Here is a 113,535-nt window from a genome sequence, read left to right as displayed (position 1 = left end):
TCGTGAAGGTATGCCCACCGCCACCATGGGTGTGGATGTCGACGAAACCCGGCACGATCCACTGCTCGGTGTCCGGCGACGTGACGGACGTGCTCGGCGAGATGGCGGCGATGCGGCCGTCCTCGACGCTGATCGAACCGGTGACTACACCGGACGGGGTGACGATCTTGCCGCTCAACCGGCTCACAGCTCGGCCTCCAGAGGGGTCAGTACGGCGGGGTCGGTGGGATGGTCCAGTTCGGCGACGGTCAACGCGAGCAGGGCCGCGCCGAGGCAGCCCGCCTCGTCGCCGAGCCGGGCGCGGACGATCTCGGGTTCGGTGAAGAACGCGATCCGGTTCCGCAACGCCTGGCGAAGCGGGCCGAGCAGCTGCTCGCCGGCCTCGGCCAGGCCACCGCCGACGATCACCAGGTGCGGGTCGTACAGGGCTTGCGCCGTCAGCAGCGCGTCGGCGAGCGCGTCGACCGTCTCGGCCCAGACTTCGGCCGCGATCGGGTCACCGGCTGCTGCCTGTGACGCGACCTCCCGAGCCGAGGCGGTCACTCCGACGCGTTCGGAGTACCGCCGTCCGACCGCCGAGGCGGAGGCGATGGCTTCGAGGCAGCCCCGCTGACCGCAGCCGCAGAGCGGTCCGCCCGGCCGGACGATGATGTGCCCGATCTCGCCCGCGCCCCAGTGCCCGCCCGCCAGCACCTTGCCGCCGATGATGTGGGCGGCGGCGATCCCGGTGCCGATCGGGATGAACAAGACCTGGTCATAGCCCGCACCGGCGCCCAGCGTCGCCTCGGCCAGCCCACCGGTACGCACATCGTGGCCGACGCGCACGGGTAGTCCGACGCGCGCGGTCGCAAGGTCGCGCAGGGGCACGTCGCGCATGCCCCCGGTGTTGGAGGCGTACCGGACGACGCCGTCGGCCTCGTCGATGATGCCCGGGATGCAGATGCCGACGGCCACGGGAACGAGATCGTCGGCGACCGCCTTGGCGGCCAGGCCCTCGACCACGCTCAGGATCGTCTCCACGACGGCGTCCGCACCGCGTTCGGCCCCGGTCGCGTGCCGTTCCGTGTGCACGACCTCATGGTCCGGGGTGACCAGGGCGCACTTGATGCCGGTTCCGCCGACGTCGACCGCTACGACAACCTCGCTCATGGCTCAAGGATTACCGATCGGGTGAGGTTACGGGGACTGTCGGGGTCCAGGCCCTTGTGCCGGGCGAGCGCCACGGCGAATCGCTGGGCCAGGATCAGGTCGGCCATCGGGTCGTTCGGCGAATGGACGAAGGTCGCGCCGGTCTTGGCCACGTCGGCGTCGAGTCCGGGCGGGACCTCGCCGAACGCCCAGACCGCCCGGCCGGGCGCGGAGATCGAGATCGGTCCGTGCCGGAAGTCCATCGCCGGGTACGCCTCGGTCCAGAACGCGGCGGCCTCCCGGCACTTCAGAGCGGCTTCCTGAGCGAGGCCGACGGTCCAGCCGCGGCCGACGAAGGTCACCTGCTCGATGGCGGCCGGGTCTAGCGGCAGCTCGTCGGCCACCGTCCGGCGGGCGTCGGAGATGGCGGCGGTGAGGTCGAACCCGAGGTGAGCGCGGAACAGCGCGAGAGCGCTGGTCGCGAACCGGGTCTGCACCACCGACTTCTCGTCTGCCCAGGGGAGCAGGACCGTCTCGTCGGCGGCCGTCACCGCGGGCGACTCGGGGTCGCCGACGATCGCGGTCACCGGCACCGAGGTCCGGTCGATGAGCTCGAGGATCTCGGTCGTGGTGCCCGAGCGGGTGATCGCCACGATCCGGTCGTACGCCCGGGTCAGCGGGAACTCCGACCCGGCGAAGGCGTCGGTCTCGCCCTGTCCGGCGGCTTCCCGGAGCCCGGCGTACGCCATCGCCATGAACCAGGAGGTCCCGCACCCGACGACGGCGACTCGTTCGCCCGGACGGGGCAGCGAGCCGGCCGCCGTTGCAGCCAGTTCGACCGCCCGCTGCCAGGATTCCGGCTGGCTGGCGATCTCCTCGTCGACGTACGCCATGGACCCACCTTTGCTCAAATTGGCTCGATACCGCGATGTTTCGAGCGACATTGTGCGCGAGTCGGCGAAGCAGCCGCAAGCTGCCCGAGACTTCGCGCAGGTCCACGCTTTGCATCCCGGAGTATCGAGCATTACTGTGCACGAAAATACTCACCAAACGCGCAGGAGGCGACCGGTGGACCGCTACGCGCGATGGAACTCGCTGCTGGAGCTGCTGACCGAGTCCGGCCGGGTCACGGTGGAGGCCGCCGCCGAGCGGCTCGACGTCTCCCAGGCCACCATCCGCCGTGACTTCGATCAGCTCGCGCAACAGCAGATGATCACGCGTACGCGGGGCGGAGCGGTCGCCAACGGCGTCTCCTACGATCTGCCGCTGCGCTACAAGACGGCCAAGCACTCCGAGGAGAAGCAGCGCATCGGGGCGGCCGCCGCCGCGCTGGTCAGCCCGGGGATGGTCGTCGGCCTCAACGGCGGCACCACGACGACCGAGGTGGCCCGCGCGCTCGCCGTACGCCCCGACCTCTCGTCGGCGGCCGACGACGCGCAGCTGACCGTCGTCACCAACGCGCTCAACATCGCCAATGAGTTGCTCGTCCGCTCCCGGATGAAGATCGTGGTCACGGGCGGGGTCGTACGCCCCCAGTCGTTCGAGCTGGTCGGCCCGCTCGGCGGCGGCATCCTCCGCGAAGTGACCCTCGACGTGGCTCTGCTCGGGGTGGACGCGCTCGACGTCACCCTCGGCGCGGCCGCCCACCACGAGGGCGAAGCCGCGATGAACTCCCTGATGGTGGCGCGCGCCAAGCGAGTGGTCATCATCGCCGACGCCTCGAAGCTGGGCGGGCACGCGTTCGCCCGGATCTGCTCGGTCGACCGGATCGAGACGCTGGTCACCGACTCCAGCGCCAACCCGGAGCTGATCGAAGGCTTCCGCAACGCCGGCCTGAACGTCATCGTCGCCTGACAGTGCACGGGGCCACTCCGCGCGCCCGCTTCGCGCTGGATCACGGATCTGGGTCGTATTCGCGCCAAGATTCGACCGAGAACCCTGATCCAGCGCTCAAGGCCAACTGATCCAGCGCGAATAGCTGACCCGGAAACGCGCGGGCGGGGCGGGACAGCGGTACCTCGGAATGCGCTGTACTGTCCCCGCATGGCTCCCGTACTCGAGATCCACGGGCTTCACAAGACTTACCGCGGCTTGTTCGGCGGCTCGCGTACCGCCTTGGACGGCTTCGACATGGTCGTGGAGGCCGGTGAGGTGCACGGCTTCCTCGGTCCCAACGGCTCGGGGAAGACGACGACGCTGCGTACGCTCCTCGGCCTGATCAAGGCCAACGGCGGCGAGATGCGCATTCTCGGCCAGTCGGTGCCCCATCACCTGCCGGGCGTGATCGGCGAGGTCGGAGCCATCGTCGAGAGCCCGCAGTTCTTCGGGAACTTCTCCGCGCGCGACACGCTCAGCCTGCTCGCCGACGCCGGGGACGTGCCGCAGACCCGGGTGGACGAGGTCTTGGAGCTGGTCGGGCTGCGTGACCGGGCCAAGGACAAGGTCAAGGCGTACTCGCTCGGTATGAAGCAGCGGCTCGCCGTCGCGTCCGCGCTGCTCAAGCAGCCGCGCCTGCTCATTCTGGACGAGCCGGCCAACGGCCTCGACCCGGGCGGCATCCGCGAGATGCGCGATCTCATGCGCGGGCTCGCCGCGGGCGGCATGACCGTGGTCCTGTCCAGCCACATCCTCAACGAGGTCGAACAGATCTGCGACGCCGTCACGATCATCTCCCGTGGCCGCCGCGTCACCGCCGGGTCCGTGGCGGAGGTGCTCGCCGCGCATTCCACTGGTCAAGTGTTGGTACGCCTAGAGTCGCCGGCCGAGCTGGCGATGGCTGACGCGGCGTTGACCGAGATGGGCGGGCGCGTCACGGCGTACCCCGATCATTTGCTGGTCGCCGGGATCGCTCAGCCCGCCGACATCACGCGGAAGCTCGCCGCCCGGGACCTGTTCGTCAGCGAGCTCTCCCCGGTGGTGGCCGACCTGGAGAGCGTCTTCCTGCAGCTCACCGGCACCGCACCGGTCGAGGGCCAGCATCGGCAAGTCGACCAGTCCGTCGTCGCCACTCCGTCCGAAGAGGTGCCCGCATGAGTCTCGTCCGCGCCGAGCGCCGCCGCTTGCACAAGCGCCGGGTCACCGTGGTGATGCTGGCGATCGGGGTGATCCTGCTGGGTCTGATCGCGGGCGGTACCTGGTTCAGCAACCACAAGGTGAGCGATGCGACCCGGGCTGCCGCTGTGGCCCAGGCGGAGCAGGAGTACCAGCGCGCCCTCGATGACTGGAACAGCAACGGTAAGAAGCGCTGCGAGGACGACGTCAAGGCCGGCCAGATTCCGGCCGAGGCTTGCCAGGGGCCGAAGCCGGACTACTTTCTGGCCGATTACTACATGCCCAGCACGTTCGTCTTCAAGGCCGGGTTCCGCGACATGCTCACGGTCTGGGCGATGATCATGGCGTTCGTCGCGCTGGTCATCGGAGCGTCGTCCATCGGGGCGGAGTGGAGCAGCGGTTCGATGATGAACCTGCTGACCTGGCAACCCCGGCGGGTACGCGTACTGGGGACGAAGCTCGGCGTGCTGCTGGCGGTGACGGCCTTCTGGTCCCTCGTCGTCGGTGCACTGTGGACGGCGGCGATGTGGGCCACCGCGGTCTTCCGGGGAACCACCGCCGGAATGACCTCGGGGACGTGGCAGTCCTTCGCCCTCACCGGACTGCGCGGACTCGGCGTCGTCGCGGCGGCGGCGGTCTTCGGCTTCGTGCTGGCGTCGCTCGGACGGCGTACGGCGGTCGCGATGGGCGTGCTGATCGCCTTGATCGTCGTCACCCAGTTCGGGCTGACGATCCTGCTGTTCATGGCGAAGGTCCGCTACCCGGAGATGTTCTTCGTGGGCAACCACCTCCAGGCCTGGATGAACGGCTCGGTCACCATGTACGACCAGACCAGCTGCGATTTCAGCGCTGGAATGTGTCAGCCGCAGCAGCTCGTCCTGACCTGGCAGCGGGCCGGCACCATCTTCGGCGCGGGGCTGCTGGCTCTGGTGGGCTTGTCGATGTGGCAGATCCGCGCTCGCGACGTCGCTTGATTTCCTCGTTAGACTGGCCGGGATGGATGTCCAGCAGCAGACCGCGATCCCGGCCCAACGGGAAGAGTCTTCCCGGGTCGAGGAGTCGGACGACTTTCTCGATTCGGACCTGCCCGCGCGTCCGATCCCGACGCAGCGGGTCACGTTGTCCGACCAGGATCAGGCGATTCTGACCTTCGAACGGCAGTGGTGGAAGCATGCCGGTGCGAAGGAACAGGCCATCCGCGAGACGTTCGAGGTCAGCGCGACGCGGTACTACCAGCTGCTCAACAAGCTGCTGGACGACCCGCAGGCGCTCGCCTTCGACGCGGTGCTGGTCAATCGGCTGCGGCGGCTGCGGCTGAGCCGAGCCCGCAGCCGCGCCTGACGAGAGACAGGCCCTATCCGGCCGCCCGGCGATAGCGGTCGGCGACCAGACGCAGCTCGGCGACCAGCTCGGGCGAGTTCTCAACGGTGAAGTCGTGGCCGATCGCCCCGAGCCAGACGGCCATCATCTCGACGTTGTCCGCGCCCAGTGTGACCGCGCTGTGATCGTCCCCGACCGCCTCGACCGCGCCGAGCATGGCGGGCAGCCGTTCGGCGACGACGTCGGCCGGGGCGTGGATGACCACGCGAGCGGTGTATCGCCACGCCGCCGTGCTGACCCCCTTCGACACGTATGCCGCCAGATCCTCCGCAGGCAGCGGACGGGGTGTGAACCGAGGACCGGTCGGGATCTTCGGTTCCATCCGGTCCACCCGGAAGGTTCGCCAGTCGTGCCGTTCGACATCCCAGGCCACCAGGTACCACCGGCGTCCCCAGGTCACGAGGCGGTAGGGCTCGACGTCGCGGCGGCTGACCGAGGTGTCGTGCGACCGGTAGTCGAACCGCAGGCGTTCGTGGTCGCGGGCGGCGTTCGCGATGGCGGTCAGCACCGCCGCGTCCACCCGCGGGCCGCGCTGCTCGGGTGGGATGGCGACGGTGTAGCTCTGCAAGGTGTTGACCCGGCGGCGCAACCGGCTCGGCAGCACCTGTTCCAGCTTGGCCAGCGCCCGTAACGCGGTCTCCTCGATTCCCGCGACCGAACCGGTCGCCGCCGTACGCAGCCCGACCGCCACCGCGACGGCTTCCTCGTCGTCGAGCAGCAGCGGCGGCAGGTTGGCACCTGCGCCGAGCCGATAGCCGCCGATCGCACCCCGGGTGGCGTTTACGGGATAGCCGAGCGAGCGCAGCCGGTCGACGTCGTTGCGTACGGTGCGGGTGCTCACCTCCAGGCGGTCGGCGAGTTCGGTCCCGGTCCATTCCCGGGGGGTCTGCAGCAGCGACAGCAGACGAAGCAGACGAGCGGAGGTCTCCAACATGTTCTTCATTCTGCCGGAGCATTAGGAACGAGATGTTCCTAATCCGTTGGCAGAGTCATCGGCATGAGAAATCACAAGTGGCTCGGTCTCTTCGCCGTCCTCGCCGCCACGATCATGAACCTGCTCGACTCCACGGTCGTCACGGTCGCCGCCCCGGCGATCCGGGCCGACCTCGGCGGGTCGTACGCCAGCCTGCAGTGGATCGCCGCGTCCTACACCCTGGCGCTGGCCGTCGGGTTGCTGACCGGCGGTCGGCTCGGCGACATGTTCGGCCGCAAGCGAATGCTCATGATCGGCGTCGTCGGCTTCGTCGTCGCCTCCCTGGCCTGCGCCGCCGCCTGGTCGCCCGAGACGCTGATCGGGGCGCGCGTCCTCCAGGGCCTGTTCGGCGCGGTGATGATCCCGCAGGGCTTCGGCCTCATCCGCGACCTGTTCCCGCCGCACGAGATCGGCAAGGCGTTCGGCGCGTTCGGCCCGATCATCGGGCTCTCCACGATCTTCGGGCCGGTCGTGGCCGGTGCGCTCGTCGACGCGGACCTGTTCGGCACCGGATGGCGGGCGGTCTTCGCGATCAACCTCCCGATCGGGCTCTTCGCCCTGGTGGCGGGGGTGAAAGCACTTCCCGGCGGCGACCGCCCCGCTGTGCGTACCCTCAGATTGGACTTGGGCGGCGCGGTGCTGGCCGCGACCGGAATGCTGATGCTGGTCTTCCCGCTTGTGCAGGGCCGCGAGCTGGACTGGCCCGCGTGGATCTTCGCCCTGCTGGCCGCGTCGGTGGGTGTGCTCGGAATGTTCGTCTGGAGCCAGGCGCGCCGCAAGCGGACTGGTCGAACCCCGCTCGTCGAGCTCAGCGTGTTCGCCAAGCGGTCCTATTCGACCGGCGTGCTGTTCGTGATCGTGTTCTTCGGCGCGATCGTCGGGCTGTCCCTCGCCGTGGCGATGTTCCTGCAGCTCGGGCTGGGTTACAGCCCGGTCAAGGCCAGCCTCACCATGGCCACGTGGGCGATCGGCGCGTTCCTCGGCACCGGCTTCGCCGCCGCGACCATGGCCAAGCTCGGCCGCCGCGTGCTGCACGTCGGCCTCTCGCTCATCGCGATCGGTTTGACCTGGTTGTACGCCGTCTTCGCGGACCAGGGCGTGCGCGTCGACGGGGGTGACCTGGCCTGGCCGCTGCTCGTCTACGGGGTCGGCATGGGAATGATCTTCGTGCCGCTGTTCGACATCATCATGGGCGAGATCGCCGACCACGAGGTGGGTTCGGCCGCCGGGATGCTGGAGTCGATTCAGCAGCTCGGCGCCTCGCTCGGCGTCGCCGTGCTCGGCACGGTCTTCTTCGGCACGATCGGTACGCGGTTCGACCCGGCGACCTTCGTGACCGCCTCGAAGACCGTCACGCTGCTGACGTTGGGGCTGATCGGGGTGGCCTTCGTGCTCGGCTTCTTCCTGCCTCGGCGGGCTCGGGCGCACACCCCCGCCCCGGCGCCCTCACCCGACCTCGTCGCGGCCTGATTTCGGCTGCGCTCTTTCGCGCTGGCCGCTTTGCGCGCTGGCCGCTTTGCGCGCTGGATCAGGGTTCCGGGTCGAATCTTGCCCCAAGATTCGACCCGGAACCCTGATCCAGCGCCGTACGTCGGAACGGGGCGACGCGCGGATCGGGGGGAACCCCGATGCCGGTGCGCCTACCCACCCTTACGGTTGGCCTCATGCGCAGCATCTCCCGGCGCCTTGCCGGCGTCGTAGCCGCGGTCGGCCTCGCCGTCGCGGCGGTGGCCATGGCGGCCCAGCCTGCTCAGGCGGCGTACCAGACGGTGGACGCGATGGTTCCCGGCGCGCAGGGCGACGATCCCGCGATGCTCGACACGACGCTGTACCTCCCGGACGACGGCGAGAGCAAACACCCGGCAGTACTGCTGGCTCACGGCTTCGGAGGGACGAAGCAGTCCGTCGCGAAGGACGCGAAGGATCTCGCCGACCGCGGGTACGCCGTTCTCACGTACTCCGCGCGGGGGTTCGGGCGCAGCACCGGGCACATCCACCTCGACGCTCCGCAGTACGAGATCAAGGACGCTCAGCTGCTGCTGGACTGGCTGGCCGCGCGTACGGACATCGAACTGGACGCCGCCGGTGATCCCAAGGTCGGCGTGGTCGGCGGTTCCTACGGCGGCGGCCTCGCGCTCCTGCTCGCGGCGTACGACCAGCGGGTGGATGCGATCGTCCCGATGATCACCTGGAACGATCTGAACACCGCGCTCGTCCCGAACGGCGTGTTCAAGCAGGCCTGGGCCGGCGTCTTCTTCCAGGGCGGCTCCGGTGGTCCCGACGCCGCTTGTGGACGGTGGGCCGCCGACGTGTGCGCGGCGTACTTGAAGATCGCGACGACCGGCGTCCTCGACGAGCAGACCAAGGCACTTCTCGAAGAGCGCAGCCCGGCCGGCGTACTGGGCCGGATCAAGGCCCCGACGCTGCTCATCCAGGGCGAGGCGGACACGCTGTTCCCGCTGTCGGAGGCGGATGCCAATGCGCGCGGCATCACTGGAGCCCCCGTACGCGTCGCCTGGTACACCGGCGGTCACGACGGCGGCGAGGGTCCCCAGTCCGATCAGGACCGGACGAAGTTCCTGACGCTGCAATGGCTCGACCACTATCTACGCGGTTCCGCAGAGACTCCCTCGTCCAGCTTCACCTACTCCCGGGTCACCGGCCTCGACGCCGTCGAGCGGGGACGCCTCGCGACCGGGTACTCCGTGGACGCGTACCCGGGGATGGGGGGTGACGCGACGACGACGGTCGAGCTGACCGGGCGGGCGCAGGAGATCGCCAGTCCGCCGAACGGTTCGCCCGCCGCCGTCTCCTCGCTGCCGGGTGCGGGTGCGGCTGCTTCGTTGCTCAGCAGCTTCGCCACCGATCTGCCCGGGCAGCACGCCCGGTTCGAGACCCAGCCGATCAATGGCGGGTTGACGATCGTCGGCTCGCCGAAGGTCCGGATCAAGGTGGCCTCGCCGACCGGCGAGGCGACGATCTTCGTCAAGCTCTACGACGTCGCTCCGGACGGAACGGCCACTCTGGACAACGGGCTTCTCACGCCGTTGAAGCTCACCGGTCTGCCGAAGACGCTCGCGGAGGCCCAACCGGTCGAGGTCACGCTGCCGGGCGTCGTGCATCGGGTGGAGGACGGCAACCGGCTGCGGCTCGTCGTCGCCACCGCCGACCAGGCTTACCTCGGGCCGGTCGACCCGGTCACCTACTCGGTGGATCTGGCGGCACCGCAGCTCACCCTGCCGACCGTCGACGGCACACCCATCCAGACCTCCGAAGCCCTGTGGGTCTGGGTGCTGGTCGGCCTGGTCGCCGCGCTGATCCTCGGGGTGGTCGCGGCCGTCGTCATCGCCCGCGTCCGCGGTCGTCGCAAAGAACAGGCGATCACCAGCGAGTACGCCGAAACGCCGCTGTCGGTCAAGGGATTGCGGAAGACCTACGGCAAGTTCGTGGCGGTCGACGAGATCAGCTTCACCGTCGAACGGGGTCAGGTCGTCGGTCTCCTCGGCCCGAACGGCGCGGGCAAGACCACCAGCCTGCGGGTGCTGATGGGGTTGACCCAGGCGACCGCCGGCGACGTGCTGATCTTCGGGCACAAGCTGGCCCCCGGCGCGCCGGTGCTCTCCCGGATCGGGGCGCTCGTCGAAGGGCCCGGCTTCCTGCCGCACCTCACCGGTGAGCAGAACCTGCGGGCGTACTGGCGGGCGACCGGACGTCCCTGGGAGGACGCGCAGTTCACCGAGGCGCTGGCGATCGCCGGGCTCGGTGACGCCATCCATCGCCGGGTCAAGACGTACTCGCACGGGATGAAGCAACGGCTGGCCGTCGCCCAGGCCATGCTCGGCCTGCCCGAACTGCTTGTCCTCGACGAGCCGACGGACGGGCTCGACCCGCCGCAGATCGCGGAGATGCGCCGCGTCCTCCAGCGGTACGCCGTGGACGGCCGGGCCGTGCTGGTCTCCAGCCACCTGCTGGCCGAGGTCGAGCAGACCTGCACCCACGCCGTCGTCGTCCACAAGGGACGCGTCGTGGCGTCGGGCCGAGTGGACGAGATCGTCGGCGACACCCCGACTACCCAGTTCGAGGTGACCGACCTCGACCTGGCCCAGAAGGTGCTGGACCGAGTGGACGGCGTCGCCGGGTACGCCGTCGACGGCGACCGCACCCTGATCGCCGATCTGGGTGAGGTGCCCCGCACCGAGGCGGTCGCCGCCCTGGTCCGAGCCGGGGTCGGCGTCGACCGGGTGACCCCGCGACGGCGGCTCGAAGACGCGTTCCTCGCCCTCGTCGGCGACTCGACGGCCGGAAGTGGAGACCGATGAGCACGCTCACCCTGCAAGGCGCGGCCGAAGGCTACAAAGCGCATCGCACCCTGACCGTCGGCTCGGAATGGCGGCGGCAGTGGCGGCGTCGGCGTACGCAGCTGGCGCTCGGCTTCATGGTCCTGCTCCCGCTGATCCTGCTGGTCGCGTTCGAGTTCGGCTCCGACTCCTCCGACGATGGCGGGGGCGGCCGGGGGCAGTTCTCGGCGCTGGTCGACGTCGCCACCGCCGGTGGGCTGAACTTCGCCCTCTTCACGCTGTTCGTCAGCTCGGGCTTCCTGCTGGTCGTCGTGATCGCCCTGTTCTGCGGCGACACCATCGCCAGCGAGGCGAGCTGGGGGAGCCTGCGCTATCTGCTGGCCATCCCGGTCCCCCGCGCCCGGCTGCTCGGCGTCAAACTGACCGTCGCCCTCGGCTACTGCGCGCTCGCCATGGTGACCCTCCTGGCCACGGCGCTCGCCGTCGGCACGCTCCGCTACGGCTGGCATCCGCTGCGCTCCGGACTCGCCGCCGACATCCCAGCTGGCGAGGGACTGGTCCGGCTGCTCGCCGTCACCGGCTACCTGGGGCTCTCGCTGCTGGTCGTGGCCGGGCTGGCCTTCCTGCTCTCCACGCTCACCGACGCCCCGCTGGGCGCGGTCGGCGGCGCGGTCCTGCTCTACATCGTGTCGAGCATCCTCAACCAGATCACCGCGCTCGGCGGCCTCCGGAACTTCCTGCCGACCCACTACAGCCAGGCGTACCTGGGCCTGCTGACGACGCCGGTGCAGGTGGACGACGCCGTCAAGGGAGCGATCTCGGCCTTGGCGTACGCCGCGATCTTCTGGATCGCCGCCTGGGTCCGCTTCCTCCGGAAGGACGTCACCTCCTGATCACCACGCCATGAGGTGAGACTCACATCTCAGGGCGTGGAACCTGGTCGCCGCCGGGATCATGGTTCTGCTTAACTGGCTGCACAACCGAATACCTCATCCAGAGGAGCAGAGGGACACGGCCCGATGAAGCTCCGGCAACCCTGACCGAGCCTTGAGCTGCGGCGGCAGGTGCCAACTCCGTCCGGAATCGCCCGGGAAGATGAGAGGAAAGATCTCATGACTGTGCTTGGCACGGCTTCACCCGCCCGCAACCTCGTCTGTCGCGCTTGCGGGGCAACCTTCCCTCTCGCGGCTCAGCACGCCTGCTTCGAGTGCTTCGGCCCGCTGGAAGTCGCGTACGACATCGAAGCCTTGAAGTCGGTGACCCGCGAGCAGATCGAGGCGGGCCCGCAGAACATCTGGCGGTACGCCGGCCTGCTGCCCGCAGGCCAGGACGAGGCGTCACGGGTGACCTTGAACCCCGGAATGACCCCCCTGGTACGCGCGGACCTGCTGGCCGCGGAGCTGGGCCTCACCGGCGGCCTGTGGATCAAGGACGACTCGGCCAACCCGACGCACTCGTTCAAGGACCGGGTCGTGTCGGTGGCGCTCAGCGCGGCCAAGGCGCTCGGCTTCCAGCGGTACGCCTGCGCGTCGACGGGCAACCTCGCGAACTCGGTCGCCGCGCACGCCGCTCGCGCCGGTGCGCCGTCGATCGTGTTCGTGCCGCACGACCTGGAGCCCGGCAAGATCGTCACGACCGCCGTCTACGGTGGTGACCTGGTCGCCATCGAGGGCTCCTACGACGACGTCAACCGGCTCTGCTCGGAGCTCGTCGAGACCGACGAGTTCGAGGACACCGCGTTCGTCAACGTCAACGTCCGCCCGTTCTACGCCGAGGGCTCGAAGACGCTCGGGTACGAGGTCGCCGAGCAGCTCGGCTGGCGTATTCCGGCACAGGTGGTCATCCCGATGGCGTCGGGGGAGCTGTTGACCAAGATCGACAAGGCGTTCGAGGAGCTGGTCGAGATCGGCCTCGTGGAGGCGCCCGCCGAGGGCTGGACGGTCTTCGGTGCGCAGTCGGCCGGCTGCAACCCCATCGCGCTGGCATTGCACAACGACACCGACGAGATCCAGCCCCAGAAGCCGACCGGCATCGCCAAGTCCCTGAACATCGGCGACCCCGCCGCCGGCCCGTACGCCCTCGAATCCGTACGCCGCACGGGCGGCTGGATGGAGTACGCCGACGACGACGAGATCCGCGACGGCATCCGGCTGCTCGCCCGGACGACGGGGGTCTTCGCCGAGACGGCCGGTGGAGTGACCGCGGCCTGCCTCGTCAAACTCGTCAAGAGCGGCCGCCTCGACCCCACCAAGGAGACGGTCGTGTTCAACACCGGCGAGGGGCTTAAGACGATCGATGCCGTCGCCGAGCAGGTGGGCCCGACGTACCGGGTCAAGCCGTCGCTCAAGGCGGCCAAGGAGGCCGGGCTCCTCTGAGCGGGACGGCGCGCGGCTCGCGCCCGGGATGATGCGAAAACCGGGTGCGGGCGCGTCCCCACTGAGCCACGCTGGGGGGATGAGTCTGCAGATCACCCCCGTCACCCCAAGCGATCCCACTTCCTTCGATCAATACCTCGCCGCCGCGGCGGTCCTCCATAAACACGAAACGCCTGCGTTCCCGCCCACGACGCGTAAGCAGCTGTCGAGCATGTTCGAGCATCCGTGGCCGGGCAACGTCCAGGAGCGTTACGTCGCGTCGGCCGAGGGCGAGGTCGTCGGCTATGTGAGCGTCGAGCACTACACCGAGGACAACCCCGACATGGCGAACCTCGACCTTGGCGTACTGCCGGAGCATCGGCGGCGCGGCCATGGCCGGGAACTGCTCGCCTTCGCCGAGGAGCGGGCACGCGACCTCGGTAAGAAGACGGTCAACACCCACTCCATGTGGACCCTTCCGGAGCTCGACCTGGTCGCGCCGGACGAGGATGGGCCCGCGTTCGCCCGCGCGATGGGCTACCGCGACGCGCTGCCCGAGGTCAACCGGGTCCTCGACCTCTCGACCGTCGACGAGTCCGTCCTGGACGGCATGCTCGAACACGCCCGGGCGAAGGCCGACGGCTATCGCCTGATCCGGTGGAACGACCCCACTCCCGACGACATCGTCCACGACATCGCGTACTTGGACGGGCGGTTGCTCGCCGACGCCCCGATGGGCGACACCGGCTGGGAGCCGATGAACGTCGACGCGGAACGCGTACGCAAGACCGAGGCGGCCATCATCGCCCGCGGCCGGACCAGCTACCACACCGGCATGGTGCACTCCGACACCGGCCGGGTCGTCGCGTGGACGACCATCACCGCCGACGACGAGTTCGATTGGCACGCCTGGCAGCAGATTACGATCGTCGATCCCGACCACCGGGGTCACCGGCTCGGGGCGCTCGTGAAGGTCGAGAATCTTCGCTGGTTCCGTGAGCAGAACCCCAAGGTCACCGCGATCGACACGTTCAACGCGGCGGAGAACGGCTACATGATCGCCATCAACGAGCAGATGGGCTTCCGGCCGCAGTACGCCTTCCAGAACTGGCGCAAGGACTTCTGAGCCGCCGCGTGTCGGGTACGCCCTGAGCTGGGCGTACCCGGCATCATGGGCCCATGATCAAGCGGGGGATCATGCTGGTCGTGGCGTTCGTCGTCGCGCTGCCGGGGGCGGCGTGGGCGGACGATCCGTTCGAGGCACGGGTCTACGCCACCCGCGAAGGGCTCATCGGCGAGGTGACGGCCAACGGCCACCGCATCGCCGGTGAAGATCTCTTCGCCGCACTGCCGTCCCGGCTCGGCCTCGCCGGGCGGGACCAGGGCAATCGCACCGTCCGGGTCTGCACCGCCGAGCGCTGCGTCTTCGTCCCGGTCTGGGACGTCGGCCCGTGGAACACCAAGGACGACTACTGGAACGCCGACCGTCAGATGTGGCGGGATCTGCCCCGGGGCAAGCCGGCGGCGGAGGCGGCGTACGTCGACGGATACAACCGTGGGCGCGACGAGTTCGGGCGTATCGTCAGCAATCCCGCGGGCATCGATCTCGCGGACCGTGCCTTCCGCGACGGCCTTGCGCTGCGGGACAACGCCTGGGTCCGCGTGGCCTTCCTCTGGACGGCCCCGGGTCCGCGCGGTTCGGTCGCCACCGACGGCTCGCCGCTGCTGGTCCGGGACAAGCCCGCGCGGACCGGCGCGGTCGTGGGGTTCGCCGCCGGGCACGCGCAGCTTCCCATCGCCTGTCAGATACGCGGAGAGCAGATCACCGGTGACGCGGGCGCGACGGATCTGTGGGATCAGGTGGCGCCCGGGAAGTATGTGTCCCACGCCTTCGTGGCGACCGCGGCGGGCTTCACCGCGCCGTCGTGCACGCCAGCGCCCTAGCGGAGCATGCGGAGCAGGGCCAGGCCCTGGACGGTCACCGGGCGGAAGACCTTGAGCCGGGACAGGCCGACGAGGTGTTCCAGGTAGGGGACGCCGCGCTGGATGATCTTGTGGGTCTTGGTCTGCTCGGGCGACTCGTCGTGTACCCAGTAGACGACCACGCCGAGCTGGAGCAGCCAGAGCAGTTCGGGCAGCTCGGCGCGCAGGGCCGGATCCATCTTGGTGGTCGTCCCGTCGACGAGCCGCTGGAAGATGTCGAGCGAGATCTTCCGGGACTCCTCCGACTCCGGACTGAACGGGCTGACCGGGGAGCCCGGCACGGCCGCGAGCCCGATGAACTTGCCGGCGAACTGGTGGTGTGGCCCCCAGACCTGCATCCCCGACTCCAGTACGCCCAGCAGCTGCCGGCCGAACGCGCCGCCGGTGGCCAGGATCGGCTCGACGGCCGCGGAGTGTTCCCGTTGGAGTTCGAGGTAGAACTCCTGGACGAGAGCCTCCTTGCTGCTGAAGTAGTAGTACGCGTTGCCGACCGAGAGTCCCGCGGCCGAGGCGATCGCCCGCATCGTCGTCTTCTCGTACCCGTTCTCGGCGAACAACCGGATGGCGGTCGCCACGATCAGCCGGCGGGTCTGCTCGCCCTTGCCTGGTGTCGGGCCGGGACTGGGTTCGGTCACGTCTTTCACCGTATAACCAGTCGGAGCGTGGCTCGCACCACGCTCCGACCGCCCCCGTTCTGAGTGAGTCACAGTGGCGGCTGCAGCTGAACTTGCGGCTGAACCGGCGGGCGCGGGGCCTGCGGCGGCATCGGCGGCTGGTACGCAGCGGTCGCAGCCGGGTGCTGGGGGCGTCCCGGGGGCAGGTGCGGCGGCACGAGCTGGGCCAGGTTCTGCTTCTGAATCCGCTTGCGGAACCGGGTGAGCACGAAGATGTTGAAGAAGTGGATTCCGCCGAGGGCCAGCATCACGATGCCGAGCTTGGTGGCCAGGTTCTCGACGGCTCCGGTGGCGTCGATGACGGTGTCGGTCGTCTTCATCGCGAGCGCGACGTAGCCGAGGTTGAGCAGGTAGAAGCCGACGACCAGCAGCTTGTTGACGCTGGCGGCGAGTTCTGCGTCGGCGAGCGCGTCCTTGAGGAACACCTGTCCGTTGCGAAACAGCGTCCGGGCGACCCAGACGGTCAGCGCGACGGTGACTACCAGATAGGCCAGGTAGAGGCCGAGCTTGGGATCCATTGCCCCAACTCCAGTCGGTAGCGACGAGGTCGAACGCATTTTTTGAACGCGTTCAACTTGACGACCTGACGGTAACACTGCGACTTGAACGCGTTCAAGTGTGACCGTGACCACGGTGTCGGGCATGATGAGGGCATGTCTTTCTTCGCCACCCATGAAGAGCTGCTCGACCGGGCACAGCGGGCGATCGCCGAGCGTGTGTACTGGTCGGCGTACCCGGAGTCGCCGAGCCCGAAGGTCTGGGGCGAGACCGCCGCACCCGACGGGAAGGCGGCGTTCGAAGCGCTCCTCGGTCACGACTTCCCGCTCTCCGGCTCGGGCGAGCGCGTCGCGCCGGAGAAGTCCCCGTTCGGCATCGACCTCGGCGTCCGGTACGCGACCACGCCCGCCGCGGAACTGATCGCGAACGCGTCGGCCGCCTTGCCGGCCTGGCGCGAGGCGGGGGTGCAGACGCGTACGGGGGTCGGGCTGGAGATCCTCGACCGGCTCAAGGGCCGGGTGTTCGAGCTGGCCAACGCGGTGCACGCGACGACCGGGCAGCCCTTCGTGATGGCGTTCCAAGCCGGTGGGCCGCACGCGCTCGACCGCGCGCTGGAGGCGATTGCCTATGCCTACGTCGAGATGACCCGTCATCCGCGGACCGCCACCTGGGAGAAACTGAGCCGCAGTTCGTCTCGCCAAGGCGAGACGACAAGGGAAGCGTTCACGAAGAGCTTCCACGTAGTCCCGCGCGGCATCGCCCTCGTCATCGGCTGCAACACCTTCCCGACCTGGAACTCGTGGCCCGGCTTGTTCGCCTCGCTGGTCACGGGCAACCCCGTGATCGTCAAGCCGCACCCGGGCGCAGTGCTGCCGCTGGCGATCACCGTCCAGATCGCGCGCGAGGTCCTCGCCGAGGCCGGTCTACCCGAAGACGTCGTGCAGCTTGCGGTCGACACCCGGGAAGCCCCGATCGCCTCCGAGCTGGCGCTCGACCCGGCCGTGAAGATCATCGACTTCACCGGGTCGACGGCGTACGGGGAATGGCTGGAGGCCAACGCTCGGCAGGCGCAGGTCTACACCGAGAAGGCCGGTGTCAACACGGTCATCGTGGACTCCACCGACGACTTCGCGGGCATGTGCCGGAACCTGGCCTTCTCGCTCACTCTGTACAGCGGCCAGATGTGCACGACTCCGCAGAACCTGCTGATCCCGGCGGGCGGCATTCCGACCGAGGCCGGGCCGAAGTCGTTCGACGAGGTCGTGGCGGGCGTCAAGAGCGCGGTCGAGGCGATCACCGCCGACCCGGCCAAGGCCGTCGAGCTGACGGGAGCCGTGGTCAACGACGCCGTGCTGGAGCGGATCGACGCCGCCCGTTCGCTCGGCGAGGTCGTCCTCGACAGCCGGGCGCTCGACCATCCCGCGTACGCCGGGGCGACGGTGCGTACGCCGATGATCGTGTCGGTGAAGGACGGTTATCAGACCGAGTGCTTCGGGCCGGTCGCCTTCGCCATCGCGACCGATTCGACCGAGGACTCCCTGACGATCTTCCGTAAGACGGTCGGGGAGAAGGGCGCCATCACGGCCGCCGTCTACTCCACCTCCGAAGCCGTCCTCGACGAAGTCGAGCGAGCGGCGCAGGAGGTCGGCGTACACCTCTCGGAGAACCTGACCGGCGGGGTCTTCGTGAACCAGTCCGCCGCGTTCTCCGACTTCCACGCCAGCGGTGCGAACCCGGCCGCGAACGCCTCGCTCACCGACGGGGCGTACGTGGCGAGCCGGTTCCGGATCGTGCAGTCCCGCCGCCCGGTCCCGGCCGCGCCGGCCGCCTAACCGAGTGCTTGCGCTGCCAGGAGGTCCGACCCGACCTCCTGGCAGACCTGCTTTCCGTGGCCCAGTCCCAACCGCTCCGGGTAGCGCAGCAGGACGCTGACGATCCAGGTCGGGCCGATCGCCAGGCAGGCGACGTGCCACAGATCGTCCTCGGGGCGCATGAACCAGCCGTTCTTGATCGCGACGGACGTCCGCTCCGCCTTCGGCACCGCCAGGCGTACGCCGAAATCACCCTCTCCGCGTACCTGTCTCATCTGGGTGAGCAGCCATTCGGTCCACCGAGGACCGGCGGCCGTCCCCTCGGCGATGCACTCCCCGAGGCGTACGGTGTCGCGGGCCGACACGATCGTCGGGCTCCACCGGTTCTCCTTGTAATTAGGGGCGCTGTCGGCGAGCCCGCACACGGAGACCATCCGCTCGATCGTGACGATGCCGCCGTTGAGCCCGAAGACCTTCGTCGCCGCCGCGTTGTCGCTGTCGACGATCATCCGCCGCAACATCGCCTGCGCCTTCGCATCCGGGTCGGGATCGGTATGCGTCAGGTAGTCGGCGGCCAGCCACACCTTCACCATCGACATCGTGTCGCTGGGCTCGGCCAGGTTCGGCGAGCCGACCACTTCCCGCGTACGCCGATTGAGGAGCGCCCAACTGAAGAAGCCCGGCGTCTTCACGCGTACAAGTGGAGGAGCGGGCGGAGACGCGGACGGCGACGGCGCGACGGAGGCCGCGGCGACAGTGGAATGTGCGGGTTTCGGGGGCTCGTGAAACGAGACCACCGCGACGGCCACGAGGAGGCCGACCGCACTCAAAAGAACCGAGACCTGAACGTGATCCGGGCGTCGACGGGTCGTCACGCCCGGTCAACCCGCAACACCGCGCGATGGTGACGCAGGGCGGCTGACCAGGGCTGTCACCTGTCCGAATTCGGGTAGTGCGCTTGCGCACACTCTCAAGTATCGTGCGGTTCTGGCTGATGACATCGCTCGAACCGCATGGATCTTCGATGTCACCGCTCCGGCGGGCGAACGTCCGGCGGGGGTCTACGACAGACCCAGCACCATCGAAGTGAGGAAGTGTCACAGTGGCACAGGGCACCGTCAAGTGGTTCAACAGCGAGAAGGGCTACGGCTTCATCGCCGTCGACGGGGGTCAGGACGTCTTCGTCCACTTCTCGGCGATCGAGATGGACGGCTACAAGGCGCTCGACGACGGCCAGCGCGTCGAGTTCGAGATCGCGCAGGGCCAGAAAGGTCCGCAGGCCGAAAAGGTCCGGATCATCGCCTGACCAGGAACTTCACACCCCGGCGGCGCCGGCTGGCGAGGCAATCCCCCCTCGCGAGTCCGGCGCCTTCGCACGCCCCCTCAGGACTGACAGATGACTGAAGCGCCACCGCCGTCAGGCTATGTTCCGCCGCCCACTGCCTACCAGGTGCCCGGGCAGTACTACCTCAACCCGCACGATCCTTTGGTGAATCCGCCGTTCGCCGGGATCGGGGGCTGGTTCAGCCGGATGTCGTCGGTGTTCCAGCGTTCTTGGAAGACCATCGCGGCCGTCTTCGCCATCACCCATCTCCTGCCCGCCATCGGCACCGCCGTGGCCGGGGCGATCGGTTCGGCGCTGGTCCTGTTGCCGTGGCAGCAGGAGATGCTCGACGCCGCCGAGTCGGGAGAGCCGCCTCGGTTCGACGCGCACTTCGGTTCGATTCTGGGGTTCATCGGCGTCCTCGTCGTCGCGTTGCTGGTCTTCTCGGTGCTGCAGGCGGCCGGCTATGCCGCCGGTACCTATGTGGTCACTCGGGATGCGGCTGGTACGCCCACCGCTCTCGGCGACGCGCTGCGCTACGGGTTCCGGCGGTGCCTCGGGCTCTTCGGCTGGAACCTCGTCGTCGGACTGCTCGTTGCCGCCGGGGTGCTCGCCTGCGTCCTGCCCGCCTTCTACGTGGTCGCCGCGACCGCGCTGGTCGGCCCGATCTACCTGTTCGAGCGGCGTACGCCCATCGGTCGATCCTTCACGATCTTCAACAACAACCTCGGGCGGGTTCTGGGACGGCTTGCGATGGTCCTCGTCCTCGTCATCGGCGGGTCGATCGTGGCCTCCGGAGTGGAAGGCCTGCTGAATCTCGCCTTCGGCGGCTTCAACTCGTTCGGCACGGTCGACTCGAACGGGGCGGTACAACTCGCCGGGCAAACCGGAGCGTCCCTCGTCGGCTCATGCGTCGTCGCGAGCGTCGGAGCCGTCCTGCAGCTGCCCTTCACCATGGTCCAGTTCGTCGGTGTACTGCTGACCTACGCCGAACAGCGGGGGCATGAGGGGTCGGTCTCGGCCGGGTCGCTCGCTGCGGAGCTCTAGCCCCTACCGGGGTTCCATGCAGATCAGGGTTATGGGTGTGATCTTGGGACAAGATCACACCCATAACCCTGATCTGCTGCTGTCTTGGGGGACTCGCTTGCACTCGGCATGCCAGAGTGCTAAACAAGGTGTTGGCACTCAGCTTCACCGAGTGCCAACAACCTACGAAAGACCAAGAGTCGGAGCGGTGGGGTCGCTCGGCCGTCCTCCTTCAGAGGATGGCGGAGGCGACCGGTCGTCGCGGGCTATCCGCCCGGCGAAGGTGTGTCAGACAGGCGGCGTTTCGTGCCCACCAAGGTGCGAAATGCCGGGATTGTCCAGGAGGACATCGCCGTTATGGCCAAGATGATCGCGTTCGACGAAGAGGCGCGCCGCGGCCTTGAGCGGGGCATGAACACCCTCGCCGACGCCGTTAAGGTGACGCTCGGCCCGAAGGGCCGCAACGTCGTGCTGGAGAAGAAGTGGGGTGCTCCGACCATCACCAACGATGGTGTGAGCATCGCCAAGGAGATCGAGCTCGACGACCCGTACGAGAAGATCGGCGCTGAGCTGGTCAAGGAGGTCGCGAAGAAGACCGACGACGTCGCCGGTGACGGCACGACGACGGCGACCGTCCTGGCCCAGGCGCTGGTCCGCGAGGGCCTGCGCAACGTCGCGGCCGGCGCGAACCCGATGGCCCTCAAGCGGGGCATCGAGGCCGCCGTCGCCTCCGTCGCCGAGGAGCTCGCCAAGCTCGCCAAGGACGTCGAGACCAAGGAGCAGATCGCCTCGACCGCGTCGATCTCCGCCGCGGACACGACCGTCGGCGAGATCATCGCCGAGGCGATGGACAAGGTCGGCAAGGAAGGCGTCATCACCGTCGAGGAGAGCAACACCTTCGGCCTGGAGCTTGAGCTCACCGAGGGTATGCGCTTCGACAAGGGCTTCAACTCGGCGTACTTCGCGACCGACGCGGAGCGCATGGAGGCCGTCCTCGAGGACGCCTACATCCTGATCGCGAACAGCAAGATCAGCAACGTCAAGGACATGCTGCCCATCCTCGAGAAGGTCATGCAGTCCGGCAAGCCGCTGACGATCATCGCCGAGGACGTCGAGGGCGAGGCCCTGGCCACGCTGATCGTCAACAAGATCCGCGGCACCTTCAAGTCCGTCGCCGTCAAGGCCCCGGGCTTCGGCGACCGCCGCAAGGCCATGCTGCAGGACATCGCGATCCTGACCGGCGGCCAGGTCATCTCCGAGGAGGTCGGCCTCAAGCTGGACTCCGTCGGTCTCGACATGCTGGGCCGGGCCCGCAAGGTCGTCGTGACCAAGGACGAGACCACGATCGTCGAGGGCGCCGGTGACACCGAGCAGATCAACGGCCGGGTGAACCAGATCCGCGCCGAGATCGAGAAGTCGGACTCCGACTACGACCGCGAGAAGCTCCAGGAGCGTCTGGCGAAGCTGGCCGGCGGCGTGGCCGTCATCAAGGTCGGCGCGGCCACCGAGGTCGAGCTCAAGGAGCGCAAGCACCGCATCGAGGACGCCGTTCGCAACGCGAAGGCGGCCGTCGAGGAGGGCATCGTCGCCGGTGGTGGCGTCGCCCTGGTGCAGGCCGGGAAGAGCGCCTTCGACAAGCTCGACCTGTCGGGCGACGAGGCGACCGGTGCCAACATCGTCAAGGTGGCGCTCGACGCGCCGCTGCGGCAGATCGCCGTCAACGCCGGCCTCGAGGGCGGCGTGGTGTCGGAGAAGGTTCGCAACCTGGAGACGGGTCACGGCCTCAACGCCGCCACCGGCGAGTACGTCGACATGCTGAAGGCCGGCATCATCGACCCGGCGAAGGTGACCCGGTCCGCGCTGCAGAACGCGGCGTCGATCGCGGCCCTCTTCCTCACCACCGAGGCCGTCGTGGCCGACAAGCCGGAGAAGGCCGCTGCGCCGGCCGCTCCGGGCGGCGGTGACATGGACTTCTGACAGTCCGCATTTTCGAACGGCCGGGACCTTCGGGTCTCGGCCGTTCGGCCTATCCGGGAGTCGTCATCCGTGTCGCGTGACGATCTTGTCGCGCGCCGAACGACTAACTGCGCCGTTCTCCTTAGCCCGGCTAACGTGCGGGGATTCGTGCCGCATCGGCACTGCTCAGCTCATGACTCGTTCCGCAGATGACGGATTGCTCCGCATGTGACGGAGTCGGAGTCCAGCCGCCAAGGAGAACCCATGGTTCGGCCAACCAAGATTGTTTTCAGCGCGGTGACCGCGCTGGCGACCATCGCCTTCCTCACCGCCGGTTCGGCGGAGGCGGGCGTGACGCCGGCGAAGGTGGTCACCAACGTCACCGACGGCGGGACGGCGTACGCCGACGTCGCCGACGGCGAAGCGCTCGTCCAGCTCGTCGGCGACCCGCTGACCACCGCCGCCAAGACGAAGCCGGTCAAGGGCAAGAAGATCGACTTCAGCAACGCCACCGTGAAGTCCGAGCGGGCCCGCCTCTCGGCGCTGCGCAACGACTTCAAGGCGTGGCTGCGCGCCAACGCGCCGAAGGCCAAAGTGACCAGCGAGTACGACATCTCGCTCAACGCCGTCGCGGTGCAGCTCAACGGGGAGTCGCTCGGCAAGATCGCCGCCGCCCCCCTGGTCAAGTCGGCGCAGCCGCAGTACCTCTACCACCAGACCGCCGCCGACCCCGACCTCGGCGTGATCAGCGCGGTCCAGGCGTGGCAGCAGGTCGGCGGCTCGGCGCACGCGGGCGAGGGCGTCAAGGTCGCCGTCGTCGACAGCGGCATCGACGTGAAGCACCCGTGCTTCAGCGACGCCGGTTACCCGGCGCAGACCCAGCTCGGCGACAAGCGGTACACCAACAACAAGGTCATCGTCGCGAAGGTCTTCGCGAACAAGGCCGCGGTCAACGGCTTCACGGCGTACCCGGGACCGGCTCAGGAGCACGGCACGCACGTCTCCGGCACGATCGCGTGCAACTTCGAGACGGCCGCCAACATCGCCGGTGTCGCGCTGCCCTACAAGATGTCTGGCGTCGCTCCCCGGGCGCTGCTCGGCAACTACAACGTCTTCCCCGGCGACATCGACAACGCCCGGAGCGAGGACATCCTCAACGCGCTCGACGCGGCGTACGCGGACGGGTTCGACGTGGCCAACATGAGCCTCGGCGGCAACGCCCACGGCGTACAGGACCTGCTCACCATCGCGGTGGACAACCTGGACGAGGCCAACATGGTGGTGGCGGTCTCGGCCGGCAACGACGGCCCGGGGCACTACACCGTCGGTTCGCCCGGCAGCGCGGAGCGTGCGCTCACCGCGGGCGCCAGCACCGTTCCGCACTTCATGGGCGCGCCGGTGACCGTGGGCGGTTCCTCCTACGGCGCGGCGCTCGGCGACTTCGGCGCGCTGACCGAGGACGTCTCCGGCGACCTCGCCGCCGTCAGCGGCACGGGCGCGGCCGGTCTCAGCACCGCCTGTACGCCGATCTCCGCCGACCTGACCGGCAAGATCGCCCTCATCGCCCGGGGTACCTGCAGCTTCTCGGAGAAGATCCGGTCGGCGCAGAACGCGGGTGCGAAGGCCGTCCTCGTCGTCAACAACGTCGGTGGCGACCCGATCGCGATGGGCAAGGGCGGCATCCCGACCGAGCCCACCGTGCCCGCCCTCCAGCTGAGCCTGGCCGACGGCACCGCCGCCGCTGCGCACAGTGGACAGTCGGTCTCGATCGGCTCGACGCTGCAGTACTTCACGACGCAGAACGTCGACATCATGGCCGGGTTCTCCAGCCAGGGCCCGACCGACGTGGACTTCCGGGTCAAGCCGGACGTCGTGGCGCCGGGCGTCAACGTGCTCAGCTCGATCCCCAACTTCCTGTGCTCGACGCCGCCCTGCTTCGCCTTCCTGCAGGGCACCTCGATGGCGTCGCCGCACCTCGCGGGGACCGCGGCCGTCGTACGCCAGCTCCACCCGGACTGGTCCGCCGAGCAGGTCCGGTCGGCCATCGTCAACACGGCCGACCAGGGCGTTCTGCGCAACGCCAACGCGACCGCGCTGGAGAAGGACCTGCTGATCACCGGCACCGGCCGGGAGAACGTTGTCTCGGCGCTCAACGCCGTGGCGGCGATCGGCCCGGTCAGCACCTCGTTCGGCGCGATCCCGGCGGGCTCCGGCCAGAGTGGCTCGAAGACCGTCACGATCACCAACCTGAGCGGCTCGGCGAAGACGTTCACCCTCGCGGTGACGCCCGTCGCCGGCACCGGGGTGGCGTTCTCGGTCGGCACCTCGTCGGTGACCCTCGCCGCCGGGGCCAGCACCACCGTGCAGGTCGCTTTCGACGCCGACAAGGGCGCCGGAGCGGCTGACCACACCGCTCTGCTGACCATCAGCAGCGGTGGCACCGCTGTGGCGCACTCGGTGCTCTACGCCTTCATCAAGTAGGCCCACTCCGCACCACAGGGGCGGCCGGGATTTCCCGGCCGCCCCTTCTTCGCGTTGATCATGAACCCAAGGTCCGTTTCGACGGCGTGTCGCAGCCCCGAACTTCATGATCAATGTTGGTGATCATGGTCTCGCGAGATGCTTGGGGCGACGCAGTCCGGACGCGCGCAGTCGGGCAGCGATCTCCCGGGACTCGACGAGGTTCGCGCCGAGCCAGATCGCCCACGGCACTCGCGCGGCTGGGATGTCGTAGTGATCCCGGTCGAATCCACGCGGCGGCGCTCCGATCATCTCGGCGAAGGCGTGGAGTTCGGCGTATGAGACGTCGCTGACCAGATGAGCCCAAAGTCGCCCGTGGGCGGGCCACCGCGGCTGGTCGACGTAGATCACGTGATCCATCCTCTCAAACCCGCTGACCGGCGTTGATCATGAAGATGGGGGGTGCGACACGCCGTCGAAGCGGACCATAGGTTCATGATCAACGGGAGAGGGTGGTCAGTTCGCGGGTGAGGTTGGCGCGCGCCTTCTCCTCCCACAAGGCGGCGAGCGCCGGAGTGCGGAAGAGCGCCGGCAATTCGAGCAGTTGCCGCAGCACAGCTGACCGTCCAATGCGGAACGCCTCGTCGGGGACGTGGGCGTACTCGGCTCGCACGGCGGCGGCGTACTCCAGATAGGACGGCCAGTCCCGGGCGAGCACGGCCAGATCGGCGTCCGCCAGCAGGGCGCCGTTGCGATCGCCGGGTTCCACCGCGTGACCGGCCGTCAGGCGTACCAGTCGGGTCACCTCGAGGATCGCCGGATCCGGCAGCTCGCAGCGGCGCAGGAGGCTCGCGGTCAGGATCGCGCTGGCCTCCTCGTTGTCCGCGGACCGCGGGTCGTAGACGGCGTCGTGGCCCCAGGCCGCCAGCTGAACCAGCGCGGGATCGTCCGCGGACTCGGCCTGGGCGTCGATCACATCGAGCATGAACCGCAGGTGGGCGACGGTGTGGTAGCGGCGGTGCGGTTCCGACCAGCGGGCGAGGAGGTCGGCGGCGACGGCGTCGTCCGGCTGGCCGCCAGCCGCGATCACGCTTGCGCGGAAGTGTCCGATCAGTTCCACATCGCGAGCATAGTTCCAACCCCGTTCACCATCCCGTGCGAGCGGTTTGCCATGATCCTGGCGTGACACCCCTGCTCGAGGTCATCGCGCTCGGCCCCGCCGACGCCGAGGCCGCGCAGGCGGGCGGAGCCGATCGGCTCGAGCTCGTCGCGCAGATGTCGGCTGACGGCCTCAGCCCCACGCCCTCGGTCGCGGCCGCGGTGGTCGCGGCTACAGATCTGCCGGTACGCGCGATGCTGCGCACGACGGCGGATTTCGCGGCCGGGCCGGATTTGGCTGGTTTGGCCGACGAATTGCTGGCCACCGGAGTGGCCGGGCTCGTCTTCGGCTTCCTCGACGACGGGGAGATCGACGTGGCGACCTGCGAGCGGATCGCCGCTCGGATGCAGGGACGGCCGTGGACTTTCCATCGGGCCATCGACCACGCGCGCGACGCCGACCGAGCTTGGGCGGAGGTGCTGGACCTGCCCGGTGTGGACGCCGTGCTCACCGCGGGATCGCCGCTGGGCGTACGCGACGGCTGGGTGAACCTGATCAAGCGCGATCCCAGCCGGGTGCTCGCGGGCGGCGGGCTCACCGCGGAGGTGGTTCCTGCGCTGCTGGACGCGGGGATCAAGGCCTTCCACGTCGGCAGTACGGCGCGGGAGGGCGGCTCGTGGACCTCGCCGGTGTGCGCTTCCGCCGTGGCTAGCTGGCGAGCCCTGTTGGCTGGCTGAACCGCGGCGCGCGACGGACGCTGGGCGCGCGTTAGGCGCCGGAACAGGGATCTGGGTCGAATCTTGCGGAAAATACGACCCAGATCCGTGATCCAGCGCCCACGCAGCGCCCACGCAGCGCCGTCGCAGCGCTACATGGACTCCAGCGCCCGTCCCTTCGTTTCCCGGACGGCCTTGAGGACGAAGAAGAACGCCAACGTAGCGAAGATCGTGTAGACCAGGTACGCGAAGCCGAGCCCGATGTCGGACAGCGCCGGGAAGGTCGAGGAGACCAGCCAGTTGGCGATCCACTGGGCGGCGGCGGCGACCGCGAGCGCGGTGACACGGATCTTGTTGCTGAACATCTCGCCCAGGAGCACCCAGACGACCGGTCCCCAGCTCATGCCGAAGGACACGACGTAAAGGTTGGCCGCGACGAGGGCGATCTTGCCCACGGTCGGGCTCAGGGTGAGGCTGTCGCCGCTGCCGGTGGCCGTGCTGAAGGCCCAGGCCATCGTGCCGAGCGTGATCATCATGCCGGCCGCACCGATGAGCAGCAGCGGTTTCCGGCCGATCTTGTCGACGAGGGCGATCGCGATCAGCGTCGTGACGACGTTGGTGACGCTGGTGATCACGGAGATGACGAAGGAGTCGCTCTCGTTGAAGCCGACGGCCTGCCACAGCGTCGTCGAGTAATAGAAGATCACGTTGATGCCGACGAACTGCTGGAAGACCGACAGCAGGATGCCGACCCAGACGATCGGAAGCAGCCCGAACCGAGGTCCCTTGAGGTCGCGCAGCTGCACCTTGTCCTGGATGCCGCGCAGGCTGGCCTGAATCTCGCGGATCTGCTGAGCGGTGTTGCCGCCGACGATCCGGTCGAGGACCCCCTTGGCCTCGTCGATGCGGCCCCGCCGGACGAGATACCGCGGCGACTCCGGGATCTGGAGCGCGAAGATCAGGTACGCGATCGCGGGGATGGCCTCGGCGGCGAACATCCAGCGCCAGGCGTCACCGCCCCAGCCGATCGGGTTGCTAGCTCCGCCCGCGCTCTTGGCGATGGCGAAGTTCACGAGCTGTGAGGCGAAGATGCCCGTCACGATGGCCAGCTGTTGCAGTGAGCCGAGCCGCCCTCGGATGTCGGCCGGGCTGATCTCGGCGATGTACGCCGGCGCGATGACGCTCGCCGCACCGACCGCGAGGCCGCCCAGGATGCGCCAAGCCGTCAGGTCGATCGGGCCGACGGCCAGCGCCGAGCCGATCGAGCCGATGAAGAAGACGATCGCCGCGATCACCATGACCTTGAGCCGGCCGTAGCGGTCGGCGAGTGGACCGGCGTACCACGCGCCCACCGCCGAGCCCAGCAGAGCCGAGGAGACCACGAAGCCCAACACCGCGGAGTTGAGGCCGAAGTCTTCCTTGATGGCGTCGACGGCACCGTTGATCACGGCGGTGTCGTAGCCGAACAAGAACCCGCCGAGCGCCGCCGCGGAGGCGACGAGCAGAACCGCGCCGGTGTGGTTCGTGTGCGTTTCCGTGGCAGGCTGCATGAAGACATCCTGCCCGAGCTAAAAGCGTCAGATGTCCGTTTTGGCCAAAAAGGGGTCAGAGGTCCTTGCTGTACAGGAAGAAGACCCGCTCGATGTATGCGTCCGCCGCCTGCGCGTAGAACGGAACCGGCCCGACCCAGCCGATCTGGGCCCGGGTCACGCCCGCCTTCGCCTGGTCGGCCAGGCAGCGCCGGAGCAGCACCGACCCGATGCCGAGCCCCTTCGCCGCCGGCCGGGTGCCCATCGGCCCGAACCAGCCCGGCCGCGTACAGCCCCAAGCCGCGAACGCGATCGGCTCGCCGTCCTTCTCGGCGATGTGCACCGCTTGGGCCGAAGTGATCTCAGCCGCCCAGTGTCCGCCCCACTCCGCCGCGATGATCGGGCGCAGCCGCGCGATGTCGTTGGCTTCCGCGACGCGTACCTCGACGCCCTGGTCGGCCAGCCGAGCCTCGGCCGCCGACGTGTCGGCCAGCGCCTTCGACCCCGGTCGCAGCTCGGCCGTCATGTTCCAGGCCGTGCGCTCGTGGGCATACCCCGCCTTGGTGAGCGCGCAGATCGCCGGGGTGTAGCGCACGTCCACGCCCGGGAACGCGTAGTCCGGCGGGTTGCCGGCCACTCGGACGACCTCGCAGCCCAGCTCCCGAAGTCCCTGCTCGGCCTGCGCGATCAGCTCGGTGCCCAGGCCGCGCCGGCGATGCCCGGGATCGACCGCGAGCAGGTCCAGGTGACCGACCTTCGGGTCCGCGTGGCTCACCGCGGCGAAGGCCACGCCGATCACGCGCGCGCCGTCCATCGCCGCGAATCCAGTGGTACGCCGTTCGTCGCGCGGCCGGAGCAGTTCCACGATCTCGCGCGCTTCGGCGGCGTCCTCCGGGAGGAAGCTGCGAGTCAGGAGGTCGACGGTGCCCGGCAGGTGGTCGATGTGGAAGCGCTCCATGATCGCCGAGGGTACTCGGTCAATCTGAATGCCCTGGCGGGAGCTGCGTTTTCACCAGGTGTGTGAATGGGGTCCGGCGGTCTACATTCCGGGGGTGGGCGTTGTAGATCAGCTGCGGGCGTTGCTGCCCGCCGACCGGGTGATCACCGATCGGGACCTGGTGGAGATGTACCGGCGGGACGAGGCCGACCTCGTGGTGGACGGACTCCCGATGGTGGTGGTCCGGCCGCGTAGCACCGACGAGGTGGTGGCCGTCGTCAAGGTCGCGGCGGAGCACGGCGTACCGGTCGTGCCGCAGGGCGCTCGGACCGGCCTCGCCGGTGGGGCGAACGCCGTGGACGGCTGCATCGTGGTCAGCCTGACGCTGATGGACCAGATCCTGGAGATCGACCCGGTCAACCGGATCGCCGTCGTCCAGCCGGGCGTGGTCAACGCCGTCCTCGGCCGGGCGGTACGCGAAAAGGGGCTGCACTACCCGCCCGACCCGGGTTCGTTCGAGTCCTCGACGATCGGGGGCAACGTCGCCACCAACGCGGGTGGCATGTGTTGCGTGAAGTACGGCGTCACCACCGGCTACGTCATCGGGCTGGAAGTCGTGCTCGCCGACGGCGAAGTGCTCCGCACCGGTCGGCGTACGCCCAAAGGCGTGGCTGGCTATGACCTGACCAGCCTCTTCGTCGGTTCGGAGGGCACGCTCGGCATCGTGACGGAGGTGACTGTGGCCCTGCGTCCCGCGCCGGAGCCGTCGCTGAGCCTGGTCGCGGTGTTCCCCACGACTGCCACCGCCGGGGCCGCCGTCAACGAGATCATGGCGAGTGGGGCTGCGCCGAGTCTGCTGGAACTGCTGGACAACGTGCATCTGCGGGCCATCGAGGCGTACCGGCCGATGGGGCTGGACACGACTGCGGCGGCGATCCTGCTGGCGGCGGCCGACACGGGGGCCCGGGCGGGTGCCGACCTCGACCGGATCGCCGAACTGGCGTTGGCGGCAGGTGCGACCGAGGTCTACCGCGCGACCGACGACGAGGAAGCCGCCGCCCTGTTGCAGGCGCGGCGGGCGGCACACCCGGCGATGGAGCACCTCGCGGCGAGCCTGCACGACCGGGGTGGGCTGATCCTCGACGACATCGCAGTGCCGCGGTCACGGCTGGCCGAGCTGCTCGACGGCATCGCCGAGATCGCCGCCCGCCACGAGATCACGGTGGGGGTGGTCGGCCATGCGGGAGACGGCAACCTCCACCCGAACATCGTGGTGGACCGGGCGGACCCGGCCAGCGTCGATAAGGGGCACCTCGTCTTCGACGAGATCATGGAGCTCGGTCTGGGCCTCGGCGGCACGTGCACCGGCGAGCACGGCGTGGGGCTGCTCAAGCGCGGCTGGCTGGCGACCGAGGTCGGCCCGGTCAGCATGCGCGTTCAGCAGGCGATCAAGGACGCGCTGGACCCGCGTGGCCTCCTCAACCCGGGCAAGATCCTCTAACCGCTGCAGATCACGGTTACGCAGGCCAAAATCGCATGCGGAGGCCTGCGTAACCGTGATCTGCAGCTAACGGGAGGAGCGGCGGGGCTAACGGGACGAGCGGGTGCGGGCGGCGTCCGCCGAGACGTCGTCGGGCATCATCTGCGAGCGCCGCTCGGCGTCCACCCGTCGCTCGTACGCCTCGATCTCGGCGCGCGTGGTCGCCTCGTCCCAGCCCAGCACTCCGGCCATGATCCGGGCCGCGTGCGGTGCCGTCTCGACCCCGCGATGGTCGGTCTCGATGCTGATCCGCGTACGCCGAGTCAGCACGTCGTCGAGGTGGAGCGCGCCTTCGGCGGCCGCCGCGTACGCGACTTCGACCGCGAGGTATTCGGGAGCGCCCGCCAACGGAGCCCCAAGCGACGGGTCGGCGTCGACGAGGTGCATCAGGTCGACGGTCAACGTTCCGTAGCGCTCCAGCAGGTGTTCGACCGCGCCGACGGTGAGCCTGGACTTCGCCCGCCGGGCCAGTTCGGACCGCCGTCGCCACAGGGCCTGATACCCGTCGGCTCCGAGTAACGGAAGATCGTCCGTCGCCGAGCGCACCCTCGAACCGAGGCGGCGGGCGACGCGGTCCACCACATCCGAGGCCATGACCCGGTACGTCGTGAGCTTGCCCCCGGCGACGAGGAACAGCCCGAGCATCGGCTCGACGACGGCGTGCTCCCGGCTCAGCGCCGAGGTGGAGTCCTCCTCGCCGGACAGGAGCGGGCGGAGTCCGGCGTACACGCCCTCGATGTCGGCTCGGTTCAGCGGGCGGTCGAGGACCTTGTTCACCTCGCCGAGCAGGTATTCGATGTCGCGGGCGCTCGCGGCCGGGTGTTCGCGGTCGAGCATCCAATCGGTGTCGGTGGTGCCGATGAGCCAGTGGCCGCCCCACGGGATCACGAAGAGCACGCTCGACGCCGTACGCAGAATCAGCCCGACGTCACCGGTGATGGCCGACCGTGGAACGACGAGGTGGATGCCCTTCGAGGCGCGTACGCGCAGACCTGGGCGAGCATCCGGCAGCAGCGCGGTGATGTCGTCACTCCACACCCCGGTCGCCGCTACCACGGTGCGCGCCCGGATCGTGAATTCCCGGCCCGTCTCGTCCGTTGCGCGTACCCCGGTGATTTCACGGGCTTGACGCATGAGCCCGGTGGCCCGGACCCGGGTGACCACCGCGGCACCGAGACTCGCGGCCGTACGCGCGAGCGAGACCACGAGCCGCGCGTCGTCTACCTGGCCGTCGTAGTAGCGGATGGCGCCGACCGCGGCCTCGGGCCGCAGGGAGGGGAAAAGCTGATGCGCGCCGCGTTGGGTGAGGTGGCGGTGCAACGGCATGCCACGGCCGGTCGTGCCCTGGAGCCCGGCGGCGAACGCGTCGTAGAGCGCGACCCCGGCACCGTAGTAGACGCGGTTCCAGGCGCGCTTCCAGGCCGCGTCGCCCGGGAGCGGAACGAGGAACGGAACCGGCCGGACCAGATGCGGCGCGAGTCGAGTCGCGAGCAGGCCGCGTTCCCGCAGCGCCTCGTGGACGAGGTGGAACTCGAGTTGCTCCAGATAGCGCAGTCCACCGTGCACAAGCTTGCTCGACCGCGACGACGTGCCGCTGGCCAGGTCGTTCGCCTCGATCAGGGCGACCGACAACCCGCGGGAGGCGGCATCGAGCGCCGCACCGGCGCCGGTCACGCCACCGCCGACGACCAGCACGTCGAACTCGTCCTCGGCGAGCCGGCGCAGATCGGCGGCGCGGCGTGCGGGCGACAGGGTGCCGGCGGTGTTCCGGGAGACCTGACGGTCGCGCACACCTGCACGATACTGTGCGATCATGGCCGACCAGCCGCCTTCCGGGCAGTGGGATGCACCACGCCCCACATCAAGCGTGGGCGCGATCGTCGCGGCGTCGTTCCTGGGCGTGGCCCTCGTGGGACTCGCGCTGTTCTGGCAGGCCGCCGGGTGGCTCGCCGATCAGATCTTCCTCCAGCTCGACGTGCCGCAGCCATGGTGGATCTGGGTAGTCGTCGCGCTCATTCTCGGCGTACTCGCCGGTGTGCCGTCGCTGCTGCTCACGGTGATCCCCCGGTCGCCCGCCGTCCGGGAAACCGGCCGCGCCTGGCTCTGCGCCACCGGCGTCGCGGTCCTCGGCGGGCTCCTGCGCATCGTGCCCGACCCGCAGAACGAGGCGTACCTGCTGGTCCTGGCGATCTGCTTGGCGGCCGCCGCGTTCTGGCTCCGGCGTCGGCCCGTTGTGGCGTCGCGGACTCCCGGCCCGGTCGGGCTCGCGATCGTGGCCGGGCTCATCGTGGTCTCGCCCTGGCTGGTGTTGGGGTCGCTCGGTGGCGCGCTCGAAACCGTGCTCGCTGTGCTCGCTGCCGCTGCCGCCGGGTGGCTGGCGTCGTCCATCTTGGATGGCACATTCTGGGCCACTTTCGCGCCCTCTTTGGCGGCCTCGTCTGGCGCTGGCTCTTCTGGCGCTGGATCAGGGTTCTCGGTCGAATCTTGGGGCGAGATTCGACCCGGAACCGTGATCCAGCGGAACAGGGTCGTCGTCCCCGGTCTCGTCGCGGGCGTCGCGTTCGCGCTGATCGCGGCCGGTCTCGGCGCGTCGGGCAGCCAGCTCGCGGCGATGTTCGTGCTGCCGCCGCTCGGCTTCGCCGCCGCCGCGCTCGGGTCGTCGCGTCCGACCGGTTGGCTGGTCGGCCTGGCCGCGCTCGGTCCACTCGCCTTCGTCGATCCCGACGAGATCACGCTCTTCCTGCTCGGCCGCGACATTCCCTTCTGGACACTGGTCGCGACCGCGGTGTCGCTCGCGATCGGGCTCGTGCTGGCCCTGGTCCTCGGCTTGCTGCCCGTGCGGCGTACTCCCCGGGCCGTGGGCTGGTCACTCGCCGCGCTGGTCGTTCTCGCGTCGATCAGCTTGTACGCCGTGGGCGGCCGGCCGGGCTGGCATGGTGAGCGGCTGTTCGTGGTGATGAAGGAGCAGGCGTCGCTGGCCGGGCTGCCGACGACGACCGGTCCCGGCAGCGGGCGGGACGCCCGGGTGGCCGCCGTCTACCAGCGGTTGGTGCAGCAGGCTGAGCGTACGCAGGCCGACCTGCGCAAACAGCTCGACCGTTGGGGGCTCTCGTACACCCCGTACTACCTGGTCAACGGCATTCGGGTGGACGGCGGCCCGCTCGTACGCCAGTGGCTTTCCGCGCGCGCTGACGTGGATCGCGTACTGCTCGATCCGGTGCTGCGACCGGTGCCGGGGAGTCTGGAGACCCACCACGGGCCGTTGACCTCGCCCGGCGCGGACCACTGGAACATCGACATGGTCGGCGCGCCCGCAGCGTGGGCCCGGGGTGTCACCGGCTCCGGCATCGTGATCGGCTCCTCGGACTCCGGAGCCGACGGTACGCATCCCGCCCTGGCCGAGAACTTCCGAGGCGGCCCGGATTCCTGGTACGACCCGTGGAACGGGACGACTCAGCCGACCGACCACGACGGCCACGGTACGCACACCATGGCGACCGCGGTCGGTCATGAGGGCGTCGGCGTCGCGCCGGGCGCGCAGTGGATCGGCTGCGTCAACCTCGCCCGGAACATGGGCAGCCCGTCGCACTACCTGGACTGCCTGCAATTCATGCTCGCGCCGTTCCCGACCGGCGGAAATCCATTCGCCGACGGCCACCCCGAACGAGCCCCGAACATCCTCACGAACTCGTGGGGCTGCCCCGAGATCGAAGGCTGCGACCCGGCCTCGCTCCGGCCCGCGATCGACGCCCTGGCCGCGGCCGGGATCGCCGTCGTCGTCGCGGCCGGCAACAGCGGCCCGCGCTGTGGCAGCATCAGCGACCCGCCCTCGACGTACGCCTCGGCGATCACGGTCGCCGCCGTGGACGTCAACGGCCGGGTCGCCGACTTCTCCAGTCGCGGTGACTCCAGTGGCGGCGCGGCCGGTAAGCCGGACATCGCCGCGCCCGGTCAGGACGTGCTCTCGGCGATGCCGGGCGGCACCTACGAGAAGGCGGACGGCACGTCGATGGCGACCCCGCACGTCGCGGGCGTGATCGCCTTGCTGTGGTCGCAAGATCCGTCGCTCATCGGGGACCTGGCCGCGACTCGGCGACGTCTCGCCTCCGCTGCCCGCCCCGCCACCACCAGCTCTCCCAACTCCACCTCCGACTCGGGCTCCGACTCGGCCGGCGACAGTTGTGGCCTCGCCAACGACGTCGGTGCCGGCATCGCCCAAGTCCCCCTCCCTCCCCGTTGATCATGAACCTAAGGTCCCGCCTGACGGTGTGTCGCCGCCCCTGCGGTCCTGATCAACGGGGCTGTCATGTCAACTGGGTGAAGTGCTTCGGGGCAGGCGGGGGTGGCTTCGAACTCGCCTTGCCGACCGCTCGGCGTACGGTGCGTTCGGCGTCCCGCGAATCCATCCCGCCCGCCCGGAGCAGGTCGGTCGCCATCGACCGCACTTGGGCCACGATGACGCTGCCGGAGAACCCCAACCCCGTCAGGTACGCGTCTGACGCATTGCGTACCGCGCGAATCGCCGCCTCCTGGCTGGCGTCGGAGGGCAGTTCTTCGGCGTACTCGCGGTGCACCCAGCGAACGGCGTCGGCGAGAGACCGCAGTGACGCCACCAAAGCAGGTGGCACGGGTTCCTCGTCCCGGATTACCGACACGGTCCGGCGGATCAGGACACGCGAGTTACGCAGACAGCGCGCGATGTGGTCCTGGCCGTCGACGTACTGAGCGAGCGCGCCGCGTTTGCCCCAGCGAATCGGGGAGAGCGTGGCGATCTCGCTGGCGGCGGTCAGCGCCTCCTGAAACGCGGCGAGGTGGGTCTCCGCGTCGCTGAGGTCGGTCAGCGCCTCCTCGGCCTTGCCCCGGTCGCGATGCTCAAGGCCTTCGGCCGTCAGGCGTACGCCGTCGGCGAGGTCGTCGAGCAGCGGACCGGCCTCGCGGGAGACCACGGTCAGCGGATTCTGGGGGAGGACCAGCGCCATGACGGCAAGGCCGACGCCGCCGCCGACGATGGCGTCGACGAACCGGCTGAACAGGTAATCGTCATGGGTCGGGATGACCGCGACGACCAGGACCGCACCGGCGGCGGACTGCATCACCAGCGACGGACCGCCGCCGAGGAAGATCGCGACCAGGATCGCCAGCACGACGACCAGCGATATCTGCCAGGCGCCGCGGCCGATCACCAGGATCAGGGCCTCACCGAGGAGGATGCCGAAGGCGTTGCCCAGGACGATCTCGACCGCCCGGCGCATCCGCTGACCGATCGAGACCGCGAGCGTCGCGACGGCGGAGATCGGCGCGAAGTACGGCTGTGGATGATGCATCAGGTTGTGCGCGATGAACCACGCGATGCCGGCCGCGACGGCAGCCTGCACAGCGATGCCGAGGCTGCCCCGCGCGCGCTGGAACCGCCGCTGGACGGTGGCCTTGAACGCGACCTCCACGTCCGAACGCTACCTTTTCGTCCGCCCGCACCGACCCCGAACTCCCGCGTTGATCATGAACCTAGGGTCCGCCTCGACGGCGTGTCGAGCCCCCGGGCGCCCTGATCGACTACGCGGCGACGCCGCGTTGATCAGGGCCGAAGGGGCGGCGACACGCCGACAGGTGGGACCCTAGGTTCATGATCAACGCTAAGGGGTGCAGGCGGAGGTAGTGGGGGTGGTGCTGGGGGCGGCGGCGACGACCGCGGTGAGCGCGGTGAGGAAGGCGTCGACGTCGGAGCCGGTGGTGCCGAGGCCGATCGACGCACGCAGCGCGGTCGCCGGAGTCTGCGTCCAGCCGGCGCGCTGCGAGGCCTCGCCGAGCAGACGGCGAGCGAGCGGATGCGCGCAGAACAGCCCGTCGCGTACGCCGATGCCCCGGCGAGCCAGCCCGGCGGCGATCTCGGCGGACTCCCGGCCGGCGACGGCGAACGAGACGATGCCGACTCGGGGTGCGTCTTCGGCGAAGATCCGCAGCTCGGCGACTCCGTCGAGGGCGGCAAGCCCGGTACGCAGCCGATGCAGCAGCGCCTGTTCGCGAGCGGCGAGCGCTGCCCGATCGCTGCCTTCGAGAGCCGAGCACACGGCGGCGAGCGCGACCGCGCCGAGCAGGTTCGGAGTGCCCGCCTCGTGCCGGGCCGGGCCGGTCGCCCAGCGTACGTCGTGGGTGGCGTCACCGACCTTGGCGCTCGCGCCCCCGCCCGCGAGGTAGGGCGTCGCCGCGTCCAGCCAGTCCGACCGGCCGACCAGTACGCCCGCTCCGAAGGGTGCGTACAACTTGTGCCCCGACAACGCCAGGTAGTCCGCGCCGAGATCGGCGAGGTCGACCGGGTGGTGCGGGGCGAGCTGGGCGGCGTCGACCGCCACCCGGGCACCATGCCGCCGCGCCACCAGCGAAAGTTCGCGGATCGGCCACAGTTCGCCGGTCACGTTCGTCGCCCCGGTGACGCTCACGAGCAGCGGCCGTTCGTCCGCACCCTGCCGCAACACCCGCAGGGCGCTGTCCAGCGACCGCACCGCCGCGCCCGGCGATCCGGGCACCGGCAGGCGCAGGCAGTCCCGCCAGGGCAGCAGGTTGGCGTGGTGTTCGCCGGCGAACGTCACGACCAGCGTGTCCGCCGGGATCACGTGGGCCAGCAGGTTCAGCGCGTCCGTCGTGTTCCGGGTGAAGATCACGTAGTCGTCCTCGCGCGCGCCGACGAAGTCGCCGACCGTCTGCCGCGCCCGCTCATAGGCCAGCGTGCAGCGCTGCGACAACGCGCCCGCGCCGCGGTGCACGCTCGCGTACCAGGGCAAGATCTCGTTGACCGCGTCGCTCGCCGCCCGCGCACAGGGCGCGGTCGCCGCATAGTCCAAATTGATCTGCCCTGGTACGCCGAGAACTGCGGGCTCCGTCACGGAGGTGAGGTCGGCGACCTGACAGGGAGCGTCGAGTACAGCGGTCATGGCAATGCCCTCCCGGGTCCAGGGACCCCGGGTGCTCGACCAGGGAACGGGGTCCGCGCTTGCCTCGCGCGTTCGTCGAGCGAGGCCGGGTCATCACCCGGGGCACCCCACCGCAGATAGGAGGGTTGCCGGACGGCTAGCCGGGGCTTGATGCCGTCACTCGTGACCTGATCCACACGATAGCGTGGGTAAGCTGCGTTGCATGTCCGAGTTCCCGCCGAGTGGGATACCCCACAGCGAACCGACACCCGCCCCGGCTCAGCCCGTGGGATGGCCGGCCTCGGGTGGTCTGCCGCCCGCACAGCTGCGCCCGAGTGGGTGGCAACGCTGGAAGCGGCCGGTGACGCTCGGCGGCGTGATCCTGTTCTTCGCGATCTTCGCCATCGGCATGCTGATCTTCCTGGGCTACAACTACGGGATCGAAGCGCTGCTGGTCGGCCTGGCGGCGGCGATCCTGCCGGTGCCAGTCCTGGTCGCCTGCTTTCTGTGGCTCGATCGCTACGAACCCGAGCCCACCTGGGCGCTGGTGGTCTGCTTCGCCTGGGGCGCGGTCGTGGCGACTGCGATCGCGCTGGCCGTCAACACGTTCAGCTCCCTGCTCTTCGAGCGCAACGGGATCTCCGACGGCGTCGTGGCGGTCGTCGTCGCGCCGTTCATCGAGGAGCTGAGCAAGGCGGCCGCTCCACTGTTGCTGCTCTGGCTGCGGCGGCGGGAGATCTCGGGGATCACCGACGGCATCGTCTACTGCGGACTGTCCGCCACCGGGTTCGCCATGACGGAGAACATCCTCTACCTCGGCGGTCACGCGTACGCCGCAGGCAGTGAGGAATACGGCGTCAACACCGGGCTGCAGATGCTCTTCGCGACGTTCCTGGTTCGCGTGCTGTTCTCGGCGTTCGCCCATCCGCTGTTCACCTCGATGACCGGCGTCGGCATCGGCGTCGCCGCGCGTACGGCGAGTCCGCTGGTGCGCTGGCTCGCCCCGATCGCCGGACTCCTCGTCGCGATGATGCTGCACGGCACGTGGAACCTGATCCCCACGATCGCCGCCGCGACCGGGCAGACGATCCTGGTCCTCTACGGCTACTTCGCCCTGGAGATGCCGATCTTCCTGGCCATGGTCGCGTTCGCCCTCTGGCTGCGATCCCACGAGGGGCGGATCACCGTCCGGGCGCTCCCGGCGTACGTGCAGGCCGGGTGGCTCAGCCCGCCCGAGGTCGCGGCGTTGGCCTCGCTCGGCCGCCGGCACGCCGCCCGCACCTGGGCCAAGCGAGTCGCGGGCGACCCCGGGCGCAAGGCGATGAGCGTCTTCCAGTTCGCCGCCACCCGGCTCGCCCTGGTCCGCGACGGGATCGAGCGCGGCCTCGACCGTACGCCCGAACAGCAGTACAAGGCGCGGGAAGAGGAGCGGGCCCTCCTCGATCAGATCAGCACGGCGCGCCAGGTGTACGTCGGGCGCGACCCGCAGACGCCACCGGCCCGGTGGACTGGTACGGCGTACGAGTTGACCTTCCCGGATGGACAGACGCGGACGGTGCCGGCCCCACCGGAGCCGGTGGTGCCGATTCCCGTGCTCATGCCCCCGCCGCCGCCGGCCTGGGGCCCTTGGCGACGGTGAGTCACGCGGGCGCCGCGCCCTCCGCCTCCTGTTGAGCCGACTCCTCGCGGAGATTGGCCTCGATCTGCTTGCGCCGGCCGATCAGCGCGCGAATGCCGGTGTTGAACATCGCGACCAGCGGCACCGCGATCAGCGCGCCGATGATCCCGGCGAGCGCGAGGCCACCGGCGATCGCCGCGATGACGGCGAGCGGGTGGATGGCGACCGCCTTGCCCATGATCAGCGGTTGCAGCACGTGCCCTTCGAGCTGCTGTACGCCGATGACGATGGCGAGCACGATGAGTGCGGTGATCCAGCCGTTGTTGACCCCGGCGATGAGCACGGCCACCGCGCCGGACACGGTCGCCCCGATGATCGGGATGAAGGCGAACAGGAAGACCAGGGCGGCCAGCGGGAACGCCAGCGGCACCTTGAGAATCCAGAGGCCGATGCCGATGCCGATGGCGTCGATGAAGGCGACCAGGACGGTGGCCCGGACGTAGGAGACCAGCGTGTGCCAAGCGGCCCGGCCGGAGTAGTCAACCGCCTCGCGGGTGGCCGGGGGCATGATCCCCACGAAGAAGCGCCAGATGACGTCGCCGTCGCGGAGGAAGAAGAACAGCGAGAAAAGCACCAGGAACAGGCCGGTCAAAGCCTCCACGGTGGTCGACGCGGTGGCGACGGCGCTGCTGGTGAGCTTGTCCTTGTTGTCGTTCAGGAAGGTCTGCAGCTGCTTGGCGAACGAGGTGAGCTGCTCGTTGGTGAGCCCGAGCGGGCCTTCCTTCAGCCAGTCGCGGATGTCGTTGACACCCTTGGTCGTGTTGTCGGCGACCTGTGGGATGTTGTCGACGAACTGAGTGATCACGATCGTCAGTACGCCGGCCACCGCGCCGATGCCGAGCAACACGACGATCGCAGTCGCCAGGGAACGGGGCAGGAAGCGGGACAGCACCCCGACGAACGAGCCCAGCAGCGCGCTGAGCAGCAATGCGATGACCAGCGGGATGATCAGGTGGGACAGCGTGTCGATCAGCTTCAACGCGAAGTACACGATGATGCCGAGGATCACGATGCGCCAGCCCCAGGCGGACGCGACGCGCAGACCGACCGGCACCTCTTGATCGTCGCGACTGGACGTGCTGCTGTGCACGACCTCGGGCGTGGTCGGATCGGGGTCGGCCACGGCTACCTCCTCGGTCTGGTCAGGATGCTGGGTGCGGCGGGCGCGCACACTGGCCCGCCCGGCCTCGTAGGCCCTCTTGATGTTGGCCCGGGCCTGCTCGAACCGCCCCAAAGCGCACCTCCTGCCGCCCGTTTGAGCACGTTGGCCGGTCTTACCGTAACCGGCCGCCGCTCGCCCGGCATCCGGGAATACACCCATCTCCCCGGCCCACCCGTACTTCGGGGCTTCCCCCCCCGTTCTTTCTGCGCGATCATGAACTATCGGGCGTGATCACCCGGCGTGTCGTGGCCCGAGCGCCCTGATCGACTCCCCAGGGCCCTGATCGACGCAAGGCTGGCGGTGGCCGACAGCCGCCGTAGGCGGTCCGGTAGCGTGCCTGACCGTGAGCGCAGCAAGTCAGACCGACTCCGGCCTCCCCATCCGTCTCCTGCTGGACCGCGTACTGGTCCGCATGGAATCCGGCGACGGCGAACGTCTCTCCGCGGCCGGCATCGTGATCCCCGCGACCGCCTCGGTCGCACACCGGCTCGCGTGGGCGACCGCCGTCGCGGTCGGCCCCAACGTCCGCTCGATCGTGACCGGCGATCGCGTCCTGTTCGACCCGGACGACCGCTCCGAGGTCGAACTGCACGGCCGCGACTACATCCTGCTTCGGGAACGCGACGTCCACGCCGTCGCGGCGACCCGGATCGAGGAGAACGGCACCGGCCTCTACCTCTAGCCGAGCCGACTGAGTCGTGGACGGGGCGACGACGTTCGGGCTGTCGCTAGGAGCCCTACGCGTCGCGCTAGTCGGCCGGTCGCGCTAGTCGGCCGCGAGACGCTTGAGCGCGCCGAGGGCGACTTCCCGTTTGGTCGTGTACCAGAACGGCGGCAGGCTCTTGCGGAGGAAGCCGCCGTAGCTCCGGGCGGTCTCCAGCCGGGAGTCCAGCACCGCCACGACGCCCTTGTCCGAGGTGGACCGGATCAATCGGCCGACGCCCTGCGCCAGGCGTACCGCGGCGATCGGCACGCTGACGGAGGCGAAGCCGGAGCCGCCGACGTCGTCCACCGCGGCGCTCCGGGCCGCCGCGAGCGGCTCGTCGGGCCGCGGGAACGGCAGCCGGTCGATCACGACGAGCTGGCAGGCGTCGCCGGGCACGTCCACGCCCTGCCACAGCGACATGACACCGAAGAGGCAGCTCGCCTTGTCCGCGCGGAATTTGCGTACGAGCAGGGGGAGGGCTTCATCGCCCTGGAGGAGCACGGTGAAGTCGGTCTTCATGCGTACCAGCTCGGCGGCCTGCTGGGCGGCTCGCCGGGAGCTGAACAGCCCGAGCGTACGCCCGCCGAGCGCGTCGATCAGGGCGAGCAACTCCTCCGCGGCCGCGTCGGGCAGCCCGGACGCGGCCGGGCGGGGCAGGTGCGCGGCGACGTAGAGGATGCCCTGCTTGCCGTAGTCGAACGGGGATCCGACGTCCAACGAGGTCCACGGCAGTTCATTGTGTTCGGCCGGCGGCTTCTCCGCCTTGGCGGGCAGCGTGCCGAGCGGAGCCTTCGCGGCGGCGTCGGGCGCGGCCGGCGTCTTGGCGATCAGTCCCAGCGAGCGGGCGACCGGTTCGAAGGTGCCGCCCAGCGTCAGGGTGGCCGAGGTCGCCACGACCGTCCGCTCCTCGTAGAGCTTCTCGGCCAGCAGGCCCGCCACCGACAACGGCGCGACCACCAGGGCCCGGCGCGGCTCGTGCTCGACCCAGGCCACGTCGTAGTCGGCGGCCGCGAGGAGCCGTTGCGCCGTGGTGTTGAGTTCGGTCAGGGTGGCCTTCGCCTGCTGCTTGCGGACCGGGTCCGAGTCGTCGGCCTTGACCTCACCGATCTGCCGGAGGGCCCGGCTCGTGGCGCCGTCGATCAGCGTGCAGGCCTCGTGCAGCACGTTCGGCAAGCCGCTCTGCAACCGACCGGGCGGCGTCTCGACCAGCCCCAGCGTCAGTGCGTCAGCCGCCTCTTGCAGCGAGGCGTGGTCCTCCGGCTCGATGAAGGAGCGCGAGGCTCGGGCGGTCCGATCGACCGCCTCAGCGGTCAGCTCCGCCTGTGTCGCACTGGACACCCGGTCGGCGAGTTCGTGCGCCTCGTCGATGATCAGAAGCTTGTGCGGCGGCACGATCTGACGCCCGGCCATCATGTCGACGGCGAGCAGCGAATGGTTGGTGACGACCAGGTCGGCCTCGCGAGCGCGGGCCCGGGACGCCTCGGCGAAACACTCCTGGCCGTAGGGGCAGCGGCTCGCCCCGACGCACTCCCGAGCCGGCATGCTGACTTGCCGCCAGATGACGTCGTCGACGCCGGGGTCGAGTTCGTCGCGGTCGCCGGTGTCGGTCTTCGCCGCCCAGTCCCGCAGGCGCTCGAACTGCTTGCCGAGCCGCCCGGCCTCACCGATCCAGACCGTCTTCGTCTTCGCCGGACCGGTGTCGGCAGCGGTGACCGTGCCATCCGAGGTCGCCGCAGCCCGTCCTCCCGGCTCGAGTCCTCGCCGGTTCGAGCGATCCGCGACGACATCGAAAAGTCCGCCCTGTGGCTCGTCTTCGGCGTCCCCGGCGTGTTCAAGCTTGGCGACGCACAGATAGTGATGGCGGCCCTTGAGCACGGCGAAGGTCGGCTCCCGGCCCAGCAAGGGCCGGACCGCCTCGGCGAGCCGGGGCAGATCATGATCGACCAACTGGGACTGCAACGCGAGGGTGGCCGTCGAGATCACGACCGGGCCGTCCACAGTCAACGCCGGCGACAGGTACGCCAGGGACTTGCCGGTGCCGGTCCCGGCCTGGACCAGCAGATGCTCCCCAGTCCGCAGGGAATCGGCGATCGCCGAGGTCATCGCCTCCTGACCGGGGCGGGCCGAGCCGCCGGGGACCGCGCCGACCGCGGCGGCCAGGATCTCTTCTGCGGTGGCTGCCTTCCGTCGGGTCACGTGACGACCCTAGCGGTCCGGGCCGACAAGTCCGCCTCCGCACACGGCCCGTAAGCGGACGGCCCCCAAGCGCGCGGCCCTTATGCGCCGTTGCACCATGCGCGAGCGGGTCCGGGGCGGACGGCCGAGCGGAGCGCAAGGCGTGTCGGCGTATGACAGGATGGGCAAGCGATGGACGAGCAGCTCGACATGCCGCCGCTGGACGATCGCCACCTGCCCGTGGCGGTCGCGCATACCGGTGACCGGGTCCGGGTGGAGATCTCCAAGTACGACGGTTCACCCCATCGGGGTTATCCCGCCGTCCTGCTGGGTTCCGACGACTACGGCCGGTGGCTGGGCGTACTGCCGGGGACGGTGGCCGACTCCGGACGCGTACTCGAACGTCCCTGGGTCCTGCTCGTCCCCGAGAACGCCTGGTGGACGGCCATGTTCAATCCGCCACCTCAGGGCAGCGAGGTCTACTGCGACATCACCACTCCGGCGGAGTGGATCGCCGACCGGGTAGTGCTCGCCGATCTCGACCTCGACGTCAAACGCCGCCGTGAGTCCGGTGCCGTCCTGCTCGTCGACACCGAGGAGTTCGAGGAGCATCGGGAGCAGTTCGCGTACCCGGCGGTCCTCGTCGAGCAGGCCTGGGCGGCGGCCCGACATCTCGAAACCGCGCTGGCCGACGGCACCGAGCCGTTCGCGTCGGCGTACCGCCAATGGCTCGACAAGGTCGTCAGCTGGACGCCCATGGACCCGCACGACTAGGGCCTGTCTCTCGGATCGTTCGCGGCCGTTGGCGGGCCCAGACGACGATCGGCTGACCGCACTCCCGGCGGCTCGCGCAAGCGCTCCCCGGCAGCTTGAGTCTTCGCCGAAATACCACGAGTATTCCGACGAAGATCAAGCTAGCCGAGTCGCCGCCTGGACCTCGCCACCGACTCGCGAGATCCGAGAGACAGACCCTAGTAGTGCTTTGTCACGTTCAGGTGATGGGTCGTCATCATGGCGAAGGCGGCCCGTCGTCTCGGTATGGACGATGTCGAGGTCTGTGGGCTGGCTGAGGATCTGGCCGAGTTCACGGCGGAGGTGTTCGCGTGGCTGACTCGGTCGGGTTGGCAGGAGCGGGCCGGGCAGTACCTTCGTGGGCTGATGTTGGACGGACGACGCAAGTCGATCCAGCCGATGGCTGGGCGGATGCACGCGGTCAACGATCAGGCGCTCAACCACTTCGTCACCAACAGTCCGTGGGACGTGACGGCGGTGCGTCGGCAGTTGGCCCGGCGTCTCGATCCGGCGATCGGCCCGCACGCGTGGGCTGTCGATGACACCGGCTGGCTTAAGTGTGGTGCCGCGTCGCCTTGTGTGACCCGCCAGTACACCGGCACCGCGGGAAAGGTCACCAACTGCCAGGTCGGGGTCAGCCTGAACCTGGTCACCGACACTGCATCGTGTCCGGTCGACTGGCGGCTGTTCTTGCCCGAGACGTGGGATCCGGCCAGCCGCAAGGCGGCTGGCGACGTCACCGAGCGCCGCAGCCGGGCCCGTATCCCGCGGCAGGTCACACATCGGGAGAAGTGGCGCCTGGCCCTCGACATGATCGATGAGGTGATCGGGTGGGGTCTCACGCCGCCGCTGGTCGTCGCCGACGCCGGCTACGGCGATGCCGCCGAGTTCCGTCAGGGCCTCGACGACCGTGGCCTGACCTATGTGGTCGGCGTCGCCGCCACCCACACCGCGTTCACCCAAGACACTCAACGCAGCGCGCCGCCCTACAAGGGCGCGGGGCGCCGTCCGCCGCTGATCTACCGCGAACCGGCCCCGAGCCTGCTGAAGCACCTGCTGGCCGCCGGGCGGCATACAGCCTGCACAGTCACCTGGCGCGATGGCTCGCGCCGTCGTGGTGCCAAGCCGTCCAAGCTGCGCTCCCGGTTCGTGTTCCTGCGCGTGCGCCCAGCCAGCAACGTCCACCGGCGGGCGGTCGATTTCGGCGATCTGCCGGTGCGCTGGCTGATCGCCGAATGGCCACCCGGCGAACCCGAACCCACCCGCTACTGGCTGTCCAACCTGCCCGCCGATACCCCGCACCGCACCCTGGTCCGGCTGGCCAAGCTGCGCTGGCGTATCGAGCACGACTACCGCGAGGTCAAGACCGGCCTGGGCCTGGACCACTACGAAGGCCGCACCTGGATGGGCTGGCACCATCACACGACCCTCGTCTCCGCCGCACACGGATTCCTGACCCTGCAGCGGCTGGACCCAAAAACCCCAGCGCCGGCCTGACCCTCTACGGCGTACTCCGACGCATCCAGAAGACCCTGGTCACGATCATCGGACGGTGCCCCACCTGCCGAACCCTCTTCCCCGCCCGACAACCCCGAGCGGGCTGAACGTGACAAAGCACTACTAGGCATTACTTCGCAAAACCCGGCACGTGGGGGTCGAATGCGTGATGATCTGGACATGGCACGCCGGTTGACCGATCTGCTGCGAGTCCCGCCCAGCGGGGTGGACCTCGGCGCGATCGACCCGCGCAGCACGCCCGGCTTGCCGAAAGCGGCGGGCAAGGACCCCAAGTCGTGGGCCCGGGCGCAGCTGCCCGTGCTCGGCGAGGAGCTGTTCGGCTGGCAGGAGAAGCTGTTCGCGGCGGCCAAGAGCGGGGCTTCCCGGCAGCGGCTGCTGCTGGTCCTGCAGGCGATGGACTGCGGCGGCAAGGACGGCACGATCAAGAAGGTCGTCGGTCAGTTCAACCCGCAGGGCGTACACATCGTGTCGTTCGGCAAGCCGACCGAGGAGGAGCTCGCCCACGACTTCCTCTGGCGGATCGAGCGCGGCCTGCCCGGCCCGGGCGTCGTCGGCGTGTTCAACCGGTCCCATTACGAGGACGTCCTGGTGGTCCGGGTGCACAACCTCGTGCCGGCGCGCACTTGGCGCGCCCGGTACGCCAAGATCAACCGCTTCGAGCAGCAGGTGGTGGCCGACGGCTGTGCTGTGGTGAAGGTCATGCTGCACATCTCGCGGGACGAGCAGAAACAGCGCTTACTGGACCGGCTCGACGATCCCACGAAGTACTGGAAGTACAACCCAGGAGACGTCGACGAGCGTGCGCTGTGGCCGGCGTACCAGGAGGCCTATGCGGAGGCGCTCGGGCGTTGCGACCGTGACGAAGCACCCTGGTACGTCGTCCCGGCCGACCGGAAGTGGTACCGCGACTGGGCTGTGGCGAATCTCCTGCTCGAGAAACTGCGTGAGATCAATCCCGGGTACCCGCCAGCCGATTTCGACCCAGATGTCGAACGTGGCCGGTTGGTCACGCAGCCGGAGGTGAACAGTGGGTGAACAGCACATGAATCCAAGGTGGCATCGGGTGACCTGCCGTTGACGAGGACGTGAAGCACCCTAGTATTCGGCCCGAAACCCGATCATCGCGGTGCCCGTTTCCGCCGCCGGATAGTCCATCTACGACAGATGAGGTTGTGCCGTGAAGTTCTCCCTTCGCCCGCAGGACGCGGCCTTCTACGACTTCTTCAGCCGAGCCGCGCAGAACCTGATGCACGGGACCGAGCTGCTCATGGAGCTGGCCCTGCCGGGCGCCGACGTGCAGTCGGTCAGTGAGCGCCTCGGCGACCTGGAGCACGACAGCGACCAGATCACCCACGAGCTCTACAACAAGATCAACTCGACGTTCATCACCCCGTTCGACCGGTCCGACATCTACAACCTCGGCTCGGGCCTCGACGACGTCATGGACCACCTCGAGGCGGCCGGCAACCTGGTCTACCTCTACGGCCTGACCAAGCTCCCGGCGCTGCCCCGCGAGATGCACGAGCTGGTGGACGTGCTCGACCAGCAGGCCAAGATCACGGCCAACGCGATGCCGCAGCTCAAGGGGATGAAGAACCTCCAGGAGTACTGGGTCGAGATCAACCGGCTCGAGAACGAAGGCGACCGGGCGTACCGGATGCTCCTGGTCCGGCTCTTCTCCGGCGAGTACGACGCGCTGACCGTGCTCAAGATGAAGGAGGTCGCCGACGAGCTGGAGAAGGCCTGTGACGCCTTCGAGCACGTCGCGAACACCATCGAGACCATCGCGGTCAAGGAGTCCTAAGCCTTGGACGCCATGTTCTGGGCCGTCTTCGCGGTCATCGCGGCGGCGATGATCTTCGATTACACCAACGGCTTCCACGACGCCGCGAACGCCATTGCGACCAGCGTCTCGACCCGGGCGTTGACGCCTCGTGTCGCGTTGCTGATCGCCGCGCTCGGCAACTTCATCGGTACGCACTTCGGCGCGAAGGTGGCGGCAACCGTCGGCAAGGGCCTGGTGACCCTACCGGCCGGTGAGGCCAGCCTCGGCATCGTGCTCGCCGGGGTGATCGGTGCCATCGGATGGAACCTGCTGACCTGGTATTTCGGCATTCCTTCGTCCTCGACGCACGCGTTGTTCGGCGGCCTCGTCGGCGCGACTCTGGCCGGAATCTGGTTCGGCATCGATGCCAAGGTGCTCTGGAGTGGTCTGCTGGAGAAGGTCGTCTACCCGATGGTGCTGTCGCCGGTAGTCGGCTTCATCCTCGGCGCGATCGTGATGGTCGCCGTGATGTGGATCTTCCGAAAGGGACATCCCGGCAAGCTCAACCGTGGATTCCGGATCGCGCAGACGATCTCCGCCGCCGCGATGTCGATCGGGCACGGCATGCAGGACGCCGCCAAGACGATGGGCATCATCGTGCTGGCCCTCTACGTCGGCGGCTACCAGGACGATCCCAGCCACATCCCGGGCTGGGTGTACTACACCTCGGCCACGGTGCTGGCGCTCGGCACGTACGCCGGTGGCTGGCGGGTCATCCGCACGCTGGGTCGCAAGATCATCGACCTCGGTCCGGCCGAGGGGTTCGCGGCCGAGACGGTCGCCAGCAGCGTGCTGTACTACAACGCGCTGGTGCTCGGCGCACCGATCTCGACCACCCACACGATCACCTCGGCGATCATGGGCGTCGGCGCGACGAAGAAACTCTCCGCCGTGCGCTGGGGTGTCGCCGGGAACATCGTCACCGCTTGGGTGCTGACCTTCCCGGGCGCCGCCCTCATCTCGATCCTCGCGTACCTGGTGATCCGGCCGATCTTCTAATCGAGCGGGCGGCAGTGTCAGCCGCCGACGCGGACCAGCCTCGCGCTCAAGTGGTCCTGCATCGGCTGGCCCACTGCCGCCATCTCGTACGCGTACAGCAGTTCGCCGTTCACGATGCCGAACAGGCGGTGCCCCGCCCGCACCTCCTTGGCGGTCGGCGTACGCACGACGGCGTCGGTCTGCACGTCGAGCCGGGGCGGGTTGGCCTCCGCCTTGCCGAAGTAGAGCTCCATGATCCCGGTCGGGTTGGTCAGCAGCATCTCGACCTCGTCGCCGTTGGTCGCCGGTCGCCACCAGCCGACCTCTCGGAAGGCGGGCCGGATCGGCGTGCCGTCCTCCTCGATCAGCCAGGCGCGCGAGTCGTAGTTCAGGAACGGCCGGCCGTCGTGGCTGATCCGGATCTCCTGGGCGTAGTCGAAGTCCTCGATGGTCGGGTAGCCGCCCTTGCCGCGACCGCGCCACACGCCGACGAACGGCAGCAGGCCCAACAGATCGTGGTGCAGATCCGGGCCCTCGCGCAGATCGTGCGTGTCCGCATAGGGGTACGGCTCCACCGGCGGCGCGTTGAGCCACGGCGGCTGCATCGGATTCTCACTCACCAGCGTCCCCTTGCGATTCGAACTGCGACGTAGACGAGGCCGCCGGCGAGGGCTCCGAAGCCCGCCACCAGCAGGCTCACGAACCCGATCTCGGTGACCACGTCGCCCATCTTAGGCTGCGGGGTATGAGTCGAAAGCTTGTCGTCAAGGTCACCGCGGGTCGCGACGCCCCGGAACGCTGCGGGCAGGCGTTCACGGTCGCGGCGACCGCCGTCGCCGCCGGGGCCGAGGTCTCGCTCTGGCTGACGGGAGAATCCAGCTGGTACGCGCTGCCAGGACGGGCCGAGGAGTTCGACCTGCCGCACTCGGCACCCCTGCAGGATCTGCTCGCCGCCATCGTCGCCGGTGGCCAGGTCACCTTGTGCACGCAGTGCGCACAGCGGCGCAACATCACCCAAGCCGACGTGATCTCCGGCGTACGCATCGCCGGTGCGGCGTCGTTCGTCGAGGAAGTCCTGGCCGACGGAGTCCAGGCGCTCGTCTACTGACCTTCGCGGCAGCCGGACAGCAGCGACACCACGACCGATCCGGGGTCGGCGCCCTTGCGACCGCGTACGGCGACGAAATTGCCGGCGTCGGCGTACATGGTCACCGTGGTGTCGCTTTCCGTCGTGGTCGCGTGGTACGCCGTCGGCAGTCCCGCGGCGATCGAACGGAGCAGGGTCGCCTCGTCCCCGGGGGCGGTCGTGAAGGTCAGCTCTCGTTTGACGGATCGCCCGCTCCGAGCATTCGAGATGTCGCACGGGCTTTCGGCGTACTCGCTGATCTTGACACTGCTGGAGACGGCCGTGAGCTCCCCCGTGACCTGATCCATGGTGGCCTTGGCCTGGGCCACGGTGGTCTGGCCGGGCACGGTCGCCGGATCGCGGTGGTAGGAGTAGACGGCCAGGCCGACCAGGAGCAGAGCCCAGGCCGCGACCCCCGCGATGAGCAGAGTGCGCTTGCGCATGGGCCAATAGTGACAGGGCGCGGCACCTCTCGGTGACGCGCCCTGTCTGGTAAGAGCATGGGCCTAGGAGACGGACACCTGGAACTCGTTGACGCCGCGGTCGACGGAGACCTCGCCGCCGCCGTTGCCGAAGCGCGACAGCGCGCGGACGGTCCACTGGCCGGGCGCGGCGAAGAACCGGAAACGACCGGCCGGCGAGGTCACGACCTCGGCGGTGAACTCACCGGTGCGGTCGAGAAGCCGGACGTAGGCCCCGGCGACCGGGTCACCGGAGGCGGCGAGGACGACGCCGGAGATCACGGTCTCCTTCTCGAGGTCGACGCTCGCGGGGATGGGGGCCGCCTGGTCGGGGGCGGCGCAGGACGTGACGGTCATGTCGATCAGCCCTCCAGGGAACCGGGCTCGTCGCCCAGGGTCACGGGTACGCCCACCAGCGAGCCGTACTCGGTCCAGCTTCCGTCGTAGTTCTTGACGCTCGGCTCGCCGAGCAGCTCGTGCAGCACGAACCAGGTGTGCGAGGAACGCTCGCCGATGCGGCAGTACGCGATGGTCTCCTTGGACGTGTCCAAGCCCGCCGCCGAGTAGAGCTCCTTCAGCTCGTCGTCGGTCTTGAACGTGCCGTCCTCGTTGGCCGCCTTGCTCCACGGGACGCTGATCGCGGTCGGCACGTGGCCGGCGCGCTGCGCCTGCTCCTGGGGGAGGTGCGCCGGGGCCAGCAGCCGGCCGGCGTACTCGTCGGGGCTGCGGACGTCGACGAGGTTCTGCACGCCGATCGCCTTGACGACGTCGTCGCGGAACGCCCGGATGGACAGGTCCTGGTCCTGGGCCGTGTAGGAGGTCGCCGGACGGTTAGGGACGTCCTTGGTGTAGGGCCGGGCGTCCAGCTCCCACTTCTTGCGACCACCGTCGAGCAGCCGGACGTCGCCGTGCCCGTACAGCTTGAAGTACCAGTACGCGTACGCGGCGAACCAGTTGTTGTTGCCGCCGTAGAGGATCACCGTGTCGTCGTTGGCGATGCCGCGGGCCGACAGGAGCGCCTCGAACTGCTGCTTGTTCACGAAGTCCCGGCGAACCTGGTCCTGCAGATCGGTCTTCCAGTCGATCTTCACAGCGCCGGGGATGTGCCCGCCGTCGTAGGCGGTGGTGTCCTCGTCGACCTCGACGAAGACGACGCCGGGGGTCTCGAGGTTCTTCTCGGCCCAGTCGGCGGTGACGAGTGCGGTGTCGCGACTCATGGAAAGCTCTCCCTTGATGGATGGCTAGGGTGAGTCGGCGCTCGCGCGTTCAGCTACATTCATCGATGCCGTATGCGTCGCGCCCGACCCTGAGGGAACGGGGTACGTACGACGGCGGCGTCGCTGAAGCCTCTACAGGCTCGAGGAGAAGGCAGGCATGACTGCCGACGCCGCCGTCAGAAGACGGGGCGACACAGGCAGGCGGCCACGCGGCACAGGTCGACCGCGCGCCTCTTAGTGAGCAGGATGCCCATAGCCAGCGACCTTACCAGGGAGGTCTTGGTTCGCCGAACCACCAGCCCACAATCCGGGACTCCCAGTTTCCGGCAGCAGACCGACTCCGGCCTTCCGGCGGCAGACCGACTCCGGCTTTCGGGCGGCAGACCGACTCCGGCTTCCGGCTGCAGATCACGGTTGTGCATGCCTCCCGGGCCGGTTGAGGCATGCGTAACCGTGATCTGCAGGCATCGAGCGGGTCTCGCGCGGGTCTCGGGGCGGCACTGAGTTGCGGTCCGCTGTGGCGCAGGGCACGATCGTCAGGTGTTCCCCGCCCCCGAAGATCAGCGACAAGATCGCAGGTCACGTGCCGACCGGTCGCGTGAGCGCGAGGACCGGCCGCGTGAGCCCGAGCAGCCGCCGGAAGACCTGGACGAACTCGACGACGACATGGAGCCGCCGTTCGTCCCCGTACGCCGGCTGCTCTCCCTCTTCATCGCCGGCTTCTCGGCGATGCTCGGCGTCGGCCTGATCTTCGGCGCGCAGACGTCCGGCCCCAACGCGCGTACCTCTTATGCCGTCGTCATCTTCGGCGTACAGGTGTTGTTCGTGCTGGCCTGGGCGATGGCGATGCGCCCGCCGGGGATGAAGATCGTGGCCGGGGCGGGTCTCGTGACAGCGATCGCCGCCGACGTCGCGGCGGTCTATCCCGATGTGGCCGGGCTGGGTCCGCTGGCGCTCGCCGCGGTCGCCGGGTTCGTCGTCGGCTTCGTGGGGCAGATGATCACCGGCGAGGCCCGGATGCGGGTGACCGAGTCGCTCGGCGCGACCTTGCTGGTCGTGATCGGGGTGGTCAGCTTCGCGACGCTCATCGTGCTGACGCGTATTCCCAAGGGGACGCAGGCGATCGTCGTCTGCCTCACCGCCACCGGCGTCGCGCTGTTCGTCGCCCGGTTGATGGACACGGTCGCCCCGGTGCCGCGGATCGCCGCGCAGGTGCCGCGCGGTTCCCTGGGAGTGGTCGTCGGGGCCTGCGCGGGCACCGTCGCCGCCACGATCTGGGGCAGCTATCTCGTGGGATTCGGGCCCAAGGAGGCCGCCTTCATCGGGCTGGCCGCGGCCGGTGCCGGCGTCCTCGCCGATCTGGCCGTCGGGTTCGCCGAGGCGGGCCGGGAACTGGCCGGCGACGCTCCGACCATGTGGCTCGCCCGGCACATGCAAGGCCCACTCGGCGGCTTCGCGCTCGCCGCCCCGGTCGCGTACGCGATCTCCGCGATCTTCTTGACCTGACCCTCTCTCGCAGGGAGCACCCGTTGCGCCGGTTCCTGATCACCGCGGTCATTCTCGTCGCCATCCTCGGGGCGGGTGTGTTCGCGATGGATCGCGCGGTCGCCGCGTACGCCGAGGACCAGATCAAGACGCAGACCGTCGCGGAGGTGTCCCGCCGGGGCATGCGCTCCGACGAGCCCAGCGTCGACGTCGGCGGTTTCCCGTTCCTCACCGAGGTCGTGGCCGGCAAGTACGACCAGATCGTGATCACGCTGCCGAACCTGAGCGGGCAGGGCATGACGCTGCCGAAGTTCACGCTGACCGCGTCCGGCGTCAACGCTCCGCTGGAGACGCTGCGGTCGGGCGACGGCACCATCACGGCGGACAAAGTCACGGGGACCGCCGTCGTCCCGTGGGACGTCGTGGTGAAGCAGACCAAGTTCAAGGATCTCAAGCTGTCGGCCGATCCCGACGGCACGCTCAAAGTGGCGGGCGAGGCGACGCTCGGCGGGTTCACCGTCCCGCTGACCGGGTCGGCCAAGGTGACGCTGGCCGGTCCGACGAAGTTGCGAGTGCAGGTCACCGACCTGCAGGGGACCGATCCCAACGTCAACGCGCTGATCAAGGGGCTCATCGCGGCGTACATGGACAAGCTCGTCTTCGACTTCTCGCTGCCGAAGCTGCCCTACGACTTGAGGCTGCAGAAGGTCACGCCGACTCCGGCCGGGCTCGACATCACGGCGTACGCCGAGAACGTTCCGCTCACCCAGTAAGAGATTGCACGTTCGTGAATTCGTGTTTCGGCTTGATGAACCAAGTCTCAACTTGACCACGACGCCGCGCACCAGGTGGAACAACCCTGGTGTTCGGCACCAATTCGGCTAGAGTCAAGACTTAACCCGCCCGTCAGTGCCGCCGGGGAGTGCCACCCCCGTGTGCGACGGAGGTACATGTGGAGATTTTGCTTCTCGTGACGCCGCGCGCCGGCGAGCCCTCGATGGTGCTGCCGGCGCTCGATCTGCTTCCGCACGCCGTCCGGACTGCTCCTCGTGACGTGCGTACGCTCGTCTCCGCTCCGAGCCCCGACGCGGTGCTCGTCGACGCCCGGTCCGAGCTGTCCGACGCCCGTGCCACCTGCCGGATGCTGCACGCGACCGGCATCGGCGTACCGCTGATCGCGGTAGTGAGCGAAGCCGGCCTGATCGCGCTGAACTCCGACTGGGGCGTCGACGACGTGATCCTGGCCACCGCCGGACCGGCCGAGGTCGAGGCGCGGCTGCGGCTGGCGGTCGGCCGCCTGACCTCCGCGACCGCCAGCGCGAGCGGCCAGATCCGGGGCGGCGAGCTGACGATCGACCCCGACACGTATGCCGCGAAGCTCAAGGGACGCCCGCTCGACCTCACCTACAAGGAGTTCGAGCTGCTCAAGTTCCTCGCTCAGCACCCCGGCCGGGTGTTCACCCGCGATCAGCTGCTGCGCGAGGTCTGGGGCTACGACTACTTCGGCGGGACCCGTACCGTCGACGTGCACGTCCGGCGGCTGCGGGCCAAGCTCGGCTCGGAGTACGAGTCGATGATCGGCACCGTGCGCCAGGTCGGCTACAAGTTCGTGCTGCCGTCCACCCGGCACGCCGAGGACGGGATGCCCGTCGCGGCCAAGGAGCGCATCGCGCTCTAGCGAGTTGCGCGGCCATGATCAGCGGAAGTTTCGAGGGGCTATGGCACCACATCCGCTCCGCTGATCATGGCAAGCAGCGGCGGCCGGCCCCGGCGGAGATCGCGCCGGAAGCCGCCGCGGAGCGTGCCGGAAGCCCTCGCCCGGGGCGACGGGGAGCGAGAAGCGCGCGCAGGCCCTAGTCTGTCGGCATGATCGCCAAGCCGAACGTCAAGGTGGAACGCGCCGGTCGGCTGACGCCCGATCAGGTGACGCAGGCGGTCGAGCTGGCCGATCTCGCGGGTGACGTCGACGGGGCGTACCCGTTGTCCGAGCACGTCATGCTGCATCTGCGGCAAGGCGGCGAGATCCCGGCCATCCACCTGCTCGTGCACGACGACGAGGGTCGGCTCGTCGGCTACGCGCACGTCGACCCGACCGACAAGGTCGCCGGGCCGAGCGCTGAGCTGGTGGTCCATCCGTTGCGGCGGCGGCGTGGTCTCGGCCGCGCGCTCGTCACGGCGGCGCTCGCGGTCGCGGCCGAAAACGATCCCAGCGGCCGGCTGCGGCTCTGGGCGCACGGCGATCATCCGTCGGCGGGCGCACTCGCCGTCTCGCTCGGCTTCACCCGGGCTCGCGTCCTGTGGCAGATGCGCCGCTCGCTCTTCAGTCCGGTTCCGGCTGCGCCGCTGCCCGCAGGGGTCGCCGTCCGCGCTTTCGTCCCGGGCCGCGACGACGACGCTTGGGTGCGGGTCAATGCCCGCGCGTTCGCCGGCCATCCGGAGCAGGGCCGCTGGACGATCGAAGATCTACGGGTACGCATGACGGAACGCTGGTTCGACCCGGACGGGTTCTTCGTGGCGTACCGGGAGGCGGAGCCCGATGGGGAGTTGCTCGGCTTCCACTGGACGAAGATCCACGGCGGCCACGACGCCGGCGTCGGCGATCATCAGCACGAGCCGATCGGCGAGGTGTACGTGCTGGGCGTCGATCCGGTCGCGCACGGGTCGGGCCTCGGTGCGGCGTTGACCGCAGTCGGCCTCGCCCACCTGCGCCGCCGGGGACTGGACCAGGTCATGCTCTATGTCGACGAGGCGAACACCGCGGCCGTCCGGCTCTACGAGCGCCTCGGATTCGTCCGCTGGGCTACCGACACCTGCTTCGAACGCTTGTAGATCGGGCTATAGCCAAGCGTGATATTGGCGGGCGAATATGGTCGGCATGGTCCGCGACGCGTTCGCCCCGCCCGCCGCCTTCGTCGCCTACGTCGAGAGCCGGCTTCCGCTGCTCCTCCGGGAGGTACGCCGATACGTGCCGGACGAGCGCATCGCCGACCAGGCGGCCCGGGACTTGCTGGCGTCGGTGGCGATCCGCTGGCCCTGGTACGCACGCCTTCCGGGCGCGACGCGTAAAGATCCCGCGAAGGCAGCCGACAAGGTCCTCCGGCGTGGGTTCGCCGACGTCGTCAAGGAGTACGCCGATCCACAGCGCGAGATCCGGCTGTCCCTGGCCGACAGCGATCCCCAGGAGGATCTTCGTCCCGTGCCGCTGCCCGATGAGCCGCCCCGCCGATCTCGGCTGACCGGTTCGCTGAGCCCGGCTGACGAGGCGCAGTTCATTTGGGAGCGGTCGGCGCAGACGGTGCGGCGGCGTACCGTGATCGTCGGCGGGCTCGCCCTGATGGGGCTGATCCTGGCGGTCAGTCGGCCGAGGCCGGACGATTCCCCGGCGGATCAGTCACCGGAGTCGCCGAGTCCAGAGTCGTCCACAGTGCCCAGTGGGATCGACATCCTGCTCCCGTTGGCCGAGCTCAGCCGATTGCCCGTACGCAGTTCCCCGTTGCCGGCCGAAATCGACTTCGAGAAGGCGTCGGTGAGCCTGCCGAAGGGGCGGCGAGCCCGGGGCGTGTTCAGTGCGACGGAGGAGTCGGCGGTTCTGCTGCTCGACGACGGCCGCCTGTACGCCATCCCCGATCTCCGCGTGCGCCCGGACAACCCAGGCGTGATGTCGCCGGACGGCCGTTACATCGCCTTCCGGGACGCCCGTCAAATGCTGTACGACGTCAGCACCGGAGTGATCCAGATCCTCGACAAGGTAACGACGGTGAGCCCGCCGATCTGGCTCGATCATCAGCACTTGCTGTACTCCGCGGTCGGCGGAAGCCAGGTCGTACGGGCCGACGGTCAGCTGACCGACCTGCTGCAAGCGGTCGACCTCAGCGATGTCGTGGCACCACAGGGATATACGGACCCGATGACCGGCGATCCGATCCTGCGCTCGACCGAGCTGCTGGCGATCGGGCGACCGCTGACCGCCCCGGCTCGCGTACGCCGGTACACCGCCAACAAGACCGAGCCGATCGACGTCAGTCTCCAGGGCGAACTCGTACCCTGGGTGGGACTGTGGCGCGGATTGGGGTTTTCGCTGGCCACCGGCCCGAATCCGGCCGACCGCGGCCGGCTGGTACGCCGCTGTCAGACCCCCGGCCATGTCCCCGCGCAGTTCGGCGAGGTCATCAGTGGCACTGCGGCGGTACGCGCGGCGACGGGCGCGGTTTTACGCGTACTCGTGGAGACGATGAAGACTGAGGCGGACCGGGTCGAACCGGTGGGCTGGCTGGACGCCTCGACGGTGCTGATCTCGGCGAACGGCGACCGGGCGACTGTGATCGTGGCGTGGGGGATCGAGAGCGGCAAGCTGGAGCTGGTGACGGTCGTCAATCGCAACGTACGCCTCGCGCTCGCCGACCTCTCGCACCTGACCGCCCGCTGACCCGGCGCCGGATCAGGGATCTCGGTCGAATCATGAAGCAAGATTCGACCCGGAACCCTGATCCAGCACGAAACGCCAGCACGAAACGCCGGCGCGCAACGCGCCCGAAAGTCGGGACCGAGGGTCAGGAGAAGGCGGCGACGCCGGTGAGCGTCTGCCCGATCACGAGCTGGTGGATCTCGGCGGTGCCCTCGTAGGTCAGCACGCTCTCGAGATTGTTGGCGTGCCGCATGAGCGGGTATTCGCCGGAGACGCCGTTCGCGCCGAGGATCGTGCGGCATTCCCGGGCGATCGCCAGTGCCTCGCGGGTGCTGTTGAGCTTGGCCAGGCTCACCATCGCGGGCGTCATCCGCCCGGCGTCGGCGGTGCGACCGAGGTGCAGCGCCAGCAGCAGGCCCTTCTGCAGCTCCAGGGCCATGTCGGCCAGCTTCGCCTGGGTCAGCTGGAAGCCGGCGAGCGGTTTGCCGAACTGCTCCCGGGTCGTCGCGTACGCCAACGCCGTTTCCAGGCAGTCGCGGGCCGCCCCGAGCGCTCCCCAGGAGATGCCGTAGCGGGCCTCGGTGAGGCAGGACAACGGCGCTCGCAGCCCGGTCGCACCGGGCAGGATCGCATCGCTGGGAAGGCGTACGTCGTCGAGGACGATCTCGCCGGTGAGGCTGGCTCGCAGGGAGAGTTTCTGGGTGATCTCGCGAACGGTCACGCCGGGGGTGTCCAGCGGCACGAGGAACCCGCGCACCCCCACCTCCGGTACGCGCGCCCAGATGACGGCGATGTCGGCGACCGGCGCGTTGGTGATCCACATCTTGACGCCGTGCAGGCGCCAGCCGTCGCCGTCGGCGACCGCCCGGGTCGCCATGGACGCCGGGTCGGAGCCGTGATCGGGCTCGGTCAGGCCGAAGCAGCCGATGAGCTCGCCGCGCGCCATCCCGGGCAGCCATCGGTCCTGCTGCTCCGCGGAGCCGTACGCGTGAATGGCCTCCATCGCCAGCGAGCCTTGGACGCTGACCAGCGATCGGATGCCGGAGTCCGCCGCCTCCAGTTCGAGACAGGCCAGCCCGTACGCCACCGCGGACATCCCGGCGCAGCCGTGCCCGCGCAGGCGCATCCCCAGCAGGCCCAGTTCGCCGAAGTCGCGGGCGAGCTCGCGAGCTGGCAGTGCGGCCTGCTCGAACCAGCCGGCGATGTGCGGGCGGACCTTCTTGTCGAGCAGCGCGCGTACCGCGTCACGGATGTCGCGTTCCTCGTCGGTCAGCAGCGCGTCGAACTGAAGGATGTCCCAGGCGGCAGTCGTCACAGGACCAGCACCCTAGCGTGGATCTGGTGCCGCTGTTGCAGCGCCGCCCGCAGGGCCCGGTGCAGGCCGTCCTCCAGGTACATGGCGCCCTCCCACTGCACGACGTGCGGGAAGAGGTCGCCGTAGAAGGTGGAGTCCTCGGCGAGCAGCTTGTCCAGGGCGAGCTCGCGCTTGGTGGTGACGAGCTGGTCGAGCCGGATGGGCCGGGGCGGGATCTCGGACCACTGCTTCAGGGAGTAGCCGTGCTCCGGATAAGGGCGCCCGTCCCGGACGCCTTTGAAGATCACTGTGCCGCCCCCTCCCTCGGACACGCCGCCACCACGTCCGGGCGACCGTCGTCGTCAGGACGCTACCCACCCTAACCGCACTTGGCGAGCAAGATGTGGGCCTATGGGCGTACGCCCAGCATCTGGCGGGCCTGCGCGGAGTTCATGGGCGGACGCTGGGCGAGCCGGGCGAACCCCGCCGCTCGGGCCACTAGCTGGGCGTTCGACTCGACCGGCTGGCCCTTGGCGTACGTGATCGTGTCTTCCATGCCGACGCGGAGGTGCCCGCCGGCGGACAGCGAAGCGAGAAGAACGGGCAACGTCGTACGCCCGATCCCAGTGGCCGAGAAGGTGGTCCCGGCGGGCAGCTCGGCCAGCGCGGTAGTGCAGGCGACGAGCGCGGCCGTGGTGCCCGGCATGCCGCCTGGCACCCCCATGACGAAGTCGACGTGCACATGCCCGCCCGCGGGCAGGCCGTACTTGTCCAGCAGCCGCTGAAGCGCCCACAGATGGCCGAGGTCGAAGATCTCGTACTCGGGGACGATCCCGCGCTCCTGCATGCGGGTGTGCAGCTCGACGATGAACTCCCAGCGGTTGAGGAAGACGTCCTCACCGAAGTTCACCGTGCCCATCGTGCAGCTCGCCATGTCCGGCGCGGCGTCGAGGACGGCCAGCCGGGCCTCCTCCGGGTCGTGCACCGAGCCGCCGGAGGACAGCTGCACGATCAGATCGGTGCTCTCGCGCAGTGCGGCGACGGTGTCGCGCAGCCGTCCCTGGTCCAGCGTGGGCTGCGCCTTCTCGTCGCGGATGTGGACGTGGATCACGCTCGCCCCGACGGCCTCGCATTCCTGCGCGGTCGCAACCAACTCGTCCAGGGTGACCGGAAGGGCGGGCACGTCGGCCTTCGCCGACTCGGCCCCGGTGGGGGCAACCGTGATCAACGTCGTCGTCGTCATGGCCGCATAATGCCACGTCGGAGAAGTTTTTTCACTCCGGGTCGATGGCGGCGACAGATTCTCCGACCATGAGGGGGGTCTCGTCGGAGATATTCCGTTTGATGAGGGCCAAGGCGATGGTCCCGAGCTCATGGTGCTGCACCGCGGTACCGACGAAACCGATCGCCCGGCCGTTACCGGTCACCGGCGTCCCGGGCGGTGGCAGCTGGTCGGTCGCGATGCCGTCCAGGTGCAGCAACACCAGGCGGCGCGGTGGCCGGCCGAGGTTGTGCACCCGCGCGATCGTCTCCTGGCCGCGGTAGCAGCCCTTCTCCAGATGCACGGCGTCCGCGGTCCAGTCCACCTCCGCCGGCAGCGTGCGGTGGTCGGTCTCCAGTCCCAGCCGGGCCCGCCGGGCTTCCACTCTCATCGACTCGTACGCCCAAAGCCCGGCCCGGGGCACGTCGAGTTCGTCGGCGACCGCCTCGACGGCCTCCCGGGGTACGAGCAGGTCCACGCCCAGCTCACCCCGGCGCGCCCACCCGCCGAAGGCCGGTTTGACGGCGTACAAGCTGGTCGGAAGGGGTGCGATGGAACCGGCGGCGAACTTCGGACCGGGCACCGGCGCGACGGCCGGCGCGGGCAGGTCCACGATCTTGGCCGCGGCCGGGCCGACCAGGCTGAGCACCGCCCAGCTCGCCGTGACATCGGCCGGTTCGACCCGCATGAGGAAGCGCATGCGCTCGAGGAAGGCGAGCAGGTCGGTCTGGGTGCCCGGCTCGACGTCGAGCCACGTCGTCTCGCCGTCGTCGGTGACGAGCGCGTGATGCTCGACGTGACCGTGCGGCGACAGGAACAACGTCTCGGTCCCCTGACCGGGCTGTAACGCCGTGAGGTGCTGCGTAGTGATGCTGTGCAGCCAGCTCAACCGGTCCGCGCCCGGAATCGCGAGCACCCCGCGATTGCTGCGGTCGACCAGGCCGACCTCGGTTGCGAGCAGCCGTTGCTCCCGGAGCGGATCCCCGAAGTGCGCCGGTACGCCGGCGTCCCGCGACTCGGGCGAAAGGTCGGAGATCATCACGACGGTCACTGACAGCTCCCGCAGGTTCCGAAGAGGGCGACGTGCCCCACATCCAGATTGAATCCTCGCTCGGCGCGCAGCTGTTGAGCCAATGGTGTGACGCTCTCCACCGCCAGCTCCTGCACGTGGCCGCAGGCCCGGCAGACCAGGTGCACGTGGCGGTCCTCGGCGGCGTGGAAGGTGGGCGCGCCGTGCGAGAGGTGCGCGTGCGTCACCAGCCCCAGGTCTTCGAGCAGCTCCAGGGTGCGATAAATGGTCGTGATGTTCACGCCGGAGGCGATGCACTGCACCTTCGCGTGGATCTCGTCGGGCGTTGCGTGGCCCAGTTCCCGCACGGCCTCCAGGACCAGTTGCCGCTGGGCGGTCAGGCGCAAGCCTCGCTCCTTCAGCGCGCGGGCGAGGGAGTCGGACACCCGTCGATCATAGTTCGCCCCGCCCTTCTCCCGTTGATCATGAACCTAGGGTCCCCTATGACGGTGTGTCGTAGCCCCGATGGTCGTGATCAACCGCCGAAGGGTTCCGGGCTAGGCTGCCAGCCGTGACCGTCACTGTTCTCGCCGTGCTCGGACGCGGCCTCGTCGACCCCGCGACCCCCGTCCTGCGCGCCGACGATCTCGGCCTGCTGCGGGGCGACGGAGTGTTCGAGGCCGTCCACGTCCGGGGCGGCAAGCCCTGGATGCTCGACGAGCACCTCATCCGGCTGGGTCGCTCGGCCGCGCGGATGGAGCTGCCGCTGCCCGCCCCGGACGCGGTCGGTGACCTGATCGACCAGGTATGCGCGCAGGTCGGGCCGCAGGAGCATTCGCTGCGACTCATCTGCACCCGGGGGCCGGAGGAGGGCGGCGAGCCGACGTTCCTGGTCATGGCGTCCCCAGTCGGTGTTGCCTCGATCAACGCCCGGGACACCGGGGTCCGCGTACGCACAGCGACCCTCGGGTACGCCGTCGGCGTGCGTACGCCCGCTCCTTGGCTGCTCGGCGGGGTCAAGTCGCTGTCGTACGCGATCAACATGGCCTCCCAGCGCTGGGCGTGGTCCCAAGGAGCCGACGACGTCGTCTGGGTGTCGGCCGACGGCTACGTCCTCGAGGCGCCGACCGCGACGGTGGTGTGGCGGGACGGGTCGCGGCTGCTCACCGTGCCTTCGGCGGAGACTGGGATTCTGGCCGGGACGACCGCGCGGCATCTCCTCGACCGGGCAGGCGACCTCGGTCTGACCGCCGGGGAGGAGCTGGTCACGCCGGCCGGTCTCGTGGGGGCCGACGGAGCCTGGCTGATCTCCAGCATCCGGGGCGTCGCCGAGCTGCGGTCGATCGACGGCGAGCCGCTCGGGCCGTCGCCGCTGACCGCCGACGTCCGCCGCCTCCTCGGCTTCTAGCCACGTACGCTCCCAGGATGACCAATCCGTTCGACGGCATCCCCGGCGCCGACCTCGCGTACTTCCGGGAGCAGGCGGAGCGCTTCGCCGCCTCGGGGGCGACGCCGGCCGTGCCGAGGCTGGCCGCGACGGCGGTGTTGCGCCGCCCGGACGGTGCGGTGTTGCTCATGCGCCGTCCCGTGAAGATGGTCTTCGGCGGCCGCTGGGTCTTCCCCGGGGGAAGCGCCGATCCGGCCGACGCCGAACCCGGCGGCAGTGAGCTGCAGATCGCCGCCCGGGCCGCGTTGCGGGAGGTCACCGAGGAGACCGGGCTCGTCGTCGAGCCCACCGAGCTGCTGCCCTGGTCCCGCTGGGTGACGCCGGTTTTCGAGCCCCGGCGATTCGACACGTACTTCTTCGTCGGCGTGGTCGGGCCGGAGACCGACGTGGTGCAAGTGAACGGCGAGACCGAGGAGCATCGGTGGCTGACGGCCGCCACAGCCCTCGACGGGTACGCCGCGGGCGAGCTGTCGATGTTGCCGCCGACCGTCGTCACACTGCGCGAGCTGGCGGATTTGACCACTGTGGACGCCGTACGCGCGGCGGCGCTGGCCAAAGATCTCAGTACGCCGATCCTGCCGCACTTCCCGTAGGCGCTGCTTCGCGCTTCGCTTGGCGCCAGATCAGGGATCTCGGTCGAATCTTGCTTCATGATTCGGCCCGGAACCCTGATCCAGCGCTGGGCGAGCCCGCGGTGCACGGCGAGCGCGAGGGCGGGAGGATCGGGTCAGAGGGAGGCGGTCTCAGGCACCTCGGCCGCAGTCGGTTGGCCGGGAACGGTGGCGGCAGTGGCTCGGGAGCGCCGGTCAGCGACCTGCGTGGCGCGGTAGATCATGTAGATCACGGCCAGCTCGAAGAGGACCGTCAGGGCGGCGGCCCCGAGGATCACCCAGATGATCGCGCCCGCGGCGAACGCCCCCACGGCCGGCGCGACGATGAAGGCCGCCATCTGGAATTCGATGCCGCCGAACAGGTGCGGCCGGATGCGGCTGCGCTGCAACAGGCGGCGGGCCCGGGAGAACAGGCTGCGCTTGCCGTTCCCGGCGAGGGCGGTCATCCGGACCGCGCCGGACGCGTTCACCGGCACACCGCTGCCCTCGACCTGGCTGCTGACCTCGCGGTGGACCTTGGCGACTTCCAGTGCGTTGAGGTAGCGGAACATGTCCAGGAAGATCACCACGGTCGCCAGAACCAGGTACGCGGCATTGTGTGTGGCGGCGTACTGGCCGCCCATGAGCGCGGCGGTGCAGGCGACGATGCGGATGCGGTCGAGGATGTAGTCCAGCCACGCGCCGAAGATCGAGCCGGTGCCGGTCAGCCGGGCGACCTTGCCGTCGACGCAGTCGAAGGTGAAGCTCAGGTGATAGAAGAACGCGCCCAGGACCAGCCACAGCGGGTCGGCCGTGGCGAAGCAGGCCGCGGCGGCGAGACCGATCGCGAAGGCGATCAGCGTGATGCGATTGGGGGTCAGCGCGCGTACGGTCGCGACGCGGCGGGTGATGCGGGCCGCGATCGGGTCGACCAGCAGGACGGTCCACCACGAGTCCCGGTCCTTGTAGGTGCGCTCCTTGACCTCGGCCAACGGGAACAGCGTCATGTTCGGGCCCTGCCTGCTTCGTCTTCGCTCGCGCGTGGTTGAACTGGGGGGAAACCGCCGGTAAACGCTAGCGCATCGGACTGTTGCCCAGGTACGCGAATCGCGGCGATCTGACTGGTCACGGACCGGGCGGCCCGGTAGACCATGAAGATCACGGCCAGCTCGAAGAGGATCATCAGGGCGGCCGCCCCGACGGTGACCCCGATGATCGCGCCGCCGCCGAAGATCGCACCGGCCAGGGGGGCCACGATCAGCAGGGACATCTGGAATTCGATGCCGCCGACGAGGTGCGGGCGGATCCGGCTGCGCCTCAGCCAACCGCGTACGCGGCCGAACAGGCCCTGGTCGTTGCCGGTGAGCTGCATGATCGACCGGTTGCCGGGGCGCTTGCCCGCCTCGGCCGCGTCCACCGCCGACGCCAGCCCCGCCTCGGCCCGGCGGGCTTCCAGCCGCGTACGCATCTCGGTGTTGATCTGGAAGATCTCCTGCGAGTTCACGTAGTGGAAGAGTTCGAGGACGAGCGCGCCCGCCCCGGCGATCAGGTACGCCACGTTCTTCGTGGCCGCGTACTGGCCGCCGAAGAGCGCCGTGACGCAGGTGATGATGCGGACGTGGTCGAGGATGTAGTCGAGCCACATGCCGAAGATCGAGCCGGTGCCGTTGAGCCGGGCGATCTTGCCGTCGATGCAGTCGAGCAGGAAGCCCACGTAGTAGAGCACCGCGCCGACTGCCAGCCAGCCCGCCGTCGCCCGGGTGAAGCAGGCCGCCGCGATCAGGCCGATGGCGAACGCCGTCAAGGTGATCCGGTTCGGGGTGATCCAGCGGACACCGGACACCAGCCGGGTGAGCCGGACCGCGATCGGATCGACCAGCAGAACGGTCCACCAGGAGTCCCGTTCCTTGCAGGTACGGGCCTTGACTTCGGCGACGGTGAGCATGGTGCTAGAGGCTAGCGCACCCATCGTTGTTCTTCCGTTAACGCCCGGTTGGCCGTCCATCGACGGCTACGCCCGGTGACCAGCTGTTTAGCGCCGTGTCATTTCGGGCACCTCGTGCCCGTCCGACCCGGTCCGGCCGTCCCCCGCCCGGCCCGCGCGGATCAAGGGGTTTCGGCTGTCGTACGCGGGCCTTACCGTTTAGGACAACACCGTCAGCCCGGCAGTAGAACCGGTCTGGGAGGAGACGCGAGATGAGCGACGACCCGACCCGTGGGATCACCCATCAGGCCGAGCCGGACACCGAGGTGCTGCCCGGATCCCCCGGCCCGGCGTACATCCTCGAACCGCGCTCGTCCGGCTTCGGCCGCAAGGTCTTCTGGTTCTTCATGATCGTCGGGCTCGGCGCCGTCGCCGTGCTCGGGATCAACCTCACCGGAATCCTGCCCGAGTTCCACAACCCGTTCGCCAAGCAGACCGTGGTCAAGCAGCAACCGCCGCTGCTCATCTCGATCAAGGACCTCAGCCGGTTCGTCGCCGCCGAGGGGGAGTTCCAGGTCGTCATCGATCTGAAGAAGGATCGGAAGTACATTCCGGACTTCCTGGTCAACGACCGGGTTCTCTACGTCGCGTATGGGACCGTCCAGGCGTACGTCGAGTTCGGGACGCTGACGGACAAGGCGATCGTGCAGGACGACGCGAAGAAGACGGTGCAGATCACACTGCCGTCGCCGCAGCTGGAGCAGCCTCACCTCGATCTCGAACGCAGCTACGCCTTCGCCGAGGAGCGCGGCCTGTTCAACCGGGTCGGCGACTTCTTCGCCGGGGACCCCAATCGCAAGCAGGAGGTCATGGTCCTGGCCGAGCAGAAGCTGGGCGAGGCGGCCACCGCGAGCGAACTGAAGAAGCGAGCGGAGAACAACACTCGGGCCATGTTGGTCGGGATGATGAGGTCGCTGGGCTACACCGCCACGGTCGACTTCTCGAACGCCTGACCCGACCGGCGTGACGGCGCGCACTCGAACGCGGTGACCAGCCGAACGCGGACGGCTGCCCCCAGCCGGGCACAGTAGGCTGGGGGCCTGCCGGGAACGAGCACGACGAGGTGCGGTCTCGGCCCGGAGGAGTGTTGTGATCAGCGTTTTCGACCTGTTCAAGGTCGGTATCGGCCCGTCGAGCTCGCATACGGTGGGACCGATGCGGGCCGCCCGGACGTTCGTGGGCGGATTGAAGGCCGACGGCGTCCTCGCCGAAGTGGCCTCGATCCAGGCCGAGTTGTTCGGCTCGCTGGGCGCGACCGGCCACGGGCACGGCAGTGACAAGGCGGTGCTCCTCGGGCTGGCCGGGGAGGACCCCGAAACCGTCGACACCCAGACCGCCGACGAGCGCGCCGCCGCGATGCGGGCGGCCGGGCAAGTAGCTCTGCTGGGCGTACACGACGCCGCCATCGAGTTGACCTTGCACCGGCGGCGGGCGTTGCCTTATCACCCCAACGGCATGACCTTCGCCGCCCGGGACGCCGCCGGCACGGTGCTGCGCTCCCGGACCTATTACTCCGTGGGCGGCGGATTCGTCGTCGACGAGGCGGCGGCCGGAGCGGATCGGATCAAGCCGGACGACACCCCGGTGCGCTATCCGTTCAGCACCGGCGCGGAGCTCCTGGCGCATACGCGGGAGACCGGGCTGCGGATCAGCGACGTGATGCTGGCCAACGAACTGTCCTGGCGCTCGGAGGCCGACGTCCGGGCGGGTCTGCTGCACATCTGGCAGGTCATGGCCGACTGCGTCGAGGCGGGCTGCACCCGGGAGGGCACGCTGCCCGGCGGCCTCAAGGTACGCCGTCGCGCCGCCGAACTCCGTCGTCAACTCCAGTCGGAAGTCGGCCGGCTGGGGATGACCGACCCGTTGCGCGTCATGGACTGGGTGACGCTGTTCGCGCTGGCCGTGAACGAGGAGAACGCCGGGGGCGGCCGCGTCGTGACGGCTCCGACGAACGGCGCAGCGGGTATCGTCCCGGCAGTTCTGCACTACTACGCCCGGTTCGTTCCGTCAGCCGACGACGACGGCATCATCCGGTTCCTGCTGACCGCGGGCGCGGTCGGCGTCCTGTTCAAGGAGAACGCCTCGATCTCCGGAGCCGAGGTCGGTTGCCAGGGGGAGGTCGGCTCGGCCTGTTCGATGGCGGCCGCAGGTTTGGCCGAAGTGATGGGTGGTACGCCCGAACAGGTGGAAAACGCCGCCGAAATAGCCATGGAACACAACCTCGGCCTGACCTGCGATCCTGTGGGGGGACTGGTGCAGATCCCCTGCATCGAGCGGAACGCCGTCGCCAGTGTGAAGGCGATCACGGCAGTACGCCTGGCGCTTCGCGGTGACGGGGACCATTACGTCAGCCTCGACAAGGTGATCAAGACGATGCGGGAGACCGGAGCCGACATGAAGGTCAAGTACAAGGAGACCGCCCGCGGCGGCCTTGCGGTCAACGTCATCGAGTGCTGACCGTGGGTCTGTCCGAGGGCGAGAGCGCTGTTACCCTTGCGCCCACAGTCTTTGAGGATGACGACGCCGGGAGGTCCTGGGTGAGTACGAGCGTGGCCGGGGTCTGGGGCCATCGCAGCACGCTGCGTGTGCTCGTGCAGCGCGACCTGGCCGTCAAGTACCAGCAGTCGGTCCTCGGCTACCTGTGGTCGCTGATCGAGCCGCTCTCGATGGGCCTGATCTACTGGTTCGTCTTCGGGGTCCTCTACGGCAGCCGGAACACCTTCGAGGGCGCCTCCTACCCGCTGTTCATCCTCTCCGGCATCTTCGCCTGGCAGTGGTTCAGCAGCGCGTTGTCGGAGTCGACGACCGCGCTCACCGCGCAGGCCCGGCTCATCACGACGATCAAGGTGCCGCGCGAGATCTTCCCGCTCGGCCGGGTCACCGGCCGGTTCGCCGAGTACCTCGCCGGCATCCCCGTGCTGATCGCGGCGGCCATCATCTTCCACGGCCACGTGACCTGGCGTACGGCGGTCGCCATCCCGCTGGCGATCATCTTGCAGTTCATCCTGCTGACCGGCATCGCGTTGCTGCTCAGCGGCCTCAACGTGATGCTGCCCGACGTCGAGCGGTTCATCCGGCTCGCGCAGCGGATCCTGTTGTACGCCGCTCCGGTGATCTACCCGCTGGAGAAGGTGGTCAACTCCAAGGACGTCCCCGAGTGGGTGAAGACGGTCTATCAGGCCAACCCCCTGGTCGGGATCATGCAGCTCCAGCACTCCGCCTGGTTCCCCCAGGAGTGGCCGTCGGCCGGTCTGCTGATCAGCTGTGCCGTCGGTTGTGTGCTCGTCCTTCTCTTCGGCTGGTGGACCTTCCACAAGCTCGAGCCCTCGGTTCTCAAGGAGCTGTGACCCCGTGAGCGAACCCATCATCAGCGCCCGCAACCTCGGCGTGCGGTTCGTCAAAGGTCGGCGGCGCAACCTTCAGGTTCGGGAACTGGTCTTCCACGGCCGCAAGCGCGCCATCCACAAGGGTGTGGACGGCGAGTTCTGGCCGCTGCGCAACCTGAGCTTCGACATCACGCCCGGTGAGGCCATCGGGGTCATCGGCAAGAACGGAACCGGCAAGAGCACGCTGCTCAAGCTCATCGCCGGGGTGCTCATCCCGGACGAGGGCAACATCCGCGTACGCGGACGGGTGGCGCCGTTGCTGGAGCTGTCGGCCGGCTTCTCCAACGACCTGACCGGGCGGGAGAACCTGAACCTGGTGGGTTCCCTGCACGGGCTGACCAAGCAGCAGGTGGCCGCGAAGTTCGACGAGATCGTGGACTTCGCCGGGGAGCAGGTCGCCAAGTCGATCGACTCGCCCGTACGCCACTACTCCTCGGGCATGAAGGTCCGGCTGGGCTTCTCGATCATCTCCCAGTTGCAGCACCCGATCCTGCTGGTCGACGAGGTCATGGCGGTCGGCGACGCCGAGTTCCGGGCCAAGTGCTACGCCACCATGCGGCGGCTGCTCGCCGAGGGCCGCACGATGGTGCTCGTCTCCCACAACGAGGGCGACCTGACCGGCTTCTGCACCCGGGGCCTGTTCCTCGACAAGGGTGAGCTGCGGGTGGACGGCACCGTCGAGGAGGCGCTCGCGGCGTACAAGGGCGAGCCGGTTCCGGCTCCCACGCCAGCCGCTGCCTGATCTGTCGGATCCATCCGAAAGGTCGCATCTGGCATGCGATGATGCAGCGTGCCGTTGCTGAGCGTCGTCGTGCCCGTCTACCGGGTCGAGGCCTACCTGAGGCAGTGCCTCGACTCGATCCTGCGTACGGCGCCGGAGGAGTTCGAGCTGATCGTCGTGGACGACTGCTCGCCCGACGGCTCGGGTGACATCGCCGACGAGTACGCCGCCCGCGACAGTCGGGTGTGCGTACGACATCTGAAGGAGAATGTTGGCCTGGGCCGGGCCCGAAACGCGGGCCTGGACGTGGCGACCGGCGATTTCGTCTGGTTCGTGGACAGCGACGACTGGCTGGCCGACGGCGCGATCGAAGCGGTGACCAAGCGCCTGGAGCCGACGCTGGACATGCTGATCGTGGACTTCGCGCGGCACTTCGAGCGCACCGGGGCGAGCAAGCGCAGCGCGATGGCCCGAGCGTTGGCGCGCTCGCCGGGGCCGGAGGTCTTCACGGCGGTCGAGCGGCCCTCGGTCCTCGGGCTGCTGCACGTGGCCTGGAACCGGGTCGTACGCCGCCAGTTCCTCCTCGACGAAGGACTGCGCTTTCATCCGGGGCTGTACGAGGACGTGTCCTGGACGTATCCGGCGGTGCTCGCGGCGCGCCAGATCGCCTTCCTCGACCAGGTCTGCGTCTACTACCGGCTGCGGGAAGGGGCGATCACGTCGACCGGCGGCGCGCGCCATCTCGGCATGATCCACCACTGGGAGCTGGTCTTCGCGGCGGTGCCAGCCGATCATTCGCTCCGGCCGGTCCTGTTCGAACAGTCGATGCGGCAGGGCATCGCAGTGCTCGGCAACGACGCGCGCATCTCCGACCGCCGCCTTCGTCAGGAATTCTTCCGTCGCCTGTCGGCCTTCCAACGCCGGTACGCCCCACCCGGCTGGACGCCGCCCGGCGGTCGAATCCATCAGATCAAATACGGTCTGCTGGCGCGGCGGATGTACCCGGTTTACTCCGCGCTGCGATGGGGGTACAAGGCCGCGCGACGACAAGGCCCCTCCATCTAGCTGCTGCGTAACGGCGCGAATACGGGCTGAACATCAAACGTTTACCCGATGTACTGACCGAGAGGTTTTCGTCACAGTTACGAGACTTGCGGCCGGAACAGTGTGGGAGGTGACGGTGACTACCGTCGCGCTCAAGGACGTGACCAAGGTCTTCCCGGATGGGACGGTCGCGGTCGACAATGTGAACCTGGATGTAGCCGACGGGGAGTTCATGGTCCTCCTCGGCCCGTCCGGCTGTGGCAAGTCCACGGTGCTGCGCATGGTCGCCGGGCTGGAGGACCCGACGAGCGGCGCGATCATGCTCGACGGCGTACTGGCGAACCAGCTCGCGCCGCGCGACCGGCGGATTGCCATGGTATTCCAGGACTTCGCGCTCTATCCGCACATGACGGTCGGGGACAACATCGGCTTCCCGCTGCGTCTGTCCGGAATCGAGCCACAGCCTCGATCGGAGCGCGTCGCCGACGTCGCCGCCGCGCTCGGCATCGGGGACGTGCTGGCACGGAAGCCCAGCCAGCTCTCGGGTGGTCAGCGGCAGCGGGTCGCGATGGGCCGCGCGATCGTCCGCCGGCCCGGTCTGTTCCTCATGGACGAACCTTTGTCCAACCTGGACAGCGGCCTGCGCGCCGAACTGCGCGCCGAGATCTCCGGGCTCGTCCACGAGCTCGGGGTCAGCACCATCTACGTGACGCACGACCAGGCCGAGGCGCTGACCATGGCCGACCGGGTCGCGATCATGCGCAAAGGCGTCCTGCAGGACGTCGGCACCCCGACCCAGGTGTACGGCAAGCCGGCGACCCTTTACGTCGCGGCGTTCCTCGGCAGCCCCCGGATGAACCTCCTGGAGGCGTCGGTCTACGTCCACCTGGATCGCTACGTCCAGCTCAACCTCGGAGAGCAGTCGCTCTACCTGCGCTGGGACGACATCCGCGCCCGGGCCGTGTCGCACTACCACGGCGAGCGCATCGTCGTCGGCGTACGCGCTGAGGCCCTCATGCCGGTCTCCCCGGACACCCCCGGCGACGTGCTGCAGGGCCGCATCCGCTACCTCGAACACCACGGCCACGAGTCGCTGGCCTTCGTCGACATCGGCGCGACCGCCGTGGTCATCGACGAACTGGGCGGAGCCCCGGCCGAAGGCGCGGAAGAGAACGGCACCCGAGGTCTGCGCCGCTTCGGCCACGTCCTCAGCCGGCTCAGCGGTCGGTCGGCCCCGCGCGACCCAGCCTCCACCACCGCGGTCGCCGAGCGCACCAGCGTCCTGAGCGACGGCCGCCACCACCGCCGCCCGGCCGAGCTGGCCGTCCGGCTTGCCCCCTATCCGCAGGTGACGAGCGGTCATCCGCTGGCCGTGTCGGTGCGGATGGAGGCGCTGCACTTCTTCGACGATCGAGGCGACCGGATCGACATCGGTCGGCGCTGACCTTCCTGCTCCTCTGCGGGGCCGCTGCTTGTCTGCGGGGCCGCGTTATCCCGGGATAACGCGGCCTTGCTTCGTTTTTAGGGCGCGTTATCCCGGATAACGCGCAAGCCGGAGAGCCCCGGCTTCGACGCCGACCGGCAGAAGCGCCATCTGAGCGCCGGCGACGCGGGCCGTCTCGCCACGTCGGCTGGTGCGCGTTTGCTCGTCATCACGCATCTTCGGCCGTGGCACGATCCGGCCGCGCTGCTCGCGGAGGCCGCGGCGTTCGCGCGGTGTCCGGTCGTCGCGGCGACACCCGGTCTGCGTCTGGCGATTTAGCTGGTACGCACACAGCCCACCCGCCTCGTCCCGTTGATCATGAATCTAGGGGGTTCGACGCGCCGTCGGACGGAACCCTAGGTTCATGATCAACGGGACAGGGGGCGGGAGAACACCATCATGTCCTTGCCCGGCCCGTCGTACGCCTCGACCGGACCGCGTACGGCGAACCCCATGCGCTGGTGGAAGGCGATCGACCCCGCGTTGACCGGCGAGGTGATCGCCCCGATCCGCGTACGCCCGTCGGCCCGGGCAAGGTCGAAGAAGCGCTCGTAGAGAACCCGGCCGAGCCCGGTGCCCCGAGCCGCCGGCGCGACCCCGACGAAGTGGATGTACGCCTCCGCCGGTTCGGACGGTGACAGGATGCCGACGAGGAACCCGGCCAGCGTGCCGTCCATCGTGGCGATCAGGCTCGTCCGGTGGAAGTGGTCGAAGAACAGCCGGGGCAGCACACCGGCGATCGGCCGGCCCCACCAGTCGTCGACGACGGCGACGACCGAGTCGTAGTCCTCGGGCCGTGCGGGACGGATCTCCATCCCTGAGATCATGCCCGCGCGCGTTTGTCCGCCGCCGTCGGCCCCCATGACTCCAGCAGCACCGGCGCGTCCAGGGCGGACGAAATCGCGTCGGCGGTCGGCGTACCGGCGAGGATCGGTTCCGCCGTGAACAACTCAGCGGTCAGCTTCTCCTGGTACGCCAGATCCCCGAACTCGCCCGGCACGATCCGGTCGCAGGTCGAGTAGGACGAGCACATTCGCAGGTCGGGCGTACGCGAGGCCACGTCGAGATGGGTGACGGCCAGGCCGTCCACGCCGCCGCACACTTCGACCGCGTACCGGTGCGCGACGGCGTCGAAATGTCCGACCCGAAAGGCTCCCTGCCAACGCCCATCGGTGTTGTACACATCAGGCAATGCGGCGGTCAGCTCGGAGTTCTCCGTCACCATCGGTCCCGGCCCGTGCCGCGTCGTGTAAGCGCGTACGACGCCCAGTCGGCGAGCCTGCTGCCCGGCCTCGGCCAACAGCGTCGACGCGTTGTCGAAAGTCGTCGTCGACCAAGTGGTGTAGGGATGCCAGCCGCGCCATTCGTCGAGCAATACACCTTGTGCGCCTTCGAAAACGCAGGGTCCAGCCGTCAGAAGTTCGGCGCAATAGGAGCGATCCACAATCGACACGGTGCGCCCGAAATCCTCATATATGGCCGCGACGTCGTCGACGGGAACGTCGTATCCCAAGTCACCGAGCTCAGTGCTCAGCTTTTCGCGTACCACCTGGAAAACGCGACGAAGCCGCGCCGGATCGCGGACATCGCCCACGCGCGGCGCGTCGTCGGGATGCGCGAGGCTGAAGGCCATCACCTCACCGACGCCGACTCCGCACGAACCGTGACGCTCCCCGCCACGCCGGGTCTCGCGCAGGCGATTGGCCGCGCGGTGCCACGGCGTCGCGAGTAGCGCGCCCTCATCGATGGTCAATCTCTCCCATGTGGATACGCCGAAAGCCGCGAGATGCCGTTCCTCCATTGCGAGCAGCACCGGGTCGACGACCGTGAAACGGGAGAGATGAGTCCGCACGCCCGGCTGGAATGAGCCCGAGCCGAACTGGGAGAAGGTGTGGTGGCGCCCATCGGACGCCACCACGTTGTGGGCGGCCTGCGCGCCACCGTTGAACCGGATGACTGCGAAGATCGGTCCGGTCGCGCAGAGCCAGTCCACGACTGTGCCCTTGCCGGCATCGCCGTACCCGAGGTCGACGACCACCGTGTGCTGGGCGTTTGTCACAGGCGGACCATCCGCGACAGCGCGCGGCCGACGACATGGCCGGCTCCGGAACCGACCTCGGCCAGGTCGCCGAGGCCCTGGTCCAGGCTGATGGCGCGTTCGCCGAGGCCGACGGTGAGCGCGATCGTCTCGCACACCGCGTCCAGATCATCCAGCTCGATCACGTTCTGCCCGAGCAGCCGCCGCCAGAAGCCGAGGATCTGCTGGTCTCCGGCATAGTTCGTGCCGGCCGGGAGGATGTAGTAGACGTCGTAGCTCTGGGTCAGCTCGGCGACGATCGCCTCGGTGCGGATCGGCTCGGGCAGCCGGTCGCCGATCACCCGGCTGACCTCGCCCGGATCGACCTGCGGGTACGCCATTTCGTCGCCGATGATGAACAGATAACCGCGCCGGCCGCGCCGCCGGAAGCAGTCGATGTCGGTGTGCCGCGCCATGAAGTACATGGCCAGTTCGTAGGACTCGGTGCGTTGCCCGCCACCGCCGCCTTCGAGCACGATCCGGCCCAGGTCGTCGTCCATCCGATTGTCGGACTCGAACTGTCCGATCTGGAGCGGTACGCGATCGCAGGTGGCGTCGCCGATCGCCCCGAACATGAGCTGCGGGTCGGTGGCGTAACCCTTGCGGATCAGCAGGTCGAACAGGTCCGGCAGCTTCGTCTGGAGTTTGCGGGGCACATGCCCCATCGATCCGGTGACGTCGAAGAGCACCGAGATCGCCGTCGACCTGGGGTGTTCGAGGCTGTCACGGCTCTCGCGCACCCGCGCCAGCCGTGGATCGAGCCGGGGATGCACCGTCCGCGCGCCGCTGTCGCTGTACGCGAAGGCGCTGCCGCCCGTGGCGGCCCGGTACCGCTCGGCGGCTTCGTAGACGTCGGTTGACCAGCGTCCGCTTCCCATCTCTTCCCCTCCGTGTTCCTTTATCGCACGTCGTCTTACCTGGTGGGGCTTTCACCGCACGTCGTCTTCCCTGGTGGGGCGCAACAGTGCCGGGTGTAGCAGGCGGGCGTCACCCGCCCGGTAGAGGCGGGCGCGTGGACCGCCGCGCTCACCCCCGCGCTCGGTCGTGGCACCGACACTCTCCACGAATCCGGGCACCGACAGCACTTTCCGGTGGAAGTTGCCGGCGTGTAGCTCCTCGTCCCAGACCGCTGCATACACCGCTCGCAGCTCGGCGATGGTGAACTCGGCACCGACGAACGCCGTCGCCAACGGCGTGTACTCCAACTTCGACCGGGCCCGTTCTAGACCGGCCGCCAAGATGTCGCCGTGGTCGAAGGCGAGCTCCGGGACGTCGTCGACCGGGAACCAGCCTGCTGCACTCGCGTCGCCACCCGACCGCGGATCGGGAAGGCTGGGCGCGAAGGCCAAGTACGCCACGGACACCACGCGCATCCGGGGATCCCGGTCGGGATCGCCGAAGGTGGCGAGCTGCTCCAGGTGGATCCGCCCGAGATTCTCCGGCCGGAGACCGGTCTCCTCGGCGAGTTCGCGCTTCGCCGCTTCCTCCAGCGTCTCCTGGCGGACGAAGCCGCCCGGCAGCGCGTTCCTTCCGGCGTACGGGTGCTCGCCGCGCTCGACGAGCAGCACGTGCAGGCGGCCGTCGCGGATCGTCAGCGCCACGACGTCGACCGTCACCGCTGTCGCCGGGAAGGCCCGCGGGTCGTACGCCTCGAGGAAGTCGCTTTCGGCCGTCACGTACTGTCCTTCTCTCCATGAGACTAACTCACTCTGAGAATGACTGTACGCGCTCGCTGTGTCAGTGGGCAAGCCTGGGTTTTCGCGCTGGATCAGGGTTCTGGGTTTTCGCGCTGGATCAGGGTTCTGGGTCGAATCATGGAGCATGATTCGACCCAGAACCCTGATCTGCAGGGAACGTCAGCGGCGGCGGCGCGCCTTCTTCAACGCGGACAGCGGTCCGGTTACGACCCGGCCGATCCGGAACGTGATCGACCGGCGTAGATCGGCCATCTGTCGATCGCGCTTGGCGACCAGCTCATCGAGGCCCTTGGCCTGGGCCTGAGCCTCCTCGAGAGCGACAGTCAGCCGACTGACGGTCGCCAGAGCCTCCCGATGCCCCAGCGGAGCAGTGCTCTCCTCGACCGGTACGCCCATCGCGTCGGCGATTTCGGCGTCGAGCTCGGCGGCGGTGCGTACGTCGTCGGGGGAGACGGTCAGCCCGGCGGTCGCCACGAGCGAGATCGTCAGCCGTTCCACGGTTACTCCGGCCGGCCACGGGTGCTCGTACGCCCCGGACTGCAACCGCCGGGCGAGCCGCAGACAGGCCCGGGTCGTCAGCACCTCGGCCGTCGTCTCGCCCGAGAGTTCCCAGCTCGGATCGAGCAGCTCCAGCTCGTCGCCGGTCACGACGACGTTGTCCAAGGTCGCCCCGGCGTCGGTCACCCACTTGGCATAGCGGCTGAGCAGGGTGCGTACCGTCGTCAGATCGTGCTGCCCGCAGGCGTCGAGGAGGATGTCCTCCAACAGCGGGCCGGCGTTCACCGGTCCGGCCAGCTTCTCCGGCGAGCGCATGACCTTGCCGGACGTCTTCGGCGAGCGGTCGCCGAGCGGCTCCCGGTGCCAGCCCGTACTGCCATCGGCGCGGTACGCCTGAACGACGGCGAGCTCCGGGGCGACTGGGCGGTCGGCGTACGCCCTCGCTGGCGCTGCTCCGCTCGCGCCGGCGGGCCCCGTGTGGCCCACGAACAGCCAGGCCGGCGCGAGTTCGACGCCCAGCCCGGCGCGGATCGCCTCCCGGACGAGGCGGCGAAGATCAGTGACCGCCGGGTGCTGCGGCGACGAAGACCACGCCGAGGTGATCACGCCGGCGAAAGTCTCCGACATCGCGGCCCGCTCGACGATCGCCGTCGGCACTTCGACGCCCGGGAACAGGGCGAACGTCCGGACGTCGGTCAGTTCTAGCGTTCGCAGCGCGTCTGCCAGGCCGGTGACCGTGCGCGCCGCCGTTCCGGCGGGCCAGTCGTCGTCCGTGGTGCGTACGCCGGACCGAGGGTCGGCGATGCGGTCGACGCCGAACGGGTTGGCCACCACGACGGCCACCGTGCCGCCGGGCCGGACCGTGCGCCGCAGCGCTGCGACCGCGTCCGGCCAGCTCAGCACGTGTTCGGGTGTGTTCAGCCGGGCGGTTCCGCCGAGCGCCAGGACGACGTCGTACCCCGACTCCGGGAACATGTTCAGGCTTCCGCTGTGGACCGTCACCGCCAGATCGGCGTACGCCGTCTTCGCTGACTCCGCGTCGGTCAGCCCCCGCAGAAGCAGGTCCACGTGCGTACCGGCCGATGTCAGCGACCGGATCAGCCCTTCGTCGGCGTACCCGGCGAGGAGAACGCGCTCGCCCGGCGTGATCACATCCCGGACGGCCTGATTGAGCACGGCCGAAGAGCCTGGACGGTCGGCGGACGGCTCCGCCCAGTCCAGCATCTCCTCCCCGGTGAGGTTGACCGCGTCCACGTTCAGTCCCTCCGGTCGGTTCGCTGATGGGGCAGTTCAGGGCCGGTCTCACCCGGTTCCGGCCGGGACCAGCCGCAGGCGTCGGCGAGCTCGGCCGGACTCAGGATCGCGCTCAGCCCGAGTTCCTCGTCGGCCACCGCCGCCGCCTCCTCCCGATCCACGAAGGTCGCGTGCAACTGCGGCCACGTACGCCGGATGCGAGCGTTGCCACCGTAGATCGGATGCTCGTCGGCCAGGAGCATCTCGTCGCCGTAGATGCCGACGTCGCAGCCGACACTGGCGCCGTAGAGCACAGCCGTGGCGAGCCGGTTCGACACCACCCGCCGATGCCGGCGCAGCTCCATGAGCTGATTACGCAGCATCGCGTTGCTCCCCCGGTCGAAGCCGCCGAGGCGATACCCATGGCAGATCACTCGGAACCCGGCCTGCTCGTACGCCCGGCGGATCGCCGGCTGCTCGTACTCCAGCCAATAGAGGGCGGCCGTCAGCGGGCCCTCCTCGGTTTCGCGTACCTCGCGGGCGAGCTTGGCGTGATCGCCGGTCACCGACTGCGTGGGAATACCGTGGAACGGATAGAAGATCGTGCCACTGCGCTCGACCGGCGCGGCCGGTGCTACCTGCAACAAGTACGCCCACGGCGACCCGATGATGCGATAGTTCCGGTCGCCGTAGCGCCAGCCCCGCCGCATCGGCCGAGCAGACCAGACGAGCTTCGTGACTGCAGGCAGCAACGGCGTCCGGATACCGAACCCGTTGTGCACGTTCCATCCGTGCTGCAGATAGCCGTCGATCCGCGGTACGCGATCCGGCCCCAGCCCCGCGTACTCCGCGAGAAACTGAGAATGGCCGTACCAGTGGTTCTGCGGATGCATCGACTTCTTTCACGGCGGGTGGGCGTCCAGGGCGCTCCCAGCGTACCGGCTGGACCGAAAAGCAGTCGGCCCGCGGACCGAAACGGTCACGCGGGCAGAAACCGTGGCCCCGGCGCGAATCGAACGCGCGACACCCGCTTTAGGAGAGCGGTGCTCTATCCCCTGAGCTACGAGGCCTTGCGCACGAGTCTACGGACCGGCACCACCCCAGCGCGACCCGGTATGCAACCGCAGTGTGAGACGGCCGACACCCGTGGTTGACCAGCTGAAACGTACTCACGTTAATCTTTGCGGATGACCCCCGGGACTGCGGATCTCACGGTACGGACGCTGGGTGAGTGCCGGATCGACTCGCCGCTGGCCTCGTTGGCCGCCGACGGGCCGACTACCGAGCATTACGTGCACGAGGACGATCTCGTGCTCTTCGATGACACGCTGCAGATGGTCGCCGCGCGGGGAGTGGACTCGGCGCAGCTGCCGGGGTTCGAGCCGACCGGGCCGCGACGCAAGATCTTCTTCCAGCCCTCGAAGACCCGGGTCGGGATCGTCACCTGCGGCGGCTTGTGCCCGGGGTTGAACGACGTCATCCGGGGTCTGGTCCGGGAGCTGCACGACCACTACGGGGTCAAGAAGATCTACGGCTTCCGGAACGGGTACCAGGGTTTCATCTCCAAGTACGGGCGTGAGGTCGTCGAGCTGAATCCGCAGACCGTCAGCGGGATCAACGAGTACGGCGGCACGATTCTCGGTACGTCGCGTGGTGAGCAGGACGCCGAGGAGATCGTCGACTGCCTCGAACACATGAGCATCAACGTGCTGTTCGTGATCGGCGGCGACGGTTCGATGCGGGGCGCGCTGCGAATCGCCGACACCATCCAGGAACGCAACCTCAAGATCGCCGTGGTCGGCGTACCCAAGACCATCGACAACGACATTCCGTACATCGATCAGTCTTTCGGCTTCCAGACCGCGTTCGCCAAGGCGACCGAGTCCATTCGAGGTGCGAGCGTCGAGGCGCGAGCGGTGCCCAACGGGGTCGGACTGGTCCACGTCATGGGCCGGCACTCCGGCTTCATCGCCTGTTACGCCGCATTGGCCAACAATGACGCCGACTACGTGCTCATCCCCGAAGTTCCGTTCGAGCTCGACGGCGAGAACGGCTTCCTCGCGCATCTGCGTCGCCGGGTGGAACGGCGTGGCCGAGCCGTCGTCGTCGCAGCCGAGGGCGCCGGCCAGGAATGGCTCGGCGACAGCAGCCATCCCGGCCACGACGCGTCGGGCAACCGGCGGCTGCGCGACATCGGGCAGTTCCTTCGGCACCGGATCGCGGATCACTTCGCGGAGCACGGGCTTGAGATGAACATGAAGTACATCGACCCCAGCTACGCCATTCGCAGCGTGCCCGCGAATCCCTACGACAGCGTCCATTGCATCCGATTGGCGCACGCCGCCGTGCACGCCGCGATGGCGGGGCGTACGGCGATGGTCGTCGGGCGGTGGCGAGGCCGGTTCGTGCACGTGCCGATCTCCTTGGCGATCAGCAAGCGTAACCAGGTCGATCCGCACGGTGACCTCTGGATGTCCGTGCTGGAGGCGACCGGGCAACCACGCACCTTCGGCTAGAAATGTGGTCCCGGGTCCCTATACTTCGACCCGCGCCGTAGGTGTGAGTCGCAAGCTCTGGGGAGGGCATCGGTGGCATGAGTGGAGTCATGGGCAGGATCGCCCGCGCGCCGATGCAGTGGTTCCTCTACGGAGTGGGCGGTCTCGCGCTCGCGGTGTCCGCCGCGTTCGGGGGCTTCGCACCGGTCGAGAAGACAGAGCCGGTGCTCAAGGTGGGCGAGGTCAACGCCGGCACGCCGTGGAACGTCAAGATCACCGCTGTACGCCTCGTGAAGGACCTGGAACCGCAGATCAGCTTGAAGGACAAGGCGGATCACTGGCTGGCCGTCATCGCCGAGGTCGAGATCACCGACGTCGAGAGCCGCCACGACATCCGGGACATCGTTCTGGCCAAGGACATTCCCGGCGTCCTCCACTACGAGTTCAACGGAAACGGCCCGGAGCTCGCCCGCGAGGTCGTGGTGACCAGCGACGGCACTCGCGTCGAGGCTTTGCATCCCGGGCTGACCGAGAAGGTCGCCTTCCTTTGGGAGGTGAAGCCCGACAGCGTGCCGACCAAGATCGAAGTAGAGATCATGGGCAAGACGTATCGGGAGAGCTCGCTCACCGGTCTGATGGAGTGGCTCGATCTGGCCCCACGCGCGGTCCTGACCGTGCCGGTGGAGGACAAGCGAAATGGCTGACGGCGCGACGACGACTCGGCCGGTCGTCCGGCGGTTGGGCACCGCCGCTCTCGTCCTGGCGGCCCTCGCCATCGGCGGGGTGATCAGCAACTTCAAGCCATCCGACGAGACACAGCAACGGCCTTTCATCACCCGGGGTGGGCCGGAGGCGACCGTCCACACACGATCATTCGACGCGAAGGTGCTCGGCGTACGCGGTGGCGAGGTGATCGGCTCGGCCGGTTACGTCCATGAGAGCAAAGGCGTCTGGGTCATCGTCAAGGTCCAGCTCACGGCGAACCACGAACCTACTCGGGTCTTCTACGCCGCCTTGCGCGACGGCACCGAGCGGATCTTCGAAGCGAGCGGCCGGGTGACGCAGGACGGGCTCGGCGGCCGCAACCTGCAGCCCGGCATACCGGTCGATGTGGAGATCGCCTTCGAGGTCCCCACCGAGGTTCCGCTGGATCTGTCGCTGCGTCTGGCCACCGACTCCTTGGACCATCGGATGGACGGCATGGCGGAGATCGGCCTGCCGATCACCCGGGACGACCTGACCAAGTGGAAGTCCGACAAGGAGACGATGCGGCTCGCGCGGCCGACGTGGGCCGGGTCGAGCCCCAGCGCGTCCACCAGCCCCACGAGCACACCCAGTCCGGGCACCAGCGCCACCTCGACCCCGAGTTCGACGACGACCCCGAAGGGGACCACGAGTCCCCGGGTGACGAAAAGCCCGCGGGTCACTCCGACTCCCAGCGTGAGGAGCAGCTCGTGACCGGGCAATGGGATCCGTACGCCGAGGCCGACCCGTCGGCTCAGAGGCAACCGCCGGCTTCGGGGCAGCACGCTCCCGGTTATCCGGCACAACCCGCGCCGCCTGCCCATCCGTCGCAGCCCGGTCAGGCCGCATACCCGGCACAGGCGCAGCCCGGTCGGACCGCCTACCCGCCGCAGGCCCCGCACCCGGTACAAGCGCAGCCTGGCTACCCCCCGCAGCAGTGGCCGAACCAAGCGCAAGCCCAGCCGCGCCAGCCTGGGTACGCGCCCCAGCATCCAGCGCAGAATCAGGCTCAGCAGCCGAATACCGCGTACGGCGCCCAGCCGGGATATGCCCAGCCCGGCGTACCGGTTGGTCAGCCGAGTCACCCGCAAGCCGGGCAACCGGCTCAGCCTGCCCCGCTCGCACCGCAACCGGGTTACGCGCCGCCGGGTTACGCGCCGCCAGGTTTCGCCCAGCCGGGCCAACCCGGTCAGCCGGGCCAGCCCTTCCAACCAGGCCAGCCCGGTCAGCCGTATCCCGGATATGGATCACCCGGATACGGCGTTCCGGCGCAACCGGGTCAAGCACCGGCGTACCCGGGCTATCCGGTTCGGCCCGGCGCGACGCCGACTGCGCCGCCGCGATCTCCGGTGGATCGCGGCCGGAACACCGGGCCGGGTTGGTGGCGGCGTAACGGCCTGGGGCTGTTGCTTCTCATCCCGGCCTTGGTCCTGGCATTGCTGGCACCCGTCATCACCGAATACGACACGCTCTGGAAGCGTCAGGAACGGCTGCCGGTCCAGGTCGCCCAGGGCCAATGGGCCACGTACGCCGGAGTCCGCATCCGCCTCGTGGAGGTCTCCGAGGCGAAAGACCTCCCCGGGTACGCCGGGCAACGCCGACCCGCTCCGGCGGGCGTACGCGTCGTCCGGGTGGTGCTGGCGTTCGACGGGCCGGGAGCAGCGCTCGACAGGTGCAACGTGACTCTGCTGTCGACGACTGGAGACGAGTACGATGCCCGGCCGGACGAGTTGGGCAGTGCCAGCCTCGGCTACTACCCGTGTTCCTTCCAGGATGCCATCGAGCCCACGACCAGCCCGAGCCCGGCCGGCTCCGGGACGAGCGCCTCACCCGCGCCCACGAAGACCGGGCCCACGAAGACCGCGGCGAGCACCAGCGTGACGCCGAGCACGGACCCGAGCGGGGTGCAGCAGTGGCGTACCGAGACGTACTTCGTGATGCCGCTGTACGCCTATCCCGGCAAGGTGCACCTGTCGCTCAGCACCGAGCTGCCGAGTTACCTCATCTTCAACTAGCCTCACGCGATTGCAGGATGCGGTCGGTCGCCGCGCCGAGCAGGCAGACCAGCACGACGAAGCGCACCGTCGTGTTGATCGGGGAGAGCAGGTAGGACAGCCCCCACCAGACCTTTTGCAGATCCTGCGGCCCGATGATGATGCGCTCGAGCTCCCAGAGCCCGGTCGTGGCCCATTCCAGGAGGACGAAGACGAGGCAGAAGAGCAGCATCGGGCGGAGCCCGGCCTTGGCGAACATGCGAAGGCTCCCGAGCAGCGGACCGAACCGCTTGTTCAGCTCGGTGTTCACGGGACCGGAGAACATGCGGATGACCGGTAGCGAACTCACTCGGCGCGCTGTCGCGGTGAGGATGCGTTCGTCGGTGAGCTTCGGCTCTTCGATGTTGCGGCCAAAGACGACGGCACCCATGGTGAGCCAGGCAACCGGCGCGAGGATGACGAGGTCGACGTTCTCCCACAACGTGGCGAACCACGACTCCAGCAATGCGCCGAGCTGGTGACCGGGCAGCATGTCCAGCGCTTGGTGCCACCAGACGCTCACCTGGCGCTGGCCGAACCAGCCGTCGAAGTTGCCCCGCAGAAGCGAGACCGTCCAGGCGACCGTCGCGACCCAGACGACCTCCAGGTAGGCCCCGAGCGGCGACAGCCAGCCGAAGGCCGATCGATCGGTCAGCTTGCCGAGGACGAATCGCAGCGCCACCGCCACGACCACCACGGAAATGACACCGGCAGTGGGCGAGAACGGCAGATGATCCAGCGTGGAAATAGGATCGTTCCGCCACACCTCATATGCGAACTGTGAGAACTCGTCTCGCATCGTCCCGTACGCCTCGTAGATGGCCAGGTACGGAACGGCGATGCTGCCAACGCATTCCAGCAGGCTGAGCCGACGGCTGCGACCGTCCGTCTCCAGGGCCGCTGCGGCGCGAAGGTGCGGCAGCGACACCCGCACCGAGCGGAGCATCAACACGAGCGAGATCATCGTCGCTACGGGGGCGAGTAGGAGAACGAGGAGGCCCAAGGTGCTGTTGACCAGGGCAGCTTTGACCGCACCCAGGAGGATCAGGTCGTGCGCGGCGACTCCGGTCAACGCCAGGGTGAACAGCACCGGCCAGTGCCGCCCGAAGACGACGCCCGCCCGTCCCACCACCCAGAGACTGTCAGTGAGCGCCGCGAACCGGCGAGTTCGAGGGGCCTCGTACGCGATCGCGGACATGGCGGCCAGAGTAGCGAACCCGTACGACCCGAGACCGGCCGCCGGGTACGGCATCCGCCTGCTGTCGATCAGTCCGTCAGGGAGTTGATCAGGGTGCCGGGGACACGACACGCCGGCCGATCATGCCGATTAGTTCATGATCGCGCGGAAAGGGGCGCGACGGGCGGCGCGGAGAGGGGCGCGGAAAGGGGCGCGGAAAGGGGTGAGGCGAGGCGGGTCAGGCCGCCGATTCCGCGTACGTAGGCCGAAGGCGATGGGCCGCCGGTGAGGACGCGCTGGATGGCATACCCCTGGGCCAGGGAGAGCAGCACGCCGGAGAGGTCGTCGGCGGTCACACCGTCCGGAAGGGACAGTTCCGAGGCGTACTCCCGGAACTCCGCGCGCAGTCGTGCGTACAAGTCGGTCACGAGAGTGCGCAACGACGGATTGGTGAGGGACTCGGACCAGACCTGGAGCGCGACCCGGAACATGCCGTCGGGGCCGAGGGCGGGTTCCATGACGCCGAGCGCGGCGGCGAGCGTGTCCTCGACGGAGAGCCGCGGCCGCGCGCTGGTCACCTGGTGCAGGCGGGTGGTGATCTCGTCGACGACTTCGCCGACGATCGCGGCGATCAGCTCTTCTTTGCTCTTGAAGTAGCGGTAGACCGCGCCGACGGACAGCCCGGCTTCCTTGATCACGTCCTGCATGGTCGTGGCGTGGAAGCCGTTTCGCGTGAAACAGGCCCGCGCCGCGTCGATGATCTGCTGGCGGCGGGCGGCGAGGTGCTGGTCGGAGACGCGCGGCATACGTCACATCATAAAACGAACGTTCGTTCTTGACGAACAAGTGCCAGGGAAGCATGCTGAGGGCAATAGAGAACGAGCATTCGTTTTATTGGAGGAGCCATGAAGCGAGCCGCACTGCTCGCCGGTGCCGTCGTGGTGGCACAGGCCCTGCTCATCCCGCTGTTCGCCGCGCCCGCCGCGAACATGGCGCCCCGGGACCTGCCGATCGCGGTCGCCGGTCCGGCCCAGGCCACCAGCGCGATCACCGCGAAGCTGCAGGCCGAGGAGGACGCGTTCACGATCACCCAAGCGGCCGACGCCGCCGCTGCCGACCAGCTCATTCGCGATCGCGAGGTCTACGGGGCATTCGTCGTCACGGCGTCCGGCGTCGAGGTCCACACCGCGCCCGCTGCCAGCCCCGTGGTCGCCACGCTGCTCAGCTCGGCCGCCGCCGAGAACGGCGCCAAGGTCGTCACGGTGGTCCCGCTTCCGACCGACGATCCGCGCGGCGCGGGCTTCACGGCCGGCTTCCTGCCGCTGCTGCTCACGGGCATGCTTGCGGGCATCCTGCTGGTCGTCCTGGTGCCGATTCCGAGGGCCCGCCTGCTTGGTTCCATCGGGTACGCCGTAGGCAGCGGTCTGCTCGGGTCGGTCGTGTTGCGCGAGTGGCTCGGGGTGATCACGGGGAACTTCTGGTCCGACGCCGCCGCGATCGGCCTCGTGGGGCTGGCCACCTCGGCACTCGTCGCCGGGCTCGGCACGGTGTTCGGCAGTCCCGGGATCGGGCTCGGCGCGCTGACGGTGTTCCTGGTGGGCAACCCGTTGTCCGGGGTCGCCGGTGCGCCGGAGTTGCTGCCACAGCCTTGGGGCGCAGTCGGCCAGCATCTTCCGGCCGGAGCCGGGGCCACGCTGGTACGCAGTGTCGCCTTCTTCGACGGCGCCGGTTCGGCGTACTCGATGGGCGTCTTGATCGTCTATGCCCTCGGTGGCCTGGCGCTGATCGCGATCGGCAAGTCCCCGCGGCCGGCGGTGAAGCCGGAGCCGGTCCGCGAACCTGTCACCGTCTGACCTCTCGCCGCGCCCCCGTCGCGTTGATCATGAACTTAGGGTTCCACTCCGGCTCGGAGCGGAACCCTGAGTTCATGATCAACGCGGGAAGGTGGGGGCGTCAGAGCTGCGAGATCACGTAATCGATGCTCGCGGTGAGCGCCTCGACGTCGGCCGGCTCGACGGCCGGGTAGAGCGCGATGCGCAGCTGGTTGCGGCCGAGCTTCCGGTAGGGCTCGGTGTCGACGATGCCGTTGGCCCGCAGCGTCTTGGCGATGGCGGCGGCGTCAACACCCTCGGCGAAGTCGATCGTTGCGACCACATTGGACCGGATGCCGGGGTCGGTGACGAACGGCGTCGCGACCGGTGACTTCTCCGCCCAGTTGTAGACGATCGCGGCGCTCTCGGTGGTTCGCGCGGCGGCCCAGGCGAGGCCGCCCTGCTTGTTCATCCACTCGGTCTGCTCGGCCGCGAGGAACACCGTCGCGACGGCGGGCGTGTTGAGCGTCTGCTCCAGTCGCGAGTTGTCGATCGCCGTGACCAGGTCGAGGAAGGCCGGGATGTAGCGGCCCGACGCCTTGATCTCGTTCGCTCGCTCGATCGCGGCCGGCGAGAGCAGCGCGATCCAGAGCCCGCCGTCGGAGGCGAAGCACTTCTGCGGGGCGAAGTAGTAGACGTCGCTCTGCGTGAGGTCGACCGCGAGGCCACCGGCGGCCGAGGTGGCGTCGTGCAGCAGCAGCGCGCCCTCATCGGCTCCGGCCACCCGGGTGACGGGCACGGCGACGCCGGTCGACGTCTCGTTCTGCGGTACGCCGTAAGCGTCGACGCCGGCCTCGGCGACCAGGTCGGCGGCCGTGCCCGGGTCGGCCTTGCGTACGGTCGGCTCGCCGAGGAACGGTGCGTCCTTGACTGCCTTGGCGAACTTGGCTCCGAACTCCCCGAACGTCGCGAACTGAGCCCGGTCGCGGATCAGCGAGAACGCGGCGACCTCCCAGAAGGCGGTGGTCCCGCCGTTGCCCAGGACGACCTCGTAGCCCTCCGGCAGCGAGAAGAACTCGGCCAGGCCGGCCCGCAGCCGGGCGACCTGCTCCTTGACCGGCTTCTGCCGGTGGGAGGTGCCCAGAATGGAGCTGCCGGTCTCGGCGAGGGCGGCTACCGCCTCGGTCCGGATCTTGGACGGGCCGCAGCCGAAACGACCGTCGGCGGGCTTGAGCGAATCGGGAATGCGGATCGGATCAGCCATGGAATCGAATCCTTAACGGGCCGTGACAGGACAGCCGGCAACACTGCCGATGTCGCATCCTCCCACGTAAACCAGCGCGGGCCGTCATGCGGCCCATGAAGTGGCCCGTGACGGTCGTCACGGGCCACTGTCGATCAAGTGCCTGCTCAGCCGTGCGCGATGGCGTCCCAGCCCTCGACGTCCTGCGGCTTGCGCGTACCCGGGCCGACGTACTTGGCCGAGGGGCGTACGAGGCGGTTGAGCTTCTTCTGCTCCAGGATGTGCGCCGACCAGCCGGCCACCCGGGCGCAGGTGAACATCGAGGTGAACATGTGCGCCGGGACCTCGGCGAAGTCGAGCACGACCGCCGACCAGAACTCGACGTTCGTCTCCAGTACGCGGTCGGGCTTGCGCGCGCGGAGCTCGGCCAGGGCCGCCTTCTCCAGCGCCTCGGCGACCTCGTAGCGCGGCGCGCCGAGTTCCTTCGCCGTACGCCGCAGGACGCGGGCGCGCGGGTCCTCCGCCCGGTAGACGCGGTGGCCGAAGCCCATCAGGCGCTCGCCCCGGTCGAGTACGCCCTTGACGTACTCCTCGGCGTTCCCGGAGCGCTCGACGCCCTCGATCATGTGCAGCACGCGGCTGGGCGCGCCGCCGTGCAGCGGGCCGGACAGCGCGCCGATCCCGGAGGAGATGCAGGCCGCGGCGTCCGCCCCGGTGGAGGCGACGATGCGGGCGGTGAACGTGGAGGCGTTCAGCCCGTGCTCGGCCGCCGAGATGAAGTACGCGTCGACCGCCTTGACGTGCCGCGGGTCGGGCTCGCCCCGCCACCGCTTCATGAACCGCTCGACGATGGTGGCGGCCTTGTCGATCTCGCGCTGCGGGACGGCGGGGAGGCCAAGGCCGCGAGCGGACTGGGCGACGAAGCTCAGCGCGGTCACCGAGACTCGGGCGAGGTCCTCGCGCGCCTGCTCGTCGGCGATGTCGAGCAGCTGGCCGAGACCCCAGTAGGGAGCCAGCATCGCGACGGCCGACTGCACGTCGACTCGGATGTCACCGGAGTGCACCGGCACGGGGAAGGGTTCGGCCGGAGGCAGACCGGGCCCGAATTTGCCGTCGACCAGCAGCGCCCAGACGTTTCCGAATGACACGTGACCGATCAGGTCCTCGATGTCGACCCCGCGATAACGCAGCGAGCCGCCTTCTTTGTCGGGCTCGGCGATCTCGGTCTCGAAGGCTACGACGCCCTCCAGCCCCGGCTTGAAATCGGACATTCCGCTCTACTCCCTATGGGACTCTCCGTGGTGAGTGGTCGTTCAGCGCACATCTTGCCCCCACGAAGGGCGTCGAGGCGAGCCTCGCAGGGCGGCGACAAGCGACATTCTCCCGCTTTACACCGGGTTTTGCTGCGAAACTCCGTTCGGATCCGCTGGTGACGACACATCTTCGAGCAAAGCCGGCGACGTGTATGAGTATGTGAGCGTGACCACGAACACACCCGACCTCCCGCACATGCGCCGCGACTACCGGCTCGACACGCTGCTCGAGACCGACCTCGCCGCGACCTGGCACGCCCAGTTCGCCGCCTGGCTGGCCGACGCCGTCGACGCCGGGCTCCCGGAGCCGAACGCGATGATCGTCGCGACCGCCGCTCCCGACGGGCGGCCCAGCGCGCGTACGGTGCTGCTCAAGGCGTACGACGAGGTGGGGTTCACCTTCTTCACCAACTACACCTCCCGCAAGGGCGGCGAACTCGACGCAAACCCGTACGCGAGCCTGCTGTTCCCCTGGCATGCGATGCAGCGCCAGGTGATCGTCAGCGGCCGGGCGGTACGCGTACCGCGTGCGGAGACCGCGGCGTACTTCGCCGAACGCCCACGCGGGTCGCAACTCGGGGCCTGGGCCAGCCCGCAGTCCTCGGTGATCGACGGGCGCGAGACGTTGGAGGAGGCGTGGGAGGCGTACGCCGAGCGGTTCGGCGACGACGTGCCACCCCCGCCGCACTGGGGCGGCTACCGGATCGAACCCGACACCGTGGAGTTCTGGCAGGGCCGGCCGTCCCGCCTGCACGACCGGCTCCGCTTCCGGAGACCTGGGACGACTCTTGATCACGACGAGTGGATCGTGGAACGCTTGGCTCCGTGACGGCGACCCCCCTCGCCCGCCGGTTCCTCATCGACCTGACACCGCTGCGGCACACGACGTATCGCCGTGTCTTCGTGGGCAACGCGTTCGGCTTCTTCGGCGCCCAGTTCACGGCGGTCGCCGTGCCGGTGCAGATGTACGCGCTGACGAAGTCCTCGCTGTGGGTCGGTCTGCTGGGACTGGCCGGCTTCGTGCCCATGCTCGTGTTCTCGATCTGGGGCGGGGCGTACGCCGACGCGATGGACCGCCGTCGCCTGCTGCTGACCTCGTCGGTCATCGTCTGGCTGGCGACCCTGTTCCTCTTCGTGTCGACGGTGACCGGACTGGTCAACCCGGTGCTGCTGCTGATCGCGCTGTTCGTGCAGACCACCGGATTCGCCGTCTCGACGCCGACCCGGCAGTCGATCCTGCCCCGGCTCGTCGGCGAGGAGGATCTGGCCTCGGCGACCACACTCAACTTCACGATGATGAACACGATGATCGTGTTCGGGCCGCTCGCGGCGGGCATGCTGCTCGCGCTGGCTCCCGGGCGCGGTGGGCTGACGGTGGCGTACCTGTTCGACGCGTTGCTCTTCACGGCCAGTCTCTGGGCCACTTATCGGCTGCCGCAGTTGCCCGCGCACGACAGTGCCGCCCCGGCGGGCTGGCGGAGCATCGTGGACGGCTTCGGCTTCTTGCTGCGTACGCCGATCCTGCTCGTCTCGTTCGCGGTCGACCTGGTCGCGATGGTGGTGGCCCTGCCGAGAGCACTGTTCCCGCAGCTGGGGGCGGAACGCTTCGGCGGCGACGGGGCTGCGGTCGGCTGGCTCTACGCGGCGATCGCCATCGGCACCGTGGCGGCCGGGCTCACCTCGGGCTGGATCTCGCGCGTACGCCGTCAGGGCCTGGCTCTGCTCGCGGCGGTGGCCGGTTGGGGAGCGGCGGTCGCGGCGGCCGGGTTCGCCCGTCAGCTCTGGCTGGTCGTCCTGCTGCTCGCCATCGGCGGAGTGTTCGACCTGGTCAGCTCGGTCTACCGGAACATCATCATGCTCGAGGCGTGCCCTGACGAGCTGCGCGGCCGAGTCCAAGGCGTACGCACAGCGGTCGTCGTCGGCGGACCCCGCCTCGGCGACCTACGCGCCGGTGCGACCGCGGCCGCCTTCGGCGTGACGGGAGCCTGGGTCGGCGGCGGCGTCGCGTGTGTGCTGCTTGTCGTCACGCTCGGCGCGATCGTGCCTTCGTTGGTCCGGTATACGAAGCCGCGAACAGTCGGTTAAGGTTCGCCCATGCCACAAGCGCCGTCGGGCACACAATGGACGATCGGCTTCGCCGACCAGACCGCCACAGTCGTGGAGGTCGGCGGAGGCCTGCGGACCTATCGGGCCGGTGACCGCGACATCCTCGACGGGTACGCCGAGGACGAGATCTGCCCCGCCGGCGCGGGCCAGATCCTGACGCCCTGGCCCAACCGCCTGCGCGACGGGCAGTACGCCTTCGGCGGCAACACCTATCAGCTGCCGCTCTCCGAACCGGTGACGCACAGCGCGATCCACGGCCTCGCCCGGTGGGTGCCGTGGCGGCTGCTCGACCAGGGCCCGTCACACCTGACGCTCGGCCTGGAACTCGCCGCGCGTCCGGCGTACCCGTGGAGTTTGAGCCTGACCACCCGCTATGAGCTGGCCGGCGACGGTCTGACGGTGACGCACGGCGCGACCGACACCGCCGCGGAGCCGGCTCCGTTCGGCCTGGGCGTCCACCCCTATCTGAGGCCGGCCGGCAGCGTCGACGACACCTGGCTGACCGGGCCCGCGCGGTCCCGGCTGCTGGTGGACGGCCGCAGCCTGCCGATCGGCGCGGCCAAGGTGGCGGGCTCGGAGTGGGACTACACGACGGCGAAGCGAATCGGCGCGAGTCGGCTCGACACCGCGTTCGGCGACGTCATCCGCGGGGACAACGGGCGGCACGCGGTCGTGCTCGGCGGCCCGGACGGCCCGGTGACCAGCATCTGGGCGGACGCCTCCTTCGGCTGGTGGCAGGTGTACTCCGCGGACAGCGTGGCTCCGCCGCGTCGTCGCCGATCGATCGCCGTCGAGCCGATGACCTGCCCGCCGGACGCGCTGCGCTCCGGGCGTGACCTCATCGTGCTCAAGCCTGGTGAGCTTTGGTCGGCCTCGTGGGGCATTACGCCGCACTGACCGCCGCCCCGTTGGGCCTGTCGTCTTGTCGCGCGCCGGTCTTGTCGATCACCTGCTCGTGGGAACGATCAGGGCCGTGCGGACACGACACGCCGGTCGATCACGCCCGAAAGTTCATGATCGCGCGGAGAGGGCGGGCGCGGAGAGGGCGGGCGCGGAGAGGGCGGGCGCGGAGAGCGACGCTCCTGGAAAGGCGCGCAGGTCAGCGGGCGGTGAAGCGCCCGCGATGCACGACCTCGTCGAGCCCCCGCCGTCCCCGCCGGAGCGAAGGCGACCGCCGATCGGCGGCCCGATACCCGACGGTGATCGCGCCGATCGGCGTATAGGCGTCAGGCACGTCGAAGGCGTCGCGGAAGGCGGAAACACGCGCGGGCGGGATGCCGAAGAAGCACGCGCCGAGCCCGTTGTCGACCGCGCTGAGCAGCATCATCAGCGCCGCCATCCCCGCGTCGACATGCCAGTACGGGACCGGCCACCGGGACTCGTCACGGTCGGTCCAGCCCTTGTCCGGCTCGGCGTACCGGTCCAGGTAGGCGTCTTTGCAGGACAGCGGCACGATGATCACGGGTGCTGTGCGCATACCGCGGAGCCAGGAGTCGGGTGGGCCGGCGTCCGGTGCGATCGTCGCGGTCCAGAACGAGGTCACTGTGGCCGGAGTGTCCAGCACCAGGAAGGCCCAGCCTTGGGAGAAGCCCGCGCTCGGCGCGTGGGTCGCGTGTCGCAGCAGCTCATCGACGATCTCCGGGGGGACCGGCCGGTCGGGGTCGTAGCTGCGCACCATCCGCCGCCGGGCGACGACATCGCGGAATTCCATGCCCTCTACCCTGCCACTATGGGCAAGACGTATCAGGGTGGCGAGCTGCTCGCCGAGGTAGTGCGGTCGGGCTTCGTCGAAGGGCTGCACCGTGGTTCGGTGGTCGTCCTCGACGCCGAGGGCACGCGGGTCGCGGCCGCGGGCGACGTCGAGGGCCCGATCTTCCCGCGCTCGGCGAACAAACCCCTGCAGGCCGTGGGCATGCTCCGCGCGGGGCTGCGGCTCACCGACCCGGCTGATCTCGCCCTCACCGCCGCGAGTCACTTCGGCCAGGACTTTCACATTTCACGAGTACGCGCACTGCTGCGGTCGGCCGGCGTAGACGAGTCGGCGCTGCGCTGCCCGCCGGATCTTCCCCTGGACGAGAAGGCGAAGGCCGATGTGCTGCGCGCGGGCGGCCATGCCGAGCGCGTGTACATGAACTGTTCCGGCAAGCACACGGGCATGTTGCTCACCTGCCTCGCGGCCGGCTGGGCGACCGAGGGCTACCTCGATCCCGAGCACCCGTTGCAGGAGCGGCTGCGGGACGCGGTCGAGTCGTTCGCGGGCGAGTCGGTGGCGGCGACCGGAGTCGACGGCTGCGGCGCCCCGGTCCTCGCCGTCTCGCTGACCGGACTGGCGCGGGCGTTCCTGGCGCTGGTCCAGGCTCCGGCCGGGTCGGCGGAGCGGTCGGTCGCCGACGCCATGCGGGCGTACCCGGAATTGGTGAGCGGCACGGGGCAGGACGACGACCGCCTCATGACCGGCGTACCGGGGTTGTTGTCGAAGGGCGGCGCGGAGGGTGTCCACGCGTTGGCCGTCCCCGGAGTGGGCGCAGTCGCGGTGAAGATCGACGACGGTGGTATGCGGGCGCGGATGCCGATCGTGGTGAGCGCGTTGCGCCGCCTCGGCGTCGAAGCGCCCGTACTCTCGGAGTTGACGGAGTTTCCGCTGCTCGGCGGGGGAGAGCGAGTCGGGGCGGTCCGGGCGACCTGGTGACCCTGCTAACTCTTGTTAGCAATATGCTTGCAAGAGTTAACACCTCGGCCTACCTTGGGTGAGTGCATACGCCCGACATCGGCTCCTTCATCAAGGACCTGCGCGAGAACGCCAAGATCTCGCTCCGGCAGCTCGCCGAGCAGGCCGGTGTCAGCAACGCGTACATCAGCCAGATCGAGCGTGGGCTGCGGAAGCCGAGCGCGGAGGTGCTCGCCTCCATCGCGGGCGCGCTACGGGTCTCGACTCCGGCGATGTACCTGCGCGCGGGACTGCTCGGCAAGGAGGACACGCATGGCGTCATCGCCGCCATCGCGGCCGACCCTGAGCTGACTCTGGCGCAGAAGCAGTCCCTGACCCAGATCTACGAGACATTTCGCCGGGAGAACGCGCGGGACACCGACCGCGACGACGCCGGCGCCGCCGAAAGCGCCGTTGAGGAGGACTACCAGTGAGCACCACGACCGACAAGAACGATCAGAAGCACTCGAGCGCCGTGTACGCCGCCGCCGGAATCGGCGACCTGGCCGTCGAGCAGCTGAAGAAGATCCCGGCGCTCGCCGAGCAGCTGCGTACGAAGGCCGGCCAGTTGCGTGAGCAGGGTCCGTCGCTGCGGGCTCAGGCCACGGAGAAGGCCGCCGAGCTGACCGGCAAGGTCGACGTCGAGCGCATCCGCACCGTGCTCGTGACCAACGCGCAGAAGGCCGCCGAGAAGGCGACCGCCCTCTACGGCGACCTCGTCGCCCGGGGTGAGCGGGTGGTCGACACCGACGCGCCGGCCACCGTGGTCGAATCCGAGATCGTCGAACCGGCCGCGCAGGCCGTCGCCGACCCGGAGGCGCCCGTCACGCCGAAGCCCACCGCCAAGCCGGCCGCCGCCCGGAAGCCGAAGGCCGCGCCGGAGAAGTAAGGAACACGCGACTGCCGGGGTCGTCCTCGTGATGTGCGAGGACGACCCCGGTTGCATACTCTTGGCGGCATGGGACTGGTTACGTCGTCGTACTTCGCCAACACCATCGTGGGCTGGTTGAACCTGATCATCAACGTCGCGGCGATCATCCTGGAGGCCTGGGCGTTGATCCACTGCGCGATGCAGCGGCCGGACGCCTTCACGGCCCTCGGCACGCCCATCCCCAAGGGCGGCTGGCTGGTCATCCTCATCCTGTCCCTGATCATCACGCTGTTCTTCGGCGTACTTGGATCGCTGTTCATGCTGGGCCTGATCGGGCTCGGCTTCACCGGCTACTACCTCCTCCAGCTGCGCTCGGGCTTCCGAGAACTCATGGAGGGTCGCTGGTGAACCAGTTCCGCTGGCCGCCGCCGCCGGACGGCACACCCCGGCGGGTGCGGCCGCGGTACGGGGCGCCCCGATCGGCCCGCCCGGCCCCGCTCGCGGCCCCGACCGAGCTGGTCGCCACGCCGCACGGTGTGATGCTGGAACGGCTCGTCACCGGCATCGGCGATCCCGTGACCGTCTTCGCGCACGGGCTCGCTCAAGGCATACCCGAGACCAGGGTCTATGGCAGCGGTGTCGCCGGGCGGCGAGTGTTCTTCCAGTTCCGGGGGCACGGCCGGTCTGCCGCCCCACCCGGCGACTGGACCTATGCCGACCTCACCCGTGATCTGCGAGCGGTCGCCGACTTGTCCGGCGCTACCCGGGCGCTCGGCGTGAGCCTGGGCGCGGGTGCGCTGACTCGGCTGCTCATCGACTCGCCCGACCGCTTCGAGCGACTGGTCTTCGTCCTGCCGGCCGTCCTGACCCATCGGGCCTCGACGGCGAGCCAGGACCGGATCACCACCCTGCTGGAGGCGCTCAACAGCGGCGACATCGGCCAGCTCGCCAACCAACTGGTGGCGGAGGTGCCGAAGACGTTCCGCAACGCCGCTCCCGGGTGGGCGTATGTGCGGCAGCGGCTGGACGCGCTGTTGCGCGACGGGCTGGCCCCCGGTGTCGCCGCGTTCGCCGAGCAGGCCGCGATCACCGATGTCGCCCCGTTGGCGAAGGTCAAGGCTCCGGCGCTGGTGATCGGCTGCCTCGGCGACGAACTGCATCCGGTCGGAGTGGCCGAGGAGCTCGCCGATGCGCTGCCCAACGCGCAGGTGCAGATCTATCAGCGCCCGGCGCTGCTCTGGACCGAACGCGCAGAACTTCGCGAGCGCATCTCCTCGTTCCTCAACGACTGACTTCGTTCCGACTCCGGGCACAGCTCGGGAGTAGGCTCGCCCGCATGGGTGTCACACGCCATGGGCGTACCGACCGCTTGGACTTGCCGGACCCCACCCTGCGCGAGTGGGAGTGCACCGTGGTCGCCGCGGACCCCGAGACCGGCATCGTGCTGGATCGGTCGGCGTTCTACCCGGGCGGCGGCGGCCAGCCGCCGGACCACGGCGTGCTGTTGTGGCAGGGCGTGGAGACCCGCATCGCCGGGACGCGCAAAGGCGACGACCTGTACTTGATCCCGGTCGAAGGCGACCCGATCCCGCCGGTCGGCGCCCAGGTCGTGGGCGCGGTCGCGGACGAGCGGCGTTCTCTGCTCATGCGTACGCACTCCGGCCTGCACATCCTCTGCGGGGTGGTGTTCCGGGACTTCGGCGCGTTGGTGACCGGCGGCAACATGGAACCCGGCGAGGCGCGGATGGACTTCAACCTCCCCGAGGTGCCCGGCGACTTCAAGGCCCGGCTGGAAGAGCTGGTCAACGCCGAGATCGTGGCCGACCGCAAGGTCGTGACCAAGGTGCTTGCCCGGGACGAGGCGCTCGCGCTGCCCGACATCATCCGCACCCAGTCGAACCTGATCCCGGCGGAGGAGGCCGAGATCCGGATCGTCGACATCGTCGGACTCGACGTGCAGGCCGACGGCGGCACTCACGTCGCCTCGACGTCGGCGGTCGGCAAGGTGCAGGTCGTCAAAGTGGAGAGCAAGGGCAAGGCGAACCGTCGGGTTCGCGTACGCCTCGTCTAGTGAGCTTCGGATAAGCTGCGCGACCATGGTGGCGCAGTTGTTCGAGGGCGTACGCATCTTCGGCCGCGGCCTGAAGATCTACGGACGCAATCCGGGGCTGGTGGTGCTCGGCATCATCCCGGCCCTGATCACGCTGGTGCTCTTCGCATTCCTCTTCGGACTGCTGCTGTACTTCGTGGACGATCTGAGCGCGACCGTCACGTGGTTCGCCGACGACTGGTCGGCCGGCTGGCGTACGGCGACCCGGATCGCAGCCGGAGTGGGGCTGGTCGGTGTCGCGCTGCTGCTCTGGGTCGTCTCGTTCACCGCGGTCACCTTGCTCATCGGCGATCCGTTCTACGAGAAGATCTCCGAGCAGGTCGAGGCGTCGCTGGGCGGGGTGCCGGACGAGGTGGACCGGACCTGGTGGCAGGAGTTGAGCCGGGGGCTGAAGGACTCGCTTCGGCTGATGCTCGTCTCGGTGCTCTTCGGCATACCGCTGTTTGTCGCGGGGTTCATCCCGATCGTCGGCCAGACCGTCATCCCGGTGATCGGCGCGCTGGTCGGCGGCTGGTTCCTCGCGATCGAGCTGGTCAGCGTGGCTTTCAGCCGACGCGGCTTCACCTTCCGCGACCGCGTCGCCAAGCTCCGCGAGCATCGGTGGATCGCGGTCGGCTTCGGCGCCTGCGTCTTCCTTTGCTTCCTGATCCCGCTGGGCTCGGTGTTCATCATGCCGGCGGCCGTGGCGGGCGGGACGATCCTCGCCCGCCACGTCCTCGCGGAGTGAGCCGACCGATCAGGCTGATCAGCCTTGATCAGCCTTGATCAGCCTGTTCAGCCGGCGACGAAGGCGATCTGCTTCGTCCCGGTCGCCGGAATGCCGACCGGTGTGGCGGACGCGAAACTCGTGCCGCCGTGCCACACCGGGCCGGTTCCATTCGCGTAGCACTGGATCTTGACGTTCTGCGGGCCGAACACCCGGATCGTCACCGACGCGGGCAGGCCCTCGCTGTCCCGTACGCCCATCGGGTCGCCGGTGACCGCGTTGCGTACGACATAACGCCCGTCGATCGTGGCAGACGTGATCGTGACCAGCGCGCCCTGCTTCAGGGTGTAGTCGTAGGTCGTCGTCTTCCCCGCCTTGACCGGCACGAGGTACGCCTGCCGCCGGTTGCCGCTGCCGCCGCTCCACTGGAAGGCGTGGTCCTTGGCGACGAACAGCAGTGGCCAGTTGTACGGGCCGAGCCAGTCCACCCGGTAGGTGCCGTCCGGCGCGATCGTGGAGTAGCGGGTGTCGGTGCCGGTTCCGAGGTCGGGCCCCACGATGCCGACCGAGCCGTTCTGCAACGGTTGTCCGGTCTCGCTGGTGGCCTTGCCGACGATGACGCCGGTTCGGTCGAGCTTGATCTTCGGGCCGGCAACGGTCTGACCTGCTGCGACGGTGAGGGACTTCGCCAGTGTCTGCGAGCCCGTCCCGCCGGTGGCACCGACCCACTGCGCGCCGTACGCACTGCCCGTCGGCGGCAGGACGAACAGGTTGTAGGTACCCGGCTGCTGGAGGGTGAGCGTGACCTTGCCCTGGTCGTCGGTCCGCTCGCAGCCGTCGGGGAAGAAGAACGAGGTGGGCTGGAAGGCGGCGACGCAGATGCCCGCCACCGGAGCACCGGTCGCCCGGTCCAGCACCCGCGTCGTGATCTTTCCGACCGGCCGCAGTTTGATCGCCACGGTGGTCTGCTCGCCCGCGACGACGGTGACCTGCGTCAACCGGTCGGCGAAGGCGTACCCGTCGGCTCCGGCGGACAGCCAATAGGTGCCGATCGCGAGGTTGTCGACCACGGCCACGCCGTTCGTGGCGTTGCCCCAGAAGTCGTTGAGCTGCAACCAGAAGTCCTGGATTGCGGCTCCCGTGAGGCTGTCGGTCGCGGTCACCCGGACGCTTCCCGTCGGCAGACGCCGATCATCCACAGTGGTCGTCTGCCCGGCGGTGACCGTCACGACGTCCGCAGTCTGCTCAGTCGTCTTGCCGTACGCCCACTGCACCAGGTTCGTCTGGTAGTCCTGGAACAGCACGCGGTAGCCGCCGGCGAACACCTGGTCGACCTGATAGTGACCGTCGGCGTCGGTGGTGGTCTGGAGATAGTCGCCGCCCTGCGGGAGGTCGGCGATGACGGAGACGGAGACGCCGGCCAAGGGACTGCCGTCAGCAGCGATGAACCGGCCTGCGACCGCTCCGGTCGGCAGCAGTTGTTCGTCGAGTGTGGTCTGAGCGTCCGCCGTCACGGCGATCGGGTCGGCAGCCGACTGCGACCGCTTCTGGTGCGCCCATTGGGTGGCCCCGCTGGCCAGCCGGAACGAGACCGCGTAGCTGTCGACGGGCAGGTCCGAGAACCGGTAGTCGCCGTTGCCGTCGGTCGTGGCCGAGGTGGAGTATCCGCTGGTCGGGTCGGCGTCGACGGCCACGTTCGCGGCCGGCGTGCCGTCGGCGTAGGTGACATGCCCGGCGATCGACCCGGTGGAGATCTTGACCTCGTTCACCGTGGTCGTCTGACCCACGACGACGGTAAACGTCTGCGCCTGATCCGGCGTACGCGCGCCGTGTGCGTACTGGGTCAGGCCGTTGATCGAGAAGCCCACCGTGTACGCGCCGGGGAAGGCGGCGAAGCTGAAGCTGCCGTCCGCCCCGGTCGGCCCGCCCGCGTTCGGAAGGCCGTAGCTGGAGGCGTCGACCCAGGCCCCGGCGACGCCGTTCCCGGCGCTGTCGGTGAATCGGCCCGAGATCGTCCCGGTCGGCAGGAGCGAGTCGTCGACAGTGGTGGTCTGCCCGGTGGTGACCGAGATCCGGTCGGCGGCCGACCAGTCGGTCTTGCTGAAGGCGTACTGGTAGGGGCGGTTCGGCGGCGAGACCTGGACGAGGTACGCCGACCCCTCCGGGACGTCGGTGACGGCGTAGTGGCCGGCGTCATCGGTGACGGTTGAGCTCGAAAAGCTGAAGCCGTCGTCGGCGAAGACGTAGATGCTCGCCCCGCCGACCGGATTTCCTTGGTCGGTGATGGTGCCGGCGATGGAGCCAGTGCCGGCGGCGGCTTGGGCCGCTGGACTGAACGCGAAGGTGGCGGCGAGTACGCCGGCCGCCGCCCAGCCGATTCCGCGCCGGAGTGGTCGAATGCTCATCTGCCCTCTTATGGGGTGAAGGGACGGGAGCGGGGCAGCTCGACAGGTGCTGAGGTTCCCCGTGAATGCGAAGGTATCTATAGACGGCAAGGGGTCCCGCCGACTTTCGGCGGGACCCGAAACACTCAGCTCGGCACGTCAGACGGCGACCGGCATACGCCCATGCTGCAAGGCGTCCGCCTCGGCGGCCGGTACGCCGGTGGCGACCAGCAGGTGCAGGACGGCGGCATCGGCGCTGGCCGCCACTCCGGCCGCACCCAGGCTCAGCCGATCTTCGCGGATCATCGCCACCCATTGGGCAGCCGAGATCAGCAGCGGCCGGGCGGTACGCGGGCAGGCCTGGCGCTCCAGTTGCTCCCGGAGTACGCCGATCCCGTCGGCCAGCGCGTCCAGCGCCTGCGGCAACGCGACCGGCACCGGCTCACCCGCCCGCAAGATCCCCCACCAGGCGTGCTGCGCGAGACTGCGGATGTGGCGTACGGCGTACCCGATCTCGGTCGCCATTTGCGCGTGGGTAGCCAGATCCTGACCGGTCGACAGCCGCAGGACCAGCGCTGATCGGCGTACCTGTAGAAGTGCTTCTTCGAGTCGGCGAAGCCAGACGTCGGTCTCGACCAGCGCGTAGACCGCGCCACCGGCCGCCGCTGGATCCTGGCTGCGCAGCGCGGCGCTGATCGTGCGGAGGTTGATCGCGAGGCTCGTGAGCAGGGGCTCGATTGCGTGGTTGACGAGGGCGACCGGGGAGCGTGGCGTGGTGAACCAGGCGACCGCGAGGGCCGTGAGCGCGCCGAGCCCGGCGTCGATCAGCACGTGCGGAGTGCTCCAGCTGGGTCCGACGACCGCAGTGAGCAGTGCTCCCACCGCCACGCCGAAGAGCATCTCCACGACGCGGCGGTGATGCCGGGCGCAGATCAACTCCATGGTGGCGACGGCGAAGAGCGGGGCGAAGATCGGGAACCCCTGGTGGCCGAGAAGGAATGCCAGCGCAGTCGCGCCGATCGCCGCGGACAGAATTTGGACGGCGATCGGCCGTACTACCGGCCAGCTGTCCCGCATCAGGGCCCACCAGGAGCGCCGCGATCCCGACGTCGGCAGAGCCGAGGCGAAAGCGCGGGTGGTGGACATCCGTCAAGTCTCCGGATGCGGCCCTTATTGTCCAAGTATTGGGGGAAAGATGTGGTTAATGCCGCAGCTGCGGCTGCTGCTCACAGGCGATTCTCAGCCCAATCGGGGATGATGTGGCATAGGCCGCCAGTTGACACCTGGCAAGGGAGGCGACCACCGCGGTCGTCACCCGGCTGTATCGAACAGGAGTGATCGTGCACAGCCACAACGGGCTCAAGACGGCCGCGCTGCTCGGCCTGCTGACCGCGATGATCCTCGCGGTCGGGTACTGGCTGGGCGGCAGCACGGGTCTCATCATCGCCGTCGTCCTCTCCTTGGTCATGAACGGCGTCAGCTACTTCTTCTCCGACAAGATCGCGCTGCGGTCGATGGGTGCGCAGCCGGTCACCGAGCAGGAGTTCCCGGCGCTCTACCAGATGGTCCGGGAGCTCTCGCAGCAGGCGGGCAAGCCGATGCCCCGGCTGTACGTCAGCCCCACCTCGCAGCCCAACGCCTTCGCCACCGGCCGCAACCCGGAGAATGCCGCGGTGTGCGTGACCGAGGGCATCACCCGCATCCTCGACTACCGCGAGCTGCGTGGCGTCATCGGCCACGAGCTCTCGCACGTCTACAACCGAGACATCCTGATCTCCAGCGTGGCGGGCGCCCTCGCGGGCATCATCACCATGCTGGCCAACCTCGCCTGGTTCATCCCGATGGGCGGCGACGACGAAGACGGCCCCAACCCGGCGGTCTTCCTCATGATGCTGATCCTCGGCCCGCTGGCCGCCTCGGTGATCCAGCTCGCCGTCAGCCGGAGCCGCGAGTTCCAGGCCGATCAGTCCGGTGCGTCGCTCACCAACGACCCGCTCGCGCTGGCCTCGGCGTTGCGCAAGATCCACATGGGTACGCAGCAGCTGCCGCTCCCGGCGGACAACCGGCTGACCAGCACCGCCCACCTCATGATCGACAATCCGTTCAAGGGTGGCGGCATCGCCAGCCTCTTCTCGACGCACCCGCCGATGGAAGAGCGCGTCCGCCGGCTCGAACTGATGGCGGCCAACTCCGGCCCGATCCAGTACGCCCGCTGACTCTGAACGAGGGGGTGCCCAGGCCACCTGGCCTGGGCACCCCCTTTCCATGCTTTCCGCCTTTCCGCGCGATCATGAACTATCGGCCATGATCACCCGGCGTGTCGTATCCGCAGGTCCCTGATCGTTCCCCGCACCATCTGATCGATCTCGGTACGCTCTGGGACGTGTTTCGTCTGCTGGGGCCGTTGGCGCTGGCGGCGGGCGACGACGAGGTCGCTCCGGCGACCCGCAAGCAGCGGCAGATGCTCGCCGTCCTGCTCCTCGAAGCGAATAGGCCGGTCAGTCTCGAACGGCTCACCGAAGAACTGTGGGGCGACACTCCGCCCCGGTCCGCGGTCGCCAACCTGCGCTCCTACGCGCTCGCGCTTCGGGCCGACCTCCAGCGCGCCGGCCTGCCCGCGGAACGCCTCGCGACCGTCCGCAACGGCTACCTCCTCCGCGTCGAACCCGGCGAGCGCGATCTCGACCAGATGGAGACCCTCGCGGCCGACGCCACCGCCGCCTTCCGCCGCCGCGACTTCACCACCGCCGACCAGCTCTTCAGCGCCGCGCTCGGGCAATGGCGCGGCCCCACCCTCGACGAGATCGACGCCGGCCCGGTCCTGGCTGCGCGCGTACAGGCGATCGAGGAACGCCGCCTCGACGTCTTCGAAGACCTCGTCGAAACCCGGCTCCGGCTCGGCGACGGCAAGTCCATGCTCCGCACGCTCCGCGAACACCTGGCCGCGCATCCGCTCCGGGAACGAGCGCACAGTCAGCTCATGAGACTGTTGTACGCACAAGGCGACTCAGCGGCAGCGCTTCAGGCGTACCAGCAAGCTCGCGACATCCTCGACGCGGAGCTGGGGCTGGACCCAGGACCTGATCTGACCCGGCTCCAGCAGGCGATCTTGCGCCGCGAGCCGATCGTGGACGAGCGCCCGGCGGCCGTGACCGTCCCGCGGCAGCTCCCGCCCGACGTGCCTGGGCTTGTCGGCCGGGACGAGGCGCTGGCCTGGCTGCGTTCATCGAAGGCCGCGGTGCGTGCCGTCCACGGACAGGGCGGAGTCGGTAAATCCGCGCTGGTCATCCGGTTCGCGCACGAGCTAGCGGACGAGTTTCCGGACGGTCAGCTCTACGTCGACCTTCAAGGGTCGAATCCGCGCCTGACGCCGCTCGCGCCGGCCGAAGTACTGGGGCGATTCATCCGCGCCCTGTCGCCGGGCTTCACCGATGTGCCGGCCGAGGCAGCCGAAGCCGCCGGATTGTTCCGCTCGTTGGTCGCCGGGCGGCGCATCCTGATCATCCTCGACAACGCCATCGACGCAGCCCAGGTCAGACCGCTCTTACTCGGTACGCCGACGTGCCTCGTACTCGTGACGAGCCGTCGCACGCTGACCTCATTGGACAACACCGATCATCTGATGTTGGGCGTCCTTGATCCGCTGGCCGCACTGTCTTTGCTTGGTATGACCGGGCTTGCCGAAGACGCCGTGCGGGTGGTCGAGATCTGTGGGGGACTGCCGCTGGCTCTTCGAATCGTGGCGGCGAAGCTGAGCGCTCACCAGGAGTGGTCGATGGCCGACGTCCTTGTCCGGCTTGAGGATGAGCGGCGTCGGCTTGATGAGCTTCAATCGGGAGACCTTGCCGTCCGGACGAGTATCGAGGCGAGTTACCGCTCACTTGACGCAGCTACCGCCCGGGCGTTTCGAACGGCGGGATACATCCGGGTTCCCCTACTGACCGCCGCGGCGTTGGCGGCGACGATGGGCGTTCCTGTCTCGACGGCGACCGCGTATGCGGATGTGCTGGTCAGAGCGCGGTTGATCGAGCCGGCGGGCCAAGGATTTCAGCTCCACGATCTCGTCCGGTTGTTCGCGGCTGAGCGAGCTGCCGCAGAAGATCCCCCAGCCGCGCTTGGGAGTGGCATTCATCGGCTTTGCACATATCTCCTCGGTACCGCGCGCCGAGCGGTCGCGATGCACTACGGCCACGTCAATCCGCTGATGTCAATCTTCTCCGGCAGCGAGGGAAGCGATCTCGTCGAGTTCGACAGCCGCGAGGATGCGGCCGCTTGGCTGGACCACGAATGGCAGAACGTCATGGCGATGGCCCAGCAGGCGCGCGAATTCGAGATCTTGAAGCCCTATTCGACCCAAGTGATCAGAGCTGCGATGCACTACATGCTCCGGCGCTTCAGATTCGGAGATCTGCGCTCGCTGGCAGAGGTCGGATTGGATCTCGCCGGGCCAGATGATCACGTGCTGCAGGGACCGGCACTGGCTGCGTTGGCCACCCTCGCTCGGCGATCCGGTGACACCGAGACTGCTCGTGAGCTGTACGCACGATCGATCGACGCTTGGGAACGTAGCGGAGACGCAAGCGGACTGTCGTCCGCGCTGAATGGCCTCGCTCTCACGGATTTCTCAAGCGGTCGCCTGGACGACGCTATGCGGAGGTATTCAGCGAGCCTCGAGGTCATGCGGAACTCAGGTGACAGTCGGATGGCAGTGTTCGTGCTCGCGAACATCGGTGAGGTATTGGCGGAACAAGGACGCCATCACGAGGCGATCAGAACCCTCCGCGACGCCCTTCGCCTGGCTCAGCCCAATCCGGCGGTTGGTCTTCGAACGGTCGTCTTCGAAGGGCTCGCCCGCAATCTCGTGCAGATTGGAGACGCGCGTTCTGCTCTACGACTCTATGGGCGAGTTATCGATGAGGCGGCGCCCGTGGACATCCAGGCCAGAGGAGACGCCCTCTTGGGCCGGAGCAGAACGTACCTCGGGTTGGGCCGGGCGGATCTCGCCGCCATAGACGCTGGACAGGTTGTGGCAGAAGCCGCCGCGGCCGGCGACACATATCGGCACGCGGCTGGACTTCGCCTGCTTGCCCAGTCAGACCGGGGAAATGCCTCCAGCCGCGATCGACTCCACAAGGCCGAGCTGCTGTTCCAGCGTCTCGATCGGCCGTTCGACCGGGCCATGGAGAAGTTCTTGGTGGGAGGCGATTCGACCTTGCCACGACCTCACAGGTAGTTCGCGGCCCCCCGTCTGGTCGCCTCCTGTCCGAGAACGTAGAGGCAGCACATACAAGGCCCATACAACGGGAGCCGTGATCTCGCGGACCTCAGATGGATCGAAGCCGGACTCCAGGGACCGCGCAAGCCGGACACGAAAGAACCCCTGACCGCGTTTCCGCAGGTCAGGGGCTCTTTGTGCTGCTTGTGGCGGGTGAAGGGTTCGAACCTTCGTAGCTTTCGCGACGGATTTACAGTCCGCTCCCATTGACCACTCGGGCAACCCGCCAAAGCTGTCGCCGCACCCTCCGCCGGAGCGACGGGCGCGTTGACTTGAGAAAGGATAGCGGTACCGGAGGGCGGATGTGCAACCGGGTTGCCCGGCTCACTTCACAACCCGGTGGCGCGGCCCGATAGGCTGATGAACCGCACATATCTCCAGTCCATGAAGATGGGCCGCCTCGCGGGCGGCCACTCCACGAGGAGCAGGGAAGATGGCTGCCAACCCGTCGTTCGACATCGTCAGCAAGGTCGACCGCCAGGAGGTCGACAACGCGCTGAACCAGACGGAGAAGGAATTGGGTACGCGATTCGACTTCCGGGGCACCGGAGCGAGCATCTCCTGGGCCGGCGAAGAGGCGGTGACGATCTCGGCGGAGACCGAGGACCGGGCGAAGGCCGCGCTGGAGGTCTTCAAGGAGAAGCTGATCAAGCGGAACATCTCGCTGAAGTCGCTGGACGCCGGTGAGCCGAAGTCCTCAGGCAAGGGCTTCAAGATCGATTGCAAGATCATTCAGGGAATCGATCAGGACAAAGCCAAGGCGATCAGCAAGAAGATTCGTGACGAAGGTCCCAAGGGCGTCCAGACGCAGATTCAAGGGGATCAACTCCGCGTGACCGGCAAGAAGAAGGATGAGCTGCAGGAAGTCATCGCTCTCTTGAAGGCCGGGGACTTCGGAGTCGCCCTTCAGTTCACGAACTACCGTTGACTTCCTGAATTTGCCCGCTTACTGTGAGCAATACTCAGAGTCGGACACATCCGATTCGTGGTTAACAGTCCGACCCAGAAGGGGTCATCCGACTGTCGACATTCCCCGCTGTAAGGGACGAAGCTTCGCAAGTTGGCGGCGCAGCTCCGCGTTGGGGCTTTCCTTGCTACGCGCTAGTGTGGCAATATCCGTTGAGCCCCCATGCCCTTCGTGGACCGAATGTTTGTTGAGTCAGGAGCCTCGAGATGACGAAGAACCTTCGCCGCATCCTGATGCTCGGTGCCGTCGTGCTTGCATTGGGTGGTCCGCTGGCTGGCGCTGCCAGCGCCGGAGAGTATGACTGGGATCAAGTCCCGGCGGACTCGACGGCGAGCGCTCCTGTGAGCGGCGCTGCCGGCCCGACCTTCTCCGTCCTTGCCGAGTACGACTGGGATTAGCTTGACGCTGGCTAGTCGTGGCTGAGGCGGGAGAGGGTATGTGGCGGACTCGCTGATCGCTCGGAGGTCCCCCGACCTTGCATGGCTGGTGACAGGGCCTCTTGGCCTGCTAGCCGCGAGCTTGGCGGCGGTCGTTGCTGCTCGGGCTGACGAACCGGCAGGTAAGTGGCTTCTCGGTCTCGGGTTCCTGGTTCTGTTCGTCTGGGCGGACACAGTCCGGATGCGCTTCGAGATCCGCCGGCAGTCGTTCGGTGTCACGCTGGTCGAGATTCCGCTCATCCTCGGTTTGTTCTTCCTGCCTCCGATCACTCTGATCTTGGTTCGGGTCCTAGCGACGTCGCTGAACCAAGCACGGCGTCGGATGGCACCGGTCAAGGCGTCGTTCAATATCGCGACCGCCGCTGCGTGCACCGTCTTCGCCGAACTGGTCCTGGGATTGTTCGGCCAATACGGACACCTCGACGCAACTAAACCGATGACCTGGCTGGGCCTGTACGCCGCCGGTCTTATCGGCCACTTCGTATCGTTTGGCGCGGTCACGGCTGTCATCACTCTTGTGCAAGGACGAATCACGCCGCGTGTGATGGGAACTACCGTTGTGACGGGAGTGACGGTTGCGCTCGTCAATATGACGGTCGCGATAGTTTTCCTGATCCTGCTGGCGCAGAGTGTCTGGGCAATGCTCCTGTTCGTCTTGCTAGTCGCCTGCTTTACCGCCGCGTACCGGTCCTATGCAGGGTTCCTCAGGCAACACAACTCCCTAGCTTCGATCTATGAGCTCACGCGGGCGATCGCGGACAACCGGCATGACGGGACGTTGATCGACGTCCTCTTGGGACGCGTCCGCGCCCTTTTGTCGGCGGAGTCCGCGTCCCTATGGCTTCCGGAGCAGGGCAGACATCCCGAGGTCTTGCTGAGTGCGAAAGTCGACTCGTTGGGCCTCCTGGATGTCGCCGAGACGCCTGACGAACTGCGGCAGCATGTTTTGGATACCCGAGAGACCCTCGCCGTCGGCCCATCCTTCGGCGATAGCGAATTGTCTGATCTGCTGATTTCGCGCGGCGGCAAGGACGCCATCGTTGTGCCGCTTCGAACGGGCTCCGCCGTGATTGGGACGCTTGAGGTCGCGCAGCGCCTTGGCGACTCGGCCAAATTCATGCCCGCGGATGTGAAGCTGCTCGAAGCCGTAGCGGCGCATGCCGCGGTAGCGGTGGAGAACTCACGTCTCGTCGACCGACTGCGCTACGACGCGTACCACGATGCCTTGACAGGACTCCCGAATCGCCGCCGCGTGACGACGGCGCTGGAGGAGTCGGTGAAGGTTCGCGCGCCGGGCGAGGTGGTCGCGGTCCTGTTCTTCGACGTCGACTCGTTGCGCGACGTGAACGATTCGCTGGGGTACGCCGCCGGCGACCGGCTGATCGCGGAAGTCGCGGCGCGGTTGCGGGGTGCGGCCGCACCGGGTGCGTTGGTGGGTCGCGTCGGCGGGGACGAGTTCGTCGTGACGCTGCGGATTGCGAGCGCCGAGGCGGCTACTGCGCTGGCGACGAGCTTGCGGAAGCAGTTGCAGCAGCCACTGAGCTTCGGGACGTTGACGCTCGACGTGGACACCGCCGTCGGGATCGTGGTTCATCCCGATCACGGGACGGATCCGGCGACCTTGTTGCAACGGGCCGAGTTGGCCACTCATGCCGCTAAGTCGAGTGCGAACGGCGTACAGCTGTTCAGTCTCGGCATGGAGTCGCGGTCGGTGCGGCGGCTGGGGCTGGCCGGGGATCTACGGCGAGCCTTGGACAACAACGAGCTAGAGGTCTACTTCCAGCCGAAGGTCGACCTGCGCGACCGGCATCTGGTCGGGGTCGAGTGTCTGGCCCGCTGGGAGCACCCGACGCATGGCTCCGTCGCGCCGGAGGACTTCGTGGCGGTCGCTGAGCATACGGGGCAACTCAGCCGGCTGACGGAGGCTGTGCTGCGCGAAGGACTGCGGCGCGCCCGGGAATGGATCGACGCCGGCCGTCCGCTTGGAGTCGCGGTCAACCTGTCTGCGCGTACGCTGCTCGACACGGAGTTCCCGAACCGGGTGGACGAGATCCTCCGCGAGTACGCGGTGTCGCCCGACCGGCTGACGCTGGAGATCACCGAGGACGGCTTCGTCGGCGAGGAGGATCGGCCGTTGCCGACCCTGCGACGGCTCTACGAACTCGGCGTACGCCTCTCGGTCGACGACTTCGGGACGGGTTATTCGTCGCTGTCCTACCTGCGTCGGCTGCCGGTGCACGAGGTCAAGATCGACCGTTCGTTCGTGCAGGGGATGGCGACCGACGCCGGCGATCTCGCGATCGTGCGGGCCGTCGTGGACATCTCCCGGCACTTCGGGTTGGCCGTGGTGGCCGAGGGCGTCGAGAGCGAGCTCACGCTCGATCTGCTGGCCGAGATCGGCTGCGACATCGGGCAGGGATTCCTCTTCAGCCGGCCGCTGCCCTACGAGCGGCTGGAGGCCTGGCTGGGTGCGCGTACCGACGGTGAGCCGACGCCGGGCGGAGAGGTCCGGCGACTGCGCGCCGTGGGCTGACGGTTGCCGTGCTGCCGCTCCATGATCATGGGAGCGGAATCGGCGTGATAGCGCCAAGAAAGTTCCCATGATCATGGGGGCTTAGCCAGCGAGGCGCGGAGCGTAACCCGGCCGCGAAACGCGGGGAGGGCGACGGCCTAACCCGATTTCGCGGAACGGGAGCCGCCGTGTACTCTTACCAAGGCGCGCGACGCGGCAAGCGTGGCGCACGCCCCCTTAGCTCAGTCGGCAGAGCGTCTCCATGGTAAGGAGAAGGTCTACGGTTCGATTCCGTAAGGGGGCTCGACCGGGTGTCCCAGGACAGCCCGCGCCCAGCGGTGTAGCTCAGTTGGTAGAGCAAGCGGCTCATAATCGCTGTGTCGCCGGTTCAAGTCCGGCCACCGCTACTTGAGCGTCGTCACATTTGTGACTCGCTCTTTTGCGTTTCAGCGGGAATCTCTCCTACGCTGGGACCTCGTAATGCACAGCTCATTCAGGAAGGCACTGCTGTGGCTAAGGCGACTGACGTACGTCCAAAGATCACCATGGCGTGCGTGGACTGCAAAGAGCGTAACTACATCACCAAGAAGAACCGTCGTAACGACCCGGACCGCATTGAGCTGAAGAAGTTCTGCCCGCGTTGCGGCAAGCACACCGCGCACCGCGAGACCCGCTGATCCGGCGGTTCGCCAGCAGCTTCGAAAGGCCGGTCGTCCCTGCGGGGACGCCGGCCTTTCTGCTGTGTGAACGCGAAATCACGTCCAGTGGCCTACCTGAGTTGGCAACGGGGACGCCTACCCGTACACTGGTCCGCCGTGGGGTGAGTGACCCCGGCCAGTGGTGGCTGCCACCGGTCAGGGAGTGCTTTCCGCACAGGGGTGTGGCGCAATTGGTAGCGCAGCGGTCTCCAAAACCGCAGGTTGCAGGTTCGAGTCCTGTCGCCCCTGCGGCTTGATGCTTTCCGGAGCGGGGCCTGGCCTCCGGCCAACGCAGGCGCGATTCGGCGGGCGTTCGGCTAGCGTGTGACTGAGTGTGGAAACAAGCACTCCCACCCCCGCGACACGGAAGTAGGGCGAAGTGGCCGAGAGCAATCGACGTGGCGAGGGCGCCGCGGCCGAGCACGTCGAAGACGTGTTCGACGACGCTGTCGACGACGACGCCGAGCTGACCGAGGAAAGCCCATCCGACAGCAAGTCGACCAAGGCGGCGTCGAAGAAGGACGCCAAGGATGCCAAGGCGGCGAAGCGCTCGGAGGGCCGGGGCCTGTTCGGCCTGCGCCGGATCTGGCTGTTCTTCCGTGAGGTCATCGGCGAACTGCGTAAGGTCATCTGGCCGACGCGCAAGGATCTGCTGACCTACACCGCTGTCGTGGTGGTATTCGTTGCGATCATGATGACGCTCGTCGGCCTCCTCGATCTCGGTTACGCCAAGGGTGTGCTCTACATCTTCGGTAACCCTAAGTGACAGATGTGACGGAAGTGAGCGAGCGTGGCTGAGTACGACGAGACCGCCGTGACGACCGAAGAGGTCGTCGACCAGGCCGAGGAGACCGCCGACGAGGCGGACGAGGCGGTAGTGGTCGAGCCGGCGGACGACGACGACGCTCCCTTCGACCCGGTCGCCGAGCTGCGGCAGAAGCTCCGCTTCGCCCCCGGCGACTGGTATGTGGTGCACTCGTACGCCGGTTACGAGAACAAGGTCAAGACGAACCTCGAGACCCGGATCACCAGCCTCGACATGGAAGACTTCATCTTCCAGGTCGAGGTCCCGACCCGCGAAGAGGCCGAGATCAAGAACGGCAAGCGGCAGGTCGTCACCAACAAGGTGTTCCCCGGGTACATCCTCGTCCGGATGGACCTGACGCCGGAGTCCTACTCCTGCGTACGCAACACGCCCGGAGTGACGGGCTTCGTCGGTGCGACCGACCGGGCCGACCGTCCCGCGCCGCTGAGCCTCGACGAGGTCCTCAAGTGGCTCGCCCCGGCGGCGGTGGCCGAGCCGGGCAAGAAGGCCAAGGTCGAGGTCAAGGTGCTCGACTTCGAGGTGGGCGACTCGGTCACGGTGACCGACGGCGCCTTCGCCTCGCTGCAGGCGACCATCAACGAGATCAACGCCGACCAGCAGAAGCTGAAGGTCCTGGTCTCCATCTTCGGTCGCGAGACGCCAGTCGAGCTCAACTTCAACCAGGTCTCCAAGATTTAGAGATACGGCCCATTTCCCCGCTGGCGGCGTTGCTCGCCACCTCGTGTGCCGGAGCACACGTCGACTGACTGCACTTCCGGCGGCTCGGGCAAGCCCTCCCCGGCAGTGCGCCTTGCCAGCGAGAAAATGGATCCGCATCTCAGTGCCAGGGCCAGGTTCGAAGATCGAATTTATCGGCGTTATCATGGAACGTCCGGCCTGTGAACAGGTGCGCTGACCGTGCGCGCTGAGCAGGTCGGTCCGGTGAAAACCACCCCGGGCGGGATGCGGCCGCACCCTGCCCATACAGCCCAGGAAGAGACATGCCTCCGAAGAAGAAGAAGATCGTCAAGACGTTCACGCTTCAGCTGAAGGCTGCGTCGGCGACTCCGGCTCCGCCGGTCGGTCCCGCGCTCGGTCAGCACGGTGTGAACATCATGGAGTTCGTCAAGGCGTACAACGCCGCGACCGACTCGATGCGCGGTGACGTCGTTCCGGCGCAGATCACCGTTTACGAGGACCGGTCCTTCACCTTCGTGCTGAAGACCCCGCCCGCCGCCCAGCTGCTGATCAAGGCGGCCGGCGTGCCCAAGGGCTCGGGCGTTCCGCACAAGGAGAAGGTCGGCAAGGTCACCAGCGCCCAGGTGCGGGAGATCGCCGAGAAGAAGATGTCCGACCTCAACGCCAATGACGTCGAGCAGGCCATGAAGATCATCGCCGGCACCGCCCGGTCGATGGGCATCACCGTCAGCGAGTGACTTTGAGGCGCCGCAGCTGGTGGCGCCGTGGGAGAGCCGCCCCACGCGGCTCGTTGCAGACCACAGGAGATTGAGCAGAGATGCAGCACAGCAAGGCTTACAAGCAGGCGGCCGAGAAGGTCGACCGCAGCAAGCTCTACGCCCCCGCCGACGCCATCAAGCTGGCGCAGCAGACGAGCCCCACCAAGTTCGACGCCACGGTCGAGGTCGCGATGCGCCTCGGTGTCGACCCGCGTAAGGCGGACCAGATGGTCCGGGGCACCGTCAACCTGCCGCACGGCACCGGCAAGACCGCGCGCGTGATCGTTTTCGCCGCCGGTGAGAAGGCCGCCGAGGCCGAGGCTGCCGGAGCCGACGTCGTCGGTACCGACGAGCTGGTCGCGCGGATTCAGGAGGGGTGGCTGGAGTTCGACGCGGCGATCGCCACGCCGGACCAGATGGCCAAGATCGGTCGGATCGCGCGGATCCTGGGCCCGCGCGGTCTCATGCCGAACCCGAAGACCGGCACCGTCACCATGGACGTCACCAAGGCCGTCAACGAGATCAAGGGTGGAAAGATCACCTTCCGGGTGGACAAGCACTCCAACCTCCACCTGATCATCGGCAAGGCGTCCTTCTCGGCGGAGCAGCTGATCGACAACTATGCCGCCGTCGTCGACGAGGTGCAGCGGGCCAAGCCGTCGGCCGCCAAGGGCAAGTACGTCAAGAAGATCACCGTCACGACCACGATGGGCCCGGGCGTTCCGGTCGACCCGAGCGTGACGCGGAACTTCCACGAGGGCGCGGAGGGCTGACGCCCACTCACCGTCCGACGTAGACAGAGGCTTGAGCTCCCCCGTGGCGCTCAAGCCTCTGTCGCTTTTTCTACAGGGAACCCCTGACACTTTCGAGGATCGCCGCGTCGTCCGCGCCCAGCCGCCGGGCCGCGGTCACGAAGCTCAGGGCCAGAGCGGAAAGCCGCCCGGCGGGGTCCAGCTGTTCGCCCGTCCGGCGGCTGGCGACCACGGTTCCGCCTGATCCTCTGGTACGCACAAGGCCGGCGATCTCCATTTCCTGGTACGCCCGCGCGACCGTCCCGGTGGCGACGCCGAGGTCGGCCGCGAGCTGCCGGATCGACGGCAGCCGGTGCCCGGCCGGGAGTGTCCCGATCGCGATGAGCTCGGCGATCTGCGCCCGGATCTGTTCGTAGGGCGGGACGGGGCCGGGGCGTAGTTCAACGGTGGCCATCAGTGCGTAGCGGGTTCGGCGGCCGAGTCCTGCGCCGGATTCGCGAGCAGCCGACCGGCGCAGTACGCCAAGGCGGCGAGCGCGGCGACGGCGACTGCGACGAAGACTCCGCCAAGCAGGATCTGCCCCAGGTCGGCGAGCAGATGCCCGGCGAAGGTGTGGCGCGGAACAGCCACCCAGGCGGCGGCCAGGAAGACGATCGAAACGGGCGCGGCGTAGATGGCACCGGCGGTGGCGGCTATCGCAGTGGTGGTCCGGCGTCGCCATAACTCCCCGCCTTGTCCGGCCTCGACGACTCGTCGGAGCAGGATCGGCGTCGCGACGGCGGTCACGATCAGGACGAAGAGGCTGGGCAGCGATCCCCAGAATCCGGCGTACGGCCACATTTCCAGCATCGACCGCGTGCTCATGGCGTTGGTCCATTCGCCATCCGACGATGGGAGGCTGTGCCACGCGATGTTGTACGCCCACGACGAGGTGAGCCCGCGCAGGGCGCGCAGCAACGGAGCCAGCAGGATCACCGTCACGAACGCGGCGATCATCAGTACGCGATTGGCCCGCTGAAGGCGTACGGGGACGTAGTCGTCGAGTTCCCGGGCGGTCAACTGCGCGCGGCTCTGCCCCGGCGACGCGGTACGCCGTGGCCGTCCCTGAGCCAGCAGCACACCCGCGCCGAGGACCATCGCGAAGGCGGGCAGGGCGAGGGCGTACCAGTCGAGGAGCAGCAGGGTGACGAGCAGCCAGCCGGCCAGGCCGAGGCTGAGCAAGCGCAGGCGCATCGATTCTCCCAGGTGTCACGTGGCTTGTGTCAGACGAGTGATACAAGGAAAGAACACCGATCCTCTTGTGTCAAGAGCTTGATACAAGCCAGGTCACAGGTGAGCCGATTTGGCATCGGCGGGCCGCTCCGCGTAACCTTGCTGGAGTTTCACCCAGAGACCGCTGGTCATCGCGCCCGCAAAGGGCGTGGTCGAAGGTCCCGCGACAGGCGGGCGACCCGCGCAGGATGACGGATTTGCTCCCGGCGCTCAGCGCCGAAGAAGCCCCGTGCGCCTGCGCCGGGGCGTTTTGCTTTTCCCGGTTCCTCCCGGCCCGAATATCGGGCGCGACCTGACCAGCTCGAAGCAGGAGAGAGGAGGGACATGGCGGACAAGCCGATCCGGGCCGACAAGGCAGGTGCGGTCGCGGAGCTCACCGAGAACTTCCGCAACTCGCCGGCCACCGTGCTCACCGAGTACCGCGGACTCACCGTGGCGCAGCTGACCGAGCTGCGGCGCTCGCTGGGCCGGACGACCAGCTACACGGTCGCGAAGAACACGCTCGCGAAGCGGGCCGCGACCGAGGCGGGCATCGATGGCCTCGATGCGCTGTTCACCGGTCCTACCGCGCTCGCCTTCGTCTCCGGCGACCCCGTCGAGGCGGCGAAGAGCCTTCGTGATTTCGCGAAGGCCAACCCGCTCCTCGTCATCAAGGGTGGCGTTTTCGAGGGCAAGGCGATCACGGCGGCCGAGGTCACCAAGATCGCTGACCTGGAGTCCCGTGAGGTGCTGCTGGCCAAGCTGGCCGGTGCCATGAAGGCGA

Annotated in this window: 106 protein-coding genes, 5 tRNA genes, 3 pseudogenes and 2 riboswitches (1 of these 116 only partly in view); of the genes and pseudogenes, 68 read left to right on the top strand and 46 right to left on the bottom strand. The window is 68.7% G+C overall.

The window, feature by feature from the left end:
- The 3 genes in view from nagA to HOV77_RS14465 are tightly spaced (each overlapping or abutting the next) and all read right to left on the bottom strand, a layout consistent with a single transcriptional unit that may run on beyond the window.
- Positions 1 to 187: the 5' portion of an N-acetylglucosamine-6-phosphate deacetylase gene (gene nagA / locus HOV77_RS14475; protein ID WP_290862384.1), read on the bottom strand. The gene continues 911 nt to the left of window position 1, outside the view; only the first 187 of its 1,098 coding nucleotides appear in the window; the start codon lies at positions 185 to 187; its stop codon lies beyond the left edge, outside the window.
- Positions 184 to 1,149, bottom strand: a complete 966-nt coding sequence (locus tag HOV77_RS14470) for an ROK family protein (protein ID WP_290862382.1) — start codon at positions 1,147 to 1,149, stop codon at positions 184 to 186. The genes nagA and HOV77_RS14470 overlap by 4 nt, the downstream gene beginning before the upstream one ends.
- A complete protein-coding gene (locus HOV77_RS14465; protein ID WP_290862380.1) occupies positions 1,146 to 2,021 on the bottom strand; it encodes a sugar isomerase in 876 nt (291 codons plus the stop codon). The genes HOV77_RS14470 and HOV77_RS14465 overlap by 4 nt, the downstream gene beginning before the upstream one ends.
- Before the next feature lie 175 nt (positions 2,022 to 2,196).
- Between HOV77_RS14465 and HOV77_RS14460 the strand changes: the two genes are divergently transcribed.
- From HOV77_RS14460 to HOV77_RS34780, 4 genes and pseudogenes are all read left to right on the top strand, one after another.
- The gene (locus HOV77_RS14460; RefSeq protein WP_290862378.1) at positions 2,197 to 2,982 is read left to right on the top strand and encodes a DeoR/GlpR family DNA-binding transcription regulator; all 786 of its coding nucleotides are present in this window, start codon (positions 2,197 to 2,199) and stop codon (positions 2,980 to 2,982) included.
- Between the two features lie 189 nt (positions 2,983 to 3,171).
- On the top strand, positions 3,172 to 4,161 hold the full coding sequence (locus HOV77_RS14455; RefSeq protein ID WP_290862376.1) for an ABC transporter ATP-binding protein: 990 nt from the start codon (positions 3,172 to 3,174) through the stop codon (positions 4,159 to 4,161).
- Positions 4,158 to 5,153 (top strand): ABC transporter permease subunit, encoded by a 996-nt coding sequence (locus HOV77_RS14450; protein WP_290862374.1) that lies wholly within the window; start codon positions 4,158 to 4,160, stop codon positions 5,151 to 5,153. Before HOV77_RS14455 ends, HOV77_RS14450 begins: the two co-directional genes overlap by 4 nt.
- 145 nt (positions 5,154 to 5,298) lie before the next feature.
- Positions 5,299 to 5,520, top strand: a pseudogene (locus HOV77_RS34780) (DUF3263 domain-containing protein); the annotation flags it as partial.
- A 13-nt stretch (positions 5,521 to 5,533) separates the two neighbouring features.
- Here HOV77_RS34780 and HOV77_RS14440 read toward each other — a convergent pair.
- Entirely contained in the window at positions 5,534 to 6,493 is a 960-nt protein-coding gene (locus HOV77_RS14440) for a YafY family protein (RefSeq protein ID WP_290862370.1), read from the bottom strand.
- 63 nt (positions 6,494 to 6,556) lie between these two features.
- Here HOV77_RS14440 and HOV77_RS14435 point away from each other — a divergent pair, with 63 nt between their 5' ends.
- From HOV77_RS14435 to HOV77_RS14410, 6 genes are all read left to right on the top strand, one after another.
- Complete coding sequence (locus tag HOV77_RS14435) at positions 6,557 to 8,002, top strand: MFS transporter (RefSeq protein ID WP_290862368.1); 1,446 nt, start codon at positions 6,557 to 6,559, stop codon at positions 8,000 to 8,002.
- Between the two features lie 194 nt (positions 8,003 to 8,196).
- On the top strand, positions 8,197 to 10,851 hold the full coding sequence (locus HOV77_RS14430; RefSeq protein WP_290862366.1) for an alpha/beta fold hydrolase: 2,655 nt from the start codon (positions 8,197 to 8,199) through the stop codon (positions 10,849 to 10,851).
- The gene (locus HOV77_RS14425; protein WP_290862364.1) at positions 10,848 to 11,723 is read left to right on the top strand and encodes an ABC transporter permease subunit; all 876 of its coding nucleotides are present in this window, start codon (positions 10,848 to 10,850) and stop codon (positions 11,721 to 11,723) included. Before HOV77_RS14430 ends, HOV77_RS14425 begins: the two co-directional genes overlap by 4 nt.
- A 93-nt stretch (positions 11,724 to 11,816) precedes the next feature.
- Positions 11,817 to 11,932: riboswitch (SAM riboswitch) on the top strand.
- 10 nt (positions 11,933 to 11,942) lie between these two features.
- Positions 11,943 to 13,205, top strand: a complete 1,263-nt coding sequence (thrC, locus tag HOV77_RS14420; protein WP_290862362.1) for a threonine synthase — start codon at positions 11,943 to 11,945, stop codon at positions 13,203 to 13,205.
- Between the two features lie 79 nt (positions 13,206 to 13,284).
- Positions 13,285 to 14,310, top strand: a complete 1,026-nt coding sequence (locus tag HOV77_RS14415) for a GNAT family N-acetyltransferase (RefSeq protein ID WP_290862360.1) — start codon at positions 13,285 to 13,287, stop codon at positions 14,308 to 14,310.
- Positions 14,311 to 14,363: 53 nt separating this feature from the next.
- Entirely contained in the window at positions 14,364 to 15,128 is a 765-nt protein-coding gene (locus HOV77_RS14410) for a hypothetical protein (protein ID WP_290862358.1), read from the top strand.
- On the opposite strand, the gene HOV77_RS14405 is transcribed toward HOV77_RS14410, so the two are convergent.
- On the bottom strand, positions 15,125 to 15,802 hold the full coding sequence (locus HOV77_RS14405) for a TetR/AcrR family transcriptional regulator (protein ID WP_290862356.1): 678 nt from the start codon (positions 15,800 to 15,802) through the stop codon (positions 15,125 to 15,127). The genes HOV77_RS14410 and HOV77_RS14405 overlap by 4 nt on opposite strands.
- 68 nt (positions 15,803 to 15,870) lie before the next feature.
- Positions 15,871 to 16,359 (bottom strand): hypothetical protein, encoded by a 489-nt coding sequence (locus HOV77_RS14400; protein WP_290862354.1) that lies wholly within the window; start codon positions 16,357 to 16,359, stop codon positions 15,871 to 15,873.
- 135 nt (positions 16,360 to 16,494) lie between these two features.
- Between HOV77_RS14400 and paaN the strand changes: the two genes are divergently transcribed.
- Positions 16,495 to 18,171 (top strand): phenylacetic acid degradation protein PaaN, encoded by a 1,677-nt coding sequence (gene paaN, locus HOV77_RS14395; protein ID WP_290862352.1) that lies wholly within the window; start codon positions 16,495 to 16,497, stop codon positions 18,169 to 18,171.
- Here the strand turns inward: paaN and HOV77_RS14390 are convergent.
- Positions 18,168 to 18,842 carry a serine hydrolase gene (locus HOV77_RS14390; protein ID WP_290862350.1) on the bottom strand — a complete coding sequence of 225 codons (675 nt, stop codon included), beginning with the start codon at positions 18,840 to 18,842 and terminating at the stop codon, positions 18,168 to 18,170. The genes paaN and HOV77_RS14390 overlap by 4 nt on opposite strands.
- A gap of 410 nt (positions 18,843 to 19,252) precedes the next feature.
- Between HOV77_RS14390 and HOV77_RS14385 the strand changes: the two genes are divergently transcribed.
- The 4 genes from HOV77_RS14385 (at position 19,253) to HOV77_RS14370 (ending at position 24,937) form a co-directional block, all read left to right on the top strand.
- Positions 19,253 to 19,456, top strand: a complete 204-nt coding sequence (locus tag HOV77_RS14385; protein ID WP_027342428.1) for a cold-shock protein — start codon at positions 19,253 to 19,255, stop codon at positions 19,454 to 19,456.
- A 90-nt stretch (positions 19,457 to 19,546) separates the two neighbouring features.
- A complete protein-coding gene (locus HOV77_RS14380) occupies positions 19,547 to 20,521 on the top strand; it encodes a hypothetical protein (RefSeq protein ID WP_290862347.1) in 975 nt (324 codons plus the stop codon).
- 336 nt (positions 20,522 to 20,857) lie between these two features.
- Complete coding sequence (gene groL, locus HOV77_RS14375; RefSeq protein WP_290862345.1) at positions 20,858 to 22,477, top strand: chaperonin GroEL; 1,620 nt, start codon at positions 20,858 to 20,860, stop codon at positions 22,475 to 22,477.
- Positions 22,478 to 22,720: 243 nt separating this feature from the next.
- Positions 22,721 to 24,937 (top strand): S8 family serine peptidase, encoded by a 2,217-nt coding sequence (locus tag HOV77_RS14370; RefSeq protein ID WP_290862343.1) that lies wholly within the window; start codon positions 22,721 to 22,723, stop codon positions 24,935 to 24,937.
- Between the two features lie 123 nt (positions 24,938 to 25,060).
- Here HOV77_RS14370 and HOV77_RS14365 read toward each other — a convergent pair whose 3' ends face one another.
- Both HOV77_RS14365 and HOV77_RS14360 read right to left on the bottom strand, forming a co-directional pair.
- Complete coding sequence (locus HOV77_RS14365; protein ID WP_290862341.1) at positions 25,061 to 25,327, bottom strand: DUF4031 domain-containing protein; 267 nt, start codon at positions 25,325 to 25,327, stop codon at positions 25,061 to 25,063.
- A gap of 88 nt (positions 25,328 to 25,415) precedes the next feature.
- The gene (locus tag HOV77_RS14360; protein WP_290862339.1) at positions 25,416 to 26,036 is read right to left on the bottom strand and encodes a metal-dependent phosphohydrolase; all 621 of its coding nucleotides are present in this window, start codon (positions 26,034 to 26,036) and stop codon (positions 25,416 to 25,418) included.
- Positions 26,037 to 26,098: 62 nt separating this feature from the next.
- Between HOV77_RS14360 and HOV77_RS14355 the strand changes: the two genes are divergently transcribed.
- Positions 26,099 to 26,752 (top strand): copper homeostasis protein CutC, encoded by a 654-nt coding sequence (locus tag HOV77_RS14355; RefSeq protein ID WP_290862337.1) that lies wholly within the window; start codon positions 26,099 to 26,101, stop codon positions 26,750 to 26,752.
- A gap of 131 nt (positions 26,753 to 26,883) precedes the next feature.
- Here the strand turns inward: HOV77_RS14355 and HOV77_RS14350 are convergent, their stop codons facing one another.
- Both HOV77_RS14350 and HOV77_RS14345 read right to left on the bottom strand, forming a co-directional pair.
- Complete coding sequence (locus tag HOV77_RS14350) at positions 26,884 to 28,281, bottom strand: sugar porter family MFS transporter (protein ID WP_290862335.1); 1,398 nt, start codon at positions 28,279 to 28,281, stop codon at positions 26,884 to 26,886.
- 55 nt (positions 28,282 to 28,336) lie between these two features.
- Entirely contained in the window at positions 28,337 to 29,218 is an 882-nt protein-coding gene (locus HOV77_RS14345) for a GNAT family N-acetyltransferase (protein WP_290862333.1), read from the bottom strand.
- A 94-nt stretch (positions 29,219 to 29,312) separates the two neighbouring features.
- Here HOV77_RS14345 and HOV77_RS14340 point away from each other — a divergent pair, with 94 nt between their 5' ends.
- Positions 29,313 to 30,698 carry an FAD-linked oxidase C-terminal domain-containing protein gene (locus HOV77_RS14340; protein ID WP_290862331.1) on the top strand — a complete coding sequence of 462 codons (1,386 nt, stop codon included), beginning with the start codon at positions 29,313 to 29,315 and terminating at the stop codon, positions 30,696 to 30,698.
- Between the two features lie 105 nt (positions 30,699 to 30,803).
- On the opposite strand, the pseudogene HOV77_RS14335 reads toward HOV77_RS14340, so the two are convergent.
- Positions 30,804 to 32,552, bottom strand: a pseudogene (locus HOV77_RS14335) (glycerol-3-phosphate dehydrogenase/oxidase); the annotation flags it as partial.
- Here HOV77_RS14335 and HOV77_RS14330 point away from each other — a divergent pair.
- Complete coding sequence (locus tag HOV77_RS14330) at positions 32,551 to 34,977, top strand: S8 family serine peptidase (RefSeq protein WP_290862327.1); 2,427 nt, start codon at positions 32,551 to 32,553, stop codon at positions 34,975 to 34,977. The pseudogene HOV77_RS14335 and the gene HOV77_RS14330 sit on opposite strands and share 2 nt — an antisense overlap.
- Before the next feature lie 64 nt (positions 34,978 to 35,041).
- Here the strand turns inward: HOV77_RS14330 and HOV77_RS14325 are convergent, their stop codons facing one another.
- The gene (locus HOV77_RS14325; protein ID WP_290862325.1) at positions 35,042 to 36,181 is read right to left on the bottom strand and encodes an FUSC family protein; all 1,140 of its coding nucleotides are present in this window, start codon (positions 36,179 to 36,181) and stop codon (positions 35,042 to 35,044) included.
- Positions 36,182 to 36,370: 189 nt separating this feature from the next.
- Positions 36,371 to 37,666: an aminotransferase class V-fold PLP-dependent enzyme gene (locus HOV77_RS14320; protein WP_290862323.1), complete on the bottom strand. Its 1,296-nt coding sequence runs from the start codon at positions 37,664 to 37,666 to the stop codon at positions 36,371 to 36,373.
- A 50-nt stretch (positions 37,667 to 37,716) separates the two neighbouring features.
- A riboswitch (SAM riboswitch) is annotated at positions 37,717 to 37,834 on the bottom strand.
- Positions 37,835 to 37,868: 34 nt separating this feature from the next.
- On the opposite strand from HOV77_RS14320, the gene HOV77_RS14315 reads away from it, so the two are divergent.
- A complete protein-coding gene (locus tag HOV77_RS14315; protein WP_290862321.1) occupies positions 37,869 to 39,284 on the top strand; it encodes a PrsW family intramembrane metalloprotease in 1,416 nt (471 codons plus the stop codon).
- Position 39,285: 1 nt separating this feature from the next.
- On the opposite strand, the gene HOV77_RS14310 is transcribed toward HOV77_RS14315, so the two are convergent.
- Complete coding sequence (locus HOV77_RS14310) at positions 39,286 to 40,557, bottom strand: AI-2E family transporter (RefSeq protein WP_290862319.1); 1,272 nt, start codon at positions 40,555 to 40,557, stop codon at positions 39,286 to 39,288.
- A 271-nt stretch (positions 40,558 to 40,828) separates the two neighbouring features.
- Between HOV77_RS14310 and HOV77_RS14305 the strand changes: the two genes are divergently transcribed.
- Positions 40,829 to 41,167 carry a co-chaperone GroES gene (locus HOV77_RS14305; RefSeq protein WP_290862317.1) on the top strand — a complete coding sequence of 113 codons (339 nt, stop codon included), beginning with the start codon at positions 40,829 to 40,831 and terminating at the stop codon, positions 41,165 to 41,167.
- A gap of 84 nt (positions 41,168 to 41,251) precedes the next feature.
- Here the strand turns inward: HOV77_RS14305 and HOV77_RS14300 are convergent, their stop codons facing one another.
- Positions 41,252 to 43,294 carry an ATP-dependent DNA helicase gene (locus tag HOV77_RS14300; protein WP_290862431.1) on the bottom strand — a complete coding sequence of 681 codons (2,043 nt, stop codon included), beginning with the start codon at positions 43,292 to 43,294 and terminating at the stop codon, positions 41,252 to 41,254.
- Between the two features lie 282 nt (positions 43,295 to 43,576).
- On the opposite strand from HOV77_RS14300, the gene HOV77_RS14295 reads away from it, so the two are divergent.
- From HOV77_RS14295 to HOV77_RS14275, 5 genes are all read left to right on the top strand, one after another.
- Positions 43,577 to 44,140 carry a DUF402 domain-containing protein gene (locus tag HOV77_RS14295; RefSeq protein ID WP_290862428.1) on the top strand — a complete coding sequence of 188 codons (564 nt, stop codon included), beginning with the start codon at positions 43,577 to 43,579 and terminating at the stop codon, positions 44,138 to 44,140.
- Positions 44,141 to 44,404: 264 nt separating this feature from the next.
- The gene (locus HOV77_RS14290; protein WP_290862426.1) at positions 44,405 to 45,655 is read left to right on the top strand and encodes an IS701 family transposase; all 1,251 of its coding nucleotides are present in this window, start codon (positions 44,405 to 44,407) and stop codon (positions 45,653 to 45,655) included.
- Positions 45,656 to 45,835: 180 nt separating this feature from the next.
- Positions 45,836 to 46,711: a PPK2 family polyphosphate kinase gene (locus HOV77_RS14285; protein WP_290862315.1), complete on the top strand. Its 876-nt coding sequence runs from the start codon at positions 45,836 to 45,838 to the stop codon at positions 46,709 to 46,711.
- Positions 46,712 to 46,853: 142 nt separating this feature from the next.
- On the top strand, positions 46,854 to 47,480 hold the full coding sequence (locus HOV77_RS14280; RefSeq protein WP_290862313.1) for a DUF47 family protein: 627 nt from the start codon (positions 46,854 to 46,856) through the stop codon (positions 47,478 to 47,480).
- Positions 47,481 to 47,492: 12 nt separating this feature from the next.
- A complete protein-coding gene (locus HOV77_RS14275; RefSeq protein ID WP_290862311.1) occupies positions 47,493 to 48,500 on the top strand; it encodes an inorganic phosphate transporter in 1,008 nt (335 codons plus the stop codon).
- Between the two features lie 17 nt (positions 48,501 to 48,517).
- On the opposite strand, the gene HOV77_RS14270 is transcribed toward HOV77_RS14275, so the two are convergent.
- Together HOV77_RS14270 and mtfM are read right to left on the bottom strand one after the other, a co-directional pair.
- Complete coding sequence (locus HOV77_RS14270; RefSeq protein WP_290862424.1) at positions 48,518 to 49,102, bottom strand: FABP family protein; 585 nt, start codon at positions 49,100 to 49,102, stop codon at positions 48,518 to 48,520.
- Positions 49,096 to 49,200, bottom strand: coding sequence for a small membrane protein MtfM (gene mtfM, locus HOV77_RS14265; RefSeq protein WP_290862309.1), 105 nt, complete (start codon positions 49,198 to 49,200; stop codon positions 49,096 to 49,098). The genes HOV77_RS14270 and mtfM overlap by 7 nt, the downstream gene beginning before the upstream one ends.
- 24 nt (positions 49,201 to 49,224) lie before the next feature.
- Here mtfM and HOV77_RS14260 point away from each other — a divergent pair, with 24 nt between their 5' ends.
- The gene (locus HOV77_RS14260; protein WP_290862307.1) at positions 49,225 to 49,587 is read left to right on the top strand and encodes a DsrE family protein; all 363 of its coding nucleotides are present in this window, start codon (positions 49,225 to 49,227) and stop codon (positions 49,585 to 49,587) included.
- Here the strand turns inward: HOV77_RS14260 and HOV77_RS14255 are convergent.
- The 4 genes from HOV77_RS14255 to HOV77_RS34775 form a co-directional block, all read right to left on the bottom strand.
- On the bottom strand, positions 49,581 to 50,048 hold the full coding sequence (locus HOV77_RS14255; protein WP_290862305.1) for a hypothetical protein: 468 nt from the start codon (positions 50,046 to 50,048) through the stop codon (positions 49,581 to 49,583). The two genes, HOV77_RS14260 and HOV77_RS14255, sit on opposite strands and share 7 nt — an antisense overlap.
- A 63-nt stretch (positions 50,049 to 50,111) precedes the next feature.
- Positions 50,112 to 50,423, bottom strand: coding sequence for a DUF1416 domain-containing protein (locus HOV77_RS14250; RefSeq protein ID WP_253758499.1), 312 nt, complete (start codon positions 50,421 to 50,423; stop codon positions 50,112 to 50,114).
- A 5-nt stretch (positions 50,424 to 50,428) separates the two neighbouring features.
- Positions 50,429 to 51,283, bottom strand: coding sequence for a sulfurtransferase (locus HOV77_RS14245; RefSeq protein ID WP_290862302.1), 855 nt, complete (start codon positions 51,281 to 51,283; stop codon positions 50,429 to 50,431).
- Positions 51,284 to 51,459: 176 nt separating this feature from the next.
- Positions 51,460 to 51,537, bottom strand: coding sequence for an Ms5788A family Cys-rich leader peptide (locus HOV77_RS34775; RefSeq protein WP_360005315.1), 78 nt, complete (start codon positions 51,535 to 51,537; stop codon positions 51,460 to 51,462).
- Between the two features lie 286 nt (positions 51,538 to 51,823).
- On the opposite strand from HOV77_RS34775, the gene HOV77_RS14240 reads away from it, so the two are divergent.
- The 5 genes from HOV77_RS14240 (at position 51,824) to HOV77_RS14220 (ending at position 57,194) form a co-directional block, all read left to right on the top strand.
- A complete protein-coding gene (locus HOV77_RS14240; RefSeq protein ID WP_290862300.1) occupies positions 51,824 to 52,789 on the top strand; it encodes a Bax inhibitor-1/YccA family protein in 966 nt (321 codons plus the stop codon).
- 23 nt (positions 52,790 to 52,812) lie between these two features.
- Positions 52,813 to 53,541 carry a DUF2993 domain-containing protein gene (locus HOV77_RS14235; RefSeq protein WP_290862298.1) on the top strand — a complete coding sequence of 243 codons (729 nt, stop codon included), beginning with the start codon at positions 52,813 to 52,815 and terminating at the stop codon, positions 53,539 to 53,541.
- 179 nt (positions 53,542 to 53,720) lie between these two features.
- A complete protein-coding gene (locus HOV77_RS14230; RefSeq protein ID WP_290862296.1) occupies positions 53,721 to 54,446 on the top strand; it encodes a response regulator transcription factor in 726 nt (241 codons plus the stop codon).
- Between the two features lie 188 nt (positions 54,447 to 54,634).
- Positions 54,635 to 55,597 (top strand): mycothiol synthase, encoded by a 963-nt coding sequence (mshD, locus tag HOV77_RS14225; protein ID WP_290862294.1) that lies wholly within the window; start codon positions 54,635 to 54,637, stop codon positions 55,595 to 55,597.
- Positions 55,598 to 55,643: 46 nt separating this feature from the next.
- Positions 55,644 to 57,194 carry a hypothetical protein gene (locus tag HOV77_RS14220; RefSeq protein WP_290862292.1) on the top strand — a complete coding sequence of 517 codons (1,551 nt, stop codon included), beginning with the start codon at positions 55,644 to 55,646 and terminating at the stop codon, positions 57,192 to 57,194.
- A 124-nt stretch (positions 57,195 to 57,318) separates the two neighbouring features.
- On the opposite strand, the gene HOV77_RS14215 is transcribed toward HOV77_RS14220, so the two are convergent.
- The 5 genes from HOV77_RS14215 to HOV77_RS14195 all read right to left on the bottom strand — a co-directional run bounded on the left by HOV77_RS14215 (position 57,319) and on the right by HOV77_RS14195 (position 61,183).
- Positions 57,319 to 58,488: an acyl-CoA dehydrogenase family protein gene (locus HOV77_RS14215; protein ID WP_290862290.1), complete on the bottom strand. Its 1,170-nt coding sequence runs from the start codon at positions 58,486 to 58,488 to the stop codon at positions 57,319 to 57,321.
- On the bottom strand, positions 58,485 to 58,775 hold the full coding sequence (locus tag HOV77_RS14210; protein ID WP_290862422.1) for a type II toxin-antitoxin system VapB family antitoxin: 291 nt from the start codon (positions 58,773 to 58,775) through the stop codon (positions 58,485 to 58,487). Before HOV77_RS14210 ends, HOV77_RS14215 begins: the two co-directional genes overlap by 4 nt.
- 101 nt (positions 58,776 to 58,876) lie before the next feature.
- Positions 58,877 to 59,710, bottom strand: coding sequence for a 3-keto-5-aminohexanoate cleavage protein (locus HOV77_RS14205; protein ID WP_290862288.1), 834 nt, complete (start codon positions 59,708 to 59,710; stop codon positions 58,877 to 58,879).
- Positions 59,711 to 59,741: 31 nt separating this feature from the next.
- Positions 59,742 to 60,779, bottom strand: coding sequence for a folate-binding protein (locus tag HOV77_RS14200; RefSeq protein WP_290862286.1), 1,038 nt, complete (start codon positions 60,777 to 60,779; stop codon positions 59,742 to 59,744).
- Positions 60,776 to 61,183: a Fur family transcriptional regulator gene (locus HOV77_RS14195; protein WP_253758479.1), complete on the bottom strand. Its 408-nt coding sequence runs from the start codon at positions 61,181 to 61,183 to the stop codon at positions 60,776 to 60,778. Before HOV77_RS14195 ends, HOV77_RS14200 begins: the two co-directional genes overlap by 4 nt.
- A gap of 125 nt (positions 61,184 to 61,308) precedes the next feature.
- Here HOV77_RS14195 and HOV77_RS14190 point away from each other — a divergent pair, with 125 nt between their 5' ends.
- Together HOV77_RS14190 and HOV77_RS14185 are read left to right on the top strand one after the other, a co-directional pair.
- Positions 61,309 to 62,145: an aminotransferase class IV gene (locus tag HOV77_RS14190; protein WP_290862282.1), complete on the top strand. Its 837-nt coding sequence runs from the start codon at positions 61,309 to 61,311 to the stop codon at positions 62,143 to 62,145.
- A gap of 17 nt (positions 62,146 to 62,162) precedes the next feature.
- Positions 62,163 to 62,777, top strand: a complete 615-nt coding sequence (locus HOV77_RS14185) for an NUDIX hydrolase (RefSeq protein ID WP_290862280.1) — start codon at positions 62,163 to 62,165, stop codon at positions 62,775 to 62,777.
- 134 nt (positions 62,778 to 62,911) lie between these two features.
- Here the strand turns inward: HOV77_RS14185 and HOV77_RS14180 are convergent, their stop codons facing one another.
- Positions 62,912 to 63,781 (bottom strand): CDP-alcohol phosphatidyltransferase family protein, encoded by an 870-nt coding sequence (locus HOV77_RS14180; RefSeq protein ID WP_290862278.1) that lies wholly within the window; start codon positions 63,779 to 63,781, stop codon positions 62,912 to 62,914.
- Positions 63,778 to 64,719, bottom strand: coding sequence for a CDP-alcohol phosphatidyltransferase family protein (locus HOV77_RS14175; protein WP_290862276.1), 942 nt, complete (start codon positions 64,717 to 64,719; stop codon positions 63,778 to 63,780). The genes HOV77_RS14180 and HOV77_RS14175 overlap by 4 nt, the downstream gene beginning before the upstream one ends.
- A gap of 251 nt (positions 64,720 to 64,970) precedes the next feature.
- Here HOV77_RS14175 and HOV77_RS14170 point away from each other — a divergent pair, with 251 nt between their 5' ends.
- From HOV77_RS14170 to HOV77_RS14145, 6 genes are all read left to right on the top strand, one after another.
- Entirely contained in the window at positions 64,971 to 65,711 is a 741-nt protein-coding gene (locus tag HOV77_RS14170) for a DUF4230 domain-containing protein (RefSeq protein ID WP_290862274.1), read from the top strand.
- Positions 65,712 to 65,847: 136 nt separating this feature from the next.
- Entirely contained in the window at positions 65,848 to 67,215 is a 1,368-nt protein-coding gene (locus HOV77_RS14165) for an L-serine ammonia-lyase (protein ID WP_290862272.1), read from the top strand.
- An 80-nt stretch (positions 67,216 to 67,295) separates the two neighbouring features.
- Positions 67,296 to 68,105: an ABC transporter permease gene (locus HOV77_RS14160; RefSeq protein WP_290862270.1), complete on the top strand. Its 810-nt coding sequence runs from the start codon at positions 67,296 to 67,298 to the stop codon at positions 68,103 to 68,105.
- Between the two features lie 4 nt (positions 68,106 to 68,109).
- The gene (locus tag HOV77_RS14155) at positions 68,110 to 68,886 is read left to right on the top strand and encodes an ABC transporter ATP-binding protein (protein WP_290862267.1); all 777 of its coding nucleotides are present in this window, start codon (positions 68,110 to 68,112) and stop codon (positions 68,884 to 68,886) included.
- A gap of 48 nt (positions 68,887 to 68,934) precedes the next feature.
- Positions 68,935 to 69,930, top strand: a complete 996-nt coding sequence (locus HOV77_RS14150; protein ID WP_290862241.1) for a glycosyltransferase — start codon at positions 68,935 to 68,937, stop codon at positions 69,928 to 69,930.
- A gap of 115 nt (positions 69,931 to 70,045) precedes the next feature.
- Complete coding sequence (locus HOV77_RS14145) at positions 70,046 to 71,353, top strand: ABC transporter ATP-binding protein (protein ID WP_290862420.1); 1,308 nt, start codon at positions 70,046 to 70,048, stop codon at positions 71,351 to 71,353.
- Positions 71,354 to 71,760: 407 nt separating this feature from the next.
- On the opposite strand, the gene HOV77_RS14140 is transcribed toward HOV77_RS14145, so the two are convergent.
- The 7 genes from HOV77_RS14140 to HOV77_RS14110 all read right to left on the bottom strand — a co-directional run bounded on the left by HOV77_RS14140 (position 71,761) and on the right by HOV77_RS14110 (position 77,967).
- Positions 71,761 to 72,207 carry a GNAT family N-acetyltransferase gene (locus HOV77_RS14140; RefSeq protein WP_290862239.1) on the bottom strand — a complete coding sequence of 149 codons (447 nt, stop codon included), beginning with the start codon at positions 72,205 to 72,207 and terminating at the stop codon, positions 71,761 to 71,763.
- Positions 72,208 to 72,215: 8 nt separating this feature from the next.
- A complete protein-coding gene (locus tag HOV77_RS14135; RefSeq protein ID WP_290862237.1) occupies positions 72,216 to 73,451 on the bottom strand; it encodes an adenylosuccinate synthetase in 1,236 nt (411 codons plus the stop codon).
- Positions 73,448 to 74,347, bottom strand: a complete 900-nt coding sequence (locus tag HOV77_RS14130; RefSeq protein WP_290862235.1) for a hypothetical protein — start codon at positions 74,345 to 74,347, stop codon at positions 73,448 to 73,450. The genes HOV77_RS14135 and HOV77_RS14130 overlap by 4 nt, the downstream gene beginning before the upstream one ends.
- Positions 74,348 to 74,398: 51 nt before the next feature.
- The gene (locus tag HOV77_RS14125) at positions 74,399 to 75,145 is read right to left on the bottom strand and encodes an NUDIX hydrolase (protein WP_290862233.1); all 747 of its coding nucleotides are present in this window, start codon (positions 75,143 to 75,145) and stop codon (positions 74,399 to 74,401) included.
- Between the two features lie 180 nt (positions 75,146 to 75,325).
- Positions 75,326 to 76,918, bottom strand: coding sequence for a hypothetical protein (locus HOV77_RS14120; protein WP_290862231.1), 1,593 nt, complete (start codon positions 76,916 to 76,918; stop codon positions 75,326 to 75,328).
- Positions 76,919 to 76,920: 2 nt separating this feature from the next.
- A complete protein-coding gene (locus tag HOV77_RS14115; RefSeq protein WP_290862229.1) occupies positions 76,921 to 77,790 on the bottom strand; it encodes a hypothetical protein in 870 nt (289 codons plus the stop codon).
- Positions 77,791 to 77,894: 104 nt separating this feature from the next.
- Positions 77,895 to 77,967: transfer RNA gene (locus HOV77_RS14110), tRNA-Arg, on the bottom strand.
- A 117-nt stretch (positions 77,968 to 78,084) separates the two neighbouring features.
- Between HOV77_RS14110 and HOV77_RS14105 the strand changes: the two genes are divergently transcribed.
- The 4 genes from HOV77_RS14105 to HOV77_RS14090 all read left to right on the top strand — a co-directional run bounded on the left by HOV77_RS14105 (position 78,085) and on the right by HOV77_RS14090 (position 82,151).
- The gene (locus HOV77_RS14105) at positions 78,085 to 79,413 is read left to right on the top strand and encodes an ATP-dependent 6-phosphofructokinase (RefSeq protein WP_290862227.1); all 1,329 of its coding nucleotides are present in this window, start codon (positions 78,085 to 78,087) and stop codon (positions 79,411 to 79,413) included.
- Between the two features lie 89 nt (positions 79,414 to 79,502).
- Complete coding sequence (locus HOV77_RS14100) at positions 79,503 to 80,096, top strand: hypothetical protein (RefSeq protein ID WP_290862225.1); 594 nt, start codon at positions 79,503 to 79,505, stop codon at positions 80,094 to 80,096.
- Complete coding sequence (locus HOV77_RS14095) at positions 80,089 to 80,850, top strand: hypothetical protein (RefSeq protein ID WP_290862223.1); 762 nt, start codon at positions 80,089 to 80,091, stop codon at positions 80,848 to 80,850. The genes HOV77_RS14100 and HOV77_RS14095 overlap by 8 nt, the downstream gene beginning before the upstream one ends.
- 635 nt (positions 80,851 to 81,485) lie before the next feature.
- On the top strand, positions 81,486 to 82,151 hold the full coding sequence (locus HOV77_RS14090) for a hypothetical protein (protein ID WP_290862221.1): 666 nt from the start codon (positions 81,486 to 81,488) through the stop codon (positions 82,149 to 82,151).
- On the opposite strand, the gene HOV77_RS14085 is transcribed toward HOV77_RS14090, so the two are convergent.
- On the bottom strand, positions 82,144 to 83,367 hold the full coding sequence (locus HOV77_RS14085) for a hypothetical protein (protein WP_290862219.1): 1,224 nt from the start codon (positions 83,365 to 83,367) through the stop codon (positions 82,144 to 82,146). The genes HOV77_RS14090 and HOV77_RS14085 overlap by 8 nt on opposite strands.
- Before the next feature lie 134 nt (positions 83,368 to 83,501).
- On the bottom strand, positions 83,502 to 84,152 hold the full coding sequence (locus HOV77_RS14080) for a TetR/AcrR family transcriptional regulator (protein WP_290862217.1): 651 nt from the start codon (positions 84,150 to 84,152) through the stop codon (positions 83,502 to 83,504).
- A gap of 99 nt (positions 84,153 to 84,251) precedes the next feature.
- Between HOV77_RS14080 and HOV77_RS14075 the strand changes: the two genes are divergently transcribed.
- On the top strand, positions 84,252 to 85,199 hold the full coding sequence (locus tag HOV77_RS14075) for a hypothetical protein (protein ID WP_290862215.1): 948 nt from the start codon (positions 84,252 to 84,254) through the stop codon (positions 85,197 to 85,199).
- A gap of 100 nt (positions 85,200 to 85,299) precedes the next feature.
- Here the strand turns inward: HOV77_RS14075 and serC are convergent, their stop codons facing one another.
- Entirely contained in the window at positions 85,300 to 86,421 is a 1,122-nt protein-coding gene (gene serC, locus HOV77_RS14070; protein ID WP_290862213.1) for a phosphoserine transaminase, read from the bottom strand.
- A 146-nt stretch (positions 86,422 to 86,567) separates the two neighbouring features.
- Entirely contained in the window at positions 86,568 to 87,671 is a 1,104-nt protein-coding gene (locus HOV77_RS14065) for a citrate synthase 2 (protein ID WP_290862211.1), read from the bottom strand.
- A gap of 238 nt (positions 87,672 to 87,909) precedes the next feature.
- Between HOV77_RS14065 and pdxH the strand changes: the two genes are divergently transcribed.
- Genes pdxH through HOV77_RS14050 form a run of 3 tightly spaced genes read left to right on the top strand, consistent with a single transcriptional unit; the run spans position 87,910 to position 90,716 of the window.
- Positions 87,910 to 88,542, top strand: coding sequence for a pyridoxamine 5'-phosphate oxidase (gene pdxH / locus HOV77_RS14060; protein WP_290862418.1), 633 nt, complete (start codon positions 87,910 to 87,912; stop codon positions 88,540 to 88,542).
- Positions 88,539 to 89,798: an MFS transporter gene (locus HOV77_RS14055; protein WP_290862209.1), complete on the top strand. Its 1,260-nt coding sequence runs from the start codon at positions 88,539 to 88,541 to the stop codon at positions 89,796 to 89,798. The genes pdxH and HOV77_RS14055 overlap by 4 nt, the downstream gene beginning before the upstream one ends.
- 9 nt (positions 89,799 to 89,807) lie before the next feature.
- A complete protein-coding gene (locus tag HOV77_RS14050; RefSeq protein WP_290862207.1) occupies positions 89,808 to 90,716 on the top strand; it encodes an aldose 1-epimerase family protein in 909 nt (302 codons plus the stop codon).
- A gap of 202 nt (positions 90,717 to 90,918) precedes the next feature.
- On the opposite strand, the gene HOV77_RS14045 is transcribed toward HOV77_RS14050, so the two are convergent.
- Positions 90,919 to 91,530, bottom strand: coding sequence for a nitroreductase family protein (locus tag HOV77_RS14045; RefSeq protein ID WP_290862205.1), 612 nt, complete (start codon positions 91,528 to 91,530; stop codon positions 90,919 to 90,921).
- 18 nt (positions 91,531 to 91,548) lie between these two features.
- Here HOV77_RS14045 and HOV77_RS14040 point away from each other — a divergent pair, with 18 nt between their 5' ends.
- The 7 genes and pseudogenes from HOV77_RS14040 to HOV77_RS14010 all read left to right on the top strand — a co-directional run bounded on the left by HOV77_RS14040 (position 91,549) and on the right by HOV77_RS14010 (position 96,234).
- A complete protein-coding gene (locus tag HOV77_RS14040) occupies positions 91,549 to 92,508 on the top strand; it encodes an asparaginase (protein ID WP_290862203.1) in 960 nt (319 codons plus the stop codon).
- A 62-nt stretch (positions 92,509 to 92,570) separates the two neighbouring features.
- A pseudogene (locus tag HOV77_RS14035) lies at positions 92,571 to 92,900 on the top strand (helix-turn-helix transcriptional regulator); the annotation flags it as partial.
- 56 nt (positions 92,901 to 92,956) lie between these two features.
- Positions 92,957 to 93,415: a hypothetical protein gene (locus HOV77_RS14030; protein ID WP_290862201.1), complete on the top strand. Its 459-nt coding sequence runs from the start codon at positions 92,957 to 92,959 to the stop codon at positions 93,413 to 93,415.
- Positions 93,416 to 93,484: 69 nt separating this feature from the next.
- Positions 93,485 to 93,805, top strand: coding sequence for a DUF2516 family protein (locus tag HOV77_RS14025; RefSeq protein WP_290862199.1), 321 nt, complete (start codon positions 93,485 to 93,487; stop codon positions 93,803 to 93,805).
- Positions 93,802 to 94,689, top strand: a complete 888-nt coding sequence (locus tag HOV77_RS14020) for an alpha/beta fold hydrolase (protein ID WP_290862197.1) — start codon at positions 93,802 to 93,804, stop codon at positions 94,687 to 94,689. Before HOV77_RS14025 ends, HOV77_RS14020 begins: the two co-directional genes overlap by 4 nt.
- Positions 94,690 to 94,733: 44 nt before the next feature.
- Entirely contained in the window at positions 94,734 to 95,468 is a 735-nt protein-coding gene (locus HOV77_RS14015) for an alanyl-tRNA editing protein (protein WP_290862195.1), read from the top strand.
- A 25-nt stretch (positions 95,469 to 95,493) separates the two neighbouring features.
- The gene (locus tag HOV77_RS14010) at positions 95,494 to 96,234 is read left to right on the top strand and encodes an EI24 domain-containing protein (RefSeq protein WP_290862193.1); all 741 of its coding nucleotides are present in this window, start codon (positions 95,494 to 95,496) and stop codon (positions 96,232 to 96,234) included.
- Positions 96,235 to 96,281: 47 nt separating this feature from the next.
- Here the strand turns inward: HOV77_RS14010 and HOV77_RS14005 are convergent, their stop codons facing one another.
- Both HOV77_RS14005 and HOV77_RS14000 read right to left on the bottom strand, forming a co-directional pair.
- The gene (locus HOV77_RS14005; protein ID WP_290862191.1) at positions 96,282 to 98,618 is read right to left on the bottom strand and encodes a carboxypeptidase regulatory-like domain-containing protein; all 2,337 of its coding nucleotides are present in this window, start codon (positions 98,616 to 98,618) and stop codon (positions 96,282 to 96,284) included.
- Between the two features lie 138 nt (positions 98,619 to 98,756).
- Positions 98,757 to 99,743, bottom strand: a complete 987-nt coding sequence (locus HOV77_RS14000; RefSeq protein WP_290862190.1) for a hypothetical protein — start codon at positions 99,741 to 99,743, stop codon at positions 98,757 to 98,759.
- Between the two features lie 194 nt (positions 99,744 to 99,937).
- Here HOV77_RS14000 and htpX point away from each other — a divergent pair, with 194 nt between their 5' ends.
- Positions 99,938 to 100,813: a zinc metalloprotease HtpX gene (gene htpX, locus HOV77_RS13995; protein ID WP_290862188.1), complete on the top strand. Its 876-nt coding sequence runs from the start codon at positions 99,938 to 99,940 to the stop codon at positions 100,811 to 100,813.
- A 245-nt stretch (positions 100,814 to 101,058) separates the two neighbouring features.
- Complete coding sequence (locus HOV77_RS13985) at positions 101,059 to 103,830, top strand: BTAD domain-containing putative transcriptional regulator (protein WP_363260247.1); 2,772 nt, start codon at positions 101,059 to 101,061, stop codon at positions 103,828 to 103,830.
- A gap of 189 nt (positions 103,831 to 104,019) precedes the next feature.
- Here the strand turns inward: HOV77_RS13985 and HOV77_RS13980 are convergent.
- Positions 104,020 to 104,100: transfer RNA gene (locus HOV77_RS13980), tRNA-Tyr, on the bottom strand.
- Between the two features lie 205 nt (positions 104,101 to 104,305).
- Between HOV77_RS13980 and HOV77_RS13975 the strand changes: the two genes are divergently transcribed.
- From HOV77_RS13975 to rplA, 11 genes are all read left to right on the top strand, one after another.
- On the top strand, positions 104,306 to 104,800 hold the full coding sequence (locus HOV77_RS13975) for a YajQ family cyclic di-GMP-binding protein (RefSeq protein WP_290862182.1): 495 nt from the start codon (positions 104,306 to 104,308) through the stop codon (positions 104,798 to 104,800).
- Positions 104,801 to 105,045: 245 nt separating this feature from the next.
- Positions 105,046 to 105,237 carry a hypothetical protein gene (locus HOV77_RS13970; protein ID WP_290862180.1) on the top strand — a complete coding sequence of 64 codons (192 nt, stop codon included), beginning with the start codon at positions 105,046 to 105,048 and terminating at the stop codon, positions 105,235 to 105,237.
- Positions 105,238 to 105,457: 220 nt separating this feature from the next.
- A complete protein-coding gene (locus tag HOV77_RS13965) occupies positions 105,458 to 107,809 on the top strand; it encodes a GGDEF and EAL domain-containing protein (RefSeq protein WP_363260211.1) in 2,352 nt (783 codons plus the stop codon).
- Positions 107,810 to 108,019: 210 nt separating this feature from the next.
- A tRNA-Thr gene (locus HOV77_RS13960) sits at positions 108,020 to 108,092 on the top strand.
- A gap of 30 nt (positions 108,093 to 108,122) precedes the next feature.
- Positions 108,123 to 108,195, top strand: a tRNA-Met gene (locus HOV77_RS13955).
- A 102-nt stretch (positions 108,196 to 108,297) separates the two neighbouring features.
- Positions 108,298 to 108,465, top strand: a complete 168-nt coding sequence (gene rpmG / locus HOV77_RS13950; protein ID WP_018347744.1) for a 50S ribosomal protein L33 — start codon at positions 108,298 to 108,300, stop codon at positions 108,463 to 108,465.
- 197 nt (positions 108,466 to 108,662) lie between these two features.
- A tRNA-Trp gene (locus HOV77_RS13945) sits at positions 108,663 to 108,735 on the top strand.
- A gap of 130 nt (positions 108,736 to 108,865) precedes the next feature.
- Positions 108,866 to 109,252 (top strand): preprotein translocase subunit SecE, encoded by a 387-nt coding sequence (gene secE, locus HOV77_RS13940; protein WP_290862169.1) that lies wholly within the window; start codon positions 108,866 to 108,868, stop codon positions 109,250 to 109,252.
- A 24-nt stretch (positions 109,253 to 109,276) separates the two neighbouring features.
- Positions 109,277 to 109,990 carry a transcription termination/antitermination protein NusG gene (gene nusG / locus HOV77_RS13935; protein ID WP_290862167.1) on the top strand — a complete coding sequence of 238 codons (714 nt, stop codon included), beginning with the start codon at positions 109,277 to 109,279 and terminating at the stop codon, positions 109,988 to 109,990.
- A gap of 302 nt (positions 109,991 to 110,292) precedes the next feature.
- Entirely contained in the window at positions 110,293 to 110,727 is a 435-nt protein-coding gene (gene rplK, locus HOV77_RS13930; RefSeq protein ID WP_290862165.1) for a 50S ribosomal protein L11, read from the top strand.
- 80 nt (positions 110,728 to 110,807) lie between these two features.
- Positions 110,808 to 111,521 (top strand): 50S ribosomal protein L1, encoded by a 714-nt coding sequence (gene rplA, locus HOV77_RS13925; protein ID WP_290862163.1) that lies wholly within the window; start codon positions 110,808 to 110,810, stop codon positions 111,519 to 111,521.
- Between the two features lie 70 nt (positions 111,522 to 111,591).
- On the opposite strand, the gene HOV77_RS13920 is transcribed toward rplA, so the two are convergent.
- Complete coding sequence (locus HOV77_RS13920; RefSeq protein ID WP_290862161.1) at positions 111,592 to 111,954, bottom strand: GntR family transcriptional regulator; 363 nt, start codon at positions 111,952 to 111,954, stop codon at positions 111,592 to 111,594.
- Entirely contained in the window at positions 111,954 to 112,733 is a 780-nt protein-coding gene (locus HOV77_RS13915) for a hypothetical protein (RefSeq protein ID WP_290862159.1), read from the bottom strand. Before HOV77_RS13915 ends, HOV77_RS13920 begins: the two co-directional genes overlap by 1 nt.
- Before the next feature lie 363 nt (positions 112,734 to 113,096).
- On the opposite strand from HOV77_RS13915, the gene rplJ reads away from it, so the two are divergent.
- On the top strand, positions 113,097 to 113,535 hold a 439-nt coding region (rplJ, locus tag HOV77_RS13910), incomplete at its 3' end, for a 50S ribosomal protein L10 (protein ID WP_290862157.1).

It is taken from the genome of Hamadaea sp. (assembly GCF_013362815.1).
In the GTDB taxonomy this organism is placed as follows: domain Bacteria; phylum Actinomycetota; class Actinomycetes; order Mycobacteriales; family Micromonosporaceae; genus Hamadaea.
Note: the sequence above shows the minus strand (reverse complement) of the source record. Positions and strands in the feature narration are given on the sequence as shown.

Bases quoted from the DNA above. Each gene is read 5' to 3' on its own strand.
- HOV77_RS13970 (WP_290862180.1), top strand. From the start codon at position 105,046: ATGACGAAGAACCTTCGCCGCATCCTGATGCTCGGTGCCGTCGTGCTT.
- HOV77_RS14345 (WP_290862333.1), bottom strand. From the start codon at position 29,218: ATGGAGCGCTTCCACATCGACCACCTGCCGGGCACCGTCGACCTCCTG.
- HOV77_RS14005 (WP_290862191.1), bottom strand. From the start codon at position 98,618: ATGAGCATTCGACCACTCCGGCGCGGAATCGGCTGGGCGGCGGCCGGC.
- HOV77_RS14465 (WP_290862380.1), bottom strand. From the start codon at position 2,021: ATGGCGTACGTCGACGAGGAGATCGCCAGCCAGCCGGAATCCTGGCAG.
- HOV77_RS14065 (WP_290862211.1), bottom strand. From the start codon at position 87,671: ATGTCCGATTTCAAGCCGGGGCTGGAGGGCGTCGTAGCCTTCGAGACC.
- HOV77_RS14045 (WP_290862205.1), bottom strand. From the start codon at position 91,530: ATGGAATTCCGCGATGTCGTCGCCCGGCGGCGGATGGTGCGCAGCTAC.
- HOV77_RS14455 (WP_290862376.1), top strand. From the start codon at position 3,172: ATGGCTCCCGTACTCGAGATCCACGGGCTTCACAAGACTTACCGCGGC.
- thrC (WP_290862362.1), top strand. From the start codon at position 11,943: ATGACTGTGCTTGGCACGGCTTCACCCGCCCGCAACCTCGTCTGTCGC.
- groL (WP_290862345.1), top strand. From the start codon at position 20,858: ATGGCCAAGATGATCGCGTTCGACGAAGAGGCGCGCCGCGGCCTTGAG.
- HOV77_RS13920 (WP_290862161.1), bottom strand. From the start codon at position 111,954: ATGGCCACCGTTGAACTACGCCCCGGCCCCGTCCCGCCCTACGAACAG.
- HOV77_RS14400 (WP_290862354.1), bottom strand. From the start codon at position 16,359: ATGGATCCCAAGCTCGGCCTCTACCTGGCCTATCTGGTAGTCACCGTC.
- HOV77_RS14140 (WP_290862239.1), bottom strand. From the start codon at position 72,207: ATGGAGATCCGTCCCGCACGGCCCGAGGACTACGACTCGGTCGTCGCC.
- HOV77_RS13965 (WP_363260211.1), top strand. From the start codon at position 105,458: ATGCGCTTCGAGATCCGCCGGCAGTCGTTCGGTGTCACGCTGGTCGAG.
- HOV77_RS14220 (WP_290862292.1), top strand. From the start codon at position 55,644: ATGGTCCGCGACGCGTTCGCCCCGCCCGCCGCCTTCGTCGCCTACGTC.
- HOV77_RS14350 (WP_290862335.1), bottom strand. From the start codon at position 28,281: ATGCAGCCTGCCACGGAAACGCACACGAACCACACCGGCGCGGTTCTG.
- HOV77_RS14105 (WP_290862227.1), top strand. From the start codon at position 78,085: ATGACCCCCGGGACTGCGGATCTCACGGTACGGACGCTGGGTGAGTGC.
- HOV77_RS14440 (WP_290862370.1), bottom strand. From the start codon at position 6,493: ATGTTGGAGACCTCCGCTCGTCTGCTTCGTCTGCTGTCGCTGCTGCAG.
- pdxH (WP_290862418.1), top strand. From the start codon at position 87,910: ATGCGCCGCGACTACCGGCTCGACACGCTGCTCGAGACCGACCTCGCC.
- HOV77_RS14115 (WP_290862229.1), bottom strand. From the start codon at position 77,790: ATGCATCCGCAGAACCACTGGTACGGCCATTCTCAGTTTCTCGCGGAG.
- HOV77_RS14250 (WP_253758499.1), bottom strand. From the start codon at position 50,423: ATGACCGTCACGTCCTGCGCCGCCCCCGACCAGGCGGCCCCCATCCCC.
- HOV77_RS14315 (WP_290862321.1), top strand. From the start codon at position 37,869: ATGTCCGAGTTCCCGCCGAGTGGGATACCCCACAGCGAACCGACACCC.
- HOV77_RS14300 (WP_290862431.1), bottom strand. From the start codon at position 43,294: ATGACCTCGGCGATCGCCGATTCCCTGCGGACTGGGGAGCATCTGCTG.
- HOV77_RS14410 (WP_290862358.1), top strand. From the start codon at position 14,364: ATGATCAAGCGGGGGATCATGCTGGTCGTGGCGTTCGTCGTCGCGCTG.
- HOV77_RS14040 (WP_290862203.1), top strand. From the start codon at position 91,549: ATGGGCAAGACGTATCAGGGTGGCGAGCTGCTCGCCGAGGTAGTGCGG.
- HOV77_RS14320 (WP_290862323.1), bottom strand. From the start codon at position 37,666: ATGACCGCTGTACTCGACGCTCCCTGTCAGGTCGCCGACCTCACCTCC.
- HOV77_RS14010 (WP_290862193.1), top strand. From the start codon at position 95,494: ATGGTGGCGCAGTTGTTCGAGGGCGTACGCATCTTCGGCCGCGGCCTG.
- HOV77_RS14450 (WP_290862374.1), top strand. From the start codon at position 4,158: ATGAGTCTCGTCCGCGCCGAGCGCCGCCGCTTGCACAAGCGCCGGGTC.
- HOV77_RS14435 (WP_290862368.1), top strand. From the start codon at position 6,557: ATGAGAAATCACAAGTGGCTCGGTCTCTTCGCCGTCCTCGCCGCCACG.
- HOV77_RS14205 (WP_290862288.1), bottom strand. From the start codon at position 59,710: ATGACGACGACGACGTTGATCACGGTTGCCCCCACCGGGGCCGAGTCG.
- serC (WP_290862213.1), bottom strand. From the start codon at position 86,421: ATGGCTGATCCGATCCGCATTCCCGATTCGCTCAAGCCCGCCGACGGT.
- HOV77_RS14285 (WP_290862315.1), top strand. From the start codon at position 45,836: ATGGCACGCCGGTTGACCGATCTGCTGCGAGTCCCGCCCAGCGGGGTG.
- rplA (WP_290862163.1), top strand. From the start codon at position 110,808: ATGCAGCACAGCAAGGCTTACAAGCAGGCGGCCGAGAAGGTCGACCGC.
- mshD (WP_290862294.1), top strand. From the start codon at position 54,635: ATGATCGCCAAGCCGAACGTCAAGGTGGAACGCGCCGGTCGGCTGACG.
- HOV77_RS14370 (WP_290862343.1), top strand. From the start codon at position 22,721: ATGGTTCGGCCAACCAAGATTGTTTTCAGCGCGGTGACCGCGCTGGCG.
- HOV77_RS14075 (WP_290862215.1), top strand. From the start codon at position 84,252: ATGAAGCGAGCCGCACTGCTCGCCGGTGCCGTCGTGGTGGCACAGGCC.
- HOV77_RS14380 (WP_290862347.1), top strand. From the start codon at position 19,547: ATGACTGAAGCGCCACCGCCGTCAGGCTATGTTCCGCCGCCCACTGCC.
- HOV77_RS14425 (WP_290862364.1), top strand. From the start codon at position 10,848: ATGAGCACGCTCACCCTGCAAGGCGCGGCCGAAGGCTACAAAGCGCAT.
- HOV77_RS14085 (WP_290862219.1), bottom strand. From the start codon at position 83,367: ATGTCCGCGATCGCGTACGAGGCCCCTCGAACTCGCCGGTTCGCGGCG.
- HOV77_RS14175 (WP_290862276.1), bottom strand. From the start codon at position 64,719: ATGCTCACCGTCGCCGAAGTCAAGGCCCGTACCTGCAAGGAACGGGAC.
- HOV77_RS14180 (WP_290862278.1), bottom strand. From the start codon at position 63,781: ATGACGCTGTTCCCGTTGGCCGAGGTCAAGGAGCGCACCTACAAGGAC.
- HOV77_RS14290 (WP_290862426.1), top strand. From the start codon at position 44,405: ATGGACGATGTCGAGGTCTGTGGGCTGGCTGAGGATCTGGCCGAGTTC.
- HOV77_RS34775 (WP_360005315.1), bottom strand. From the start codon at position 51,537: ATGGGCATCCTGCTCACTAAGAGGCGCGCGGTCGACCTGTGCCGCGTG.
- HOV77_RS14470 (WP_290862382.1), bottom strand. From the start codon at position 1,149: ATGAGCGAGGTTGTCGTAGCGGTCGACGTCGGCGGAACCGGCATCAAG.
- HOV77_RS14130 (WP_290862235.1), bottom strand. From the start codon at position 74,347: ATGGGAAGCGGACGCTGGTCAACCGACGTCTACGAAGCCGCCGAGCGG.
- HOV77_RS14080 (WP_290862217.1), bottom strand. From the start codon at position 84,152: ATGCCGCGCGTCTCCGACCAGCACCTCGCCGCCCGCCGCCAGCAGATC.
- HOV77_RS14170 (WP_290862274.1), top strand. From the start codon at position 64,971: ATGAGCGACGACCCGACCCGTGGGATCACCCATCAGGCCGAGCCGGAC.
- HOV77_RS14260 (WP_290862307.1), top strand. From the start codon at position 49,225: ATGAGTCGAAAGCTTGTCGTCAAGGTCACCGCGGGTCGCGACGCCCCG.
- HOV77_RS14100 (WP_290862225.1), top strand. From the start codon at position 79,503: ATGGGCAGGATCGCCCGCGCGCCGATGCAGTGGTTCCTCTACGGAGTG.
- HOV77_RS14295 (WP_290862428.1), top strand. From the start codon at position 43,577: ATGCCGCCGCTGGACGATCGCCACCTGCCCGTGGCGGTCGCGCATACC.
- HOV77_RS13915 (WP_290862159.1), bottom strand. From the start codon at position 112,733: ATGCGCCTGCGCTTGCTCAGCCTCGGCCTGGCCGGCTGGCTGCTCGTC.
- HOV77_RS13975 (WP_290862182.1), top strand. From the start codon at position 104,306: ATGGCTGCCAACCCGTCGTTCGACATCGTCAGCAAGGTCGACCGCCAG.
- HOV77_RS14000 (WP_290862190.1), bottom strand. From the start codon at position 99,743: ATGTCCACCACCCGCGCTTTCGCCTCGGCTCTGCCGACGTCGGGATCG.
- HOV77_RS14245 (WP_290862302.1), bottom strand. From the start codon at position 51,283: ATGAGTCGCGACACCGCACTCGTCACCGCCGACTGGGCCGAGAAGAAC.
- HOV77_RS14415 (WP_290862360.1), top strand. From the start codon at position 13,285: ATGAGTCTGCAGATCACCCCCGTCACCCCAAGCGATCCCACTTCCTTC.
- HOV77_RS14095 (WP_290862223.1), top strand. From the start codon at position 80,089: ATGGCTGACGGCGCGACGACGACTCGGCCGGTCGTCCGGCGGTTGGGC.
- HOV77_RS14275 (WP_290862311.1), top strand. From the start codon at position 47,493: ATGTTCTGGGCCGTCTTCGCGGTCATCGCGGCGGCGATGATCTTCGAT.
- HOV77_RS14330 (WP_290862327.1), top strand. From the start codon at position 32,551: ATGGCCGACCAGCCGCCTTCCGGGCAGTGGGATGCACCACGCCCCACA.
- paaN (WP_290862352.1), top strand. From the start codon at position 16,495: ATGTCTTTCTTCGCCACCCATGAAGAGCTGCTCGACCGGGCACAGCGG.
- HOV77_RS14025 (WP_290862199.1), top strand. From the start codon at position 93,485: ATGGGACTGGTTACGTCGTCGTACTTCGCCAACACCATCGTGGGCTGG.
- HOV77_RS13985 (WP_363260247.1), top strand. From the start codon at position 101,059: ATGCTCGCCGTCCTGCTCCTCGAAGCGAATAGGCCGGTCAGTCTCGAA.
- HOV77_RS14255 (WP_290862305.1), bottom strand. From the start codon at position 50,048: ATGCGCAAGCGCACTCTGCTCATCGCGGGGGTCGCGGCCTGGGCTCTG.
- HOV77_RS14050 (WP_290862207.1), top strand. From the start codon at position 89,808: ATGCCACAAGCGCCGTCGGGCACACAATGGACGATCGGCTTCGCCGAC.
- rplK (WP_290862165.1), top strand. From the start codon at position 110,293: ATGCCTCCGAAGAAGAAGAAGATCGTCAAGACGTTCACGCTTCAGCTG.
- HOV77_RS14015 (WP_290862195.1), top strand. From the start codon at position 94,734: ATGGGTGTCACACGCCATGGGCGTACCGACCGCTTGGACTTGCCGGAC.
- HOV77_RS14430 (WP_290862366.1), top strand. From the start codon at position 8,197: ATGCGCAGCATCTCCCGGCGCCTTGCCGGCGTCGTAGCCGCGGTCGGC.
- HOV77_RS14185 (WP_290862280.1), top strand. From the start codon at position 62,163: ATGACCAATCCGTTCGACGGCATCCCCGGCGCCGACCTCGCGTACTTC.